84 protein-coding genes and 1 pseudogene (2 of these 85 cut by a window edge) are annotated in these 115343 nt (G+C 76.0%); 42 read left to right on the top strand and 43 right to left on the bottom strand.

Annotation, left to right across the window (positions count from 1 at the left end):
• Together IE219_RS17940 and IE219_RS17935 are read left to right on the top strand one after the other, a co-directional pair.
• Window positions 1-998, top strand: the 3' portion of a protein-coding gene (locus IE219_RS17940) for a cytochrome P450 (RefSeq protein WP_189978498.1). 235 nt of this gene lie to the left of the window's left edge; only the last 998 of its 1233 coding nucleotides appear in the window; its start codon lies beyond the left edge, outside the window; it ends in the stop codon at window positions 996-998.
• A 50-nt stretch (window positions 999-1048) separates the two neighbouring features.
• Entirely contained in the window at window positions 1049-1252 is a 204-nt protein-coding gene (locus tag IE219_RS17935; protein WP_189978496.1) for a ferredoxin, read from the top strand.
• 124 nt (window positions 1253-1376) lie between these two features.
• Here the strand turns inward: IE219_RS17935 and IE219_RS17930 are convergent, their stop codons facing one another.
• From IE219_RS17930 to IE219_RS17905, 6 genes are all read right to left on the bottom strand, one after another.
• Window positions 1377-2444 carry a CU044_5270 family protein gene (locus IE219_RS17930; protein ID WP_189978495.1) on the bottom strand — a complete coding sequence of 356 codons (1068 nt, stop codon included), beginning with the start codon at window positions 2442-2444 and terminating at the stop codon, window positions 1377-1379.
• Window positions 2441-3061, bottom strand: coding sequence for an RNA polymerase sigma factor (locus IE219_RS17925; RefSeq protein WP_189978493.1), 621 nt, complete (start codon window positions 3059-3061; stop codon window positions 2441-2443). Before IE219_RS17925 ends, IE219_RS17930 begins: the two co-directional genes overlap by 4 nt.
• Window positions 3062-3137: 76 nt before the next feature.
• Window positions 3138-3500 (bottom strand): hypothetical protein, encoded by a 363-nt coding sequence (locus tag IE219_RS17920; RefSeq protein ID WP_229849824.1) that lies wholly within the window; start codon window positions 3498-3500, stop codon window positions 3138-3140.
• A gap of 96 nt (window positions 3501-3596) precedes the next feature.
• Window positions 3597-4679, bottom strand: a complete 1083-nt coding sequence (locus IE219_RS17915; protein ID WP_189978491.1) for an acyl-CoA dehydrogenase family protein — start codon at window positions 4677-4679, stop codon at window positions 3597-3599.
• Between the two features lie 28 nt (window positions 4680-4707).
• Window positions 4708-5694 carry an acyl-CoA dehydrogenase family protein gene (locus IE219_RS17910; protein WP_189978489.1) on the bottom strand — a complete coding sequence of 329 codons (987 nt, stop codon included), beginning with the start codon at window positions 5692-5694 and terminating at the stop codon, window positions 4708-4710.
• Entirely contained in the window at window positions 5694-6863 is a 1170-nt protein-coding gene (locus IE219_RS17905) for an acyl-CoA dehydrogenase family protein (RefSeq protein WP_189978478.1), read from the bottom strand. Before IE219_RS17905 ends, IE219_RS17910 begins: the two co-directional genes overlap by 1 nt.
• Before the next feature lie 182 nt (window positions 6864-7045).
• On the opposite strand from IE219_RS17905, the gene IE219_RS17900 reads away from it, so the two are divergent.
• The 3 genes from IE219_RS17900 to IE219_RS17890 all read left to right on the top strand — a co-directional run bounded on the left by IE219_RS17900 (window position 7046) and on the right by IE219_RS17890 (window position 10251).
• A complete protein-coding gene (locus IE219_RS17900) occupies window positions 7046-8212 on the top strand; it encodes an acyl-CoA dehydrogenase family protein (RefSeq protein WP_189978477.1) in 1167 nt (388 codons plus the stop codon).
• A complete protein-coding gene (locus IE219_RS17895) occupies window positions 8209-9030 on the top strand; it encodes an SDR family oxidoreductase (RefSeq protein ID WP_189978475.1) in 822 nt (273 codons plus the stop codon). Before IE219_RS17900 ends, IE219_RS17895 begins: the two co-directional genes overlap by 4 nt.
• Before the next feature lie 63 nt (window positions 9031-9093).
• Window positions 9094-10251, top strand: a complete 1158-nt coding sequence (locus IE219_RS17890) for an acetyl-CoA C-acetyltransferase (protein WP_189978473.1) — start codon at window positions 9094-9096, stop codon at window positions 10249-10251.
• A 12-nt stretch (window positions 10252-10263) separates the two neighbouring features.
• On the opposite strand, the gene IE219_RS17885 is transcribed toward IE219_RS17890, so the two are convergent.
• From IE219_RS17885 to IE219_RS17865, 5 genes are all read right to left on the bottom strand, one after another.
• A complete protein-coding gene (locus IE219_RS17885; protein WP_189978471.1) occupies window positions 10264-10809 on the bottom strand; it encodes a VOC family protein in 546 nt (181 codons plus the stop codon).
• Window positions 10810-10919: 110 nt separating this feature from the next.
• Window positions 10920-11990 (bottom strand): NAD(P)H-dependent flavin oxidoreductase, encoded by a 1071-nt coding sequence (locus IE219_RS17880; RefSeq protein ID WP_189978469.1) that lies wholly within the window; start codon window positions 11988-11990, stop codon window positions 10920-10922.
• Complete coding sequence (locus IE219_RS17875; RefSeq protein WP_189978467.1) at window positions 11987-12775, bottom strand: CoA-transferase subunit beta; 789 nt, start codon at window positions 12773-12775, stop codon at window positions 11987-11989. Before IE219_RS17875 ends, IE219_RS17880 begins: the two co-directional genes overlap by 4 nt.
• Window positions 12772-13623: a CoA transferase subunit A gene (locus IE219_RS17870; protein ID WP_189978582.1), complete on the bottom strand. Its 852-nt coding sequence runs from the start codon at window positions 13621-13623 to the stop codon at window positions 12772-12774. The genes IE219_RS17875 and IE219_RS17870 overlap by 4 nt, the downstream gene beginning before the upstream one ends.
• Before the next feature lie 21 nt (window positions 13624-13644).
• Window positions 13645-14406, bottom strand: coding sequence for an enoyl-CoA hydratase family protein (locus IE219_RS17865; RefSeq protein ID WP_189978465.1), 762 nt, complete (start codon window positions 14404-14406; stop codon window positions 13645-13647).
• A gap of 78 nt (window positions 14407-14484) precedes the next feature.
• On the opposite strand from IE219_RS17865, the gene IE219_RS17860 reads away from it, so the two are divergent.
• From IE219_RS17860 to IE219_RS17830, 7 genes are all read left to right on the top strand, one after another.
• Window positions 14485-15282 (top strand): SDR family oxidoreductase, encoded by a 798-nt coding sequence (locus IE219_RS17860; protein ID WP_189978463.1) that lies wholly within the window; start codon window positions 14485-14487, stop codon window positions 15280-15282.
• A gap of 10 nt (window positions 15283-15292) precedes the next feature.
• Complete coding sequence (locus IE219_RS17855) at window positions 15293-16204, top strand: SDR family oxidoreductase (protein WP_189978461.1); 912 nt, start codon at window positions 15293-15295, stop codon at window positions 16202-16204.
• Window positions 16205-16372: 168 nt separating this feature from the next.
• Entirely contained in the window at window positions 16373-18130 is a 1758-nt protein-coding gene (locus tag IE219_RS17850; RefSeq protein WP_268256851.1) for a CoA transferase, read from the top strand.
• 116 nt (window positions 18131-18246) lie between these two features.
• Window positions 18247-19950 carry a class I adenylate-forming enzyme family protein gene (locus IE219_RS17845; RefSeq protein WP_189978459.1) on the top strand — a complete coding sequence of 568 codons (1704 nt, stop codon included), beginning with the start codon at window positions 18247-18249 and terminating at the stop codon, window positions 19948-19950.
• Window positions 19951-20075: 125 nt separating this feature from the next.
• The gene (locus IE219_RS17840) at window positions 20076-20375 is read left to right on the top strand and encodes a hypothetical protein (RefSeq protein ID WP_189978457.1); all 300 of its coding nucleotides are present in this window, start codon (window positions 20076-20078) and stop codon (window positions 20373-20375) included.
• 47 nt (window positions 20376-20422) lie between these two features.
• Window positions 20423-21679, top strand: coding sequence for a nucleotide sugar dehydrogenase (locus IE219_RS17835; RefSeq protein ID WP_189978455.1), 1257 nt, complete (start codon window positions 20423-20425; stop codon window positions 21677-21679).
• Between the two features lie 118 nt (window positions 21680-21797).
• Window positions 21798-22337, top strand: a complete 540-nt coding sequence (locus IE219_RS17830; RefSeq protein WP_189978453.1) for an EF-hand domain-containing protein — start codon at window positions 21798-21800, stop codon at window positions 22335-22337.
• A gap of 102 nt (window positions 22338-22439) precedes the next feature.
• Here the strand turns inward: IE219_RS17830 and IE219_RS17825 are convergent, their stop codons facing one another.
• The 5 genes from IE219_RS17825 to IE219_RS17800 are packed head-to-tail and all read right to left on the bottom strand — an operon-like array spanning window position 22440 to window position 28311.
• The gene (locus IE219_RS17825) at window positions 22440-22892 is read right to left on the bottom strand and encodes a DUF6917 domain-containing protein (RefSeq protein WP_189978452.1); all 453 of its coding nucleotides are present in this window, start codon (window positions 22890-22892) and stop codon (window positions 22440-22442) included.
• Entirely contained in the window at window positions 22889-23974 is a 1086-nt protein-coding gene (locus IE219_RS17820; RefSeq protein WP_189978450.1) for a Gfo/Idh/MocA family protein, read from the bottom strand. Before IE219_RS17820 ends, IE219_RS17825 begins: the two co-directional genes overlap by 4 nt.
• The gene (locus tag IE219_RS17815; RefSeq protein WP_189978448.1) at window positions 23971-25122 is read right to left on the bottom strand and encodes an Ldh family oxidoreductase; all 1152 of its coding nucleotides are present in this window, start codon (window positions 25120-25122) and stop codon (window positions 23971-23973) included. Before IE219_RS17815 ends, IE219_RS17820 begins: the two co-directional genes overlap by 4 nt.
• Window positions 25119-27317, bottom strand: coding sequence for a M20/M25/M40 family metallo-hydrolase (locus IE219_RS32430; protein WP_308434025.1), 2199 nt, complete (start codon window positions 27315-27317; stop codon window positions 25119-25121). Before IE219_RS32430 ends, IE219_RS17815 begins: the two co-directional genes overlap by 4 nt.
• The gene (locus IE219_RS17800) at window positions 27301-28311 is read right to left on the bottom strand and encodes a Gfo/Idh/MocA family oxidoreductase (protein ID WP_189978446.1); all 1011 of its coding nucleotides are present in this window, start codon (window positions 28309-28311) and stop codon (window positions 27301-27303) included. Before IE219_RS17800 ends, IE219_RS32430 begins: the two co-directional genes overlap by 17 nt.
• Window positions 28312-28650: 339 nt before the next feature.
• Between IE219_RS17800 and IE219_RS17795 the strand changes: the two genes are divergently transcribed.
• From IE219_RS17795 to IE219_RS17690, 22 genes and pseudogenes are all read left to right on the top strand, one after another.
• Window positions 28651-29733: a DegT/DnrJ/EryC1/StrS family aminotransferase gene (locus IE219_RS17795; protein WP_229849823.1), complete on the top strand. Its 1083-nt coding sequence runs from the start codon at window positions 28651-28653 to the stop codon at window positions 29731-29733.
• A complete protein-coding gene (locus IE219_RS17790; RefSeq protein ID WP_189978444.1) occupies window positions 29730-30899 on the top strand; it encodes a DegT/DnrJ/EryC1/StrS family aminotransferase in 1170 nt (389 codons plus the stop codon). The genes IE219_RS17795 and IE219_RS17790 overlap by 4 nt, the downstream gene beginning before the upstream one ends.
• Window positions 30900-30963: 64 nt before the next feature.
• Entirely contained in the window at window positions 30964-32319 is a 1356-nt protein-coding gene (locus tag IE219_RS17785; RefSeq protein ID WP_189978442.1) for a protoporphyrinogen/coproporphyrinogen oxidase, read from the top strand.
• Window positions 32316-33929 carry an AMP-binding protein gene (locus IE219_RS17780; protein WP_189978440.1) on the top strand — a complete coding sequence of 538 codons (1614 nt, stop codon included), beginning with the start codon at window positions 32316-32318 and terminating at the stop codon, window positions 33927-33929. Before IE219_RS17785 ends, IE219_RS17780 begins: the two co-directional genes overlap by 4 nt.
• Window positions 33926-34765 (top strand): class I SAM-dependent methyltransferase, encoded by an 840-nt coding sequence (locus IE219_RS17775; RefSeq protein WP_189978439.1) that lies wholly within the window; start codon window positions 33926-33928, stop codon window positions 34763-34765. Before IE219_RS17780 ends, IE219_RS17775 begins: the two co-directional genes overlap by 4 nt.
• Entirely contained in the window at window positions 34762-35751 is a 990-nt protein-coding gene (locus tag IE219_RS17770) for a UbiA family prenyltransferase (RefSeq protein WP_189978437.1), read from the top strand. Before IE219_RS17775 ends, IE219_RS17770 begins: the two co-directional genes overlap by 4 nt.
• Window positions 35752-35978: 227 nt before the next feature.
• Window positions 35979-37229: a helix-turn-helix domain-containing protein gene (locus IE219_RS17765; RefSeq protein WP_189978435.1), complete on the top strand. Its 1251-nt coding sequence runs from the start codon at window positions 35979-35981 to the stop codon at window positions 37227-37229.
• 193 nt (window positions 37230-37422) lie between these two features.
• Complete coding sequence (locus tag IE219_RS17760; protein ID WP_373298852.1) at window positions 37423-37953, top strand: cobalamin B12-binding domain-containing protein; 531 nt, start codon at window positions 37423-37425, stop codon at window positions 37951-37953.
• Window positions 37950-39476 carry a methylaspartate mutase gene (locus IE219_RS17755; RefSeq protein ID WP_189978434.1) on the top strand — a complete coding sequence of 509 codons (1527 nt, stop codon included), beginning with the start codon at window positions 37950-37952 and terminating at the stop codon, window positions 39474-39476. Before IE219_RS17760 ends, IE219_RS17755 begins: the two co-directional genes overlap by 4 nt.
• Window positions 39473-40474, top strand: a complete 1002-nt coding sequence (locus tag IE219_RS17750; protein ID WP_189978432.1) for an asparagine synthetase A — start codon at window positions 39473-39475, stop codon at window positions 40472-40474. Before IE219_RS17755 ends, IE219_RS17750 begins: the two co-directional genes overlap by 4 nt.
• Window positions 40471-41718: a glutamate synthase-related protein gene (locus IE219_RS17745; protein ID WP_189978430.1), complete on the top strand. Its 1248-nt coding sequence runs from the start codon at window positions 40471-40473 to the stop codon at window positions 41716-41718. Before IE219_RS17750 ends, IE219_RS17745 begins: the two co-directional genes overlap by 4 nt.
• 238 nt (window positions 41719-41956) lie before the next feature.
• Window positions 41957-46720 carry a non-ribosomal peptide synthetase gene (locus IE219_RS17740; RefSeq protein WP_189978574.1) on the top strand — a complete coding sequence of 1588 codons (4764 nt, stop codon included), beginning with the start codon at window positions 41957-41959 and terminating at the stop codon, window positions 46718-46720.
• A gap of 50 nt (window positions 46721-46770) precedes the next feature.
• Window positions 46771-51276 carry a non-ribosomal peptide synthetase gene (locus tag IE219_RS17735; RefSeq protein ID WP_189978428.1) on the top strand — a complete coding sequence of 1502 codons (4506 nt, stop codon included), beginning with the start codon at window positions 46771-46773 and terminating at the stop codon, window positions 51274-51276.
• 196 nt (window positions 51277-51472) lie between these two features.
• Window positions 51473-53287, top strand: coding sequence for a non-ribosomal peptide synthetase (locus IE219_RS17730; protein ID WP_189978426.1), 1815 nt, complete (start codon window positions 51473-51475; stop codon window positions 53285-53287).
• Window positions 53284-54105, top strand: coding sequence for a thioesterase II family protein (locus IE219_RS17725; protein ID WP_189978424.1), 822 nt, complete (start codon window positions 53284-53286; stop codon window positions 54103-54105). The genes IE219_RS17730 and IE219_RS17725 overlap by 4 nt, the downstream gene beginning before the upstream one ends.
• Entirely contained in the window at window positions 54105-55289 is a 1185-nt protein-coding gene (locus IE219_RS17720) for a cytochrome P450 (protein WP_189978422.1), read from the top strand. Before IE219_RS17725 ends, IE219_RS17720 begins: the two co-directional genes overlap by 1 nt.
• Window positions 55290-55505: 216 nt before the next feature.
• Window positions 55506-55718: an MbtH family protein gene (locus IE219_RS17715; RefSeq protein ID WP_189978420.1), complete on the top strand. Its 213-nt coding sequence runs from the start codon at window positions 55506-55508 to the stop codon at window positions 55716-55718.
• Window positions 55719-55726: 8 nt separating this feature from the next.
• The gene (locus IE219_RS17710; protein WP_189978572.1) at window positions 55727-56725 is read left to right on the top strand and encodes a TauD/TfdA family dioxygenase; all 999 of its coding nucleotides are present in this window, start codon (window positions 55727-55729) and stop codon (window positions 56723-56725) included.
• A 47-nt stretch (window positions 56726-56772) separates the two neighbouring features.
• Window positions 56773-70170, top strand: a pseudogene (locus IE219_RS32290) (non-ribosomal peptide synthetase); the annotation flags it as partial.
• Between the two features lie 6 nt (window positions 70171-70176).
• Entirely contained in the window at window positions 70177-71478 is a 1302-nt protein-coding gene (locus IE219_RS17700; RefSeq protein ID WP_189978416.1) for an MFS transporter, read from the top strand.
• A 31-nt stretch (window positions 71479-71509) separates the two neighbouring features.
• Complete coding sequence (gene ddaH / locus IE219_RS17695; RefSeq protein ID WP_189978414.1) at window positions 71510-72322, top strand: dimethylargininase; 813 nt, start codon at window positions 71510-71512, stop codon at window positions 72320-72322.
• Window positions 72323-72653: 331 nt separating this feature from the next.
• Complete coding sequence (locus IE219_RS17690; protein WP_189978412.1) at window positions 72654-72869, top strand: hypothetical protein; 216 nt, start codon at window positions 72654-72656, stop codon at window positions 72867-72869.
• Window positions 72870-72933: 64 nt separating this feature from the next.
• Here the strand turns inward: IE219_RS17690 and IE219_RS17685 are convergent, their stop codons facing one another.
• Window positions 72934-76053 carry an AfsR/SARP family transcriptional regulator gene (locus tag IE219_RS17685; protein WP_229849821.1) on the bottom strand — a complete coding sequence of 1040 codons (3120 nt, stop codon included), beginning with the start codon at window positions 76051-76053 and terminating at the stop codon, window positions 72934-72936.
• A gap of 288 nt (window positions 76054-76341) precedes the next feature.
• On the opposite strand from IE219_RS17685, the gene IE219_RS17680 reads away from it, so the two are divergent.
• From IE219_RS17680 to IE219_RS17660, 5 genes are all read left to right on the top strand, one after another.
• Window positions 76342-77382 (top strand): hypothetical protein, encoded by a 1041-nt coding sequence (locus IE219_RS17680; protein ID WP_189978410.1) that lies wholly within the window; start codon window positions 76342-76344, stop codon window positions 77380-77382.
• Between the two features lie 75 nt (window positions 77383-77457).
• A complete protein-coding gene (locus tag IE219_RS17675; RefSeq protein WP_189978408.1) occupies window positions 77458-78666 on the top strand; it encodes an MFS transporter in 1209 nt (402 codons plus the stop codon).
• 31 nt (window positions 78667-78697) lie between these two features.
• Window positions 78698-79405 carry a DNA alkylation repair protein gene (locus IE219_RS17670; RefSeq protein ID WP_189978406.1) on the top strand — a complete coding sequence of 236 codons (708 nt, stop codon included), beginning with the start codon at window positions 78698-78700 and terminating at the stop codon, window positions 79403-79405.
• 92 nt (window positions 79406-79497) lie between these two features.
• A complete protein-coding gene (locus tag IE219_RS17665) occupies window positions 79498-80415 on the top strand; it encodes a pirin family protein (RefSeq protein WP_189978404.1) in 918 nt (305 codons plus the stop codon).
• 69 nt (window positions 80416-80484) lie between these two features.
• Window positions 80485-81204, top strand: coding sequence for a phosphatase PAP2 family protein (locus tag IE219_RS17660; RefSeq protein ID WP_189978402.1), 720 nt, complete (start codon window positions 80485-80487; stop codon window positions 81202-81204).
• A 24-nt stretch (window positions 81205-81228) separates the two neighbouring features.
• On the opposite strand, the gene IE219_RS17655 is transcribed toward IE219_RS17660, so the two are convergent.
• From IE219_RS17655 to IE219_RS17550, 22 genes are all read right to left on the bottom strand, one after another.
• Window positions 81229-82548 carry a glutamate-1-semialdehyde 2,1-aminomutase gene (locus IE219_RS17655; protein ID WP_189978400.1) on the bottom strand — a complete coding sequence of 440 codons (1320 nt, stop codon included), beginning with the start codon at window positions 82546-82548 and terminating at the stop codon, window positions 81229-81231.
• A gap of 7 nt (window positions 82549-82555) precedes the next feature.
• A complete protein-coding gene (locus tag IE219_RS17650; protein WP_189978398.1) occupies window positions 82556-83107 on the bottom strand; it encodes a dTDP-4-dehydrorhamnose 3,5-epimerase family protein in 552 nt (183 codons plus the stop codon).
• Entirely contained in the window at window positions 83104-84306 is a 1203-nt protein-coding gene (locus IE219_RS17645; RefSeq protein WP_189978567.1) for a polysaccharide pyruvyl transferase family protein, read from the bottom strand. Before IE219_RS17645 ends, IE219_RS17650 begins: the two co-directional genes overlap by 4 nt.
• Window positions 84307-84371: 65 nt before the next feature.
• Complete coding sequence (locus tag IE219_RS17640) at window positions 84372-85319, bottom strand: glycosyltransferase family 2 protein (RefSeq protein WP_189978396.1); 948 nt, start codon at window positions 85317-85319, stop codon at window positions 84372-84374.
• A gap of 7 nt (window positions 85320-85326) precedes the next feature.
• Entirely contained in the window at window positions 85327-86607 is a 1281-nt protein-coding gene (locus IE219_RS17635) for an MATE family efflux transporter (protein ID WP_229849832.1), read from the bottom strand.
• Window positions 86608-86659: 52 nt separating this feature from the next.
• Complete coding sequence (locus IE219_RS17630; protein ID WP_189978394.1) at window positions 86660-87916, bottom strand: DUF4910 domain-containing protein; 1257 nt, start codon at window positions 87914-87916, stop codon at window positions 86660-86662.
• 59 nt (window positions 87917-87975) lie between these two features.
• Window positions 87976-89001, bottom strand: coding sequence for an NAD-dependent epimerase/dehydratase family protein (locus IE219_RS17625; RefSeq protein WP_189978392.1), 1026 nt, complete (start codon window positions 88999-89001; stop codon window positions 87976-87978).
• Between the two features lie 3 nt (window positions 89002-89004).
• Entirely contained in the window at window positions 89005-89652 is a 648-nt protein-coding gene (locus IE219_RS17620; RefSeq protein ID WP_189978390.1) for a PIG-L deacetylase family protein, read from the bottom strand.
• The gene (locus IE219_RS17615) at window positions 89649-90443 is read right to left on the bottom strand and encodes a glycosyltransferase family protein (RefSeq protein ID WP_189978388.1); all 795 of its coding nucleotides are present in this window, start codon (window positions 90441-90443) and stop codon (window positions 89649-89651) included. Before IE219_RS17615 ends, IE219_RS17620 begins: the two co-directional genes overlap by 4 nt.
• Window positions 90440-91675, bottom strand: a complete 1236-nt coding sequence (locus IE219_RS17610) for a class I SAM-dependent methyltransferase (protein WP_189978386.1) — start codon at window positions 91673-91675, stop codon at window positions 90440-90442. The genes IE219_RS17615 and IE219_RS17610 overlap by 4 nt, the downstream gene beginning before the upstream one ends.
• On the bottom strand, window positions 91672-92883 hold the full coding sequence (locus tag IE219_RS17605) for a glycosyltransferase (protein ID WP_189978384.1): 1212 nt from the start codon (window positions 92881-92883) through the stop codon (window positions 91672-91674). The genes IE219_RS17610 and IE219_RS17605 overlap by 4 nt, the downstream gene beginning before the upstream one ends.
• 7 nt (window positions 92884-92890) lie before the next feature.
• Window positions 92891-94111, bottom strand: a complete 1221-nt coding sequence (locus tag IE219_RS17600) for an O-antigen ligase domain-containing protein (RefSeq protein ID WP_189978382.1) — start codon at window positions 94109-94111, stop codon at window positions 92891-92893.
• Window positions 94108-95661: a right-handed parallel beta-helix repeat-containing protein gene (locus IE219_RS17595; RefSeq protein ID WP_189978380.1), complete on the bottom strand. Its 1554-nt coding sequence runs from the start codon at window positions 95659-95661 to the stop codon at window positions 94108-94110. Before IE219_RS17595 ends, IE219_RS17600 begins: the two co-directional genes overlap by 4 nt.
• A gap of 8 nt (window positions 95662-95669) precedes the next feature.
• A complete protein-coding gene (locus IE219_RS17590) occupies window positions 95670-97613 on the bottom strand; it encodes a heparinase II/III family protein (RefSeq protein ID WP_189978378.1) in 1944 nt (647 codons plus the stop codon).
• Window positions 97610-99799 carry a bi-domain-containing oxidoreductase gene (locus IE219_RS17585; RefSeq protein ID WP_189978376.1) on the bottom strand — a complete coding sequence of 730 codons (2190 nt, stop codon included), beginning with the start codon at window positions 99797-99799 and terminating at the stop codon, window positions 97610-97612. Before IE219_RS17585 ends, IE219_RS17590 begins: the two co-directional genes overlap by 4 nt.
• Before the next feature lie 55 nt (window positions 99800-99854).
• Window positions 99855-101795, bottom strand: coding sequence for an asparagine synthase (glutamine-hydrolyzing) (gene asnB / locus IE219_RS17580; protein WP_189978374.1), 1941 nt, complete (start codon window positions 101793-101795; stop codon window positions 99855-99857).
• A 2-nt stretch (window positions 101796-101797) separates the two neighbouring features.
• Window positions 101798-103315, bottom strand: a complete 1518-nt coding sequence (locus tag IE219_RS17575; RefSeq protein WP_189978372.1) for a Wzz/FepE/Etk N-terminal domain-containing protein — start codon at window positions 103313-103315, stop codon at window positions 101798-101800.
• Window positions 103312-104688: a YveK family protein gene (locus tag IE219_RS17570; RefSeq protein WP_189978370.1), complete on the bottom strand. Its 1377-nt coding sequence runs from the start codon at window positions 104686-104688 to the stop codon at window positions 103312-103314. The genes IE219_RS17575 and IE219_RS17570 overlap by 4 nt, the downstream gene beginning before the upstream one ends.
• Window positions 104685-105977, bottom strand: a complete 1293-nt coding sequence (locus IE219_RS17565) for a glycosyltransferase family 4 protein (RefSeq protein ID WP_189978368.1) — start codon at window positions 105975-105977, stop codon at window positions 104685-104687. Before IE219_RS17565 ends, IE219_RS17570 begins: the two co-directional genes overlap by 4 nt.
• Complete coding sequence (locus IE219_RS17560; RefSeq protein ID WP_189978366.1) at window positions 105967-107283, bottom strand: nucleotide sugar dehydrogenase; 1317 nt, start codon at window positions 107281-107283, stop codon at window positions 105967-105969. The genes IE219_RS17565 and IE219_RS17560 overlap by 11 nt, the downstream gene beginning before the upstream one ends.
• Before the next feature lie 76 nt (window positions 107284-107359).
• Window positions 107360-108838 (bottom strand): sugar transferase, encoded by a 1479-nt coding sequence (locus tag IE219_RS17555; protein WP_189978364.1) that lies wholly within the window; start codon window positions 108836-108838, stop codon window positions 107360-107362.
• Window positions 108839-109803: 965 nt separating this feature from the next.
• On the bottom strand, window positions 109804-110700 hold the full coding sequence (locus IE219_RS17550; protein WP_189978362.1) for an alpha/beta hydrolase: 897 nt from the start codon (window positions 110698-110700) through the stop codon (window positions 109804-109806).
• A gap of 98 nt (window positions 110701-110798) precedes the next feature.
• Here IE219_RS17550 and IE219_RS17545 point away from each other — a divergent pair, with 98 nt between their 5' ends.
• Together IE219_RS17545 and IE219_RS17540 are read left to right on the top strand one after the other, a co-directional pair.
• A complete protein-coding gene (locus IE219_RS17545; protein ID WP_189978360.1) occupies window positions 110799-111407 on the top strand; it encodes a TetR/AcrR family transcriptional regulator in 609 nt (202 codons plus the stop codon).
• Window positions 111408-111471: 64 nt separating this feature from the next.
• Window positions 111472-111861 (top strand): VOC family protein, encoded by a 390-nt coding sequence (locus IE219_RS17540; protein WP_189978359.1) that lies wholly within the window; start codon window positions 111472-111474, stop codon window positions 111859-111861.
• Between the two features lie 20 nt (window positions 111862-111881).
• Here the strand turns inward: IE219_RS17540 and IE219_RS17535 are convergent, their stop codons facing one another.
• On the bottom strand, window positions 111882-112862 hold the full coding sequence (locus tag IE219_RS17535; RefSeq protein WP_189978357.1) for a sensor histidine kinase: 981 nt from the start codon (window positions 112860-112862) through the stop codon (window positions 111882-111884).
• Between the two features lie 238 nt (window positions 112863-113100).
• Here IE219_RS17535 and IE219_RS17530 point away from each other — a divergent pair, with 238 nt between their 5' ends.
• Window positions 113101-113352, top strand: coding sequence for a DUF3040 domain-containing protein (locus IE219_RS17530; protein ID WP_189978355.1), 252 nt, complete (start codon window positions 113101-113103; stop codon window positions 113350-113352).
• A 188-nt stretch (window positions 113353-113540) separates the two neighbouring features.
• Here the strand turns inward: IE219_RS17530 and IE219_RS17525 are convergent, their stop codons facing one another.
• The 3 genes from IE219_RS17525 to IE219_RS17515 form a co-directional block, all read right to left on the bottom strand.
• Window positions 113541-113891, bottom strand: coding sequence for an ArsR/SmtB family transcription factor (locus tag IE219_RS17525; protein ID WP_189978565.1), 351 nt, complete (start codon window positions 113889-113891; stop codon window positions 113541-113543).
• A 134-nt stretch (window positions 113892-114025) separates the two neighbouring features.
• Window positions 114026-114448 (bottom strand): STAS domain-containing protein, encoded by a 423-nt coding sequence (locus IE219_RS17520; RefSeq protein ID WP_189978352.1) that lies wholly within the window; start codon window positions 114446-114448, stop codon window positions 114026-114028.
• Between the two features lie 175 nt (window positions 114449-114623).
• Window positions 114624-115343, bottom strand: partial view of a SulP family inorganic anion transporter gene (locus IE219_RS17515; protein ID WP_189978564.1) — the final stretch only. The gene runs 939 nt beyond the window's last position; the window shows 720 of its 1659 coding nt (coding positions 940-1659); the start codon falls outside the window, past its right edge; it ends in the stop codon at window positions 114624-114626.

Here is a 115343-nt window from a genome sequence, read left to right as displayed (position 1 = left end):
GGCCCGACTTCCCGATCCCCACCGAACGCGCCGCCCCGCTGCGCCGCCGCAGGCGGGCCGCGCTGCTCGGCTGGGACGACCCCGAGCACAACGCCCAGCGCAGGCTGCTCATCCCGAGCTTCTCCCTCAAGCGCACGGACGGCCTGCGCCCCCGGATCCAGGCCACCGTGGACCGGCTGATCGACGCCATGGAGGCCGCCGGACCCCCCGCCGAACTGGTGGAGGACTTCGCGCTGCCGGTGCCGTCGATCGTCATCTGCGACCTCCTCGGCATCCCCTACGAGGACCACGCCTTCTTCGAGGAGCAGTCCCGGCGGCTGCTGCGCGGCCCCACGGCCGAGGACACCGAGGACGCCCTCGCCCGACTGGAGGAGTACCTCGGCGCCCTCGTCGACGGCAAGCGCACGACACCGGGCGAGGGCGTGCTGGACGACCTGGTGGCCCGGCAGGCGGCGGAGGGCGGCCCCGACCGGCAGGAACTGGTCCAGCTCGCGACGATCCTGCTCGTCGCCGGGCACGAGACCACCGCCAACATGATCTCCCTGGGGACGTACACCCTGCTGAACCACCCCGAGCGGCTGGCCCGGCTCCGCGCGGACCCCGGCCTGCTGCCCGCCGCAGTGGAGGAGCTGCTGCGCTTCCTGTCGATCGCGGACGGCATGCTGCGCGTCGCCCGCGAGGACGTGGAGACCGACGGCGAGGTCATCCGCGCGGGCGACGGCGTGGTCTTCTCCACCTCCCTCATCAACCGCGACGGCACCGTCTACGCCGCCCCCGACACCCTCGACTGGGACCGGTCCGCCCGGCACCACGTCGCCTTCGGCTTCGGCATCCACCAGTGCCTGGGGCAGAACCTCGCCCGTACGGAACTGGAGATCGCCCTCGGGACGCTGCTGCGCCGGCTGCCGGGGCTGCGCCTCGCCGCACCGGCCGAGGAGATCCCCTTCAAGCCGGGCGACACGATCCAGGGGATGCTCGAACTCCCCGTCGCCTGGTGAGCGGGGCGACGGGGCCGGGGACCGGACGCGAGGAGAAGGAGGAACGGCCGGTGCGCGTAGCGATCGACACGGACGTCTGCATCGGGGCCGGGCAGTGTGCCCTGCTCGCCCCGGACGTCTTCACCCAGGACGACGACGGCTTCGGCACCGTCCTGCCCGGCCGCGAGGACGGCGGGGGCGGGACGCTGGTCCGCGAGGCCGCCCGCGCCTGCCCCGTACGCGCCGTCACCCTCGGGGCGCCGGCCGGACCGTGAGGACCGGCGGGCGGCACCGGGCCCCGGGCCGGCGCGGGACGGGGAGCCCCGCGCCCCGGCCGGGGCGGTGACGGCACCGTGTCCCGGGCCGCGGCGCACCGCCGGGGCCCGGGACACGGAGGCTTCAAGCGCCGCCGGTGCCGGGGCGGTTGCCCAGGACGTCGGCGACGCCGCGCTCGATGACGGCGGTGCGGCCGGTGACGGTGCCGGGCTTGAGGCCCTTCACCTCCTCGACCTGGATGGTGCGCTGGCCGAGGTAGGTGAAGCTCCGGCGGTCGAAGATCAGCTCGGTGCGCTCGCCCGCGGTCTCGTCCGTCCGGGCCACGGCCAGTCCGTCGCGCCCCGCGGCGTCCTTGGCGTGCTCGACCACGACGACGCCGGGGATCTTCGCGGCGGCCCGGTAGAGCGCCGAGGCCAGCCCGGCGGGCGGGGCCTGCTCGCCGACCAGGTCGCCGATGGTGGTGAAGGCCTGCTGGTACCGGTTGCGGCCCTTGCCCTCGCCCTCGGCGTAGATCTTCGCCAGCAGCGCGTCGGGGTCGGTGGGCAGCGTCCTCAGGAGGTCGTACGAGGGCGCGTTGATGTGGGACGGGACGTCGGTGTCGAGGGGCTCGCCCCCGGCCGGGCTGTTGCCCGGCTCGATCAGGTAGCCCCGGGAGCCGTCCCGGGACTTCCACACCTCGCGCGGGTGCAGCTCCTGGACGAAGGCGGTCTCCGTGTTCTTGTCGAAGTCCACCTCGGTCACCAGGTACGACACCTGGCTCTTGACGTACAGGAACTGGCCGGGGCCGACCTTCGGCTCCCGCTGCCGGGCCGCCGCCGTGGAGATCTGCCGGATCGTGGCGTCCAGCTTCTCGGCGCTGCCCGCCTCGATCCGCACCACCGGGGCGGGCACCCGGGTCAGCGGGGCCGCCGTCCCGTCGTGGGAGGCGGAGCCGAGGAGCTGGAAGGCCAGGACGCCGGCCACGGCCGCCGCGGCGACCGGGAGGGCGACGAGCAGGGTGCGCCGCCGGGGGCGGGCGGGACGCGGGGCCTCGGGCGCGGGCGCGGGGGCGTGCTGGATCTGCTGCATGAGGTGCTCCTCCAGAGCGAGGCGGCGGTCGGGCCGGAGGTCCGGGTCACCGGGTGCGGGCAGCAGCCGGGCCAGTTCCGCGTGGTCGAGCGGTTCCTGCGCCCGCCTGAAGTTGCGGATCATCGGTTCTCCTCCTCCATCGACCGGGCCGCGGGGACGCGGTCACCCCGTACTTGTCCGGACGCCGGGCCGGGTTCCGTCCCCGGCGTCCTCAGTTCCTCCTCGGCGAGCCCGCGCAGCCGGGTCCGGGCCCGGGACAGCCGGGAGCGGACCGTGCCGACCGCGACGTCCAGGGTGGCGGCGACCTCGGCGTAGCTCATCCCCGACCACACGCACAGGGTGAAGACCTCGCGCTCGCCCCGGCGCAGCCGGCCCAGGGCGCGCCGGGCGGCGGCCAGTTGCTCGGCGTCCGCGATCCGGCCCACGAGTTCGTCCGCGAAGTCGGGCACCGTCTCCTGGGCGGGCATGCGGTCCATCGCGGCCCGGTGGCGGCGTCCGGCCCGGGTGGTGTTGCGCAGCACGTTCACCGCGATGCCCATCAGCCAGGGGCGCGGGCCGTCGCCCTCGTCCCGCAGCTTGCCCCGCAGCCGCCACGCCTCCAGGAAGGTCAGCTGCACCACGTCCTCGGCCAGCGACCAGTCGCCCGTCATCCGGACCGCGTGGCGGTACACCAGCGAGGCGTGTGCCGCGTGCAGTTCCCTGAAGGCCTCGGGATCACCGTCACGGATCCTGGCAAACATCGAATAGTCCACGTCCACTGTTGTCCGCCCGCCCGCACCGGTTCCCGTGACCCGGCTCACACCGTGCGGGGGCGGATCACGCGGGCGTCAGCGGGTCCACCCGCGCCAGCACCTCGGCGAGCGGGGCCCCGGTCCGCGCCGCCACCGCGCGGCGCGCGCGGAGCTGGGCCCGGGTCCGGGGCCGGTACGCGGGCTTCCGGCCGCAGCCGCAGGGCTCGAAGCCCTCGTAGTCCAGCCCGGCGGCCAGCACGGCGGCCACGACGCTCCACGCCTTGGCGTCCCGGCGGCGCGGGGCGGCGAAGTCACGGCCGGCGCGGACCATCGGCACGGAGCACCGGGGGCACGGCCGCCCGCCGGGGGCGGCGTACAGCTTGAACGAGACGCGGCAGGCCACGCACACGTGATGCGGCTTGTAGGACTTCTCGGCGTAGTGGCACACGGGGAGAACGTACCGGGTGGCGCCGGCCGGGCCGCCGGAAGGCCCAGGCCCGGGCCGCCGGTCAGGCCGCCGGAGGACCCGGTCCCGGGCCGCCGGTCAGGCCGCCGGAAGGCCCAGGCCCAGGGCGTCGGCCAGCCGGGCGCGGTGCCAGTGCGGGGGGCCGAAGAGGTGGCGGCTGCCGTGGGCGCGCTTGAAGTAGCGGTGGGCGTCGTGCTCCCAGGTGACGCCGATGCCGCCGTGCAGCTGGATCGTCTCGGCCGCCACCTCCGAGAACGCCTCCGAGCAGACCGACTTCGCCGAGGCGGCCAGGCGGGTCAGCTCCGGCCCCGGGCCGCGCGCGGCGGCGAAGGCCGCGCCCAGGGCCGCCGAACGGGCCGACTCCACGAGCACGTAGGCGTCCGCCAGACGGTGCTTGACGGCCTGGAAGGAGCCGATGGGCCGGCCGAACTGGACGCGTTCGCGGGCGTACGCCACCGTCAGTTCGAGGCACCGGGCGGCCGCGCCGACCTGTTCGGCGGCGAGGGCGGCGCAGGCCAGGTCCAGCACCTCGGCCAGGACGCGGGCGCCGTCGCCGTCCGCGCCGACCGGGCGGGCCTCCGCGTCGGCGAGGACCAGCCGGGACTGGGCCCGGGTGCCGTCCATGGGGGGCGCCCCGGTGTGCCGCACCCCGGGCGCCGAGGGGCGTACGGCGAAGAGCGAGGGGCCCGCCGGGGTGCGGGCGGCCACCAGCAGCAGGTCGGCCCGGGAGCCGTCCAGGACGTGCTCCTTCGCGCCGGTGAGCCGCCAGCTCCCGCCGGGCCCGGGGACGGCCCGGGTACGGATCGCGGCCGGGTCCCACGAGCCGTCCTCGGCCCAGGCCAGCGCCGCCACCGAGGTGCCGTCCGCCAGGTCCGGCAGGTAGGCGGCGCAGGCCGCCCGGTCGCCGGAGGCCAGCAGGGCGCGGGTGGCGAGGACGGCGGAGCCGAGGTACGGGACGGGGCTCAGCTCCCGGCCCAGCTCCTCCATCACCACGTGGACCTCCACGGCCCCGCGGCCCGCGCCGCCGTACTCCTCGGGCACGGCCAGGCCCGCTGCCCCGATCTGTCCGGCCAGGGGCCGCCAGGCCGCCTCCCCGGGGCGGCGTCCGAGCAGGGCCCGTACGGACGCGCGCAGTTCTTCCTGTTCGCCGTCGAGTCGCATGGTTCCTTCCGCTTCTGCCGGTGGGGGCTCAGGAGGCGAGGACGCGGGCCCGGCAGGCCGCCGGGGTGCCCCAGGCGTCGCGGAGCGGGCGGGCCTTGCGGATCCAGAGGGAGAGGTCCAGCTCCGCCGTGTAGCCGACGGCGCCGTGGAGCTGGAGGGCGGTGCGGGCGGCGGCGTGGGCGGCCTCGCCCGCGGTGACCTTGGCGGCGGCGATCTCGCGCGGGGCCGCGTCGGAGCCGGCGGCGAGCGCCAGCGCCGCCCCGTACAGCAGCGGCCGGGCGAATTCGAGGGCGACGAGGGTGTCCGCGAGGCGGTGCTTGACGGCCTGGAAGGAGCCGATGGCGACGCCGAACTGGGTGCGCTGCCGGATGTAGGAGACGGTCCGGTCCAGCAGCGCCAGGCCGAGGCCGAGGGACTGCGCGGCGGTGGCGAGGGCGGCGACACCGGCGGCGTGCCCGGCGGCCCGCGCCACCTCCGGGCCGCGCGCCAGGACGGTGCCGCCGAGCGGGCGGGCGAGGCGGCGGACCGGGTCGGCCGAGGGCTGGACGGGGCCGGCGCCCTCCGCGAGCCGCAGGACGTCCCCGTCCACGACGAGGACGGCGTCGGCGGCGTCCGCGTCCAGCGCGTACGGGCCGCCGTGCTCCGGCGCGCACAGGGAGAGCACCGCCTTGCCCGCGGCCACCCGGGGCAGCCAGGCGGCGGCCCCGGCGTCGCCGAGCCGGTCGAGGAGGGCGGCCGCCGCCACCGTCTCCACCACCGGACCGGGCACGGCGTGGCGGCCCAGCTCGACGAAGGAGAACGCGAGTTCCACGGGCAGCGGGCCCATGCCCTCGTAGGGCTCGGGCACCGCCAGGGCGAAGACGCCGGTCTCCGCGAGCCGGGACCAGAGGGCGCGGCCGGGCGCGTGGTCGCCGGCCGCCCAGGCGCGGGCCGCTCCCGGGGTGTCGGCCGAGGCGAGCAGGCCGTCCAGGGTGCGGGCGAGCTCGCGGTGCTCGGCGTCGGGGAGGAAGCGCATCACCGGCGTCCCTTCGGCAGGCCGAGCAGCCGCTCGGCGATGATGTCGCGCTGGATCTCGTTGGTGCCGGCGTAGATGGGTCCGGCGAGGGAGAAGGTGTAGCCCTCGGCCCAACCGCCGTGCGCCGGGGCCTCGTCGGCGTGGTCGGCCAGTTCGCCGAGCGGGCCGAGGAGGTCGAGCGCCGTCTCGTGGAGGGCGATGTCCAGCTCGGACCAGAAGACCTTGTTGAGGCTGGACTCGGCGCCGAGAGCGCCCCCTTCGGCGATCCGGGAGGCGTTGGCCCAGGTGTGGAGCCGGTAGGCGCGGGCGCCGATCACGGCGTCCGCGACCCGGTCGCGCAGGGCGGTGTCGGCGGGGTCGCCGTGCTCCCGCCACAGGGCGGCGAGCCGGTCGGCGGCGGCGGTGAAGCGGCCGGGGCTGCGCAGGGTCAGTCCGCGCTCGTTGCCCGCGGTGCTCATCGCGACGCGCCAGCCCTGCCCCGGCTCGCCGATCACGTCCTCGTCGGGCACGAAGACCCCGTCCAGGAAGAGTTCGGCGAAGGCGGGCTTCCCGTCGAGCCGTCCCACCGGGCGGACCGTCACGCCCTCCGCGTCCAGCGGGAACATCAGGTACGTCAGGCCCTGGTGCGGCTTCGGGGTGCCGGGCTCGCTGCGGAAGAGGCCGAAGGCGCGGTCGGCGAAGGCGGCCCGCGAGGACCAGGTCTTCTGTCCGTGCAGGAGCCAGCCGCCGTCGGCGCGCACGGCGGTGGAGCGCAGGCTCGCCAGGTCGGAGCCGGACTCGGGCTCGGACCACGCCTGGGCCCAGACGGTCTCGCCGGAGGCCATGGCGGGCAGCACGCGGGCGCGCTGCTCCTCGGTGCCGTGCGCGAAGAGGGTGGGGGCGAGGAGGCTGATGCCGTTCTGGCCGACCCGGCCGGGGGCGCCGGCCGCGTAGTACTCCTCCTCGAAGACCAGCCACTGGAGGAGGGAGGCGTCCCGGCCGCCGTAGGCGCGGGGCCAGGAGACGGCCGACCAGCCGCCGGCGCCGAGGGTCCGCTCCCAGGCGCGGTGGGCGGCGAAGCCCTCCCCGGTCTCCAGGGAGGGGAGCGGGTCTGCGGGCACGTGGGCGGCGAGCCAGGCGCGGGCCTCGGCCCGGAAGGCGTCGTCCGCGGGGGAGTGGTCGAGGTCCATCAGGCGCCTCCCGTCCCGGGGTCCGCCGGGGCCGCCGGCCGGGGGCGGGCGCGGTGCGCGCCGGTCCTCCGGCGGCCGGTCTCCGGGCGGCCGGACCGGGTGCGGCCGGGCCCTGCGGTGGTGCGGGCAGCGGACATCCGCGCTCCTTCCCTAACAAGTGTTTGGTAGGTTAACGTACGGCCATGAGCGACGTCGAGAAGTTCCGCAGCGAGGTGCGCGGCTGGCTGCGCTCCCACCTCACCGGAGGCTTCGCGGACCTCAAGGGCCGCGGCGGACCCGGCCGCGAACACGAGGCGCACGCCGAACGCCTCGCCTGGGAGCGGCACATGGCCGCCCACGGCTGGACCTGCGTCGGCTGGCCCGAGGAGTACGGCGGCCGCGGCGCCACCCTGGAGGAACAGGTCGCCTTCCACGAGGAGTACGCCCTCGCCGACGCCCCCGCCCGCGTCGGCCACATCGGCGAACAGCTCCTCGGCCCCACCCTCATCGCCTTCGGCACCGCCGCCCAGCGCGCCCGCTTCCTCCCCCCGATCGCCGCCGTCGGCGAACTCTGGTGCCAGGGCTACTCCGAGCCCGGCGCCGGCTCCGACCTCGCGGCCGTCCGCACCCGCGCCGAACGCGACGGCGACCAGTGGGTCGTCACCGGCCAGAAGGTCTGGACCTCACAGGCCCACGAGGCCGACTGGTGCTTCGTCGTCGCCCGCACCGACCCCGGCTCCACCCGCCACCACGGCCTGTCCTACCTGCTCGTCCCGCTGCGCGCGCCCGGCGTCGAGATCCGGCCGATCGTCCAGCTCACCGGCACCTCCGAGTTCAACGAGGTCTTCTTCGACGGCGCCCGCACCGACGCCGCCCACGTCGTCGGCGCCCCCGGCGACGGCTGGAAGGTCGCCATGGCCACCCTCGGCTTCGAGCGCGGCGTCTCCACCCTCGGCCAGCAGGTCGGCTTCCGCCGCGAACTGGAGGCCGTCATCGCCCTGGCCCGGCGCAACGGCGCCGCCGCCGACCCGCACCTGCGCGACCGCCTCGCCCGCGCCTGGACCGGCCTGGAGACCATCCGCTCCAACGCCCTGCGGACCCTGAGCGGCGCCGCGGCCGGCGCCCCCGGCCCCGAAGCCTCCATCGGCAAGATCTTCTGGGCCACCTGGCACCGCGAACTCGGCGCGCTCGCCATGGACGTCTGCGGCGCCGGCGGCATGCTCGCCGCCGGGGAGCCGTACGACCTCACCGACTGGCAGCGCCTCTACCTCTTCTCCCGCTCCGACACCATCTACGCCGGATCCAACGAGATCCAGCGGAACATCATCGCCGAGCGCGTCCTCGGCCTGCCGAAGGAGCCGCGACCATGACCCCCGACCCGGCCCGCCGCCCTTCGCCCGCGCCCGCCGCCCCGCCCCCGTACGTCCCCGGCCACGGGCTGCTCGCCGGACGCGGCGCCGTCGTCACCGCCGCCGCCGGGGCCGGCATCGGCGGCGCGACCGCCCGCCGCCTCCTGGAGGAGGGCGCCCGCGTGGTCCTCTCCGACGCCCACGCCCGCCGCCTGAAGGAGACCGAGGCCGCGCTCGCCGCCGAGTTCGGCGCCGACCGGGTCGCCGCCCTGCCCTGCGACGTCACCGACGAGGCCCAGGTCGCCGCCCTCCTCGACCTCGCCGAGGAGCGCCACGGCCGCCTCGACGTCGTCGTCAACAACGCCGGCCTCGGCGGCACCGCCGACCTCGCCGACATGACCGACGAGCAGTGGGACCGGGTCCTCGACGTCACCCTGGGCGGCACCTTCCGCTGCACCCGCGCCGCCCTGCGCCGCTTCCGCGCCGCCGGCACCGGAGGCGTCGTCGTCAACAACGCCTCCGTGGTCGGCTGGCGCGCCCAGAAGGGCCAGGCCCACTACGCCGCAGCCAAGGCCGGCGTCATGGCCCTCACCCGCTGCGCCGCCCTGGAGGCCGCCGCGTACGGGGTCCGCGTCAACGCCGTCTCCCCGAGCCTCGCCATGCACCCCCACCTGGCGAAGGTCACCACCCCCGAACTCCTCGCCGAACTCACCTCCCGCGAAGCCTTCGGCCGCCACGCCGAACCCTGGGAGGTCGCCAACGTCATCGTCTTCCTCGCCAGCGACTACTCCTCCTACCTGACCGGCGAGGCCCTCTCGGTCAGCAGCCAGCACCCGTGAGACCGGCCCCCCCGGGCAGGGCGGCGCCCCGACCCACCCACCGACACCGAGCAAGGAGTGACCATGGCCGAGGCATACATCGTGGAAGCCGTCCGCACCCCGGTCGGCAGGCGAGGCGGCGGGCTCGCCGCCGTCCACCCCGCCGACCTCGGCGCGCACGCCCTCAAGGCGCTGATGGAGCGCGCGGGCGTCGATCCGGCGGCCGTCGAGGACGTCGTCCTCGGCTGCCTCGACACCGTCGGACCGCAGGCCGGTGACATCGCCCGGACCGCCTGGCTGGCCGCCGGACTCCCCGAGGAGGTCCCCGGCGTCACCGTCGACCGCCAGTGCGGCTCCTCCCAGCAGGCCCTCCACTTCGCCGCCCAGGGCGTCCTGTCCGGCACCCAGGACCTCGTCGTCGCCGGTGGCGTCCAGAACATGTCGATGGTCCCCATCGCCTTCGCCAGCCGCCAGGCCGCCGACCCCCTCGGCCTGACCGGCGGCCCGTACGCCGGCTCCGAGGGCTGGCGGGCCCGCTACGGGGACCGGCCCGTCAACCAGTTCCACGGCGCCGAACTCATCGCCGACAAGTGGGACATCAGCCGCCGCGACATGGAGGAGTACGCGCTCCGCTCGCACCGGCGGGCGGCCCGCGCGATCGACGAGGGCCGCTTCGACCGCGAGATCGTCCCCTACGGCGGCGTCACCGCCGACGAGGGCCCGCGCCGCGACACCAGCCTGGAGAAGATGGCCGGGCTCGCCCCCGTGGTCGAGGGCGGCCGGATCACCGCCGCCGTCTCCTCCCAGGTCTCCGACGGCGCCTCCGCGATGCTCCTCGCGAGCGAGCGGGCGGTACGGGAGCACGGGCTGGTCCCGCGCGCCCGCGTGCACCACCTGTCGGTGCGCGGCGAGGACCCGATCCGGATGCTGTCGGCGCCGATCCCGGCGACCGCGTACGCCCTGAAGAAGACGGGGATGACGCTGGACGACATCGACCTGGTCGAGATCAACGAGGCGTTCGCCCCGGTCGTCCTCGCCTGGCTGAAGGAGACCGGCGCCGACCCGGAGAAGGTCAACGTCAACGGCGGCGCCATCGCCCTCGGTCATCCCCTCGGCGCCACCGGCACCAGGCTGGCCACCACCCTCCTGCACGAACTGGAGCGCACCGGGGGGCGCTACGGGCTCCAGACCATGTGCGAGGGCGGCGGCCAGGCGAACGTCACGATCATCGAGCGCCTATGACGCTGTGACCCGTCACCCGCGGTCCGCCTCCCGGGTGCCGAAGAGCCGCTGCCAGACCGCGTGATCGGTGCGGGGACCGCCCGGGGTCCGCGCACCGTACGCCGCGATCTCGGCCTCGATGTCGAGCGGCCGGGTCGGCGAGGTCATGGCGGTCAGCTCCGCCTCCACCGCGTGGTCCGGGACCAGCCAGCACACCTCGAAGTCGATGCCGTCGGGGTCGCGCGCGTACAGCGCCTTGGTGGAGGCGTGGTTGCTCGCCCCGGTCAGGGCCCCCGCCTCGGTCAGCCGGGTCCGCATCCGGTCCAGCTCGGCGAGGGTGTCCACCTCCCACGCCAGGTGGTAGAGGCCCACCCGCCCGGCCCGCCCGCCGGAGCCAGGCTCGGGCGACTGGAACAGGCCGAGGTCGTGGTCGTTGGCGGACCCGGCCGCCTGGAGGAAGGCCGCTCCGGGAAACGCCCGCGGCAGCGGCCGGAACTCCAGGACGTCCCGGTAGAAGGCGAGGCTGCGCTCCAGGTCGGAGACGAAGAGGACGGCGTGGTTCAGCCGGTGGACGGGCATGGGGCGGATCCGTTCGGGAGGCGCGGGGCGCGAGGAGCGGGAGAAAGACATTGTCGGGGGTCCCCCGGCGCGGACGCGCCCCGGGGGACCCCCGACACGGGGAACGATCCTCAGGACGGGGCCGTACGGGGCAGCGCCCCCAGCACCGCCGCCGCCTCGGCCATCACCCGCCCGACCAGCTCCGCGCAGGACGGCAGGTCCTCGATGAGCCCCGCGACCTGGCCCGACGCCATCACCCCGAGGTCCGTGCGCCCTTCCACCATGGACGCCCTGAGCAGCATCGGCGTGTTCGCGGCCAGCAGGACCTGGCTCCAGGACAGGTCCCGGCCGTGCTTCATGGCCAGCCCGTCGCGCACCATCCGCACCCAGCCGGTACCGGCCTCGCGCCGGAAGGCCGCCGCGTGCCGCACCGCCCGCAGCAGCGCGGCGGCCCGCCCCGAGCGCTCCAGGGCGTCGACCAGCTCGGTGCGCAGCATCCGGTGCGGCAGCCCGTCCACGGCGGTGGTGACGGTCACGTCGGTGACGGCCGCGGCCAGGTACCGGGCCTTCACCGCGTCCGGGACGGTCGAGTCGGAGGTGAGCAGGAAGCGGGTGCCCATGGCGACGCCCGCCGCGCCGTAGGAGAGCGCCGCGACCAGGCCGCGCCCGTCGTGGAAGCCGCCGGCGGCGATGACCGGGATGTCCACGGCGTCCACCACCTGGGGGAGGAGGACGGTGGTGGCGACGCTTCCGGTGTGCCCGCCGCCCTCGCCGCCCTGCACGAGGACCGCGTCGGCGCCCCAGGCGGCGACCTTCTCGGCGTGCCGCCGGGCGCCGACGGAGGGGATCACGACGACCCCCGCGTCCTTGAGCCGGGCGATCAGCTCGCGGGACGGGGCGAGGGCGAAGGAGGCGACCCGCACCCCCTCCTCGATGATGATCCGCACCCGCTCGGCCGCGTCCCCGGCGTCCGCCCGCAGGTTGACCCCGAAGGGCGCGTCGGTGCGGGACCCGACCTCGCGGACGGCGTCGCGCAGCCGCTCGGGGCTCATGGTCGCGGAAGCGAGGATGCCGAGCGCGCCCGCGTTCGCGGTGGCGGAGACGAGCCGGGGGCCCGCCACCCACCCCATGCCGGTCTGCACGATCGGGTGGCGGACGCCGGTGAGCGCGGTGAGCGGGGTGGCGAGCACGGTGTCGCTCACGGCCGGACCTCCCGGTCCCGGAGCCCCTTCGGGTCGATCTCCCGGCGGATGAGCCGGAGTTCACCGGCGGTCGGCGTGCGGGTGTACGGCACCTCGTCGGGGACGGCCAGCTCGAAGCCGGTCGCCTCCCGCACCTGCGCGACGGTGACGCCGGGGTGGAGGGAGCGCAGCCGCATGGTGCGGTCCGGGGTCTCGAAGTCGAAGACGCCGAGGTCGCTGACGACCCCGGGCAGCCGGTGGTGGCGGGTGGCGGAGGGGCCCGCGGCGGCGGCCCGGTCGTGCCCGACCCCGCAGACCATGTCCACCCGCTCCACGAAGACCCGCCGGGAGTGCCGGGGGATCCAGTAACTCGTCGGGTTGTTCAGGGTGTTGACGGGCGCTCCGCGCACGCCGAGGAGCTGCCGGAAGGGCCGCTCCCAGGCTCCGACGCAGGAGATGTTCTGGTTGCCGTACCGGTCGATCTGGCTGGCGCCCATCATCACGTGCCGCCGTCCGGTGGCGACCAGGGCGAGGTGCTGGCGGTACGGCAGCCAGCCCTCGACGACCCGGGGCGGGGCGCCGACGGCGGGGACGTCGGCCATGAGCAGCGCCTCGCCGTCGGTGAGGAGCAGGTCGGGGGCGAAGGTGAGCCGGGCGAGCCGGGCGCCGATCAGGGGGACGGTGCCCATCGGGCTGGCCAGCACCTCGCCCGCGTCCCGCCACTGTTCGGCGCACGCCACCACGCAGTGCTCGGCGCGGGTGGCCGGGGCGTCGTCCGTGCCGGTGGTGCCGTCGGTCGCGCTCATGCCCGCTCCTCCTGGTGGAAGGCCGCCACCGCGGCCTGGTAGGCGTCCTCGTCGCCGGAGAGGAAGCGCGCGGTGAAGGCCCGCCAGGCCTCGGGGTCGCGGGCGGCCTCGGCGTAGTGGCGCTGGAAGCGCTCGTCGCGGTCGTGGTCGGGGACGCAGGAGGTGAAGTGGGCGCCGTTCGGGGCCTCGACGACCCCGGTGACGAAGGCGCGCCTGAGCAGCAGCGACTGCGGCCCGCCCTCCTTGGCCAGTTCGGCGGTCTCCACGATCCGCTCGCAGGAGACGTACGCGGTGTCGGCGGCCTCGCAGAAGAGGTCGTCGAAGTACGGGTCGGGGCCCAGGTACTGGGCGTTGCCGTGGATGTCGGCGCGGTTGAGGTGGACGAGGGCGGCGTCCATCCGCAGGGCGGGCACGGCGACCAGTTCCTCGCCGTCCCCGTACGGCGAGGTCACCGTCCGCAGCGAGGGGTTGACGGTCATCACGTCGGAGCCGAGCCCGGCCCGGATCGGCATGAAGGGCAGCCGGTGCCCGGCCGCCGTCAGCCCCCACATGACCATCGCCTCGTCCAGCTCGACGAGTTCGAATCCGCCGCGCTGCCGGGCGGCGGTGAAGTGCGGTTCCAGCGGCACGGAGTCGAGGGTGGCGAAGGCGGCGACGAGCTTGCGGATCTTTCCGGCGGCGGCCAGCAGGCCCACGTCGGGGCCGCCGTACGAGACGACGGTGAGGTCGGTGACGTCGGACCGCAGCAGCGCGCGGACCAGCGCCATCGGCTTGCGCCGGGAGCCCCAGCCGCCGATGCCGACGGTCATGCCGCTGCGGAGGGTGGCGGCGACCTCGTCGGCCGTCATGGTCTTGTCCCTGGTCACGAGTCAGTTCTCCTTGCCGGTGCCGGAGTCCGTGCCGAAGGCGTCGCGGACCCGGTCCGCGACGCCGCTGAGGTTCGCCTCGAAGGTGAAGCCCTGCTCGAAGCGGTAGCTGCGCCGGACGTCGACCGGGTCGATGCCGTTGATGGCGGCCTTGGCGAGGCGGATCAGCTGTCCGTCCTTGGCGGCGATCTCCCGGGCCAGCGCGAGGGCGGCCCCGCGCAGCCGGGCGCGGGGGACGACCTCCCAGACCGAGCCGTGCCGGTGGAGCTCCCCGGCGGTGACGGTGCGCGAGGTGTAGTAGAGGGCGCGCATGAGGTGCTGGGGGACGAGCCGGGCGAGGTGGGTGGCCGCGCCGAGGGCGCCCCGGTCCAGTTCGGGCAGGCCGAAGACGGCGTCGTCGGAGGCGACGATCGCGTCGGCGTTGCCGGCCAGGCCGACGCCGCCGCCCAGGCAGAAGCCGTGCACCTCGGCGACCACCGGCACCTCGCAGTCGTAGACGGCGGCGAAGGCCTCGTAGCAGCCCCGGTTGGCGCCGAGGATCGCCTCGGGGCCGGTCGCGCGCTGGAGCTCCTTGATGTCCACGCCGGCGTTGAAGCCCCGGCCCCCGGCGGCCAGGACCACGCAGCGGACCTTCGGGTCGGCGCCGGCGGCGCGCACGGCGGCCGCCAGGTCGTACCAGCCCCGTACCGGCAGGGCGTTGACGGGCGGGAAGTCGACGGTGACGACGGCGACGCCCTCGTCGGGGACGGAGGTGGAGACACCCATGAGCAGATCAGCTACCTTTCCACCAAACGTTTGTTAGGTGGAAGATAGCAGCGGCGCGCCCGCCGCGGGAGGTGTCCCTTGCCCCTGACCATCGACCTGTCCGGCACCGTCGCCGTCGTGACCGGCGGCACCCGGGGCGTCGGCGCCGGGATCGCCCGCGCCCTCCTCGCCGCCGGCGCCGAGGTGGTGACCTGCGCCCGCCGGCCCCCCGACCGGCCCGTCACGGCGGCCGGCCGCGCCGCCCGCTTCCTCCCCGCCGACCTCCGCGACCCGGCCGCCGCCACCGCCCTCCTCACCCGGGTCCGCGACGACCACGGCCGCCTCGACACCCTCGTCAACAACGCCGGCGGCACCCCCTTCCGCCTCCTCGGCGACGGCACCCCCGCCGCCCACGCCCGGGTCGTGGAGCTGAACCTCCTCGCCCCGCTCACCGCCTCCCTCGCCGCGTACGAGGTGATGCGCCACCAGCCCGCCGGCGGCTCCGTCGTCATGGTCGGCAGCGTCAGCGGCACCCGTCCCTCCCCGGGCAGCGCCGCCTACGGCGCCGCCAAGGCCGGCCTGGAGAACCTCGCCCGCTCCATGGCCGTCGAATGGGCCCCGCTGGTCCGGGTCAACACCCTGGTCCTGGGTATGGTCCGCACCGAGCTCTCCCACCTCCACTACGGCGACGCGGCGGGCCTCGCCGCCGTCGCCCGCACCGTCCCCCTCGGCCGGCTCGCCGAACCCGCCGACGTCGGGGACGCCTGCGTCTTCCTGGCCTCCGACCGGGCCGCGTACGTCACCGGAGCCGCCCTCCACCTCCACGGCGGCGGGGAACGCCCCGCCTTCCTCGACGCCGCCACCGCCAACCGCCCCGCCGACCACCCCGAGAAGTGAGGACCCCGCCATGACCGGACTCTGCGCAGGACGCGTCGTCGTCGTCACCGGAGCGGGCCGCGGCCTCGGCCGCGCCCACGCCCTCGCCTTCGCCGCCGAGGGCGCGAAGCTCGTCGTCAACGACCTCGGCGTCGGCCTCGACGGCGCCCCCGGCCCCGACAGCCCCGCCACCCACGTCGCCGAGGAGATCAGGGCGGCCGGCGGCGAGGCCGTCGCCCACGGCGGCGACATCGCCTCCGACGAGGGCGCCGCCTCCCTCGTCGCCACCGCCCTGCACGCCTTCGGCCGCCTCGACACCCTGGTCAACAACGCCGGATTCCTCCGCGACCGGATGCTCGTCAACCTCGGCGAGGCCGACTGGGACGCCGTCATGCGCGTCCACCTCAAGGGCCACTTCCTCACCCTCAAACACGCCGCCGCCCACTGGCGCGCCGAGGCCAAGGCCGGCCGCACCCCGTGCGCCCGGGTGGTCAACACCAGCTCCGGCGCCGGCCTCCTCGGCAGCGTCGGCCAGGGCAACTACGCCGCCGCCAAGGCCGGCATCGTCGGCCTCACCCTGGTCGCCTCCGCCGAACTCGCCCCGTACGGCGTCCAGGTCAACGCCATCGCCCCCGCCGCCCGCACCCGCATGACCGAGCGGACCTTCGCCGAGACCATGGCCGCCCCCGACGGACCCGGCTTCGACGCCATGGCCCCGGAGAACGTCTCCCCGCTCGTCGTCTGGCTCGGCTCCGGCGCGGGCGAGGGGGTCACCGGCCGCGTCTTCGAGGCCGAGGCCGGCCGGATCACCGTCATGGAGGGCTGGCGCCCCGGCCCCACCGCCGACAAGAAGGCCCGCTGGACCCCGGCCGAGGCCGGCGACGCGGTCCTCGGTCTCCTCGCCGACGCCGAGCCCCCGCAGCCGGTGTACGGCGCCCGCTGACCCCGGCCCGGCTGGGCGAACTGCCGTGCGGGCCATCCCCTTTGAGGGTGAAGCGGCGGGCACGCCGTGCCTCCGGGCGCCCTCCCGGTGTTCTCCCCGGCGGAAGATCGTTCCGACACGGGGGAGAGGGCGCGCGATGCGGCGAGGCGGGGAAGACGGGCGGGGCGCGTGAGCACGGCGGAGGAGACCGGCACCCGGACCGACCCCGCCCGCACCGCCCGCGCGGTGGCCGGGCGGCTGCTCCGCCACACCCTCGCCGGCCTGCCCGGCGGCGACGCGGACCCGCCCCGCTGGACCGTCGGCGGCACCGGCCCGGTCGGCGTCGACGCGGGCGACGAGCGCGCCGCCCAGGCCGCCTGCGGCGTCATGCACGTGCACGGCCGGGCCACCGGAGCCCCCGCCCCGCTCACCGCCCCCTACGTCTCCGCCGTCACCGGCGTGCTCGCCGCCCAGGGCGCCACCGCCGCCCTGCTGGCCCGCGACCGGGGCCGCCCGCCGCTGCGCACCGGCACCTCCCTCGCCCAGGGCGCCCTCCTCACCGTCACCCAGTACCTCGCTGCCGCCACCGCCACGGCCCCCGACGGCGACGCCCCGCCGCCCGAGCCCGCCCCCGGCCTCGCCACCCTCGTCACCGCCGACGCCGCCCGCGTCGAGATCGAGACCCTCGACCCGCTGGCCTGGGCCGGGTTCTGGCGCCGGTTAGGGGTGCCGTCCCGGACGGCCGGGCGCGGCTGGCTGCCCTTCCAGAGCCGCTTCGGCACCGCCGTCTGCCCGCTGCCCCCGGAACTCCCCGCCGCCGTCCTCGCCCACCCCCTGGAGGCCGTGCGCCGGGCCGGCGCCGAGCACGGCGTGTCGGTCGCCGTGATCGGCCCGGCCACGACGGCCCCCGCCCTCGCCCCCTGGACGGCCGAGCCCGCCGCCCCGGCCCCCGCCCCGCACCTCCCCCCGGCCGTCCCCGCCCCCGGCGCCCCGCCGCTCGCGGGCGTCCGGATCGTCGAGTCGGCCCGCCGGGTCCAGGGCCCGCTGGCCGGACACGTCCTGCGGATGCTCGGCGCCGACGTCGTCCGCGTCGAACCCCCCGGCGGCGACCCCCAGCGCGCCCTGCCCCCGGTCGCCGCGGGCTGCTCGGTCCGCTTCTCCGCCCTCAACCACGGCAAGACCGTCGTCGAGGCCGACCTCACCACCCCCGCGGGACGCGCCGCCACCGCCGAACTCGCCGCGGGCGCCGACGTCTTCCTGCACAACTGGGCCCCCGGCAAGGACCGCGCCCTCGCCCTGGACGCCGACGCGCTGCACGCCCTCAACCCCCGCCTCGTGCACGCCTCCGCCTCCGGCTTCGGCACCGCCCTCGGCCCCGTCCCGCCGCTGGGCACCGACTACCTGGCCCAGGTCCACGGCGGTCTCGCCGCCGCGCTGCGCCCGGCGGACGAGCCCCCCGCCCCCTCCCTCATGACCGTCACCGACGTCCTCGGCGGCCTGGTCCTCGCCCAGGCCGTCCTCGCGGGCCTCCTCGCCCGCGAGCGGACCGGCCGGGGCGGCCGCGTCACCTCCTCGCTGCTCTCCGCCGCCGCCCTGGTGCCCCGCGCCGGCCACCGCGCCGTCCTGACCCCGCTGGACCGCCCGCTGCCCACCGCCGACGGCCTGCTGCACCTCGGTGCCGAGGCGCGCCGCCGCCCCGACGCGGTCGCCCGCGCCGTCGGCGCCCCTACCGCCGACGCGGTCGCGGACCGGCTGCGGAGCCGTACGACCCGGGAGTGGCTGACCCGGCTGCGGGCGGCCGGACTGCCCTCCGTCGCCGTCCGCACCGATCTGGCCGCCCTCGCCGCCGACCCCGCCTTCGCGCGGGCCGTCCTGCCGCCCGACGCGCACCTCCCGTACGCCCGCCCGGCCGCCCCCTGGACGTTCACGGAGGACACCTCCCCGTGAGGCCGCCCCGGAGTCCGGGGGAGCCGCCCGCCGCGCGGGCGCCCCGGACCCGGCGCCGCCGCGCGCCCGCCACCGGGCGGGCCGACCCCGCACCGACAGGGAAAGGCACCATCCGAATGACCGCGACGCCCACCGTGCGGGAGGCCCCCTGGCGCTCCCGCAACGGCCTGGACCTGCCCGACCGGGTCCCGCGCGCCGACCGCGAGGAGTGGCGGGCCCGGGGCCTGTGCCCCGACGCCGACCTCTTCACCCTCTTCCGGCGGCACGCCCTGGCCGCCCCCGACCGCGAGGCCCTGGTGGACGAGCGGGGCACGCTCTCCTACCGCGAGCTGTACGCCGAAGTCCTGCGCGTCGCCGGTCTGTTCGCGGAGGCGGGCCTCGGCGCCCGGGACGTGGTCGCGCTCCGGCTGCCCAACGGCCGCCTCGCGGCGGCGGCCGAACTCGCCGTCTACGCCCTCGGCGCGGTCGCCCTGCCCTACCCGCTCGGCGGCGGCGTCCGCGACACCCGCTCGCTGCTGGCCCGCTCCCGGGCCGGCGGAGCCGTCCTCAGCGAACCCGCCGACCTCGAAGCGGCGGCCGGACTCCCGTACCTGCGCGCCGTGTTCACCACCGCCCCCGGCGCGACCGGGGGAGTCCGGCGGATCGGCACCGCCGGGCCCGCCACCGCCTTCCGCCCGGCCGACCCCCCGGCCGAGGCCACCGCCCCGGCCCGCCTCCTGGTCTCCTCCGGCTCCGAGACCGAGCCGAAGATGGTCGCCTACGCCCACCAGGCCATGGCCGGCGGCCGCGCCGCCTACCTGCGGGCCCTCACCGGCCCCCCGGCCGGACCGCCCCGCCTCCTCGTGCTGGTCCCGCTGGCCTCCTCGTACGGCTCCCTGGGCGTCCCGGTCGGGCTCGCCGCGCTCGGCGCGACCCTGATCGTCCGCGAGCGCTTCGACGCCGCCGACGCCCTGCGGGCCGTCGTCCGCCACCGGCCCACCCACCTCTTCGGCGTGCCGACCATGCTGCGCCGGATGGCCGACCTGCCGCGCCTCCCCGGCGAGGACACCTCGTCGCTGCGCGCCGTCGTCTCCAGCGGCGCCGCGCTGCCCGCCTCCACCGCGCTGGCCTGCCGGGAGCGCTTCGGCGTCCCCGTCGTCACCGTGTACGGCTCCTCGGACGGCGTCAACTGCCACACCACCGCCCCCGCCGGGGACCTCGCGGGCACCCCCGACCCGGCCGTGGCCGCCTTCCGGATCGTCCGGCCGGACGGCTCCCCTGCGGCGGTGGGGGAGCCCGGCGAGATCCAGGCCCGGGGGCCGATGAGCCCGCTGTGCTACGTGGCCGCGCCCGAGCTGGACGCCCGCTACCGCACGGCCGGCGGCTGGGTCCGCAGCGGCGACCTCGGCGCGCTCGACGCGGCGGGCCGGCTGCGGGTCCTCGGACGGCTCAAGTCCGTGGTGCTCAGGGGCGGTCACACGATCAGCCCGGCCGAGGTGGAGCAGGAGCTGGGCGCCGATCCCCGGATCGCGGAGGCGGTCTGCGTCCCGGTGCCGGACGAGGAGTTCGGGGAGCGGCTGTGCGCCTGCGTGCGGCCCGTCCCGGGGGCGCCCGCCCCGGACCTGGCAGCCGTCACGGCGGCGCTGGCGGCGCGGGGCCTGGAGCGGCGGAAGTTCCCCGAGTACCTGCTCCTGCTGGACCGGTTGCCGCTGCGCCCCACCGGCAAGGTCTGCCGCCGCACCGCCACCGCCTGGGCCGTGGCGGCCCTGGGCGGGGGCACCGCGCCGGGAGCGACGGTCCGCGTGAACAGAGGGGCAGGAGATTTCACTCATACTGGGTAAGACCGCCAGATATAGCGTCTACGCCTCGAAACGCGTGCAATCCTGGAACTGCAAACGGAATTCGCCATTCAGTTCCCTTCGCGGCAACGGCCCCGGCAGCACCGGCCAGTTACGGAGCACCTCCCTTGCGACGCCACCTCCTCACTCTCGTCCTCGCCTCCGGCGCGGCACTCGGCCTCTTCCAGGCCCCGGCCCACGCCGCCGAGGGGACCGTCACCGTCTTCGAGACGGAAGTGCAGCCCCTGACCGTGTACGAGAACCCGAGGGGCTGTCACAAGCTCCCGCTCGCCGCCCACGTGCTGACCAACGCCACCGACCGGCCGGTGCGGATCTACGGAGACCCGTTCTGCCTCGGCCCGTCCGTGGCGGTCCCGCCCGGCCACGGCTCCCACGTGGCCCCCGGCAGCGGCAGCTTCAGCGCCTGAGGGCCGGACCGGAGGGCAAGGGACACACCGGAGACATGGGGGGACACATGCTCACAGAACTCGCCGTGGTCGGACTCGGCTACGTCGGACTCCCGCTGGCCCGCCGGGCCTGCGAGGCGGGCCTCGCGACCGTCGGCTACGACATCGGCGCCGACGTCGTCGACGGGCTGAACCGGGGGCGCTCGCACATCGAGGACATCACCGACGAGGACATCGGGGCGATGCGCGCCGCGGGCTTCCGCGCCGCCACCGACCCCGCCGTCCTCGCCGGCGCCCACACCGTGGTCGTCTGCGTCCCGACCGGACTCACCCCGGCCGGCGAACCCGACCTCGAACCGCTGATCGCGGCCGTCCGCACGGTCGCCCGCCACCTCGAACCCGGCACCCTGGTCTGCGTCGAGTCCACCAGCCACCCCGGCACCACCGAGGAGATCGTCCGGCCCCTCCTCGAAGCCGGCGGACTGCGGGCCGGCGAGGACTTCCACCTCGCGTACTCCCCCGAACGCATCGACCCCGGCAACCGCCACTACACCCTGCGCACCACCCCCAAGGTCGTCAGCGGCTCCACCCGGCTCTGCGCCAAGCACGCCACCGCCTTCTACGAGCGCCTCGTCGACGAGGTCGTCGTCGCCGCCGGGACCCGGGAGGCGGAGATGGCCAAGCTCCTGGAGAACGCCTACCGGTACGTCAACATCGCCCTGGTCGACGAGATCGCCGTCTACTGCGACCGGGTCGGCATCGACATCTGGGACGTGCTGCGCTGCGCGGACACCAAGCCCTTCGGCTTCTCCGGCTTCCGGCCCGGCCCCGGCGTCGGCGGCCACTGCATCCCCGTCGACCCCCGCTACCTGATGACCCGCGCCGCCGAACAGGGCTTCACCTTCCGCACCCTGGGCGCCGCCCGCGCCGTCCTCGACGCGATGCCCGAGCACGTCGCCGACCGGGCCCGCACCCTGCTCCTCGCGGCCGGCAAGGACCCCGCGCACGCCCGGGTCACCCTGCTCGGCGTCGCCTACAAGGCCGACATCTCCGACACCCGGGAGTCCCCCGCCTACCCCGTGGCCCGCGCGCTCGGCGCGTTCGGCGCCCGGCTCACCTACCACGACCCCTACGTCGGGCGCTTCGAGGTGGACGGCGTCCCCGTCCCCCGGCAGCGCTCGCGCGAACGGGCCCTGACCGACAGCGACCTGGTGGTGCTGCTCCAGGAACACGCCGAGTACCGCTCGGCCGACTGGGACGCCGCCGCCTGCCCCGTCCTCGACACCCGAGGAACGGCGGAGGGCCGCCGCGTGGTGCGGCTCTGACGCCGCGCCACACCCCGCAGACCTCCGGTCCGGGGCGCCGCGAACGCGCCCCGGACCGCGGGACAGGCCGCACGGACGACCGTCCGGACGGCACCGTACACACCAAGGAGAACATCTCATGACGATGGCAGTCGGCAACGTCGCCCAGGAGCGTCTGTCGAAGCGTTTCGACAAGTGGGACGCGAACGGCGACGGCGTGCTGGAGCCCTCGGACTTCGTCACCGAGGCCGCCAACATCGCCCGCGCCTTCGGCGAGACCCCGGACTCGGCGAAGGGCGAGCAGCTGCGCGACGGCTTCACCGCCATGTTCCAGCACCTCGCCGCCAAGGCGGGCGTCGGCGCCCAGGGCCCGCTCGACCGCGCCCAGTTCCTCCGGGCCGCCGGTGAGGTCGTCGAGGGCGGCGCCGCCACCTTCAACCCGGTCCTCGGCCCGGTCACCCGCGGCATCGTCGCCCTCGCCGACAAGAACGGCGACGGGGTCATCGACGACGCCGAGTTCGCCACCTGGCTGAACGCCATCGGCCTCGGCGAGGAGGAGGGCCGCGCCGCCTTCCAGCAGATCGACACCGACAAGAGCGGCACGCTCTCCGAGGACGAGCTGCTGGACGCGGTGCGCCGCTTCCACACCGGTGAGCTCGACGTCGAGCTGCTGGGCTGACACGCCCCACCCCCGCTGAACGCGGCCGGCCGGCACCCCCTCGGGGACGCCGGCCGGCCGTTCGCGTACACGCCCCCGGCGGGGGCCTCGGCGCGCGGGCCCTCAGCGCGCGGGCGCGAAGAGCACCGGGACCTCCGGGGCGAGCCCCAGGGAGCCGCCGGTCAGCAACCGGTCCGCGTGGATCAGGATGTTGTAGTGGTTGGGCAGATGGCAGCCGTCGAAGCCGAGCACGCGGCCGACCGGCTCGCCGCCGATCAGCACCGCGTCCCCCCGGTCCAGGACGCCGCCCTCCGCCAGCTCCACGAAGCCGAGGAACCCGACCCGGTCCACCCGGGCGCCCGGCAGGTCCGTCCACCGGTCGGTCGTCACCAGCTCGTGCACCTCGCCCCGGCGGACGCAGCGGGCCGCGAACGGCTCCAGGACCATGCCCCGGTCCGTCCGCTCGTGCAGCAGCACCTTGACGAGGGCCCCGCGCACCGCGCGCTTGGCGCCGTTCTCGTGCAGCCCGGAGTCCAGGGAGGGCGGGGCGGCGGGGGCGGTGGGGGCGGTGCTCATCGGGACTCCGGTCGGGAGGCGGACAGGGAGGTGCGGGGTGCCGGGAGCGGGGAGGCGGCCTCCGCGGCGTAGACGTCGGCGACCAGGTCGAGCGCGGCCAGGCCGCCCTCGACCGCCCGGGACGGGTCGGGCAGCGACCGCAGCCCGGCCAGCTCCCGCAGGACGCCCTCGTACTCGTGCCACAGCGACTCCTTGAAACCGGGCCGCCCGGCCAGCATGTCGGCGGCCAGCTCGGTGCCGTCGCTGAGCCGTACGAGCACGTCCTTGACCTCGCCGGGGTACGACCAGTCCAGCTCCACCCGGCCCCGGCCGCCCGGACCGGCCAGCTCGACCACGGCCTGCCGGTCGGTGCCCGCCGCGTCCCGCACCACCTCCGCGGCGACGACCTCCGACGGGCTCCCGCCCAGCACGAGGCGGACCAGGTCGAAGGCGTTCGGGCCGTTGTCCGCGACGCAGCCGCCGCCGCAGCGGGCCGGGTCCAGGTACCAGGTGTCCGCGCCGATGTGCTCCTCGATCCGCTCCAGGTACCGCACCCGGACGGACTCCACCCGCACCGGCCCGCCCGGTGGCGGCAGCCGGCGCAGCAGGTCGAGGACCCGGTCGTTGTGGCGGCGGTGGAAGGCGGTGAGGAGGGGCACGCCGTGCTCCCGGGACAGCGCGGCCAGCCGCCGCCCGTCCGCCGGGTCCAGTGCGAGCGGCTTCTCCACGCACACCGGCACCCCGGCCCGCAGCGCGTCCGCGCACACCTCGGCGTGCGCGTGGTTGGGCACCGCCACCACCAGGGCGTCCAGCCCCCCGGCGGCGAGGAGTTCGCGGTGGTCCACGTGGCAGGGGACCCGGCCCCGGTGCGGGGCGAGGGCCTCCTCGCGCAGGTCGCAGACCCCGGCCAGCCGCCACTCGGGGAGCCGTTCGGCGGCGGCCAGGTAGAAGCGGGAGATCACTCCGAGCCCGGCGATCCCGAGCCGGAGCGGGGCGCCGGGGGGCGACGCCGGGCCGACCCGGGGCCGGTCGGACGGGGCGGGGCCGGGAGGGGCCGGCGCGGGCCCGGCGGCGGGGGACGGGGCGGGAGCGGGCGGGGTCATCGGGCCTCCTCGGGGAGGGGCGGGAGGCGCAGGCCGAGGGCGGTCAGCTCGGCGTGGAGCGCGGCGGACAGCGGCACGCCCGAGGCGCGCCGCCGCTCGGCGCGCTCCGCCTCCGGGTGCCCGGGATAGCGCACCGGGTCCGCGCCCGGCAGCGGCGGGCAGTCGAGCACCGTGCCGAACACCCCCCGGGCGTCGTCCTCGTAGCCGTCGCGCAGCGCGTCCGGGGCGATCGCCAGGACGAGGAAGCCGATGTCGTCGTCGCGCCCGCCGGGCCGGCCGTCCCCGTCGAGGGCCGCCGGTACCGGACCGGTGCCCGCCCCCGGCAGCACGGCCGCCAGCAGCTCCACCGCGAGGCCCAGGCCGAAGCCCTTGAAGGCGCCGGTCGCGGGGGTGCCGCCGAGCCAGCCCAGCCACGCCTCGCCCCGGTCGTAGGCGGCGGCGTCCGAGACCGGCCGCCCGGCGTCGTCGGTGAGCCACCCCTCGGGCGCCTCCCGCCCGTCGCGGGCCGCGGTGCGGATCCGGCCGGTGGGGACGACGGTGGTGCTCATGTCCAGGACGAAGGGCCGTCCCTCCACCGCCGGGGCGGCCACGCTCAGCGGGTTGGTGCCCAGCAGGGCGGCGGCCCCGAGCGGCGGGCGGGCGATGCGCTGGCCGCCGCAGTTGGAGGCCACCACGCCGATCATGCCCCGGTCGGCGGCCCGCCGGGCGTGGACGCCCGCGCAGCCGAAGTGGGTGGCGCCCCGCACCGACACGAGCCCGACGCCGCAGCGGGCGGCGCGCTCCGCCGCCAGGTCCATCGCCTCCGACGCGGCCCACAGGCCCAGCGCCCGCCGGTGGTCCAGGAGCACGCAGGCGCCCAGGTCGCGCAGGACGAGCGGTTCGGCGGCCGGGTCGGCGCGGCCGGAGGCGAGCAGCGGCCGGTAGAGGCGGTCCAGGTTGAACACGCCGTGCGAGTCCATGCCGGTCAGGTCGCCGTAGCAGAGCGCCTCGGCGGCGAGCCGGGCCCGCTCCTCGGGGACCCCCAGCCGGGCGAAGAAGGCGGCGGTCTCGCCGAGCAGCGCCTCGTACCGGACCGTCACCTCCCGCCCCTCGCCGGGCGCCGGTCCGGCGCTCCGGTGGGTGGCGCCGTCGGGCAGCGTGGACGTCATGGGGTTCCTGCTTTCTCGGTCGGTTCCGGTACGGGGCGGTCCGCCGCGCCGGACCGGACGTCGGCGGCGAAGGCGGTGAGCAGCGCGGCCACCCGCTCCGCGAACGCCTCCAGGTCGGCGCGGTCGACGAACTCGCCCGCCGCGTGGGCGTGGTTGGCGTCCAGCGAGCCGGGGCCGAACACCGTGGTGAAGGTGTCCGGCACGCCGTCCAGCCAGAGCGCGTCACAGGTGAAGGCCGGCTCCCCGTCCGGTCGGCGCCCGATCCCCGCGCGGGCCAACAGGGCGTCGCCCCAGGCGGGTTGGGAGCCGAGCGCGGGCAGGCCGCGCTTCTCCCAGACCAGCCGGGTGATCCGGGCCGCGTCGGCGGCGGTCCGCGCGAAGGCCGGCAGGCCGGCGAAGCGGGCGGTGAACTCCCGCAGCCCCGCCGCGAAGGCGCGGGTCAGCGCCCGCTCGGCGGCGGCGCCCGAAGCGGCGTCGGCGTAGGGGAGGTTGAGCAGCAGACGGCCGGTGCCGTGCACCTTGTTGTGCAGGGTCCCGGTGTGCAGGCCCGCCACGCAGACCGGAATCCGCGCGCCGTCAAGGGCGGCGGCGAGGTGCTGGGCGAGGAAGCCGAGGAGCACGGTGGCGTTGTGTCCCGCCTCCGGCCGGTCGTCGATCGCGTCCTCGCCGTCCACCGTGATCAGGGCGGTGGCGGCGGCGGTCGCGCGCGGCAGGTGGCGCAGCCCGGTCGGCTCGCAGAAGACGTTGACCCGGCCCACGTGTCCGGCCGCCACCAGCGGCCGGGTGCCGAAGGTGCCGAGCGCGCCGCCCTCCTCGCCCGCCACCGCCTGCACCAGGACCGCGACGTCCCGGCCGACCGACGGGTCGGCGCGGGCGGCGGCGGCGATCCCGGCGAGCAGCGCCACCGCGGGGCCCTTGGCGTCCACCGCGCCCCGGCCGGTGAACCGTACCCCGTCGTACGCGGGGGGCTCGCCGCCCGCGACGGTGTCCAGGTGCACGTTGAACATCACCGTGCGCTCCCGGGGCAGCGCGGGCCCGAGCCGCAGCAGCAGGCTCGGCTGGTCCGCCAGGAAGGACGGGTCGGCGGCGATCGCGCGCCGCACCGGCCCGGGGACGTCCCCGCCCAGCACCGCGCCGGGCTCCGGGGCGGCCAGTGAGACGGTGGTGAGGCCGAGCCGGGCCGCCGCCGTCGCGTAGGAGCGCAGGGCGGCGGTCAGCAGGTGCGGCGCGCCCGGCCCGGTCTCCAGGGGTCCCGCGGTGGGCGTGTGCAGCAGGTGCAGCAGCAGCCCGGCGTCCACGGCGGGCGGGCCCGGGGGAGCGGGGGCGGGGGAGGGCGCGGCGGCCGGGACGGGCAGGACGGCCAGGCGGCGGGCGGCCCGGACGAAGGGGCCGGTGGTGTCGGCGTCCGAGCCGTCCCGGCCCTCGTGCGGGACGACCGCGAGGTGGGGTTCGAGGGAGTACGCCCCCCGGTAGCCGTGCTCCTCCAGGAGGCGCACGCAGTCGGCGACCCGGGCGACGCCCTCGCCGGGCAGCGTGTAGACGGCCTCGCCGGGCCGCGCCCCGGGCCGCGCGTCCTTGATGTGCACGTGGGCGACGTGCGGGAGCAGCCGCTCCAGGAGGGCGTGGCCGTCGTAGCCGTACGGCACCCCGTTGCCGGTGTCGAAGAGGACGCGCAGGGCCGGGCTGTCCACCTCGGCCAGCATCCGCAGGGTCCGGCCGGCGTCGGCGCCCGCCCAGCCCGCGCAGTTCTCGTGGAGCAGTTCGACGCCGAGCTCCTCGGCGCGGCGGGCGAGCCGCCGCATCCGGTCGACGGCCCTGGCCCCCCACTCCGCCTCGGGCAGCCCGCCGTCGGTCCACGACATGACGCGCAGGCTGCGGCAGCCCAGCACCCGGCCGTGCGCGGCGAGCCGCTCCAGCTCCTCCAGGTCGGCCTCGAAGGGGCCGGTGACCGGGCGGGCCCAGTTCCCGATCCGGGAGCCGAGGCAGACCGTGCCGAGGCCCGCCGCGTGCAGCCGGGCGGCGGCCTCCCGTACGGCCGGGGCGGGCAGGTCGGCCAGGGCCGTACCGTCGACGCTGCGCAACTCCAGTGCGGACCAGCCCAGTTCGCGGGCGACGGCGATCTGGCCGGCCAGGTCGGGGGCGGCCTCGTCGCCGATGCCGGTGATCCGGCCGGTCAGGTCAGCGTGCCGCGCCACGGAGGGCCTCCTCGTCCGCGCAGTGCCGCTTGGCCGCGTCGAGGAGCCGGACCGCCTCGGCGTGCAGGGCGAACTCCTCCTCCCAGGACGGGTCGTCGGCCGCGACCTCGGCGAAGCGGGTGTAGGCGCGGTGCAGGAACGCGGCCAGCGCGTCGTCCCGGAACACCTCGCGCCGCCCGCCGACGTCGAGCTGGACGTGGTCGTCGGCGTCGCTCGGCGCGAAGTGGCCGACGGCGCGGCCGTGTTCGAAGTCGAGGGCGACCCGGCGCTCCCGGACGGGCGCGGTGAGGTCGGAGACGATCCGGGTCCGCACCCCGTTCGCGTGCCGCAGCTCCAGCAGGGCGGAGCCCAGACCGGGGCGGACCGAGGTGCCGACCCGCAGATCGGTCAGCCGGGCGGCGGTCGGTTCGGCCGGACCCGCCAGCGACAGGACCAGGCCCAGCGAGTGCGGCAGTTCCACGTCGAAGGCGGTGGGGTGCCCGTCGTCGGCCCGCAGCGAGCGGGCGAAGCGCGGTTTGTGCTGGGCGACGTCGACGGCCAGCAGCCGCCCCAGCTCGCCGGAGGCGATCAGCGCGCGCAGCCGGTCGGCGAGGCCGGAGGCGGGCCAGTGCGCCACCACCGCCAGGCGCAGCCGGTGGCGGTCCCGCAGCTCCGCCGCGGCCGCCAGCTCCCCGGCGTCGGCGGCCAGCGGCTTCTCCACGATCAGATCGCGGTAGCCGGCGGCGCACAGCGCGGCGAGGACGGCGGTCCGGCCGGCCGGCGGGGTGCAGACGTGGACGACGGCGCGGTCGGGCGGCAGCAGTTCCCTGGCCCGCTCCAGGGACGGGGTCACGGTGACCCCGTCGGGCACCGGGGCGCGCTCCCCGGGCCGGGGGTCGACGGCGACGACCGGGCCCCGCCACAGGTCCGGCGCGCGGCCGAGGGCGGTGCGCAGGGCCCGCAGGTGCAGCCCGGCCCCGGAGCGGCCCAGTCCGACGATCAGGGGCTGTCTCATACGGTTGTTCCATTCGGTGATGCGGGCGGGGTGCCGTCGAGAAATCTCGCGGCCCCGCGCGACACCGGTCAAGAAGATCGGAGACGCCGTCACTGAAAAGTATGAATTTCCTTTGAGGGTTTGGGGCTTCATTCTCGGTGCTGTTACGTTCACCGGGCAGACTTCCAGGGGGCGAGCGTCCGTTCGCCCGTCGCCTCTCCTCGGGCCGTGGTCACGGCCCCAGTTGACGTCGGCGCACCGCCGGCCGAGAAGAATTGTTTCCGCGTGACGCCATCGAGCATTCCCTTTTTCTCCCAGGCGAAGACCTTCGAAAAGATCTGGCCGGAGCTCCGGGCCGGAGTGGACGAGATTTTCGCCGACGGCAAGTTCTCGCATTCCCGCCAGGTGGGCCTTCTGGAGAAAGCCCTCGCGCGCTATACCGGGGCCCGTCACGTCATCGGGGTCAACAGCGGGACCGACGCCCTCGTCCTCCTCCTGAAGGCGGCCGGACTGCGCCCCGGCGACCGGGTCCTCGTCCCCGCGTACTCCTTCGTCGCCACCGCCAGCTCCGTCGTCCTGGCCGGCGGCCGGCCCGTCTTCACCGACGTCGACCCCGACACGTACGCCATGCGCCCCGAGCTGATCACCGACGAGGCCGCCGACGGCGCCCGCTTCCTGCTGCCCGTGCACCTCTTCTGCCGGATGGCCGACATGGCGGCCCTCTCCTCCTGCGCCGCCGACCGGGGCCTGACCCTCCTGGAGGACAGCGCCGAGGGCATCGGCATGCGCCAGGACGGCGTCCACGCCGGACTCCACGGCCGCGGCGGCGTCCTCTCCTTCTTCCCCAGCAAGACCCTCGGCGCCCTCGGCGACGCCGGAGCCGTCCTCACCGACGACCCCGACCTCGCCGACCACGTCGCCGCCCTGCGCCACCACGGCCGCACCGGACGCACCCTCGCCCACTTCCCCGGCATCTCCAACGAGACGGTGCACCCCGGGCACAACAGCAAGATGGACGACCTCCAGGCCGCCGTCCTGCTCGCCAAGCTCACCGTCCTCGACGAGGGCATCCGCCACCGCGCCGTCCTCGCCCGCCGCTACGACGAGGGCCTGCGCGACGTCCCCGGCGTCACCCGGCTTCCCGCGCTCACCGGCGGCCCCGACGAGGTCTTCTACGTCTACCTGATCGAGACCGACCGCCGCGACGAACTCGCCGCCCACCTCCAGGACCGGGGCATCGGCACCGAGACCTACTACCCCCGCCCGCTCCACCTCCAGCCCTGCTTCGCCGGACTCGGCCACCGGCCCGGCGACTTCCCCGCCGCCGAGGCCGCCTCCCGCCGCGCCCTCGCCCTGCCGCTCCACTCCGATCTCACCGAGGACGAGGTCGCCCGCGTCTGCGCGGCCGTCCGCGCCTTCCACACCGGGGAGACCTCCGCATGACCACCACCAGCGACACCGCGACGGCGACCGCCGGGGACCGCGCCGACCGGGTCCCCTTCTTCCCGCCCGACCTCTTCCACGAGGACCGCGAGGTCCTCCTGCGGCTGCTGTACGAGATCGGCACCGGCGCCGACCAGAAGTTCATCCTCGGCGACCGCACCCGCCGCTTCGAGGACGCCCTGCGCGAGCGGCTCGGCGCCGCCGACGCCGTCGCCTGCTCCAGCGGCACCTCCGCCCTCCACCTCGTCCTCACCGCCCTCGGCATCGGCCCCGGCGACGAGGTCGTCGTCCCCGCCCTCGGCTGCGCCCCGCTCGCCGCCGCCGTCCTGCACACCGGCGCCGTCCCCGTCTTCGGCGACGTCGACCCGGCCACCCTCACCCTCGACCCCGCCGACGCCGAGACCCGGATCACCCCGCGGACCAAGGCCCTGATGCCGGCCCACATGTTCTCCGTCATGGCCGACATGCCCCGCTTCACCGCCCTCGCCGCCGCCCGGGGCCTCCGCCTCGTCGAGGACTCCGCCGTCGCCCAGGGCGCCGTCCTCGACGGCACCCCCGCCGGACTGTGGGGCGACGCCGGGCTCTACTCCTTCGTCCAGGTCAAGTCCTTCGGCATGCCCGGCGAGGGCGGCCTCGTCGTCACCCGCGACGAGGAGACCGGCCGCCGCGTCCGGATGCTCCGCAACCACGGCCAGGACGGCGTCCAGCGCGGCCTGCACCACACCATCGGCGTCAACAGCCGCTTCGACGAGATCCAGGCCGCCTTCCAGCTCCACCGGCTCCCCGGCCTCGACGCCCGCCTCGCCCGCCGGGCCGAGATCGCCGCCCACTACACCGAGCACCTCACCGGACTGCCCGGCCTCACCACCCCGCCCCCCGGCACCGAGGGCCGCTGCCACTACGTCTACACCCTGCTCGCCGACGACCGCGACGCCCTGCGCGACCACCTCTCCGCCGTCGGCGTCGACACCCACGTCTACTACCCGCGCACCCTGCCCGAGCAGACCGCCTTCACCCCCTTCGCCACCCCCGGCGCCGACTGGCCGCACGCCCGGGACGCCGCCCGCCGACAGCTCTCCCTGCCCGTCCACCACCGGCTCACCGACGCCCAGGTCGAGCACGTCACCGCCACCGTCCGCGCCCACGCCCGGCGCGCCCGCCGGTGACCGCACCGCCCCGGACGGACCGCGCCCCCGTCCCCGCACCCACCCCCGCACGGAGCACCCCCGCATGACCCCTGACCTCGACATCGCCGTCGTCGGCGCCGGACTCGCCGGACTCGCCGCCGCCCACGAACTGAGCCGCCGCGGCCACGAGGTGCGCGTCTTCGAGGCCGCCGACGCCCCCGGCGGCCGGATGCGCAGCCTCCACCGCGACGGCTACCTCATCGACACCGGCGCCGAACAGATCTCCGCCCAGGGCTACCGCGCCACCTGGCAGCTCATCCGCCGGGCCGGCCTCACCCCCGACGACGTCCCCCGCATCGGCCGCCCCATGGCCGTCTGGCGCGACGGCCGCCCCCGCAACGGCGTCGGCGAACCCCGCGCCGTCCTCACCGGCGCCGGACTCGCCCCCGCCGCCCGGCCCTCCCTCGCCCGCTTCCTCGGCTGGAGCGGCCGCCACCGCGCCGACCTCGACCACGACCACCCCGAGGCCACCCCGCTCGGCGCCGACACCATCGCCGACGCCGCCCGCCGCTACCACCCCGGCCTCCACGACCACCTCCTCCAGCCGCTCTCCGCCGCCTTCTTCGGCTGGGACACCGCCCGCAGCGCCGCCTCCCCGCTCGTCGGCCTGCTCCTCGCCGTCGGACCCGTCTCCGCCTGGCGCACCTACCGCGGCGGCATGGACCTCCTCACCCGCCGCCTCGCCGCCGCCCTCCCCACCCGCTACGGCCACCGGGTCGACGAGGTCACCGACCACGGCGACCACGCCCGCCTCACCGTCGACGGCGCCGCCCTCACCGCCCGCGCCGTCGTCCTCGCCGTGCCCGCCCCGGTCGCCCTCCGGCTCACCGACGGCGCCGACCCGGACGCCACCGGCTACCCCGCCGCCTCCACGTACCGCCCCATGTACAAGGTCAGCTGCGCCCTCGACCGGCCGCTCGCCCCGCGCGGCGGCGGCTACGCCCTCCTCACCCCCGCCGACGAGGAGCCGCTGCTCTCCTGCCTCATCGCCGACCACCTCAAGTGCCCCGACCGGGCCCCCGCCGGACGCGGCCTGATCAGCCTGCTCGCCGCCCCGTCCCGCATCCCCGACCTGGTCGGGGCGGGTGAGGAGGAGGCCGGACGCCGGCTCGCCGCCGCCGCCGAACGGTACGTCCCCGGCCTGGGCGCGGCCCTCACCGCCACCCACGTCCACCACTGGCCCGAGGCCATGCCCGAACTCACCCCCCGCGCCCTCGCCCTGCGCGGGGCCTTCCTGCGCCGCCCGGCGCGCGCCGTCGAGTACGCCGGGGACTGGGTCGCCGCCCGCCCCTCCAGCGAGGGCGCCGCCCGCTCCGGCGCGCTCGCCGCCGCCCGCGTCCTCGCCCACCTCGCCGCCCCCCGCCGGGGCCGTACCGCCCCGCAGGAGACCACCGCATGACCCCCCACGACCTGGGCGTCCTCTTCGACGAGCTGGCCGACGCCGGCGCCGCCACCCGCTACCACCTCGACCGGCCCCTCGACCTCGCCCCCGGTCTCCCCGGCGCCGGCGCCACCGAGTGGACCGTCCCCGAACTCGCCCTGCTGGTCCGGGAGACCGCCGCCGCCCTCGCCGCCGCCGGAGCGGGCCCCGGCGACCGCGTCGCGATCGTCAAGGCCAACCACTGGGACTACGACCTCCTCGCCTGCGCCGCGATCCGCACCGGCGCCGTCCCCGTCAAGCTCTCCGACCACCTCGCCCCCGAGGCCCTGCGGATCCTCCTGGACCGCTGCGCGCCCCGCGTCCTCGTCACCGACGCCGACGTCCTCACCCGCGACCCGGCCGTCCGCCTCGCCGACACCGCCCGCACCACCGTCGTCCTCGGCCCCGCCGACGGCCTCCCGCCCGGCACCGTCCCCCTCGACGCGCTCCGCGGCCACGCCGACCCCGGCCCGCACCCCCGCCCCGACGACGCCCCCCTGGTCGTCGTCCACACCAGCGGCACCACCGGCGTACCGAAACTGGTCTCCCACACCACCCGCACCCTCATCCACCACCTGGCCCGCTTCGAGACCAGGCCGGTGCCCCGCATCGGCCTGCGCCGCGACGACACCCTCTACAACGCCAGCTCCTACGCCCACGGCCGCACCATCTGCTGGACCGCCGTCGCCCCCGTCCGCGCCCCCCGGCACATCACCCTCGACTCCCGGGGCCGGCCCGAGGCCGCCGACCTGCTGCTGCGCGCCCACCCGCCCACCGTCGTCGAGGCCCTGCCCGCCCGCTACGCGCGCCTCCGGCCGCTCACCCGCGGCCTCGACAACCCCTTCCGGGACGTACGGACCTACATCAGCACCTACGACGCCGTCCACCCGCCCGTCATCCGCTCCTACCTCCAGGCCACCGCCCACCGCCGCCCGCTGTGGATGCAGGGCTGGGGCCAGAGCGAGACCGGACCGCTGACCTTCGCCTTCCACACCCGCCGCTCCGTCGCCCGCGCCGCCGACGGCACCCCCACCACCGTCCGCGACCTCGGCCGGCCCGTCCCCCTGAAGACCCGGCTGCGGGCCGTCGACCCCGCCACCTTCCGCCCGGTGCCCGCCGGCACCCCCGGCCTGATCCTCTGCCGCACCCGGGCCCTCGCCCCCGACTACCCGGGCGAGCGCGAGCGCTGGGAGGCCAAGCGGCACGGCGACTGGTGGAACACCGGCGACATCGGCGTCCTCGCCCGCGACGGCTCCGTCCGCCTCCTCGACCGGGAGGTCGACCACCTCCCCGGCTTCAGCTGCCTGCGTACCGAGGACATCCTGGAGGACCGCCTCCCCGAGGCCCTGGAATGCGTCGTCCTCGCCCGCCCCGACGCCGCCCCGCTGCCCGTCGTCGTCACCGAGGACGGCACCCTCGCCCCGGCCCGCTGGAAGCAGGCCGCCGAAGGACTCCCCGCACTCGACGCGCCCGCCGTCGTCGGCTGGGACGACGTCCCGCGCACCGGCACCGGCAAGGTCCGCCGCGCCGTCCTCCTCGAACGGCTCACCGGCAGCACCGACACCTGCGGCACCGGCCGCTGGACATGACCACGAGCCCGCCCGCCCCCCGGGGCTACGTCTTCGACAACGACAGCCCGCACAGCGCCCGTCACCACGCCTCCCTCGAAGGCGCGCTCGACCCGCTGACCCTCGGCCACCTCCGGGCGGCCGGAGTGCCCCCCGGCGCGCACTGCCTGGAGATCGGCGCCGGCGCGGGCAGCGTCGCGCACGCCCTGCTCCGGCTCACCGGCCCCACCGGCTCCGTCACCGCCACCGACGTCAAGCCCGGCCGCATCCCGCCCGCCCCCGGACTGACCGTCCTCACCCACGACGCCGTCACCGACCCGCTGCCCGAGGGCGCCTACGACCTCGTCGTGGCCCGCCTCGTCCTCCAGCACCTCCCCGAACGCGACGCCGTGCTGCGCAAACTGGTCCGCGCCCTGGTGCCCGGCGGACTCCTCCAGATCGACGAGTTCGACGCCGGGCACGAACCCTGCCTCCTCGCCCCCACCCCCGAGGACGCGCGGCTCTACGAGCGCTTCACCACCGCCAAGACGGCCCTGATGCGCGCCGCCGGAGGCGACCCCACCTGGGGCCGCAAGGTCCCCGCCGCCCTGCGCGCGGCCGGACTGACCGGCCTCAGCGTCCGGCCGCACGTCCTGCTGCGCGCCCCCGGCACGCCCGCCCTCGGCCTCCAGCTGCACCACCTCGCCCACCTCGCGCCCCGGCTGCCCGGGCACGGCTTCACCGCCGCCGAGGTCGACCGGCTCGGCACGCTGATGCGCGACCCCGGCTTCGCCGCCGCGACGGGCGTCCTCTACTCCGCGCAGGGCCGCCGCCCCGCCGCCACCCCCCTCACCACCCCGAGCACCGAGGCGACATGACCGACTCCACCCTCACGACGACCACCGCCCCCGCCGCCCCGCCCACGCCACCGGCCCTCACGGCCGGGGACCGGCTCAGGGTCTACGCGCGCCTCGGCAAACTGGACGTCTACGACTACTACCTGGGCACCTTCATCGCCCTCGCCGCCGTCCTGCCCGCCGCCGGGACCTCCGCCGGACGCGCCGCCGCCCTCTTCGGCGTCTTCCTCGCCGCCCAGGTCCTGCTGCTCATGGCGATGACCGCCTTCGACGACGTCACCGGCTTCCGCGACGGCAGCGACATCACCAACTACGGCCCCGACCACCCGCTGCGCAACGTCCAGCGCAAGCCGCTGGTCGCGGGCACCCTGACGGTGCCCGAGGCGCTCCGCTTCGCCTGGGGCTGCGCCGTCCTCGCCGCCCTGCTGCTCGCCGCGACCGCCGCCCTCGCCCCGCACCGCCCGGCCTGGACCGTGATCGGGCTCGCCGTCCTGTGGGTGGTGACCCTCCAGTACTCGTACGGCGTCAAGCTCAGCTACCACGGCTTCCAGGAGCTGTACCTGGTCGCCCTCGGCTTCGCCCTCGTCATCCTGCCGTACGGCATGGCCACCGGGCAGGCCACCGGCTTCCTGCTGGTCCAGGCCGTCCTCTTCGGCTTCGGCCCGCTCATGTTCGGCGTCTACTCCAACACCAACGACGTGGACGGCGACCGGGCGGTGGGCCGCCCCACCGTCGCCGCCCTGACCTCCGAGCGCGGCAACGCCCGCTTCATCGGCGCGCTCTCCCTGGCCGAGTTCCTGACCATCGCCGCCGCCGGTGCGACGGGAATCGCCCCCTGGTGGTTCGTGCCGCTCATGCTGCCCGCCTCGCTGCTGCGGCTGCGGCAGTACCTGCTCGGCTTTTGGACCGGCGACATCATGCGGGCCCGTCGCACCGGCTTCGCCGTGCACCGGCTCGGCGTCGTCCTGATGATCACGGCCAACCTGCTGCTCGCGTTCACCGGCTGAACCCCGCCCCACCCGTCCCCGCAGCGCCCCCCGGACCCGGCGTCGATCCGCTCGACGCCGGGTCTACGGCACCGGTGATCTGCCGTTGATCGGCCGTAGAGCCGCGCCGTGGAACATCGGCACCAGGACGAGGGACACCGGTCACCCCGGTCGCCTCAGGCGGGCCGCACGGCCGTCCCGACCCCCGGTCCCCGGTAGTTGGCCATCCCACGGAAGGTGGACGAGGCATGGACGGTTCGCAGACGCCGCAGTCGACGACGACGGGCTTCGGAGAGCTGCTGAGGATCCGGCGCGAGCGGGTCGGCCTGACCCAGCAGGTCCTCGCCGACCACGCGACCCTCAGCGTCCGGGCCATCCGCGACATGGAGAGCGGCCGGGTGCAGCGCCCCCGGCAGGAGACCGTCCGGCTGCTCGCCGAGGCACTGCGCCTGGAGGGCCGCGGCCGGTCCGACTTCGAGGCCGCCGCCCGCCGGCCCTTCCCCGCCGGGGAGCCCCGCGACGAGCCGACCGCGCCGCCGGTCGCCCGGGGCGCGATCGTCGGCCGCGAGCTGGAGACCGAGGTGCTGGCCGACGCCTTCGCCGTGCACGGCGACCGGCTGGTCACGGTCGCCGGACTCGGCGGCGTCGGCAAGACCCGGCTGGCCCTGGAGGTCGCCCGCCGCCTCCACCTCGGCTCCCGCTGGTCGGTCCGCTGGCACCGCGGCGGACTCGACCGAAGAACCGACCCGGCCCGCGCCCTCGGCGACCGGCCCACCCTCCTCGTCCTCGACGGCGCCGACGCGGGCGTCGACAGCGTCCTCCTGGACGAACTCTTCCAGCGCTGCCCCGGCCTGCGCGTCCTCATCACCGCCCGGGTCCCGCGCCCCCTCCCCGGCGGCCAGGTCATCCCGCTCGCCCCGCTGCCCACCCCCGGGCCCGAACTCGACCACGACCCGGTGGCCCTGGCCGAGGTGGGCGCCGTCCGGCTGCTCCTCACCCACCTGCGCCGGCTGCGCCCCGGCTACCGCCTCGAACGCGACGAGGCCCCCGCCGTCGCCGCCCTCTGCCGACAGCTCGACGGCCTGCCCGGCGCCCTGGAACTGGTCGCCGGCTGGTCCACCGTCCTCTCCCCGCGCCAGTTCCTCGCCCGGCTCGCCGACGGCCCCTTCCACCTCGGCCCGCCACCCGCCGGATACGGCGGCGGCGACGTGGGCGCGGCGCTCGGCGCCGCCCTGGACCGGCTGACCCTCGGCGAGCGGGACCTGCTCCAGCGGCTCGCCGCCGAGCCCGGCGACTGGTCCGGCGACGACGCCGTGGCGCTCAGCGGCCGCCCGCCCCAGGAGGGCCTGGCCGCGGTCCACTCCCTGCTGGCCGGCGGCCTGATCCGGAGCGTCCCCGCCCGCGACGGCGTCCGCTTCACGGTGCTCAACCTCTGCCGCCGCTTATGCGGTACGGCCTCCGGGCCCGCCGCGCACCGGCAGCTGGCCGCGGCCGGCTGAGCCCCGCCCGCGCGCACCGGCGGGCGCCCCCGCCCGCCGATACTGCCCGCATCCTGCCGGATGAGCTGCCGGTCCGCCGCCGGGAACGTCCCTAGCGTTCTGTCCACGGCCGGGCGGGCCGGGGCCCCGGACACCTCCGGAGGCGCCGCGCGCACCGGACCTCCCACCACCCACCGACACAGGGGTTCGCGCCGTGGAGCAGCATGCCGTGGAGCAGCACGGAGAGACCGGGACGACGGGTCCGGGCGCCGTCGTGACGACGGGACTGGACGTGGTCGTGACGACCGTGGCCTCCGACTCGCACACCTGGAACCTGGTCTTCCTCCAGCTGCTGCTGGAGGAGCTCGGGCACCGGGTCACCAACCTCGGCGCCTGCGTGCCCGACGCGCTCCTGGTCGCCGAGTGCGCCCGTCTGGCTCCCGGCCTGATCGTCGTGAGCAGTGTCAACGGCCATGGCTTCCCCGACGGGCTGCGGGTCGCCGCCGCCCTGCGCGCCCGCCCCGAACTGGCCCGTACGCCCCTGGTCATCGGCGGCAAGCTCGGCATCGAGGGCACCGGCGCGGACGCCCGCCGCCGGGCCCTGCTCGCGGCCGGTTTCGACGGAGTCTTCGAGGAGGGCGGCTCTCCGGGCGCGTTCCCCGCCTTCCTGCGGGCGCTGGCCCCCGGCGGCCGTCCGCCGCTCGACGGCGCCCCGGTGCCCGTGGTCTCGGGGGCCCGGCGATGACCGGCCCGCGCACGGGAGCCGTGGCGCGCGGCGGCTTCGGCGGGTTCGTCGCCCGCGCCCGGGCCGCCGGGACCCTCGTCGTCCAGCCCCGGATGGGCATGGCGGACCCGGCGCGGATGCGGGAGGGACTGCGCGCCGTCCGGGACGCCCGCGCCGTCACCGTCGGCACCCTCACCCTCGACAGCTACACCCGCACCGGCGACCTCGCCGCCGCCCGGCGCGCGCTCGCCGACGGCACCGGTCTGAACGGCTACCCGATCGCCACCCACTCCACCGCCACCACCCGCGCGGTGCTCGGGGGCGTCGCGGACGGCGGCTTCCCGGTGCAGGTGCGGCACGGCTCGCCCGCGCCGGAGCACATCGTCCGCGCGCTCCTCGCGGCCGGGCTCGACGCCACCGAGGGCGGCCCCGTCTCGTACTGCCTCCCCTACAGCCGTACGCCCCTGCGCGAGGCTGTCGAAGCCTGGCGAAAGAGCTGCGAACTCCTGGCCTCCGCCGAGGAGTTCGGTGCCTCGCCGCACCTGGAGACCTTCGGCGGCTGCCTGATGGGCCAGCTCTGCCCGCCCGGTCTGCTCGTCGCGATGAGCGTGCTGGAGGCGCTGTTCTTCCGGCAGCGCGGCCTGCGCGGCATCTCCCTCAGCTACGCCCAGCAGGCCGACCCGCGCCAGGACGAGGAGGCGCTGACCGCCCTCGGCCGGCTGGCCGCCGAGCACCTGCCGGACGTCGACCACCACCTCGTGCTCTACGCCTACATGGGCGTCTTCCCGGCCACCCCCGGCGGGGCCCGGCTGCTCCTGGAGGACGCCGCCCGGCTGGCCGTCCGGGCGGGCGCCGCCCGGCTCATCGTCAAGACCACCGCCGAGGCGCACCGCATCCCGACCGTCGCGGAGAACGTCCGGGCCCTGGAGACGGCCGCCGCGGCCGCCGCCGGGGAACACGCCCGTCTCGCGGGCTCCGTGCGCGGGGGAGTCCGGGGCGAGCCGGTGCTCGCCGGGAGCGGCCGCGGCGGCGGGTACGGCGGATCCCTCGGTACGGCCGGGGGCGCACCGGCCGACGGCCGGTCGGGCGGGCTCGTCCGCGCAGGGGGCCTTCCGGCCGGGGCGCTCCGGGTCGAGGACACCGGCATCGAGGCCGAGGCGCGGGCCCTGATCGGGGCCGTGCTCGACCTGGACGCGGACATCGGCCGGGCCCTCGTGCGGGCCTTCGCCGCCGGGTACCTGGACGTGCCCTACTGCCTGCACCCCGACAACGCCGGCCGCACCCGCACCTCGCTCACCCCCGACGGGCGGCTCCTCTGGTCCGACACCGGCTCCCTGCCGATCGCGGCCCCGCGCGGCCCCCGCCCGCCGATCCTCGGCTCGGCCGGGCTGCTCGCCGCCCTCTCCCACGTCCGGCGGAGCTACGACGCCCGCGCCGCCGCCGGACCCCCGACCCGCACGCCCCTCGCCCCCGGCAGGCCCGTACCGCTGCCGTCGCGCACGACGTCCACGCCACGACGAGAGTTGGGACCGACCACACCATGACCACCGACGGGCCCGCGTCCTTCGCGCCGATACCGGAAACCGGCCGCCACCTGGCCTCCGCCACCACCCGCGGCGCCCTGCGGATCCAGGGCCGACTCCTGTCCGCCGCGCGGGAGTTCCTGCGCGACGAGGGCTTCACGGAACTCCTCCCGCCGATCATCGGGCCGGTCACCGACCCCGGTTCGCGCGGGTCGAAGCAGGTGGACGTCGACTTCTACGGCCACCGCTACAAGCTGATGACGAGCGCGATCCTCTACAAGCAGGCGTCGCTCCTCGCCTTCGACAAGATCTTCTGCATCGCCCCGAACGTCCGCCTGGAGCCCCTGGAGACCGCCGGCACCAGCCGCCACCTCGCCGAGTTCCACCAGCTCGACGTGGAGGTGGCGGGCGCGAGCCGGGACGACGCCGTCCGGCTGGTGGAGCGGCTCGTGGTGCACATGGTCGACAGCACGGTCCGCGACCTCCCCAAGGAGTTCGCCGAACTCGGCCGGGACACAGGCGCGTTCGCCGAACTCCTGAAGGGCTCCTTCGGCCGGATGCGGCACGCCGAGGCGGTCGCCGAGCTCCGGGACGCCGGCCACCCGCAGAGCCCCGACGCCGAACTCGACTGGGCGGGCGAGGCGCTGCTCTCCGCCCGCCGCGACCGGCCCTTCTTCGTCACCGACTACCCCAAGGGATCGCGCGGCTTCTACGACCGCGAGCACCCCGAACAGCCCGGCCTGCTGCGGAACTTCGACCTCATCGCGGCCGAGGGGTACGGCGAGCTGTGCAGCGGCAGCCAGCGCACCAACGACTACGCAGAGATCGTCACCCGGATGCGGGAGACCGGCGAGAACCCGCAGAAGTACCGCTGGTACCTCGACCTGGTCCGCGAGGGCGTGCCCGGCAGCGCGGGCTTCGGCATCGGCGTCGAGCGGCTCACCCGCTACGTCGCCGGGCTCGACGCCGTCTGGCAGGCCAGCGCCTTCCCGAAGGTGGCGGGGGTGGTCTCCCCGTGAGCGACCTCTCGGCCCCCGGCTTCCCCGAGGAGGAGGTCAGGCGGCGGGCCCGCACCGGCACCGCCGCCGCCTTCCCGCCGCCGGAGGAGTACGGCACCGTGCTGTTCGGCGCGGACCGGGACCCGCACCGCTGCGGCGGCGACCCGCTCGACGCGCTGCGGATCGTCCCGCCGGTCTTCATGCCCCGGCGGCTCGCCCGGCTCATCGACCTCGGCCGCGAACCCGACTACCGCGACGTCGAACTCACCACCGTCATCGGCGGGTTCACCTCACCCCTGCCGGTGTACGTCTCCGCCCTCGGCTCCACCCGCGCCGCCTCCGGCGACCTCGGCCAGGCCCTCGCCCGGCAGGCGGGCGCCCTCGGCCTGCCCCTGGTGATCGGGGAGAACGTCGTCCCGGTCGAGGGCTACGGGCGGCTCGGCGAGGCCGCCGACCGGGCCCTCCTCGGCCGGCTGCGCGCCTACGCCGACGCGCTGCCCGACGGGCGGGGCGGAATCGCCGTCCAGCAGTCCACCGAGGACGCCGACGCCGAGGTCTGGAACCTGGTCTACAGCGACCCGGCCGCCCTGCCGCTCCTGGAGACCGGGCGGCTCGCCTTCGAGCTGAAGACCGGCCAGGGCGCGAAGCCGGGCCTCGGCGGGATGACCGTCCTGGACGCCGGGGCCGCCGCCCGGCTCGCCGACCGGTACGGCCTCGACGACGTCCTCGGCGGCGGCCGGGTGCTGCGCTCCAGCACCCCCGGCACCTTCACGGCGGAGATCCTGCGCCAGCAGATCCGGCTCATGCGGAACAACTACCCCCGGGCCCGGGTGTGGGTGAAGCTCCATCCCGGCCGGGACGTCGCGGAGGCGGCCCGGGTGGCCGCCGAGGCGGGCGCCGACGCGGTCACCGTGGACGGCGCCGAGGGCGGCACCGGCTGGGCGCCGGGCGCCTTCCCCGCCCAGGTCGGCCTGCCGCTCGCGGAGTGCCTGCGCCGGCTCGCCGCCGCAGGACCGCCGCCCTGCCTGCTTGTCTCCGGCCGGATGTGGGAGGGCGGCCGGGCCGTCAAGGCCCTGGCGCTCGGCGCCCGCGCCGTCGGCCTGGGCCGGGCGGCCCTGCTCGCCGCCGCCGAGGACCCCGAGGACGGCCTGACCCGCCTCGTGGAATGCCTCGCCCTGGAGACGCGCATGCTCGTCAGCGCGCTCGGGAAATACGAGCCGGCCGCGCTCGACCGGGACGACGTATGGTCTCCTGAATTCCCCTGAGACCCGCTTCTTCTCCTTTCGCCGTCCCGAGGGAAATTACTCCCGGGGATTTTTCCGACAGCCCGCCGAGGTGTCTTCGCGCACCTCGGCGGGCTGTGCCTTTCTCCGGAACGGTCTGCTGGAAACCGGCAGTTGAAACTGCCGATGGACTTCCCGGAATCCTGCCGATCGGTCCGCGGAAAGCGTCCTATCGTCGGTCACATCACTCGCAGCGTCGCTCATTCATCGGGGTTGGATGATGGAATCTAGCGGTTTTCCCTTCGTATCCGTCGCACGCCGTTTCCCGGACCGTCCGGCCCTCAGGACCGGCGCCAGGACCGTCTCCTACGGGGAGCTGGACGAGCTGAGCGGCGCCCTCGCCGCCCGGATCGCCCCCGGCCGGACGGTGGCCGTCACCGGCCGCGACCGGCTCGACCACCTGGTCGGGCTGCTCGCCGCCCTCCGGGCCGGCGCCGTCTGCCTGCCGCTGGACCGGGAGGCGCCGGAGGAGCGCAACCGCTGGATCCGCGAGGACGCCGGTGCCACCCTCCACCTCACCGACGGAATCTTCACCGACGGAATCCTCACCGGCGACGTCCCCGCCGGTGAGGACGCCGCCGGAGCCCCCGGGGCGAACGGCGCCGCCGCCGGGTACCTCATCTACACCTCCGGCACCACCGGCCGGCCCAAGGGCGTGCACGTCCCGCTCGCCGCCCTCGCCGGCCACCTGGCCGCCGCCGTCGACCGCTTCGGCCTCACCGAGGACGACGTCGTGCTCCACCTCGCCCGGCCGACCGTGGACGTGGCCGTCGAGCAGACCCTCACCGCCCTCGCGGCCGGCGCCCTCCTCGTCGTCCCCGAGCGGACCCTGCTCGCCCCCGCCGCCCTCCTCGACCTCCTGGACACCGAGGGCGTCACCGTCGCCAACCTGCCCGCCGGATACTTCCGGGAGGTGGTGACCGCGCTGCCCGACCACGGCACCGCCCCCCGCGCCCTCCGCCTGATGATCTCCGGCAGCGACCGGCTCCACCCGGAGACCGCCGCCGCCTGGCGGGCCGCCACCGGCGTGCCCCTCCTCAACGCCTACGGGCCGACCGAGACCGTCGTCACCGCCACCGTCCACACCTGCGGCGACCCGGCGGGGGAGGAGGGCACCGTCCCCGTCGGCCGCCCGCTCGGCGACCGCCGCGCCCACGTCCTGGACGAGCGGCTGCGGCCCGTGCCGCCCGGCACCCCCGGCGAGCTGTACCTCGGCGGCCCGCTCCTCGCCTCCGGCTACCACGGCCGCCCCGGCCTCACCGCCGGACGCTTCGTCGCCGACCCCTTCGCCCCGGAGCCCGGCGCCCGCATGTACCGCACCGGCGACCTCGTCCGCCGCTCCGGACCCGACGCGCCCCTGGAGTTCGTCGGCCGCACCGACCACCAGGTGAAGATCCGCGGCTTCCGGATCGAGCCCGGCGAGATCGAGCAGCTCCTCGCCGCCCACCCGGCCGTCTCCGCCGCCGTCGTCACCGCCCGCGACGACCGCCTCGCCGCCTACGTCACCGCCCCCGCCGGGGCCCCCGCCCCCGACCCCGCCGCGCTCCGCGCCCACCTCGCCGACCGGCTCCCCGAGCACATGGTCCCGGCGACCGTCACCCCCCTCGACACCCTCCCGCTCACCCCCGGCGGCAAGGTCGACCGGGCCGCCCTGCCCGCCCCGCAGGCCGCGCCCGCGCCGTCCGCGGCCCGCCGCCCGCCCCGTACCCCCGCCGAACAGCTCATCGCCGCCGTCTGGGCGGACGTCCTCGGCGTGCCCGAGGTCGGCGCCGAAGACAACTTCTTCCACCTGGGCGGCGATTCGCTGACCGCCGTCCGCGTCGTCGGCCGCGTCTTCGACGTCTTCGGCATGATCTCCCCGTACACCATCTTCGACGCGCCGACCCTCGCCGGGTTCGCCGCCGCCGTCACCGCCGCCCCGGACGCCGCCGAGCGGCCCGCGCCGCGCCGCACCGGCGCCACCGACGCCCCGCTCGCCCCCTTCCAGCGCGGCCTGTGGTTCCTCGACCAGTGGAACCCGGGCGCCCCCACCTACACCGTGCCCTGGACCTTCCGCTTCGACGGGCCCGTCGACCCGGAGCTCCTGCACCGCGCCCTCACCGGAGTGGCCGCCCGCCACGAGGCCCTGCGCACCACCTTCGTCCTCGGCGAGGACGGCCCCCGGCAGCGCGTCCACCCCACCCCCGACGTGCCGTTCACCGTCCACGACACCCCCGCCGAGGAGCTGGAGGCGCGGATCGCCGAGGCCGCGCTCGTCCCCTTCGACCTGGAGACCGGGCCCCTCGTCCGCGCCCACCTCCACCGCACCGGCACCGGATCCACCCTGCTGCTGCTCTGCCACCACATCGTCTGGGACGAGGGCTCCCTCCCCGTCCTGGAGCACGAACTCACCACCTTGTACGAGGCGTTCGCCGCCGGACGGCCCGACCCGCTGCCGCCGCTGCCGATCCAGTACGCCGACTACAGCATCTGGCGGCAGGACGACGACTCCGTCGAAGGCGCCGCCGAAGCCGCCGCCCGGCAGCTCGGCCACTGGCGCGAGCGGCTGCGCGATGCCCCCACCGAGCCGCCGCTCCCCACCGACCGGCCCCGCCCCGAACTCCAGTCCTTCCGGGGCGCCTTCCACCGCTTCACCATGCCCCGGCCGGTCGCCGAGGCGGTCCGCGCCCTGGCCCGCGAGGAGGACGCCACCCCGTACATGGTGCTGCTCGCCGGACTCGCCCTCACCCTGCACCGGCGCACCGGCCGCGACGACCTCGTCCTCGGCTCCCCGGCCAGCGTCCGGGGCCGTACCGAACTCGACTCCCTCATCGGCTACTTCATCAACCTGCTGCCGCTGCGCGTCCGGATCGGCGCCGGCACCGACTTCCGCGAACTGGTCCGGCACGTCCGCGAGACCGCCCTCGACGGCTACCGCCACCAGGACGTCCCCTTCGACGCCATCGCCGCCGCCGTCATGGCCGACCGCCCCGACGACCGTGCCGAGGACCGCAACCCGCTCTGCCAGGTCCTCCTCGAACTCCACCCCCTCGACGACCGCCCGCTGACCGTCGGCGGCACCCCCGTCACCCGCGCCCTGCACTCCAACCCCGTCTCCCGCTTCGACCTCTCCGTCTCCGTCGACGACCGGGGCACCGACTTCACCGGCCGCTTCGAGTACGACTCCGACCTCTTCGACGCCGCCACCATGGCCGACCTGTGCGAAGCCTGGCTCGGCACCCTCGCCGCCGCCGTCGGGACCCCCGTCCACGCCCTCTTCGAGGACCGCGCCGCCCGCACCCCGCACGCCACCGCCCTCCGCTCCGGCGACCACGGCGACGACCTCCTCGACTACGGCACCCTCGACGAGCGCGCCAACCGCCTCGCCCACCACCTCGGCGCCCTCGGCATCGGCCGCGGCGACACCGTCGCCGTCCTCACCGAACGCGGCCCCGACCTGGTCACCGCCCTCCTCGCCGCCCTCAAGGCCGGCGCCGCCTACACCCTCCTCGACCCCGCCTTCCCCGCCGACCGGCTCGCCCGCGCCACCGCCGACAGCGGCGCCGCCCTCCTCGTCACCCACCGGGGCGCCACCCCGCCCTTCCCGGTCGCCCGCCACCTCGACCTCGACACCGACGCCGCCGCCGTCGCCGCCCGCCCCGGCCACGCCCCCGGCGTCCCGGTCACCGGGGACGACCTCGCCTGCGTCATGTTCACCTCCGGCTCCACCGGCCGCCCCAAGGGCGTCGCCGTCCCGCACCGCGCCCTCACCACCACCTACCTCGGCCAGGACTACGCCCGCTTCGGCCCCGACGAGGTCTGGCTCCAGTCCTCCCCGGTCTCCTGGGACGCCTTCGCCCTGGAGCTGTACGGCGCCCTCGCCTTCGGCGGCACCTGCGTCCTCCAGCCCGGCAGCCGCACCGACCCGCAGGCCGTCGCCGCCCTCACCCGCCGCCACGGCGTCACCCAACTCCAGCTCTCCGCCAGCCTCTTCAACTTCCTCCTCGAAGAACTCCCCGACACCTACGACGGCCTGAGGACCGCCTTCACCGCCGGTGAACGCGCCTCCGTCACCCACGTCGCCAAGGCCCTCGACCAGTACCCCGGCCTCGTCGTCGCCAACGGCTACGGACCCGTCGAGAGCCTCGGCCTCACCACCTGCCACCGGGCCGCCCCCGAGGACACCACCGGCACCTCCATCCCCATCGGCCGCGCCCTGCGCGGCAAGGGCGTCCACGTCCTCGACGCCGCGCTGCGACCCGTCCCCGACGGCACCACCGGCGAGCTGTACGCCTCCGGCGGCGGCCTCGCCCTCGGCTACCTCGGCCGGCCCGCGCTCACCGCCGAACGCTTCGTCGCCTCCCCGCACGGCGCCCCCGGCGAACGGCTCTACCGCACCGGCGACCTCGGCCACCGCACCCCCGACGGCGTCCTGGAGATCACCGGCCGCGCCGACGAACAGATCAAGATCCGCGGCTTCCGCGTCGAACCCGGCGAGATCGAGGACGCCCTCACCCGCCACCCCGCCGTCGCCTCCGCCGCCGTCACCGTCCACGAACCCGCTCCCGGCGACCTCCGGCTCGCCGCCTACGTCACCGCCGCCGGCGACGCCCCCGACCCCGACGCGCTCCTCGACCACCTCGCCCGGCTGCTGCCCGAGCACATGGTCCCCGCCACCCTCGACGTCCTGGCCGCGCTGCCGCTCAACGCCAACGGCAAGACCGACCGGCGCGCCCTGCCCGCCCCGGCCGAACGCCGCCCCGCCGCCCCCGCCGACCCGCTCACCCCCGGCCAGCGCGCGGTCGCCGACGCCGTCCGCACCGTCCTCGGACTGACCGGCGACCCCGGCCCGGACGCCGACTTCTTCCGCCTCGGCGGCAACTCGCTCGCCGCCGTCCGGGTCGCCATGCACCTCTCCCGGCACACCGGCACCCGCGTCCCGCCCCAGACCGTCTTCCGGGGCCGCACCGTCGCCGCCATCGCGGACCGGCTGGCCGCCCGGTGAACCGCCACCAGGACCGCCCGCCCACCCCGCCGACCGAAGGGAACGAGACCGTGACCCCGTCCGCCGCCCCGCCCGGGACCCCCGCGCCCCGGGAGACCGCCCCGACCGGCGGACCCGCCGCGCCCGCCGCCCGCACCGCGCCCGCCTCCGGACTCCAGCGCGGCCTGTGGTTCCTCGACCGGTGGAACCCGGACGCCGCCACCTACACCACCCCGTGGACGTACGACGTCACCGGACCGCTCGACACCGGCCTCCTCCAGCGCGCCCTGGACCGGGTCGTCGCCCGCCACGAGGCCCTGCGCACCACCTTCGACCTCCACCCCGACGGGCCCCGCCAGCGGATCCACCCCGCGCTCGCCGTCCCGGTCGACGTCACCGACCTGCGCCACCTCCCCGAGGACGAACGGGCCGCCCGCGCCGAGGAGCTGATCGCCGCCCGCGCCGCCGAACCCTTCGACCTGGCCGCCGGACCGCTCCTGCGCGTCGCCGCCCTGCGTACCGGCGACGAGCGCACCACCGTCCTCCTCGTCGTCCACCACATCATCTGGGACGGCTGGTCCGCCGAGGTCTTCGACCGGGAGCTGAGCCTCGCCCACAGCGCCCTCGCGGCCGGCCGCGAACCCGAACTCCCCGCCCTCACCGCGCAGTACGCCGACTGGGCCGAGGAGCAGCGGCACACCTCGTACGAGGAGGACCTCACCCACTGGAAGCGGACCCTCGACGGCGCCCCCACCCTGCTCGACCTGCCCGGCGACCGGCCCCGCCCCGCCGAACGCGGCCACCGCGGCGCCACCGAGCCCTTCGGCCTCGCCCCCGGCACCACCGCCCGCGTCCGCGCCCTCGCCGAACAGGAGGGCGTCACCCCCTTCACCGTCCGGCTCGCCGCCTTCGCGATGCTCCTCGGCCACCGCACCGGCACCGACGACCTCCTGATCGGCACCCCCGTCACCACCCGCGACCGGCCCGAAGTCGCCGACGTCCTCGGCTACTTCGTCAACCTGCTGCCGCTGCGGATCCGGCTCGACCCCGGCGCCTCCTTCCGCGCCCTGCTCGCCGACGTCCAGGACACCGCCTTCGACGCCCTCGGCCACCTCGGCGTCCCCTTCGACCGGCTCGTCGACCTCCTCGGCACCACCCGCACCCCGCAGCACCCGCCCCTCGTCCAGGTCGTCTTCGGCGCCCACACCGAGGACCGCACCCCGCTCACCCTCGGCGCCGCCACCGCCACCCGCGCCGTCCGCCCCAACGGCACCAGCAAGTTCGACCTCACCTGGTCCGTCTTCGACGACGGCGCGGACGGCGAACCGCGCGGCGAGGCCGAGTACAGCACCGACCTCTTCGACCCCGGCACGATCCGCCGGCTCGCCGCCGACTACGCCGCCGTCCTCGACGCCGCCCTCACCGACCCCGACGCCACCGTCCGCCGGCTCACCACCACCGCCCCCGCGCACCGGCCCGCCCGCCTCGACCCCGGCCACTGCCTCCACCACCTCTTCGAACGCGCCGCCGACCTGCACGCCGACCGGCCCGCCGTCACCGGCCCCGACGGCACCCTCGACTACGCCGCGCTCGACCACCGCGCCAACCGGCTCGCCCACACCCTGATCGACCGGGGCGTCCGCCCCGGCGACCGGGTCGGCCTCCTCCTCGAACGCACCACCGCCGTCCCCGTCGCCGTCCTCGCCGTCCTCAAGACCGGCGCCGCCTACGTCCCCGTCGACCTCGCCGCCCCCGCCGACCGGGCCGCCCTCGTCTTCACCGACACCGCCGTCACCGCCGTCCTCACCGACCGGCCCGACCGCGCCCCCGACGGCCCCTGGCACACCCTCGACCTCACCGCCCGCGCCGACGAGATCGCCGCCCGCCCCGGCCACCGGCCCCCCGCCACCGGGCACCCCGACGACCTCGCCTACCTCATCTTCACCTCCGGCTCCACCGGCCGCCCCAAGGGCGTCGGCGTCGCCCACGCCCACGTCAGCCGCCTCCTCGACTCCGGCCGCGACCCCTTCGGCTTCGGCCCCGACACCGTCTGGACCCTCTTCCACAGTTACGCCTTCGACTGGACCGTCTGGGAACTGTGGGGCGCCCTCCTGCACGGCGGCCGGCTGCACGTCGTCCCGTACCTCACCAGCCGCTCGCCCGACGACTTCGCCGCCCTCCTCGACACCGAGGAGGTCACCCACCTCTGCCTCACCCCCTCCGCGCTCCGCCAGCTCGAACCCGCCCTGCGCCGCACCCCCCGCGCCCTGCCCGCGCTGCGCCGGATCATGCTCGGCGGCGAGGCCCTCGACCCGGCCGTCGTCCAGCGCTGGCACGCCCTCGACCCGCTGCCGCCCGCCCGCCTCTGCAACCTCTACGGCATCACCGAGACCACCGTCCACGTCACCACCCACGACGTCGCCGACGGCGGCACCGGCTTCGAGCGCAGCCTCATCGGCACCCCCATGCCCCACCTCACCGCCCTCGTCCTCGACGACTGGCTGCGCCCCGCCCCGCCCGGCGCCCCCGGCGAGCTCTACATCGGCGGCGGCAGCCTCGCCCACGGCTACTGGGGCCGCCCCGGCCTCACCGCGGGCCGCTTCGTCGCCGACCCGTACGGACCGCCCGGCGCCCGCCTCTACCGCACCGGCGACGTCGCCCGCCGCCTCCCCGACGGCGGCCTCGAATACGTCGGCCGCGCCGACTTCCAGGTCAAACTGCGCGGCTTCCGCATCGAACTCGGCGAGATCGAGAACGCCGTCGCCGCCCACCCCGCCGTCGACGCCTGCGCCGTCACCGTCCACGACGACCGCCTCGCCGCCTACACCACCGGCGCCACCGCCCCCGACCCCGCCGACCTGCGCGCCTTCCTCGGCCGCACCCTGCCCGACTACATGATCCCGGCCACCGTCACCCCCCTCGACGCGCTGCCCCTCACCGTCAACGGCAAGGTCGACCGGGCCGCCCTGCCCGCCCCCGACCGGACCGCCCCCGCGCCCACCGGCCGGCACACCGAACCCCGCACCCCGGAGGAGGAGCTGTTCGCCGCCGTCTGGACCGAGGTCCTCGGCGTCCCCGGCATCGGCGTCCACGACGACTTCTTCCACCTCGGCGGCGACTCCATCCGCGCCGTCCAGCTCGCCGGGGCCCTGCACGACCGGGGCTGGCAGGTCACCCTCCGCGACGTCTTCAACGCCCCCACCGTCGCCGGACTCCTGCCGCTGGCCCGCCCCGCGGCCGAGGACCCCGACGCCGGCCGGCCCTTCGCCCTCGTCACCGACGAGGACCGCGCCGACCTGCCGCCCGGCGTCGTCGACGCCTACCCGATGGTGTCCATGCAGCTCTCCATGGTCTTCCACATGGAGGTCGCCGGCGGCACCGACAGCTACCACAACGTCAACTCCTACCGGATCGCCGGAGACCTCGACGAGACCGCCCTGCGCCGCTCCGCCGAGGAGGCCATGGCCCGCCACGCCGTCCTGCGCACCGGCCTCGACCTCTCCGGCTACGGCGAACCCCTCCAGCTCGTCCACGGCGCCCTGCCCGCCCCCGTCGACTTCGCCGACCTGCGCGGCCTCGACGCGGAGCGCCAGGACGCCGAGATCCGGGCCGTCTTCGACCACCACCGCGACCGGCCCTTCGACCTCGCCGCGCCCCCGCTCTTCCGGATCACCGTCCAGCGGCTCGCCGACGACGCCTTCCAGCTGACGATCTCCGAGCACCACGCCATCCTCGACGGCTGGAGCTTCACCTCCCTCCTCACCGAACTCCTCGAACGCCACACGGAGCTCGCCGCCGACCCGGCCGCCGCGCCCGTCCCGCCGCCCCGCACCGCCTTCCGCGACTTCGTCGCCGTGGAGCGCGAGGCCGCCGCCGACCCCGGCTCGCTCGCGTACTGGAAGGAACGGCTCGACGGCGCCACCGGCCAGCTCTGGCCCGGCAGCGAGACCGTCCACGACCTGCCCCGCACCGTCGAACGGGTGCTGCCCGACGCCCCCGGCCAACTCCGGGCCGTCGCCGACGCGCTCGCCGTCCCGGTCAAGTCGGTCGCCCTCGCCGCCCACCTGCACGCCCTCGCCCGCATCACCGGCCGGCGCCGGGTCACCACCGGGCTCGCCATGAACGGCCGCCTCGAACGCCTCGGCGGCACCGAGGTCTACGGCCTCTTCCTCAACACCGTCCCGCTCGTCGCCGAACCCGGCGACGACCTGGCCGCGCTCGTCCGGCACGTCCACCGCGAGGAGCTGGACATGATGCCGCACCGCCGGGTGCCCTTCGCCCGGCTGGCCCGCATGATGGCCGACACCGCGCTCGACAGCCAGTTCGGCTACCTGCGCTTCCACGCCCTCGGCCGGCTCAGCGCCGCCCGCATCGAGGACGGCCGCATCGGCTGCGAACCCACCCTGCGGCACGAGCCCAACAGCTTCGCCTTCGGCGCCTCGCTCATCCAGGACCCCGTCTCGCAGCGCGTTCTGCTCGCCGTCGACCACCAGCGCGCCCTGGTCGACGACGCGACGGCGGAACGGTTCCTCGACGCGTACGAGGAGGCGCTGTACCGCCTGGCCGCCGGGCTCTGAACCCGCCGCCCCCTCCGTCCCGCCGCTCCCTCCCTTCCGCCGCCCGCCGTCCCGTACGCCCCGCGCCTCCCGCACGTCCCCGTCGTCTCACACGTCTCATACGTCCCGCGCGTCCGCGTCGCCCCGCACGCCCCGCACGACCCCGTACGTCCGTCCCGTCCGCCCCGCCGCACCCCGTACCGAGGAGCGATCCCGCATGACCACCTACGCCGAGCCGGCCGCCCCCGCCGTTCCCGTCCCCGCCGTTCCCGCCGCACCCGCCGGTCTGCTCGACCGGCTGCGGGACGCCGTCCGCGCCCACCCCGGCCGTCCCGCCGTGCACGCCGTCGACGGCAGCCTCGACTTCGCCGCCCTGGACCGCCGCACCGCCGCCCTCGCCGGGGCGCTGCGGGACGCCGGGGTCCGCCGGGGCGACCGGGTCGGCGTCCACCTCGCCCGCACCGCCGACCTGCCGGTCGCCCTGCTCGCCGCCTGGCGGGCCGGCGCCGCCTACGTGCCGCTCGACCCGGCCTACCCGGCCGAGCGGATCGCCTTCATGGCCGCCGACGCCCGCCTCGCCGCCGTCGTCAGCGCCGACACCGCCCCGCCCGTCCCCGCCGGGGTCCCGGTCGTCCACCCCGCCGCCGCGGGCGACGGACCGGCGCCCGCCTTCGTCCCGGACCCGCTCGACTCCGCGTACGTCATCTACACCTCCGGCTCCACCGGCCGCCCCAAGGGCGTCGAGGTCGCCCACGGCGCCGTCGCCGACCTCGCCGACGCCCTGGAGCGCGGCGGCGCCTACCGTCCCGGGCCGGGCGTCGTCGCCTGGAACGCCAGCGTCTCCTTCGACGCCTCCGTCCAGCAGTGGATCCGGATCTGCCGGGGCGACACCCTCGTCGTCGTCGACGACGCCCGCCGCGCCGACCCGGTGGCCCTCGTCCGGCTCCTCGCCGACCACGGCGTCACCGACCTCGACCTCACCCCCTCCCACTGGCAGCTGCTCCGCGAGCCGCTGGCCGGCGCCCGCGTCCCGCGCCTCTTCATGGGCGGCGAGCCCGTCCCCGTCCGCACCTGGCGGGAACTCGCCGACGCCGGGATCGACGCGCTCAACCTGTACGGGCCCACCGAGTGCACCGTCGACGCGATCACCGCCCCCGTCACCGGGCCCGTCCCCCACCTGGGCGAGCCGCTGCCCGGCGTCCGCGTCCACCTCCTCGACGACCGGCTGGCCCCGGCCGCCCCCGGCGCCGTCGGCGAGCTGTACCTCGCCGGGCCCGGCCTCGCCCACGGCTACCCGGGCCACCCCGGCCTGACCGCAGGCCGGTTCGTCGCGGACCCCTTCGCCCCGGAGCCGGGCGCCCGCATGTACCGCACCGGCGACCAGGCCCGCCGCTCCGCCGAAGGACTCCTGGAGTACGTCGGCCGGGTCGACCGCCAGGTCAAGCTGCGCGGCTTCCGGGTCGAGCTCGGGGAGGTCGAGCACGCCCTCGGCACCCTGCCCGGGGTGACCGCCGCCGCCGTCACCGTCCACGAACCCGCGCCCGGCGACCCGCGCCTGGCCGGCTACGCCACCGGGCCCGGCCTCGTCCCCGCCGACCTGCTCGCCGCGCTGCGCCGCACCCTGCCCGCCCACCTGGTGCCGTCCACCGTGACCGTCCTGGACGCCCTGCCGCTCACCCCGAACGGCAAGACTGACCACCGGGCCCTGCCCGCCCCCGCCGCCCCGGCCGAGGCGCCCGCGGCCGTCTCCGCCGGGGGAGTGGCCGACCAGGTCGCCGAGGTCTGGCGCACCGTCCTCGGCGTGCCGGACGTCGCGCCCACCGACGACTTCCTCGGCCTCGGCGGCCACTCCCTCGCCGCCCTCCGCGTCGTCCACCTGCTGCGCCGCAAGCTCTCCGTGGAGCTCCAGCTCCGCCACCTCCTCGACGCCGCCGACCTCGCCGACTTCACCGCCGTCGTCCAGCGCGCGGCCGCCGCGGGCCCGGCCCCCGCCCGCCCCGCCCTCACCGCCCGCCGCGAGGCCGTCCGATGACCGCCCCGACCGCTCCGGCTCCCTTTGCCGCCCGGGTCGTACGCCCCCGGGCCGAGGGGGACTGGCTGCTCGTGCCCGCGCCGCAGGACCACCGGCCCTTCCGGCTCTTCTGCTTCCCGCACGCCGGCGGCGACGCCACCGCCTACACGCCGCTGGCCCGCGCGCTGGCCCCGGTCGCCGAGGTGTGGGCGATCCGGCCGCCCGCCCGGGGCGGCCGGAGCCGGCACCCCATGCCGCCGGACTTCGACGCCCTGGTGGCCGCCGTCGCCGAGGCGATCGCCCCGCACCTGACCGGCGGGGCCGGGGAACGCTTCGGCTTCTACGGGCAGAGCCTCGGCGCCCTCCTCGCGTACGAGACGGCCCGCGCCCTGCCCGCCGACCGCCGCCCCGAACTGATCGTCGCCGCCGGGGCCCCCGCCCCGGCCCGGTGGAACGGGCGGGCCACGAAGGACCTGGACGCCGCCGGACTGCTGCGGATGACGGGCCTGGAGGAACTGGTCAGGGACGAACCCGAACTGGCCGAACTCGCCCTCCGGGCCATCCGCACCGACCTCGCCGTCAGCGGCACCTACCGGTACCGCCCGCACCCCCCGATCGGCTCCGCGCTGCACGTGCTCGCCGGGGCCGACGACCCGGTGCTCGCCACCACCCGGCTCGCCGACTGGGCCGCCCACACCCGGGGCGGCTTCAGCCACCGGACCGTGCCCGGCGGCCACCTGCTCGCCACCGTCGACCGGCCCGGCCCGGTCGGCCTGCTGTCCTCTCTCGTGGCGGGCCGCCCGGCCGCCGCGCCCGCCACCGCCCCCAGGGAGCCGTGATGCCCACCACCACCGCCGTCGACCTCACCGACCCCGCGCTGTGGGCCAGGGACGACACCCCGGACCTCGTCGGGGAACTGCGCCGCGAGGCACCCGTCCACCTCACCGACACCGTCGACGACGGCCCCGTCTGGTCGGTGCTCACCTACCGGGAGTCCGCCGAAGTCCTGCGCAACGCCGCCGTGTTCAGCTCCGAGTCCGGCTCGCTGCTCGGCGCGGGCGAGGGCAACGTACCGGTCGGCTCGGGCCGCATGATGGCCCTCACCGACCCGCCCCGCCACCGCGAACTGCGCGCCCCCGCCAATCCGTTCTTCTCCAAGAGCGGCGTCAAGGGCGCCGCCCGCTCCATCACCGAGCGGGCCGGCGAACTCTTCGACCGGGCCGTCGCCCAGGGCGAGGCCGACCTCGTCGACGTGGTCTCCGCGCTGCCGCTCGCCGTCATGTGCGACCTCCTCGACGTCCCCGAGAAGGACCGCGACATGGTCGTCCGGGTCTGCGACGTCGCCTTCCTCGGCCGCACTCCCGAGGAGCGCCGGGCCGGCCACCAGCAGCTCATCCCCTACCTGCTGCACCAGGTGATGCTGCGCCGCTCCGACCCCCGCGACGACCTCATCTCCATGATGGCCACCTACAAGGTCGGCGGACGGCTGCTGCCCGTCGAGGACGTGGTGCTCAACCTCGACAACATCGTCGTCGGCGGCGTCCAGACCGTCCGTCACACGGCCGCCATGGGCCTGCACACCCTCGTCCGGCGCCCCGACCTGTGGCGCGCCCTCCAGCGCGGCGAGGTGTCGATGGACTCCGCCGTCGACGAGCTGCTGCGCTGGACCTCGGTCGGCCTGCACACCCTGCGCACCGCCACCCGCGACACCGAACTGGGCGGGCGGCACATCCGCCGGGGCGACCGGGTCGCGGTCTGGGTGTGGTCCGCCAACCGCGACCCCGACGCCTTCGAACGGCCGGAGGAGATCCTCCTCGACCGCTCGCCCAACAAGCACCTCGCCCTGGGCCTCGGCGCCCACTACTGCATCGGCGCGCCGCTGGCCAAGGCCGAACTGAGCGCCCTGTACACGGCCGCGCTGGAGAAGGCGGCCGCCATCGAACCGGCCGGTCCGGTCGTCCACAACCGCTCGATCATCAACTTCGGCCTGGACAGCCTCCCGGTCCGCCTCACCCCCAGGTGACCCCCGCCCGCCCCTCCCGCTCACGGTCCCCCTCTCCCCGGCCCACGCCGGGGGAGGGGGACCGTCGCGCGTTCCCCTCCCGCGCCCTTCTGCCGGGCCGCGGGCGGCAGCCGTACAACTGCCGCTCACCTGCCGGGTCTTGTGCCGCTCGGGCCGCTTCCCCGCCCCTACCTTCGAATCACAGCCCAGCGCACCTCTCACGCTACGGAGACCACCATGAGCAACCCGTTCGAGGACGACAACGCCGGCTACCTGGTCCTCGCCAACGACGAGAACCAGCACTCGCTCTGGCCGGTCTGGATCGACGTGCCGGCCGGCTGGACCACCGTCCACGGCGAGGCCCCCCGCCAGGAGTGCCTCGACTGGATCGAGGCCAACTGGACCGACATCCGCCCCGCGAGCCTGCTCGCCACCCTCGACCAGCGGTGACCGCCGCCATGCCGACCTGGGAACTCCGCCCCGGCCACCCGGCCCTCACCCACGTGCCGCCCACCGCGGACCTCGCCGAGGCGTGTGCCTGGCTGCGCGCCCACGAGGCCGCGCTGAGCGCCGCCCTCCACGAGCACGGCACGATCTTCCTGCGCGGCCTGCCCGTCGCGACCAGCGCCGACGTCGCCGCCGTCCGCGACGTGCTGATCCCCGAGCCCACCCCGTACCGGGAGAAGGCCACCCCCCGCAGCGACTTCGGCGACGGCGTCTTCTCCTCCACGGACCTGCCGCCCGCCCAGTCCATCCGCATGCACAACGAGAACAGCTACACCCTGACCTTCCCCGGCCGGCTCCTCTTCGCCTGCCTCACCGCCCCGGAGACCGGCGGCGCCACCCCGACCGCCGACGTCCGCAAGGTCCTCGCCGCGCTCCCCGACCACCTCGCGGCGCGCGGCCGGAACTCCGGCTGGACCCTGACCCGCACCTACTCGGACTACGTCTCGCTCGGCTGGCGCACCGCCTTCGGCACCGAGGACCGCGCCGACGTGGAGGCGTACTGCCGGGAGAACGGCATCACCTGGGAGTGGCTGCCCGACGGCAACCTCCGCACCCGCCAGCTCCGCCCGGCCACCCTCCACCACCCGGTGACCGGCGAGGAGGTCTGGTTCAACCACCTGGCCTTCTGGAGCGAGTGGTCGCTCGACCCGGACATCCGGGAGGCGCTGCTCGACGAGTTCGGGGCCGGCGGACTGCCGTTCGCCACCGGCTTCGGCGACGGCGAGCCGCTGACCCGCGAGGACGCCGACGCCCTCAACGCCGCCTACGACGCCGCCACCGTCCGCGAGACCTGGCGCGCCGGCGACGTGATGCTCGTCGACAACGTCCTCTGCGCGCACGGCCGGGACCCCTACGGCGGCGACCGGAAGATCGCCGTCGCCATGGGCCGCCCCGTCGACCTGCTCGACTGCCGGCCCACGGTGCACCCCACCACCGCAGTCCCCGCCTGAGGCACGAAGACCACCATCCACGCCGTGACGTGAGCAGAGGAAGCACCGTGATCCCGGTTTCGTACGCACAACAGCGTCTCTGGCTGATCGACCAGATCGAAGGGCCGACCGCGCTCTACAACCTGCCGTTCGCGGTCCGCCTGCGCGGCGCGCTCGACACCGGGGCGCTGCGCGCCGCGACGGCGGACGTGGTCGCCCGGCACGAGGTCCTGCGCACGGTGTTCCCGGCGGACGGGGGCGTCCCGGTGCAGCGGATCCTGCCGTCGGCGGAGGCGGAACCCGCCTTCGAGACGGTGGCCTGCGCACCGGGCGACCTCCCCGCCCTGCGGGACCGGGCCGCGGCCCGCGCCTTCGACCTGAGCGCCGAACCGCCCTTCCGGGTCACGGTCCTCTCGCCCACTCCCGACGCGGACGGCACGCCGCCCGCCGAGCACGTCCTGCTCGTCGTCCTGCACCACATCGCCGGCGACGGCTGGTCCCTCGGGCCGCTGCTGCGCGACCTCGCCACCGCCTACGCCGCCCGCCTCGACGGCGCCGCCCCCGCCTGGGAGCCGCTGCCCGTCCAGTACGCCGACTACACCCTCTGGCAGCGCGAACTCCTCGGCGAGGAGACCGACCCCGATAGCCTGATGAGCCGTCAGCTCGCCTACTGGCGCGAGACGCTCGCCGGACTCCCGGAGGAACTGGAACTCCCCTCGGACCGGCCCCGGCCGCCCGCCCCGACCGGCGCAGCCGACGCCGTCCCCTTCTCCTACGGCCCCGAGCTGCACGCCGCCCTCGCCGAGCTGGCCCGCCGCCACCGCACCACCCTCTTCTCCGTCCTCCAGGCCGGGCTCGCCGCCCTCCTCACCCGGCTCGGCGCCGGCACCGACATCCCGATCGGCACCGGCGTCGCCGGCCGCTCCGACGAGGCCCTCAACGACCTGGTCGGCTTCTTCGTCAACACCCTCGTCCTGCGCACCGACACCTCCGGCGACCCCACCTTCGCCGAACTCCTGGGCCGCGTCCGGGAGTCCCAGCTCGACGCCTTCGCCCACCAGGACGTGCCCTTCGAGCGGCTGGTCGAGGAGGTCAACCCGGCCCGCGCCCTCGGCCGCCACCCCCTCTTCCAGACCCTCCTGGTCCTCCAGAACCACGAGGAGGGCAGCCTCGACCTGCCCGGACTGGAGACCGCACCCGAGGAACTCGGCCTGCGCGTCGCCAAGTTCGACCTCAACATCGGCGTCACCGAGCACCGCGCCGCCGACGGCGCCCCGGCCGGTCTCACCGGCTCCGCCGAATACGCCGCCGACCTCTACGACCGGGCCACCGTCACCACCCTCCTCGACCGCCTCGGCCGCCTCCTCACCGCCGCCGCCGAGACCCCCGACGCCCCCCTCGGCACCCTCGACGTCCTCACCACCGAGGAGCACGCCCTCCTCCGGGACACCTGGAACGCCACCGCCGCCCCCCTGCCGGACGGCTCCCTGCCCGCCCTGTTCGAGGCCCAGGCCGCCCGCACCCCCGACGCCACCGCCCTCGCCCACGACGGCGGCACCGTCACCTACGCCGAACTCGACGCCCGCGCCAACCGGCTGGCCCACCACCTCATCGCCTCCGGCGTCGGCCCCGAGTCCCCGGTCGCGCTCCTCATGGAACGCTCCCCGGACCTCGTCACCGCCACCCTCGCCGTCCTCAAGGCCGGCGGCTGCTACGTCCCCCTGCACGCGAGCCTGCCGCCGGAGCGGATGGCCGCCCTGCTCGCCGACACCGGCGCCCCCGTCCTCCTCACCGACCGCCCCGACCCCGGCTTCCCGCACACCGCGACCGTGGTCCGCCCCGGCGACGCCGAGGACGCCCCCGCCCACGCCCCCGGCCCGCCCGTCCACCCCGACCGGCTCGCCTACGTGATGTTCACCTCCGGCTCCACCGGCACCCCCAAGGGCGTCGCCGTCCGCCACCGCGACGTCGTCGCCCTCGCCGCCGACCGCCGCTGGCGCGACGGCCGCCACGAGCGGATCCTGCTCCACTCCCCGCACGCCTTCGACGCGGCCACCTACGAACTGTGGACGCCGCTCCTGCACGGCGGCACCGTCGTCGTCGCCCCGCCCGGCACCCTCGACGCCGCCGCCCTGCACGCCGTCGCCACCCGCCACCGGGTCACCGCCGCCTTCCTCACCAAGGCCCTCTTCGACCTCGTCGCCGAGCAGGCCCCGGAGACCTTCCGCGCCCTGCGGACCGTCTGCACCGGCGGCGAGGCCGCCTCCGGCACCCTGCTGCGGCGCGTCCTCGACCACTGCCCCGACCTGCTCCTCGCCCACGTCTACGGACCCACCGAGGCCACCACCTTCGCCACCCACCACCCCCTCGCCCCCGCCGACCTGACCGGGCCCCGCCCGCCCATCGGCGGCCCGCTCGACAACATGCGCGCCCACGTCCTCGACGCCCGCCTGCGGCCCGTGCCGCCCGGCGTCCCCGGCGAGCTGTACGTGGCCGGCGCCGGTCTCGCCCGCGGCTACTGGCGCCGCCCCGCGCTCACCGCCGAGCGCTTCGTCGCCGACCCGTACGCCCCCGGGGAGCGGATGTACCGCACCGGCGACCTGGTCCGGCGCCGCGCCGACGGCGCCGTCGAGTTCCTCGGCCGCACCGACCACCAGGTCAAGATCCGCGGCTTCCGCATCGAGCCCGGCGAGATCGAGGCCGTCCTCTCCCGCCACCCCGCCGTCCGCCAGGTCATCGTGATCCCCCGCGAGGACCGCCCCGGCGACCTCCGCCTCGTCGGCTACTGCGCCACCTCCCGCGAAGCCACCCCCGAACTCGGCGCGGAGATAAGGGACTTCGCCGCCGGTACGCTCCCCGGCTACATGGTCCCCGCGGCCGTCGTCGCCCTGCCCGCACTGCCCCTCAACGCCAACGGCAAGGTCGACCGGCGCGCCCTGCCCGCCCCCGGCCTCGGCCCCGCCGCCACCGGCCGCGCCCCCCGCGACGCCCGCGAGAGCGCCCTGTGCGCCCTCTTCGAGGACCTCCTCGGCATCGACGGCCTCACCGTCGACGACGACTTCTTCGCCCTCGGCGGCCACTCCCTCCTCGCCACCCGCCTCGTCGGCCGGATCCGTGCCGAACTCGGCGCCGACCTCGCCATCGGCGACCTCTTCCAGGCCCCGACCGTCGCCGCCCTCGCCGCCCGGCTCGCCACCGCCCCGGCCGGAACCGCCCCCGGACGGCCCCCGCTGCGCCGCGAGGAGCGCCCCGACCGGCTGCCGCTCTCCTTCGCCCAGCGCCGCCTGTGGTTCCTCGCCCGCGCCGAGGGCCCCACGGCCACCCACAACATCACCCTCGCCCTGCGCCTCACCGGCCCCCTCGACCCGGACGCCCTGGAGACCGCCCTCGGCGACCTCACCGCCCGCCACGAGACCCTCCGCACCGTCTTCGGCGAGCACGACGGCATCCCCCACCAGCGGATCCTGCCCGCACCCCCGGCCCCCCTGCTCACCCGCACCGACCGCCCCGTGCGGGAGCACACCGGCCACACCTTCGACCTCGCCACCGACACCCCCCTCCACGCCTACCTGCGCGCCGAGGGCCCCGACGAGCACGTCCTGCTCCTCGTCCTGCACCACATCGCCGGCGACGGCTGGTCGCTGCGGCCCCTCTTCCGCGACCTCGCCGAGGCGTACACCGCCCGCCTCGGCGGCGAGGCGCCCGTCTGGGAGCCGCTGCCCGTCCAGTACGCCGACCACACCCTGTGGCAGCACCGCCTGCTCGGCGACGAGACCGACCCCGACGGGCTCGCCGCCCGCCAGCTCGCCCACTGGCGGGAGGCGCTCGCCGACCTCCCCGACGAGCTGCCGCTGCCGCTGGACCGGCCCCGCCCGCCCGTCGCGAGCCACCGGGGCGACGTGGTCCCGCTGGAACTGGACGCCGCCCTGCACGCCCGCCTGACCGGGCTGGCCACCGCCCACGGCGCCACCCTCTTCATGGTCCTCCAGGCCGCCTACGCCACCCTGCTGCACCGCTTCGGCGCCGGCGACGACCTGCCCGTCGGCACCCCGCTGGCCGGCCGCCTCGACCCCGCCCTCGACGACCTCGTCGGCTTCTTCGCCGGCACCCTCGTGCTCCGCACCGACCTCGCCGGGAACCCCACCTTCGCCGAACTCCTCGCCCGCGTCCGGGAGACCGACCTCGCCGCCCACGCCCACCAGGACGTGCCCTTCGAGCGGCTGGTCGAGGAGCTGAACCCGGCCCGCACCCTGGCCCGGCACCCGCTGTTCCAGGTGATGATCGCCTTCGACAACACCGCGGGCGACACCACCCCGGCCCTCCCCGGCACCCGCGCCGCCCACGAACCCCTCGGCCTGCCCGCCACCGCCTTCGACCTCACCCTCAACCTCTCCGAGCGCCACCACCCCGACGGCACCCCCGCCGGTCTCGACGGCGGCCTGGAGTACGCCACCGACCTCTTCGACCGCGCCACCGCCGAACGGCTCGCCGCCGCCCTGACCGGCCTCCTCGACCAGGTCGCCGACGACCCGCACCGGCCGGTCGCCGCCCTCGACGTCCTCGGTGCCGCCGGGCGCGCCGACCTCGCCGCCTGGCACGCCACCGACCGGCCCGCCGACCGCCCGACCGTCCCGGCCGCCCTCGCCGCCCGCGCCGCCGCCACCCCCGGCCTCACCGCCCTGATCTCCGGCACCACCCGCCTCTCGTACGCCGAACTCGACGCCCGTGCCAACCGGTTGGCGCACGGCCTGGCCGCCGCCGGGATCGGCGCCGAGTCCCTCGTGGCCCTCGCCCTGCCCCGTTCCGCCGACTCCGTCGTCGCCCTCCTCGGCGTCCTCAAGGCCGGTGCCGCCTTCCTCCCCCTGGACGCCGACCACCCCCGCGAGCGCATCGCCCACACCCTGGCCGACGCCCGCCCCGCCGCCGTCCTCACCCGCCCCGACTGGCCGCTGCCCGACGTCCTCGACGGACTCGCCGTCCTGGACGCGCGGGAGGAGACCTGGGCGCACCTGCCCGCCGGGGACCCGGCCGCCGACATCCACCCGGAGCACGCCGCGTACGTCATCCACACCTCCGGCTCCACCGGCCGCCCCAAGGGCGTCGTCGTCCGCCACGGCGGCCTCGCCAACCTGCTCGCCTTCCACCGCGACGAGACGATCGCCGCCGCCCGCGCCGCCCACCCCGGCCGCCGCTTCCGCTTCGCCCACACCGCCTCGCTCTCCTTCGACACCGCCCTCGAAGCGCTGCTGTGGATGGTCGCGGGCGAGGAGCTGCACCTCCTCGACGACGACCTGCGGCGCGACGCCGGAGCCCTCCTCCGGTACGTCGAACGGACCGGCGTCGACATCCTCGACGTCACCCCCGGCCAGGCCGAACGCCTCGTCGAGGAAGGGCTCCTGGACCGCTGCCCGCCCGCGCTCCTCATGGTCGGCGGCGAGGCCCTCGGCCAGGGCCTGTGGACCGCCCTGACCGCCGCGACCGGCACCGTCGTCCTCAACATGTACGGCCCCACCGAGTGCACCGTCGACGCCCTGCACCACCGGCTCTCCGACGACCCGCGCCCGCTCGTCGGCCGCCCCCTGCCCGGCACCCGCGCCCACGTCCTCGACGCCCGCCTCGAACCGGTCCCGGTCGGCGTCCCCGGCGAGCTGTACCTCTCCGGCGACCACCTCGCCCGCGGCTACCTCGACCGGCCCGCGCTCACCGCCGAGCGCTTCGTCGCCGACCCGTACGCCCCCGGCGAGCGGATGTACCGCACCGGCGACCTGGTCCGCCGCCGCCCCGACGGCCGGATCGACTACCTCGGCCGCACCGACCAGCAGGTCAAGGTGCGCGGCTTCCGCGTCGAGCCCGGCGAGATCGAGGCCGTCCTCACCGCCCACCCCGACGTCCTCCAGGCCGCCGTCCTCCCGCACCGGGACCCCGCCGCCGGCACCCGGCTCGTCGCCTACACCGCGACGCGCGCCCCGCTCGACCCGGCCGCCCTGCGCGCCCACGCCGCCGCCGTGCTGCCCGACCACATGGTCCCGGCCGCCTTCGTCCTCCTCGACGCGCTGCCCCTCAACGTCAACGGCAAGCTCGACCGGGCCGCGCTGCCCGCCCCCGACTTCGCCGCCGCCGCGACCGGCGGCCGGGCCGCCCGCACCGCCCGCGAGGAGATCCTCTGCGGCCTCTTCGCCGACGTCCTCGGCCTGCCCGGACCGGTCACCGCCGACGACGACTTCTTCGCCCTCGGCGGCCACTCCCTCCTCGCCACCCGGCTCCTCAGCCGCGTCCGCGCCGCCCTCGGCGCCGAACTCGGCATCCGGGACGTCTTCGAGGCGCCCACCGTCGCCGGTCTCGCCCAGCGCCTCGACGGCACCGGCACCCGCCCCGCCCTCACGGCCGGCGAGCGTCCCGCGCTCCTGCCGCTCTCCTCCGCCCAGCGCCGCCTCTGGCTCATCGACCGCATGGAGGGCCCCAGCGCCCTCTACAACATGCCGCTCGCCCTGCGCCTCACCGGCCCGCTCGACCCGGCCGCCCTCGTCGCGGCCCTGCGCGACCTGACCGCCCGCCACGAGATCCTGCGCACCGTCGTCACCGAGCACGACGGCGAGCCGCACCAGCGGATCCTCGACCCCGTCGACGCCCCCCTCCCGGTCGAACACCGCTCCTGCGCACCGGAGTCGGTGACCGCCGAGGTCGACGCCGCCGCCCGCCGCCCCTTCGACCTCGCCGCCGAACCCCCGGTCCGGGTCACCCTCCTGGAGGTCGCCCCCGAGGAGCACGTCCTCGTCGTCGCCCTCCACCACATCGCGGGCGACGGCTGGTCCATGGGCCCCCTGCTGCGCGACCTGTCCACCGCCTACGCGGCCCGCAGCGAGGGCGCCGAACCGTCGTGGGCGCCGCTGCCCGTCCAGTACGCCGACTACGCCCTCTGGCAGCGCGACCTGCTCGGCGACGAGAGCGACCCCGACAGCCTCGCCGCCCGCCAGCTCGCCCACTGGAAGGACGTCCTCGACGGCCTCCCGGAGGAGCTGTCCCTGCCGGTGGACCGGCCGCGCGGGACCCGCGCCGACCACCGGGGCGACCGGATCGCCCTCCCCATCGGGCCCGAACTCCACCGCTCCCTCGTCGCCTTGAGCCGCGAGCACCGGGTCACCCTCTTCATGACCTTCCAGGCCGCGCTGGCCGCCCTGCTCACCCGGCTCGGTGCCGGGACCGACGTGCCGATCGGCTCGGTCACCGCCGGCCGCTCCGACGAGGCCCTGGACGACCTGGTCGGCTTCTTCGTCAACACCCTGGTGCTGCGCACCGACACCTCCGGCGACCCGACCTTCGCCGAACTCCTCGGCCGGGTGAGGGAGACCGGCCTGGCCGCCTACGCCCACCAGGACATCCCCTTCGAGCGGATCGTCGAGGAGCTCAACCCGGCCCGCTCGCTCGCCCGCCACCCCCTCTTCCAGGTCGCGATGGTCCTCCAGTCGGCCACCGGGGACGGCACCGGACCCGCCGGGCTGCGCACCGAGGCGCTGCCCGCCGACACCGGCGTCGCCAAGTTCGACCTCAACGTGACGCTGGAGGAGTTCGCCGGGCCCGACGGCGCCCCCGCCGGGATGGACTGCGCGATCGACTACGCCACCGACCTCTTCGACCGGGAGACCGTCGAGGCGATCGCCGCCCGCTTCGGCCGGCTCCTGACCGCCGTCGCCGCCCGCCCCGGCGAGCGGATCGGCCGCGCCGACCTCCTCACCGACGGCGAGCGGACCGCGCTCCTCTCCGGCCACCGGCCCCTGCCCGCCGACCGGCCGCTCGTCCCGGCCGCCTTCGCCGCGCAGGCCGCCGCCACCCCCGGCCTCACCGCCCTGGTCTTCGAGGAGACCCGCCTCTCGTACGCCGAACTCGACGCCCGTGCCAACCGGTTGGCGCACGGCCTGGCCGCCGCCGGGATCGGCGCCGAGTCTCTCGTGGCCCTCGCCCTGCCCCGTTCCGCCGACTCCGTCGCCGCCCTCCTCGGCGTCCTCAAGGCCGGTGCCGCCTTCCTGCCGCTGGACGCCGAGCACCCGGCGGAGCGCATCGCCCACATGCTGGCCGACGCCCGCCCCGCCGCCGTCCTCACCGGCCCCGGCTGGCCGCTGCCCGAAGCCCTCGACGGCCTGACCGTCCTGGACGCGGGGGAGGAGACCTGGGCGCACCTGCCCGCACACGCCCCCGCCGTCGACATCCGCCCGGAGCACGCCGCGTACGTGATCCACACCTCCGGCTCCACCGGCCGCCCCAAGGGCGTCGTCGTCGGCCACGGCGCCATCGCCGCCCTGCTCGCCGCCCACCGGGCCGAGACCTTCGCGGAGCCCGTACGGACCCACGGACGGCTGCGCGCCGCGCTCACCGCCTCGCTCTGCTTCGACGCCTCCTGGAACGGCCTGCTGTGGATGGTCGCCGGACACGAACTGCACCTGATCGGCGACGCGCTCCGCCGCGACCCCGCCGCCCTCGTACGGCACCTGCGCGCGACCGGCGTCGACGCCGTCCAGTTCACCCCCACCTACGCCGAACAGCTCGTCACCGAGGGCCTGTTGGACGAGCCCGCGCCGCGCGTGGTGCTGCTCGGCGGCGAGCCGGTCGGGCAGGCCCTGTGGGACCGGCTCCGTACCGCCCCCGCCACCACCGGGCACAACCTGTACGGCCCCACCGAGTGCGCCGTCGACACCCTCCTCCAGTCCTTCGACGGGGCCGCGCGCCCCACCCTCGGCCACGCCGTCCTCGGCACCCGCGCCCACGTTCTCGACGCCCACCTCGAACCGGTCCCCGCCGGGGTCCCCGGCGAGCTGTACCTCTCCGGAGACAGCCTCGCCCGCGGCTACCTCGACCGGCCCGCCCTCACCGCCGAACGGTTCGTCGCCGACCCCTTCACGCCCGGCGCCCGCATGTACCGCACCGGCGACCTCGTCCGCCGCACCCGCGACGGCCGGATCGACTACCTCGGCCGCACCGACCACCAGGTCAAGATCCGCGGCTTCCGCATCGAACCCGGCGAGATCGAGCAGGTCCTCACCGGCCACCCCGCCGTCCACCAGGCCGTGGTCACCCCGCACGAGGACGCGACCGGCGACCGCCGCCTCGTCGCCCACTGCGCGGTCACCGCCCCCGGACCCGAACTCGCCCAGGAACTCCGCAGGTTCGCGGCCGGAGCGCTGCCCTCCCACATGGTCCCCTCGGCGGTCGTCACCCTCGACACGCTGCCCCTCACCACCAGCGGGAAGATCGACCGGCGGGCCCTGCCCGCCCCCGACCCCACCGCCTTCACCGGCGGCCGGGCCGCCCGCACCGCCCGCGAGGAGATCCTCTGCGGCCTCTTCGCCGACATCTTGGGCCTGCCCGGACCGGTCACCGCCGACGACGACTTCTTCGCCCTCGGCGGCCACTCCCTCCTCGCCATGAAACTGGTCAGCCGCATCCGCACCGCCCTCGCCGCCGAGACCGAGGTCCGCGACGTCTTCGAGGCGCCCACCGTCGCCGGTCTCGCCCAGCGCCTCGACGGAACCGGCACCCGCCCCGCCCTCACCGCCGGCACCCGCCCCGACCACCTGCCGCTCTCCTCCGCCCAGCGCCGCCTCTGGCTCATCGACCGCATGGAAGGCCCCAGCGCCCTCTACAACCTCCCGCTCGCCCTCCGCCTCACCGGCCCCCTCGACCCGGCCGCCCTCGAAGACGCCCTCGCCGACCTGGCCGCCCGCCACGAGAGCCTGCGCACCCTCGTCACCGAGCACGACGGCGCACCCCGCCAGCGGATCGTCCCGGCCACCGAGGCCCGCCCCGCCCTCGACCGCCGCCCCGCCCCGCCCGCCGACCCGGCCGCCGCCCTCGCCGCGGCCGCCGCCGTCCCCTTCGACCTCGCCACCGAACTCCCGCTCCGCGCCCACCTGTTCCCGACCGAAGACGGAGAGCACCTGCTCCTCCTGGTCCTCCACCACATCGCGGGCGACGGCTGGTCCATGGACCCCCTGCTGCGCGACCTGTCCACCGCCTACGCGGCCCGCCGCGAGGGCGCCGAACCGTCGTGGTCGCCGCTGCCCGTCCAGTACGCCGACTACGCCCTCTGGCAGCGCGACCTGCTCGGCGACGAGACCGACCCCGACAGCCTCGCCGCCCGCCAACTCGCCCACTGGCGGGAGACCCTCACCGGCCTCCCGGAGGAACTGGCCCTCCCCGTCGACCGCCCCCGCCGCGCGGACAGCGGACACCGGGGCGACCGGGTCGTCCTCCCGCTCGGCGCCGAACTCCACCGCGCGCTCGCCGCGTTGAGCCGCGAGCACCGGGTCACGATGTTCATGACCCTCCAGGCCGCGCTGGCCGCCCTGCTCACCCGGCTCGGCGCCGGCACCGACGTGCCGATCGGCTCGGTCACCGCCGGCCGCTCCGACGAGGCCCTGGACGACCTCGTGGGCTTCTTCGTCAACACCCTCGTCCTGCGCGCCGACACCTCCGGCGACCCAACCTTCGCCGAACTCCTCGCCCGCGTCCGGGAGATCCAGCTCGACGCCCACGCCCACCAGGACATCCCCTTCGAGCGGATCGTCGAAGAGCTCAACCCGGCCCGCTCCCTCGCCCGCCACCCCCTCTTCCAGGTCATGCTGCTGCTCCAGGGCGGCGGCCGGACCGCCCCCGGCGACGCGCCGCTCGACCTGGCGGGCCTGCCCGCCACCGTCGAACCCGTCGGCGGCCACGCCGCCAAGTTCGACCTCTCCGTCGCCCTCGGCGAGTCCTTCGACGCCGACGGCGCCCCCGCCGGACTGGAGTGCGCGATCGACTACGCCACCGACCTCTTCGACCGGGAGACCGTCGAGGCGATCGCCGCCCGCTTCGGCCGGCTCCTGACCGCCGTCGCCGCCCGCCCCGGCGAGCGGATCGGCCGCGCCGACCTCCTCACCGACACCGAACGCCGCGCCCTCGCCGCCACCGGGGACCCGCTGCCGGACGCCGTGCCGCTGCTGCCCGCCGTCCTCGCCGCCCAGACGGCCCGCACCCCCGGGGAGACCGCCCTCGTCGCCGGGGACACCCGGCTCACCTGGGCCGAACTCGACGCCCGCGCCAACCGGCTGGCCCACCGGCTCACCGCGGCGGGCGCCGGACCGGAGACCCTCGTCGCCCTCGCCCTGCCCCGCTCCGCCGACTCCGTCGTCGCCCTGCTCGCCGTCCTCAAGACGGGCGCCGCCTCGCTGCCGCTGGACCCGGAGCACCCGGCCGACCGGACCGCCGCCGTCCTCGCCGACGCCGCCCCGGCGCTCGCCGTCACCGGCGACGGCTGGCCGCTGCCCGCCCTCCTCGACGGCCTGACCGTCCTGGACGCGGCCACCGGCCCGGAGGGGGACGGGACCGGGGCGCCGCCCGCCGTCGACATCCGCCCGGAGCACGCCGCGTACGTGATCCACACCTCCGGCTCCACCGGCCGCCCCAAGGGCGTCGTCGTCGGCCACGGCGCCATCGCCGCCCTGCTCGCCTCGCACCGCTCCGCCACCGGCCCCATCGGCGCCGCCGAACGACGCCACGGCCGCCACCGGGTCGCCCTCACCGCCTCGCTCTGCTTCGACGCCTCCTGGGACGGCCTGCTCTGGCTCCTCGCGGGCCACGAACTCCACCTGATCGGCGACGGGACCCGGCGCGACGCCGCCGCCCTCGTCCGCCACCTGCGCCACGAGGCCGTCGACGTCCTGGAGGTCACCCCCTCCTACGCCGAACAGCTCCTCGCCGAGGGCCTGTTGGACGAGCCCGCGCCGCGCGTGGTGCTGCTCGGCGGCGAGCCGGTCGGGCAGGCCCTGTGGGACCGGCTCCGTACCGCCCCCGCCACCACCGGGCACAACCTGTACGGCCCCACCGAGTCCACCGTCGACGCGCTCGTCCAGCCCTTCGGCGCCACTGCCCGCCCCAGCCTCGGCCGCACCGTCCTCGGCACCCGCGCCCACGTTCTCGACGCCCACCTCCACCCCGTCCCGGCCGGGGTCCCCGGCGAGCTGTACCTCTCCGGCGCCGGACTGGCCCGCGGCTACCTCGGCCGGCCCGCCCTCACCGCCGAACGGTTCGTCGCCGACCCGCACGCGCCGGGGGAGCGGATGTACCGCACCGGCGACCTCGTCCGCCGCACCCGCGACGGCCACCTCGACTACCTCGGCCGCACCGACGACCAGGTCAAGATCCGCGGCTTCCGCATCGAACCCGGCGAGATCGCCCACGTCCTCACCGGCCACCCCGCCGTCCGCGCCGCCGCCGTCACCGTCCACGACCACCCCGCCGCCGGACCGACGCTCGTCGCCCACGTCGTCACCGACGGCCCGCTCGACCCGGCCGCGCTCCGCGCCTTCGCCGCCGCCTCGCTGCCCGGCCACATGGTCCCGGCCGCCGTCGTCCCCCTCGACGCGCTGCCCCTGACCGCCAGCGGCAAGACCGACCTGCGCGCCCTGCCCGCCCCCGACTTCGCCGCCACGACCACCGGACGCGCCCCCCGCACCCCGCACGAGGAACTGCTCTGCGCCCTCTTCGCCGAGGTCGTCGGAGCGCCCGGACCGGTCACCGCCGACGACGGCTTCTTCGCCCTCGGCGGCCACTCCCTCCTCGCCATGAAGCTCCTCGGCCGGATCCGCGCCGAGCTCGGCGCCGACCTCGGCATGCGGGACCTCTTCGAGGCACCCACCCCGGCCGACCTCGCCCGCCGCCTCACCGGCCGGCTCCCGGACCCGGCGGGCACCGACGCCCTCGACGTCCTCCTGCCGCTGCGCCCCGGCGGCACCCGCCCCCCGCTGTTCTGCGTCCACCCGGCCGCGGGCATCAGCTGGGTCTACACCGGACTGCTGCGCCACCTCGACCCGGACCGCCCGGTCCACGGCCTCCAGGCGCGCGGCCTGCGCGGCGGCTCGCCCGCCTCCGTCACCGAGATCGCCGAGGACTACGTACGGGAGATCCGCGCCGTCCAGCCCGAGGGCCCCTACCACCTGCTCGGCTGGTCCTTCGGCGGCGTCGTCGCCCAGGCGATGGCCGTCGCCCTCCAGGCGGCGGGCCAGGAGGTCGCCCTCCTCGCGCTCCTCGACGGCCTGCCCGCCGACCCCGCCCGGCACGCCGCCGCCCCGCCCTCCGACGAACCCGTCGACACCCTCGCCGAACTGCTCGCCTCCCTCGGCCACGACCCCGCCGACGGGCGCGGACAGGCCGCCCTCACCGCCCTCCTCGGCGAGGCCGCCGACGTCCTGCCCACCGTCTTCGAGCAGCACCGCAAGCTGATGGCGGAGCACGTGCCGGACCCGTTCCGGGGCGACGCCGTCTTCTTCGGCGCCACCCTCGACAAGCCCGCCGACTGGCCGTACGCGGCGGCCTGGGCGCCGTACGTCGACGGCCGCGTCGAACAGCACCTCGTCCCCTGCGCGCACGGCGCCATGACGGGCCCCGAGCCCGTCGCGCGGATCGCCGCCGTGCTGGCCCGGAAGCTTGGAGAGTGACCCGTCATGACCACCACCTCCGTCAAGCCGCCGACCCCGCCGGCCGGCGAGGCGCCGCCCCGGAGCCGCTGGGGCCTGTGGGCGCAGGCGAACTTCCGCAAGCTCTGGATCGGTGAGACCACCAGCGGCCTCGGCACCGCCGTCGGGAACGTCGCGCTCGCCCTGGTCGCCGTCGTCACCCTGGAGGCGTCCCCCTTCATGGTGGGCCTGCTCACCGCCTCCGCCTGGGTGCCCTGGCTCTTCCTCGGCCTCTTCGCCGGGGCCTGGGTGGACCGCTGGCCCCGGCTCAAGGTGATGCTCGTCTGCGACCTGCTCCTGCTGCTCCTCTTCGGCAGCGTCCCGGTCGCCGCCTGGCTGGACCTCCTCACCATGGCCCACCTGGTCCTGGTGGCCCTGCTCGCCGGCGCCGTCAAGGTCTTCCTCTCCACCGCCAACAGCGCCGTCCTGCCCACCCTGGTCGCCAAGCGCGACCTGCTGGAGGCCAACGTCAAACTGCGCTCGGGGGACGCGGCGGCGGAGATCGCGGGACCCGGCCTCGCGGGCCTGATCTCCCAGGCGTTCGGCGCCGTCAGCGGCCTCCTCGCCGACGCGCTCACCTACCTGGTCGCGGCCTTCTGCGTCGGCACCATCGACGCCGACGAGAAACCGCCGGCCGTCTCCGAACGGCGCGGCATCCTGCGGGAGATCGGCGAGGGCGTCCGCTTCCTGACCCGCGACCCCTACCTGCGGACCCTGGCGAGCTTCGCCGCCGTCGGCAACCTCGGCCTCAACGGCATCCAGGCCGTCCAGATGATCTTCCTGGTCCGCACCGTGGGCGTCACCCCCGGCGGCGTCGGCGCGGTCTTCGCCGCCGTCTCCCTCGGCGGCCTCGCCGGCGCCACCCTCGCCGGCCGCATCGCCCGCCGCTTCGGCACCGCGCGCGGACTGCTCCTGTGCGAACTGGTCGGCGCCCCCTTCATCCTCCTGCTGCCGATGGCGGGGGAGCGGCTGCCGCTGGCCGTCAGCGCGGCGGCCTGGTCGGTCGCGGTCTGCGGCGTCATCGCGGGCAACGTCATCGCCGGAAGCTTCTACCAGGCGTACTGCCCGCCCGAGATGATCGGCCGGATCCGCGCCAGCGCCTCCACCGTCAACTTCAGCGCCATCCCCGTCGGCGCCCTCCTCGGCGGCTGGCTCGGCGGCGTCCTCGGCGCCCGCACCACCCTCTGGATCATGGCGAGCGTGCTCCTCTCGGCGGGCGTGGTCCTGCTGCTGAGCCCCCTGCGCGGCCTGCGCAGCTTCCCGGAACGCCCCGCCACCCCCTCCTCCTGACCCCTTCGCCCTCCCCTCCCCGGAGTCCTCCATGCCCCGCGCCGCCCGCCCCCGCCGCCTCCTGATGTGCCGCCCGACCCACTTCGAGGTCAGCTACGCGATCAACCCCTGGATGGACCCCGCCAAACCCGTCGACACCGCGCTCGCCGTCGCCCAGTGGGAGCGGCTGTACGAGCTGTACGCCGGGCTCGGCCACCGCGTCGAGCTCATCGACCCGCTGCCCGGCCTGCCCGACATGGTGTACGCGGCCAACGGCGCCACCGTCGTCGGCGGCCGGGTCCTCGGCGCCCGCTTCCGCGACGCCGAACGAGCCGCCGAGGGCCCCGCCTACCTGGAGTGGTTCCGCTCCCGGGGCTTCACCGTCCACGACCCGGTCCACGTCAACGAGGGCGAGGGCGACCTGCTCCTCGCGGGCCGCTACCTGCTGGCCGGACGCGGCTTCCGCAGCACCCCCGCCGGACACGCGGAGGCCGGGGAGTTCCTGCGCCGGCCGGTGATCGGCCTGGACCTCGTCGACCCGCGCTTCTACCACCTCGACACCGCGCTCGCCGTCCTCGACACCGACGAGGTCATGTACTACCCCGGGGCCTTCTCCGCCGCCGGCCGGGCGGTCCTGCGGCGGCTCTACCCGGACGCGGTCCTCGTGACCGAGGAGGACGCGGAGGCGTTCGGGCTCAACGTGATGAGCGACGGCCTGCACGTGGTCCTCCCGGAGGCGGCGACCGGAGTGGCGGCCCGCCTGCGCGAACGCGGCTTCCGGCCGATCGGCACGGACCTCTCCGAACTGCTCAAGGGCGGCGGCAGCGTGAAGTGCTGCACGCTGGAGATCCGCGAGGAGGAGTGACCTGGATCCTGAATTTCGGATCCAAGATCCAAGATCCAAGATCCGGGATCCGGGATCCGGGATCCGGGATCCGGGATCCGGGATCCGGGATCCAGAGTTTTGGATATCGGATCTTGGATCCAGGGCTTTGGATCCGGGATCCGATATCCCGCCCGCCCCCCGATCAACGCTCCTTATCGCCCCGATCAACACCTTCGATCGACGTGCGGTGCTCGCACGTCGATCGGCTGTTGAACGTGCCTTGCCATGCTCCTTCCATCAGCCCGGAACGCACACCGGGAAGCCCGCACAGAACCCCTTCCCGCCAGGGAAGACGTCCCAGGGAGCAGCTATGGCGAAGCGTACGAACACCCTCGGTGCCGCCCGGATCCGCCTGACCGTCGCGGCCCTCGGCCTCGGCACCGCGATCGTCCTGGGCGTGACGGGCACGGCGATGGCCGACGGGGCGGCCGGCACCGGGCAGAACGGCGGCACCGCCTCCCCGGCCGACCCCACGCCCACCCCCACCCCGTCGGCCGGCACCGACTGGAACAGCACCGGCTCCTGACCCCGCCCGCCCCGACCCCGCCGCGCGGAATCGTTTCCCCGACGGAGGGGCCGTCACCGGCGCCTCAGGGATCGACCAGCGCCGGAGCCGGTTCCGGCAGCAGACCGGCCACCTCGGCGGCCTCCGGAAGCCCGAGCCTGCGGAAGATCTCGTACGCCTCCCGCAACCGCGTCTCCGCCTCGGCCCCGCGCCCCAGCTCCCTCAGGGAACGGCCCAGCACCAGCAGGGCGTGCGCCTGGTCCCGTTCCGCCCCCAGCTCCTCGCACAGCGCCAGCGCCTCCCCGGCCTGCTCCAGCGCCTCGCCGGCCCGGCCGAGCGAGCGCAGGCTGTCCGCCAGCCGGTAGCGCGCGTGCGCCGCCCGGTCCCGCAGACCGGCCCCCGTCGCCACCCCCAGGCACTCCCGGAACCAGGTCACCGCCTCCTCGTGCCGCCCCAGGCCGTGCAGCGCCAGCCCCAGCACGTACAGGGTGTAGGCCCGCCCGGGATCGTCCTGCCGGGTCCGCAGCTCGCCGAGGACGCCGTGGCAGATCTCCACCGCCTCCTCCGCGCGCCCGCTGCGCACCCGCGCCAGTGCCGCGTTCACCGTCGTCACCAGCGCCCCGGAGCGGTGCCCCAGCTCGTGGGCGAGCAGCAGCGCCTCGTCGTAGTGCACCACCGCCTCGTCGTACCGGCTGAGGAACTGGCAGATCAGACCGAGGTCGTTGAGCGCCTGCCGGAGGATCACCGTGTCCCCGGCGGACCGCGCCGCCTCCACCGCCCGCCGGGCGGCGGCCTCGGCGGCGTCGAGCCGCGTCGCGGCCAGGGCGACGTTCCCGCGCAGGAAGTGCGCCCGCCCGGCCGACCGCACGTCGCCGTACCGGACGGCAGCCTCCGCCAGCGCGTCCGCCGTGTCGGCGAGCTGCCGGCTCGGCGGCGTGAGGACGAAGGGCGTCAGCGCGATCAGCAGATCGATCGCCGCCCGCAACGCCGCCCCGAGCCCCCCACCGGAGCCACCCGCGCCTCCCGCCGGACCACCCGCGCCCCCGACAGGCCCCCCCGGTGCCGTGGCCTCCGCGGCGACCTGGGCGGCCAGGGCCACCGCCCCGGCGCGTTCCGCCGCCGTCCACTCCCGGGCCGCCTCCCACCCCGCCAGCGGTACGCCGGGGGAGCGGGCCGGGCCGAGGGCGCCGGCCGCCGGGTCGCCGGGCACCGCGTGCTGGAAGGCCGCGCAGGCCGTGGCCAGCAGGTGGTCCAGGAGCCGGTCGCGGGCGGCCGCCGTCTCCGGGCAGGCCGCCCCGCACTCCCCGGCGCCGGACGCCGTGGGCCGCCGCCGGGCGAAGGCCCGCAGCAGGTCGTGGTACCGGTAGCGGCCGGGGAAGGGCGATTCCACCATCGCCACGTCCACCAGGGCCTCCAGCAGGTCCTCGGCGTCGTACTCGTCGAGGTCGAGGAGGGCCGCCGCGGCGGGCAGTCCGATGTCCGGCCCGTCCACCGACGCCACCAGCAGGAACGCCCGTTCCTGGTCCGGGGTGAGCTGCCGGTAGCTCAGCTCGAAGGCGGCGGCCACCGCCAGGTCCCCGATCCGCAGTTCGTCGATGCGCCGCCGCTCCACCTGGAGCCGGCGGCTCAGCGTCTCCACGCTCCAGCCCGGCCGGGCGGCCAGCCGGGCCGCCACGATGCGGACCGCGAGCGGCAGGTGCCCGCAGGCCACCACCAGCTCCAGGGCCGCCGCCCGCTCGGCCGCCAGCCGGCCCGCGCCGATGGTCCGGCCCAGCAGCTCCAGCGCCTCCTCCGGCTGGAAGACGTCCAGGTCGACCTGGACGGCCGCCGGGAGCCCGGCGGGCCGGGTCCGCCCGGTGGTGAGCACCGCGCATCCGGCCGAGCCGGGCAGCAGCGGCCGGATCTGGGCCGCGTCCTTCGCGTTGTCGAGGACCAGCAGGAGCCGCCGCCCGTCCACCACCGAGCGGAACAGCGCCGAGCGGGCGTCCAGCCCGTCCGGCACCGCGTCCCCGGCGACGCCGAGCGCGACCAGGAACCCGCTGAGCACGGCCTCCGGGTCGGCGGGCACCGGGTCGGAGCCCCGCAGGTCCACGTAGAGCTGCCCGTCCGGGTACGCCTCCCGGACGCGGTGCGCCACGTGCAGCGCCAGCGCGGTCTTGCCGACCCCGCCCATGCCGACCACCGTGGAGATCACCAGGGCCTGGGCGGAGGGGGTGCCCAGGGCCTCGACCAGTACCCCGACCGGGGCGGCCCGGCCGGTGAAGTCGGCGGCGTCCGGCGGGAGCTGGGCCGGGCGCGGCGGCGCCGCCGGTCTCTCCCCGCCCTCCCGCTCCTCCTCGGCGGGACGGGCCGCCTCCGGGGCGGTCCCGGCGGGCTCCCGGGCCGGCTCCGGGGCCCGCTCCGCGCCCTGGGGCGGGCCCTGGGGCGCGGCGGGCGCGTCGGCCACCGGGGCGGCCGGGGCGGCCAGCGCCGGATCGCCCTCCAGGATCCTGCGGTGCAGCCGCTCCAGTCCGGCCCCCGGCGCCACGCCCAGCTCCTCCAGGAAGAGCTGCCGCACCCCCCGGTAGACCGCCAGCGCGTCCGCCTGCCGGCCGGCCTGGTAGAGGGCCCGCATCAGCAGCCCGTACGCCCGCTCGTGCAGCGGGTGTTCGGTGGTGAGCGCGGTCAGCTCCGGGATGCAGCGCGAGTGTCGGCCCAGGACCAGGTCGAGGCCGATCCGCTCCTCCAGGAGGGTCAGCCGCAGCTCCCGCAGCCGCTGCCGGTGCCGCTCGGCGAACGGCCCCGGTATCCCGGCCAGCGGCTCGCCCTGCCACAACTCCAGCGCCTGGTTGAGCAGATCGCGTGCCCGCAGCGGCTCGGACCGCGCCAGGCGCTCGGCCTCGGCGGCCAGCGACTCCGCCTCCGCCGCGTCGACGGCGAGCTTCGGCAGGGCCAGCCGGTAGCCGTCGCCCATCGAGACGAGGACGCTCGGCGCGGACCGGTCGGCCGCCCCGCCCTCCTGCGGCGGGTCCAGCACCTTGCGCCAACGCCACGCGTAGGTGCGGACGGTGGTCATCGCCGCACCCGGTGGCTCCTCGCCCCACAGCGCGTCGATCAGATCGGTCGCACTGGCCGCGTACCCCGGCCGCAGCAGGAGCACGGCCAGCATGGCCTGCTGCTGCGGACTGCCGATCTTGAGTGCGGTGCCGCCACGGCGGGCCCGCATCAGACCGAGTAACGAAAAATGGAGATCGCCCAACTCCCGCTCCCCCAACCGGCCCAGACCAGTGCGTCCGCCCCGTTCGGCGCACATGTCGGATTCTGAGGCACCTTTTAACCACAGTGCCGCACCCGGTGTCGAGAGCGTGTTGAGCCGGTGGTGATCGGGCGTTGAACCCCGCAGGTCACCATGGCCGTGCCGAGGGAGGGCCGGAGCCGTCCCCCGGTGCCACCCCCCGCCCCCTCGGCCACCCGTGCCGCCGGGACTGACCCTGACGTTCGGAGGCGGACGCCCGTGAACACCGCACTGCTCTACCGGCTGCTCGGAGCCGACCCGGCCGCCGGACCGGCCGAGCTCCTGCACCGCGCCAGGACCGGCCGCCACCTCCCCCACCTGGTGCTCTCCGCGCTGGTGCGCGACGGCGTCCGGATGGGCGAGCCCGCCCGCGCCGAACTCCACCGGGCCCGCGACCGCGCCGACGCCTACGCCCGCCTCGCCGACCGCCTCGCCACCTCCACCGGCGTCCGCGCCATCCGGGGCCTCCCGCTCGCCGGCTACTACCCGGCCGGGCTGCTGCGGCCGCTGGAGAGCCTCGACCTCGTCGCCCCGGACGAGGCGGCGCTGTGGCAGGCGGTGATCCGGCTCGTCACCGACCGGCCGGTGGAGCGCATCGAGGTCTCCCTCTTCGGCGACCGCCCCCGGCACACCGCCGTCACCGTGCACTGGCCCGCCGAGGACCCGCTCGTCGACCCGTGGTTCCGCGTCCACCTCACCACGGCCGCCCTGCCCGGCGACGGCTCGGCGGTCCCGGTCCGGCCCTTCCTCGTCGCCGACGCGCACGTCGAATGCCTCATCGCCCTCGCCGAGACCCGGCTCCACGGCCCCGTCCTGCCGCCGGGACCGGTCACCCTCCTGGACGTCGCGGGCCTCACCCGGCAGCCCTTCGAACCGGCCGAGACCGCCGCCGTCCTCGCCGCCTACCGGCTCGCCCCCGAGGCGGCGGACCTCCTCGACCACGCCGCCGACCACCTCCCGCTCGGCCGCCTCGCCGCCGTGCGCGCCGCCCTCGACCCCGAACTCGACGCGGAGCACCGCCGCCGGGCCGGCGTCCGGGCCCGGCGCGCCCCGGCCCGCCGGGGCACCCTGCTGCGGCGCACCGTCATCCGGCACACCTGGGACCGGGCCCGGCTGCTCACCCCCGCCCCGGACACCGCCCTCCTCCTCACCCCCGTCGCCGACTACCTCCTCGACCCGACCCCGGCCACCCCCCGCACCCGCGCCACCGCCCTCCGGGCCCTCCACCACTGGGACGCCCACCACGACACCCACTGCTGACCCGCGCGCCCGCGTCCCGGCGACGCGTCCCGCGCCGCCGGGGCGGACGGCGTCCGCCGGGTTACGGTCGCGGGTATGTCCGACGAGCCCGCAGGGCGCGGCCGGCGGAGGTGGGCGCGGTGCCTCCTCGGCGGGTCCGTCTTCGTGGTGTGCATGACCGGCACCACCCTCCCGACCCCGCTCTACCCCCTCTACCAGGAGAAGTTCGGCTTCTCCGAACTCACGGTCACGGTGGTGTACGCCGTGTACGCCTTCGGTGTCCTCGGCGTCCTCCTCCTCGCGGGCAACGCCTCCGACACCGTCGGCCGCCGCCCGGCCCTCCGCTGGGGACTCGGCTTCGCGGCGGCGAGCGCCGGCTGCTTCCTGGCCGCCGACGCGCTGGGCTGGCTGTACGCGGGCCGGCTGCTGTCCGGCCTGTCGGCGGGCCTCTTCACCGGCGCCGCCACCGCCTACGTCATGGAGCTGGCCCCGCCGGGCGGCGCCGCCCGCGCCACCCTCGTCGCCACCGCCGCCAACATGGGCGGTCTGGGCTGCGGGCCGCTCCTGTCCGGCCTGCTCGCCGAGTACGCCCCCGAGCCGCTGCTGCTGCCGTTCGCCGTCCACCTGGCGCTCGTCGCGGCCGCCGCCCTGGTCCTCCAGCGGCTGCCGGAGACGGTCGCCGAGCGTCGCCCCCTCAGCGCCGTACGCCCCCGCAGGCCCGCCCTGCCGCCCGAGGTGCGGGCCGTGTTCGTGCCGGCCGCCGTCGCCTCCTTCGTGGGCTTCGCCCTCTTCGGCGTCTTCACCTCGGTCGCCCCCGCCTTCCTCGGCCGCTACCTGCACGTCGACAACCACGCCGTCACCGGCCTCGTCGTCGCCCTCGCCTTCTTCGCCTCGATCGCCGGGCAGACCGCCGCCGGCCGCGTCGGACCGGTCCGCTCGCTGCCCCTGGGCTGCGCCGTCCTCCTCGCCGGTCTGGCCCTGCTCTCCGCCGCCCTCCTCACCGACCTGCTCGTCCTCGTCGTCCTCGCGGCCCTGGTCGGCGGCACCGGCCAGGGCCTGGCCTTCCGCGCCGCGCTCTCGGCCGTCGCCGCCGCCTCCCCGGCCGACCGGCGGGCCGCCGTCATCTCGTCCCTCTTCGTGGTCGCGTACACCGGCATCTCCCTGCCCGTCATCGGCGTCGGGCTGCTCGCCGGGCCCCTCGGCCTGGAGGGGGCCGGGCAGGTCTTCCTCGTCTGCATGCTGGTGCTCGCCGCCTCCGCCGGCGGCTACCTGCTGCGACGGGCCCGGCCGGGAACCGTAGGGTGAAAGCCGTACGGGAACGGACGGGAGGCCGGGGATGAGCGGGACGGCGAAGGCGGCGGCGACGGTCGACGGGGTGCGGGCGGAGCTGGCCGCGCTGGAGAACCCCCGGATGCGCGCCGTCAACGAGCGGCACGGCGACGACCACGGGGTGAACCTCACGAAGCTCCGGGCCCTGGCCAAGCGGGTCGGCCCGGACCAGGAGCTGGCGCGCGGGCTGTGGGCGAGCGGTGACACCGCCGCGCGTCTCGTCGCGCTGCTGGCGGGCCGGCCCCGGGAGTTCGGCCGGGAGGAGCTCGACGGGATGCTGCGCGAGGCCCGCGCCCCCAAGGTGCGGGACTGGCTCCTCGGCCAGGTGGTGCTGAAGGGGCCGCACGCCGAGGAGCTGCGCACGGCCTGGCTGGCCGACGCGGACCCGGTGGTCGCGGCGGCCGGCTGGTCGCTCACCGCCGACCGCGTGGTGAAGAAGCCCGCCGGGCTCGACCTGGACGGCCTCCTGGACGCGGTGGAGGCGGAGATGAAGGACGCCCCCGAGCCGCTCCAGTGGGCGATGAACACCTGCCTGGCCCGGATCGGCATCGAGCACCCGGACCACCGCGAGCGGGCGCTCGCCATCGGCGAGCGCCTCGGCGTCCTCAAGGACCACCCGACCCCGCCGGGCTGCACCTCTCCCTACGCGCCGGCCTGGATCGGGGAGATGGTCCGCCGGGAGGAGGCGGCGAGGGCGAAGGCGGAGGGGGAGTAGGGGCGGCGGTGGATCATGGACTTGCGGCGGGGCGGTCCGTCACCGACAATGGTTGAAATCGAAACTAACTGGAGAACGAGGAGGGGTCGGAGATGGCCGACACGAAGGTCGAGGTCCTCACGCCCCGGGACGTCCCGCTGGGCGGCCCCCGCGCGATGACCGTACGGCGCACGCTCCCGCAGCGCGCCCGCACCCTGATCGGCGCCTGGTGCTTCGCCGACCACTACGGCCCCGACCCCGTCGCCGCGACCGGCGGCATGGACGTGGCCCCCCACCCCCACATCGGACTCCAGACCGTGAGCTGGCTGTTCAGCGGCGAGATCGAGCACCGCGACAGCCTCGGCAGCCACGCCGCCGTCCGCCCCGGCGAGATCAACCTCATGACCGGCGGCCACGGCATCGCCCACTCCGAGGTCTCCACCCCCGACACCACCCTCCTGCACGGCGTCCAGCTCTGGGTCGCGCTCCCCGACGCCCACCGCGACACCCCCCGCGCCTTCGCCCACCACGTCCCGGCCCCGGTCCGCGTCGACGGCGCCGAACTCCGCGTCTTCCTCGGCACCCTGGCCGGCGACACCTCCCCGGTGCCCACCTTCACCCCCCTCCTCGGCGCCGAGATCCTCCTCGACCCCGGCGCCTCCGTCACCCTCGACACCGACCCGGAGTTCGAGCACGGCCTCCTCGTCGACGAGGGCGACGTCACCCTCGACGGCACCCCCCTGCGCCCCGCCGAACTCGGCTGCACCGCCCCCGGCCGCGCCGCCCTCACCCTCGCCAACACCTCCCCCCGCCGCGCCCGCGCCGTCCTCCTCGGCGGCCCGCCCTTCGGCGAGGAGATCGTCATGTGGTGGAACTTCATCGCCCGCACCGACGCCGAGATCCGGCAGGCCCGCGAGGACTGGGCCGCCGCCTCCGACCGCTTCGGCACGGTCACCGGCTACCCCGGCGACCGCCTCCCCGCCCCCGAACTCCCCACCACCCCCCTCAAGCCGCGCCGCAACCCGAAATGACCTGAAACCACCCCGCCCGTGCGGGAGTTACGACCCCGTCGGCCGCCCGCGCCCGCCTATGATCGACGGGTGACACGGCCCCGGACGACCTTCCCCGGCACCCCCCGCCCGGCCGACCGGCCACCCTGGACGCTCCTGCCCCCGCCGCTGCGCGCCGGGCTCGGGACGGTCGCGGTCCTCGCCGCCCTCGCCGCCGCCCTGCTCGGCGTCCGGTACGCCGGAGAGGGCGGCCCGCACGCCCTGGACCTGCGGATCAGGACCGCCCTTGAGGACACCGGGCCCACCGGCCGGGACCTCGCCCTCGCCGTCGACCTCCTGGGGGAGCCCCTCGGGGCGGCGGTCCTGGTCGCCGCCCTCGCGGCGGCCTGCCTGCTGCTGTGGCGCCCCCGCGCCGCGGTCCTCGCCGTCGCGGGGCCCGGCACCGCCGTGGTGGCCACGACCCTGCTCAAACCGCTCGCCGGACGCACCATCAACGGCGGCCACCTCTCCTACCCGAGCGGGCACACCGCCTTCCTCACCGCGCTCGCCGTCACCCTGGCGCTGCTCGCGGCCGGCCGGCTCCGCCTCGGCGGCCCCGCGGGCACGCTCCTCGTCCTCACCGCCGCACTCCTCGCCGGCGCCGCCATGGGCGGGGCCCAGGTCCTCCTCGACGCGCACTACCCCACCGACACCGTCGGCGGCGGGTGCACCGCTCTGGCGGTCGTCCCGGCCGTCGCCCTGCTCCTCGACCGGACGGCGGGGGAGCGGCCCCGGGCCGAGGCCGGCACGGGGGCCGGGACCGGCGGCTGAACCGGCCCCACAGCCCCCTCCGCGTCAGGCCCGGCGCCGGAAGACCGGCTTCACCGGCCGGCCGCCCAGCCAGGGCGCCGGATCGCCCGCGTCGAGCGCCTTGCGGTACACCGCGCACGCCCCGGCCACCGCGTCGACCGTGTGGGCGATGTCGGCGTCCGTGAGCGCGCTGCTCACCACGAACGACGGCGCGAGCACCCCGCCCGCGAGCAACTCCCGCAGGAACAGCGTGCGGTACTCCTGCGAGGGCCGCCCCTCCCCGTCGAGGGTGGCGAAGACCAGATTGCTCGCCCGCCCCCGTACGACGACGTGCTCCTCGACGCCCGCGGACCGGGCCGCCTCCCGGACCCCGGCCGCCAGCCGCTCCCCGAGGGCGTGCAGCCGCGCCGTGATCCCCTCCTCCGTGTAGACGGTCTGGACGGCCATCGCGGCGGCCAGCGCGTGGGTCTCCGCGCCGTGCGTGGTGGACAGCAGGAACACCCGGTCGCCGGAGTGCCGCAGCCCGCCCCGCTCCATCACCTCGCGCCGCCCGGCCAGCGCCGAGACCGCCACCCCGTTCCCCAGCGCCTTGCCGAAGGTCGAGAGGTCCGGAACGACCCCGTACAGCCCCTGGGCACCCGCCTCCGACCAGCGGAAACCGGTGATCATCTCGTCCAGGACCAGCAGGCAGCCGTGCCGGTCGGCCAGTGCCCGCAGCCCCGCCAGATAGCCCGGCGGCGGCTCCTCCTGGGTCGCGGCCTCCAGGATCAGACAGGCCACCTCCCCCTCGTGGCGGGCGAGCAGCGCCTCCGTGGCGGCCAGGTCCCCGTAGGGGAAGGACACCGTCAGACCGGTGTCCGGGATCCCGGCCGACATCGGCGTCGTCCCGATGAACCAGTCGTCCACCGAGAAGAACGGCTGGTCGCCGCAGACCGCCACCCGCTCCCGCCCGGTGACGGCGCGGGCCAGCCGCACCGCCGCCGTCGTCGCGTCGGAGCCGTTCTTGGCGAACTTCACCATCTCGGCGGTCGGCACCGTCGCCAGGAAGCGCTCCGCCGCCTCGATCTCCACCACCGACGGCCGGACGAAGTTCGCCCCCCGCTCCAGCTCCCGCCGGACCGCCTCCACCACGCGCGGGTGCGCGTGCCCGAGGCTCACCGAGCGCAGGCCGGAGCCGTACTCGACGTACCGGTTGCCGTCCACGTCCCACACGTGGGCGCCCAGACCGCGGCTGATGACCGGCGCCAGCCCCTCCGGGTACTGGTCGTCGCCCTTGGCGTAGGTGTGCGCGCCCCCGGGGACGAGGGCGTGCAGCCGCTCGTTCGCCGCCCGCGACAGGGGCAGCGCGAACTCCTCGTTCTCCACGGCCTCCTCAACTCCCCTTCTGCTTCAGGTAGGCGGCGAGGTCCGGCGCCTCCCGGTCCCGCCGGGACACCGACACCGGCGGCAGCGGCCACGGCACCGCCAGCTCCGGATCGTCGAAGGCGATCGTCACGTCCTCGGCCGGGTCGTGCGGCCGGTCGATCCGGTACGAGACGTCGGCGGGCCCGGTCAGCGCCTGGAAGCCGTGCGCGCACCCCGCGGGGACGTACAGGCTCGTCTGCGTCTCCCCGGACAGCTCGAAGACGCCCACGTTCCGGTACGTCGGCGAGCCCTCCCGCAGGTCCACGACCACGTCGAAGACCCGCCCGTACGAGCACCGCACCAGCTTCGACTCGCCCGCGCCGGAGCGCAGGTGCAGCCCGCGCAGCACACCCCGCGCCGAGCGGGACAGGCTGTCCTGGACGAAGGCGTCCGGATCGAGGCCCACCGAGCGGAACACCTCCGCGTCGAAGGTGCGGCAGAAGGAGCCGCGCTCGTCCGCGAAGGGCGTCGGCTCGAACAGGTAGGCGCCGGAGATCTCCGGCACCGAGGTCGCCCTCATGGCGTCTCCCGTGGAATGGATGCGGAGGCGGACGCCGGGAACAGCGCCGCCGTCAGAGCGGTCAGATGGTCGTCGAGCCGCCGCGCGGCGTCCCGGTTCCGGTCGGCGAGGGTCCGGCGCAGCCCGTCGGCGTCCTTCTCCAGCTCCCGGAACTGCGCGAGCAGCCGGTCGGCGTCGACCGCGCGCGCCGGATGGCAGTACGCGCCGAGCCCCCGCTCCGCCATGAGCGCGTCGCTCTTGGCCGCGTAGCTGAGCGCGAGCGTCGGCGTGCCGGCCTTCAGCGCGCACACCAGGTTGTGGTAGCGGGTCGCGACCACCGCGTCGGCGGCCGCCGCCTCCGCCGTCAGCTCGGCCAGCGACGCCGCCCCCGCGGCGGTCACCAGCGGCGAGTCCACCGCCCGGAGGATCGCCTCGACCACCGCCGTGTCGGCGCCGTCGCCGGTCAGCAGCCGGACCGGCCGCCCCTCCGCCGCCAGCGCGCCGACGAACCGGGTCGTGCCCTCCACGTAACGGCGGTGGATCTCCCCGGCCTCGGCCCGGTCGTCGTTGCCGCCGTGGAAGTCCATGACGCCGACGCAGACCGTGCCCGGCGCCGCCGGGACGGGCGGCGGCGCGGGCAGCGCGAAGGCCAGGTCCGGGTGGACCGCGTCGCGCGCCGTGTCCACCCCCATCGCCCGCATCGCCTCGCGCGAGGCGGCGTCCCGGTACGAGCGGTGCGCGGCCAGCCGGCCCGACCAGCGCACCAGGGTCCGCGTCGCCCGCTCGCCGATCGGGGCGGCGCCCACCCCGACCAGCGCCACCGGGACGCCCAGCAGCCGCCCCGAGGCGCAGAGCAGGAACAGGGCGTACGGGAAGCCCCACGGCCGCAGCGGCAGCGTGGCCTCCAGGACGCCCATCCCCGGCACGACCACCACGTCGTGCCGGCGCACCCAGGCGGCGGTGCGGAAGGCGTCCACGAGCTTGCCGAGGCCCTTCCCCGCGATCGCACCCGCCCGCGACGCGGTCCGGTACTCGCCCCGGAACCAGTGCAGCCGCGTCGCCGGTATCCCGTACCGGGCGGTGACGGCCTCGGGACCGCCGCACAGCGCGTCCACCACCGCCTCCGGCCGGGCGGCGCGCAGATGCCCGAGCAGGGCCTCCAGCGAGCCGTCGTTGCCGAGGTTCCCCGAGCCGAGCAGACCGAAGACCCCGACCCGCACCCCGGCGGCCTGACCCCGCCTCCCGGCCCGCGCCCCGGCCGCGCCCGCCGGACCCCGTGCCCGGGTCACGCCCGGCGGCCTTCGCGCCCCGCGACCAGCGCGTCGACCGACACCTCCAGCTGCGCCGGATCGACCGGGGCCCGGTCCTCGACCCGCTCCCCGGCGCCCGGCCGGGCCCGGCTCGCCGCCCACTCGGCCAGGTGCCGGTAGCAGGCCCGCCGGTCGGCGGCGGACAGCGGCGCCCGCCGGATCGCCGCGACGAACCCCCACACGTACTCGGCGAGCAGCCGGGGCGTCGGGTGCAGCGGCCCCGCCCGGCGCGGGTCCAGATTGACGCACCGGGACCGCTTCGACGGGTTCGCCCGCTCGGCCCGGGTGGGGTGGTCGCGGCGGAAGTACAGCAGCTCCGGCACCTGGTGGAAGGGCCCGTTCAGCCCGATCTCGGCGACGAAGGTGCGGTCCGCGTGGTGGTAGCTGTCGTGCGGCTTCACCCGCCGCAGCACATCGGCCCGCATCACCCCGTAGAAGTCGTCGCCGCCCGGCTCGAACAGCATGCTGCGGAAGCGCTCCGGGGCGTGCGGGGAGGCGGTGGCGAGGGTGTACGCGTACGGCACCTTCACCTGCCCGTCCTCCCCGATGACCGCCTGGTCGGCGTGGGCGAGGATCACCCCGGGCCGCTCGTCCAGCGCCTCCACGCAGCGCCGCAGCAGGTCCCGGGCGTACAGGTCGTCGTGCGAGGCCCACTTGAACAGCTCGCCCCGGCACTCGGTGAACACGTGGTTGTGGTTGGGCGCGGCGCCGATGTTCCGGGGCAGCCGCAGATAGCGGATCCGCGCGTCCTTCCCCGCGTACTCCCGGCAGATCTCCTGGGTGCCGTCGGTCGAGGCGTTGTCGGAGACGACCAGTTCGAAGTCCCCGTAGGTCTGCCCGAGCAGGGCGTCGAAGGATTCCGCGAGGTACTCCTCGCCGTTGTACACGGGCAGGCCGATGCTCAGCCGGGGTCGGGCGGTCATGACGTCCTCACTTCGCTGCTTCACCACTTCGCTGGTCCACTGGTCCGCTGTCTGACTGCCCCGCCGGCACCCCGGCGGGGCCGTGCCGGTGCTCCCGCAGCCCGGACCTCAGCTGCAGCCACCACACGGTCGAACTGCCGAGCGTCGCCGCGGCGACGCCCCACGCCGAGCCGACCGCGCCGGCCGCGGCGGCCCCGCCCAGCCCGCCCGCGGCGTAGCAGGCGGAGGCGAACAACTGGGCGCGCAGGCTGCGCCGGGCCGCGCCGAGCGCGCGCAGCCCGGCCGCCGCGCCGGTGCCCAGCCCGGCGCCCACGACGCCGAGCGTGGCCGGCACGATCAGCAGCGCGGCGGACTCCCAGACCCCGCCGAGCACGAAGGCGCCCGCCCGGTCCGGCACCAGGAGCAGCGCCGCGCCCCACAGCAGGGCGGCCAGCGCCTGCCCGCCGCCCAGCAGCAGGCAGAAGGAGCCGAGGCGGTCCGGAGACCGCCGCAGCACCCGGGCCGCCTCCGCGACGGTCACCAGGGAGAGCCCCATCAGCACCGCCAGGAACGGGCCGAGCAGCAGCTCGGCGCCCCGGACCGCGCCCACCGCGCCGACCCCGGCGAGCGCGCCCAGCCCGTACGCCCGCAGCTGGGCCGCGCCGCTGTTGCTGACGTTCTCCACCAGGTACCGGTAGCCGAGGTCGCGGTGCTCGTGGAGCCATTCGCGGGCCCCGGCGAGCCGGGGGCGCAGCCCGGACTGGAGGCAGCCGTACCCGGCCGCCACCGCCGCCGAACCGCCCCAGGCCAGCACGAAGGCCGCCACGCTGCCCACCCGGGCCGCCACCACCATGGCCGGGACGAGCGCCACCGCCCACACCACGTCGTTGACGAACGCCTTCCGGCCCGCGCCCGCGGCGAAGAAGGCGAACCGCCAGGCGTCCTGGAGCAGCAGCGCCGGAAGCACCACCCCCAGGCAGCCGAACGCGGCCCCCACCTCGCCGCCCAGGCCCAGCCCGACCAGGACGAACAGCGCGCCGACGGCGCCGCCCAGACCGAGCGCGGCCCCCGACGAACGGCCCGCCGCCCGCCGCCAGTCGGCGTCCGGCGCCCCGCTGAAGCGCACCACCAGCGGATCGGTGGCCACCCCCCGGGAGACGTTCAGCACCACGCCGTAGGTCACCCACGCCAGGCTGAACACGCCGAACGCCGCGAGCCCCAGCGAGCGGGCCACGTAGACCCCCACCGCGAAGTTGCTCACGCTGGAGGCCGCCTGGTCGGCCAGCCCCCACGACAGCCGGCCGGCCATGCCCCGGGCGCCGGACCGCGCCGTCTTCCTCTCCTCCCCGGTGGTCACCCCGTCACGCCGCCTTGATCAGCCCGGCCGCGGCCAGCGCGTCGGCCGCGTCCGCGACGGTCCCGAAGGGCAGCCCGGACCGCTCGGCGACGTCCAGCAGGCCGTGCTCGCCGTCGGACAGGCTCAGCACCCACAGCATGGCCATCTGCGCCTGCTTGGTGTCGCTGCGCCCGCCGACCGCGTCGTACAGCCCCCGCCGCCCCAACTGCGGTTCGCCGTAAGGGCTGAGGTTGACGTACCGCCGGTCGCGGTCGAGGACGGCGAACGCCTCCCGGCAGACGGCGAGCGTGTCCGCCAGCGCCTCCGGGGAGACGAAGGACGGGTCGTCCGCCGAGGTGTGGTACTCCGGATAGCCCGCGTACGGGGTCCGGGTGAGCGAGCCCACGCCGAGGTCGAAACCGGGCGAGCAGTACTGCCGCTCGTCGTAGCCGTACGGCGTGAAGTCCACCACCCGGTGCGGCCGTCCGGACGCGGCCAGCACGTGCCGCACCGCCCGGTCGATGCCCGCGTCGCCGCGCCGGCTCCGCTTGTACGTCACCGGCCCCCGGTCGCCCGCGCAGGCCAGCACCAGACCGTGCTTGACCCGGTCGATCCGCTCCGCGTTCCGCGCCAGCCAGGTGATCGCCCCGATCGTGCCGGGCGCGAAGACGAACCGGTAGGTGTGGTACGGCCGCCGCTCCGCCAGCTCCTTGGCGAGGAACACCGCCACCGCCACCCCGGCCATGTTGTCGTTGGCCAGCGCCGGGTGGCAGACGTGGCAGGAGACGAGCACCTCGTCCTCCACCTGACCCGGCACCACGTGCTCGGCGTAGGTGAGGTGGCCGTCGGCGAGCGTGGAGTCGATCCGCACCTCGTACGGCCCCTCCGGCAGCGCGTCCAGGGTCTCCTGCGCCAGGCAGAACCCCCAGTCCGGCTTGTAGTAACTCGTCCGGTACGGAACCCACTTCGGGTGCTCCGGAAGCGTGTGCAGGTGCTCCCGCAGCTCCGACAGCGGCATCGTCGCCGCCACCGGCACGCTGTAGCCCAGCACGTGCAGGCTGGACGCGGCGAAGTCCACGACCCGTCTCCCGGCCGGGTCGGCGACGTACGCGTCCCGGATGTTCCACTCCTGCGGCACCGTCCAGTCCAGCACCGGCGTCCCCGTCGGCACCTCGTGGACCCGGAGCGGAAGGTGCTCGCCGACGATGTCCAGGGTGGCCCGCACCCCGTCGCCGGTGATGCTCCGGCACAGCGGGTACAACCGCTCCACCAGCGCGTGCATCTCCGCGCCGGCCGGAGCCGCGGGGCCCCCCGGGGTCGCCGGGGGGCCGGCCGGCGCGGTCACCGGCGCCACCGCAGGGTGCCGTCCACCGCACCGGACTCGGACGCCGCGCGCAGCACGGCGAGCCGGGTGAAGCGCCGCTCGAAGCCCTCCCGGGACAGCCGGTGCTCCCGGTAGGCGTCGGCGAGCTCCAGCGCGCCCTGCTTCACCGTCCACTCGCAGTCGAAGCCCGGGACCGCGTCCCGGAAGCGGGAGAAGTCCACCCGGTACGAGCGCGGGTCGGCGCCGGTCTCCCCGGTGATCCGCACCTTCGCGCCGTCCACCGCCTCGGCGACCTGCCCGGCGATGTCCGCGACCGTCACGTTGTTGACCTCGCTGCCGATGTTGAACGCCCGGTCGTGCACCGCCTCCCGGGGAGCCGTCAGCGCGGCGGCGAAGGCCCGCGCGATGTCGGCGGCGTGCACCAGCGGGCGCCAGGGCGTGCCGTCGGAGAGCACCAGGACCTCGCCGGACAGCAGCGCGTGGCCCACCAGGTTGTTCAGCACGATGTCCGCGCGCAGCCGGGGCGAGTACCCGAAGGCGGTGGCGTTGCGCATGTACACCGGCGTGAAGTCGTCGTCGGCCAGCGCGCGCAGGTCGTCCTCCACCCGCACCTTCGACTCCGCGTACGGCGTCACCGGACGCAACGGGGCGTCCTCGCCGACCAGTTCGTCGCCGCCGGCCGCGCCGTAGACCGAGCACGTCGACGCGTACAGGAAGCGGCCCACCCCCGCCTCCCGGGCCAGCCGGGCCAGCTTCACGGACGCGTGGTGGTTGATGTCGTAGGTGAGCTCCGGCGCCAGCGAGCCCAGCGGGTCGTTGGAGAGCGCCGCCAGGTGGATCACCGCGTCCACCCCGGCCACGTGCTCGGACGTGACGTCCCGCAGGTCCACCCGGTGCCCCGCCGGGTCCGCCGGCGGCGGGCCGAGGACGCAGTCGGCGAACAGGCCGGAGTCGAGCCCGACGACCTCGTGCCCGGCCGCCGCGAGGACGGGAGCCATGACGGTGCCCAGGTAGCCCTGGTGCCCGGTCAGCAGTACGCGCACGGTTCATTCCCCCAGATCGAGAGTGAGTTTGGTGACGGCGAACGCCTCGGCGTAACGCGTCTGGCATTCGATGCCGCGGATCCGGGCCAGGCCGAGGAAGGCCTCCCGGTCGTACCAGGGACGGTGCCGCTGCGAGGCGTAGTGCCCCTGGAGCAGCCGCACCTTCTCCTCGGCAACCTCCGGCGACAGCGGCTGGTAGGCCACCGGCCGGCCGAGGTCGGCGTCCCACTTGACGATCTCGTAGCCGAGCACGAGATGGTCGCGGAACGCCGTCGGGACCAGCCGCGCCAGGCCCCGGTGGTCCTGGTGCGCGTCCTCCGCGCGCGGCGCCAGGACGAGCTGCGGATCGGTCCGCCCGCGCAGCTCCTCCACCGCCGCCTTGGCCTCGTCCCAGTGCACGGGCAGCCGCCCGTCCGGCAGCTTCAGCACCGTCACCCGCAGGTCGGCGCCCGGACAGAACGCGGCGAGCGCGGCCCGCTCCTCGTCCTCCCGCTCGCCGCCCCCGCCGGAGAGCACCAGCACGTCCACCCGCAGCCCGGGATTGGCCCGGCACAGCGTCAGCAGGGTGCCGCCGGCGCCGATGGCGATGTCGTCGCAGTGCGCGCCCACCGCCGCGATCCGCTCCAGGCGCCCCGCCCCGAGCCGTATCACGCCACCACCCCCGCCGCGCCCCGCTCCCACACGGCCCACGGCCGGTCGCCCCGGGCGTACGCCTCGTCGAGCGCGGCCCGCTCCTTCACCGTGTCGGTCGGCTTCCAGAAGCCGCGGTGCCGGTAGGCCACCAGCCGGTTGTCCTTGGCGAGCCCGGCGCAGCCGTCGGCCACCAGGTCCCCGCCCTCCGGGATGTGGTCGAAGACCTCCTGCCGGAGCACGAAGTAGCCGCCGTTCTCCCACAGCGGCAGCTCGCTCACCGCCGTGATGCCGCCCACCAGGCCGTCCTCGGCCAGCTCCACGCAGTGGAACGAGGACTGCGGCGGCACCACCATCATCGACGCGCCCGCGTCGCGCCGCGCGAAGTTCTCGATCATCTCCGGCAGCGGGGCGTCGGTCAGCACGTCCGCGTAGTTGGCGAGGAACATCTCGTCCCCCTCCAGGTGGTGCCGCACCCGCCGCAGCCGCTCCCCGATCGGCGACTCGATCCCGGTCTGGGCGAAGGTGATCGTCCAGTCCGCGATGTCGGTGGAGAGCAGCTCGGTCCGCCCGCCCCGCAGCACGAAGTCGTTGGACGTCGTCTCCGCGTAGTTCAGGAAGAAGTCCTTGATGTGGTGGGCCCCGTAGCCCAGGCACAGGATGAACTCCTTGTGCCCGAACGACGCGTAGTAGCGCATGACGTGCCAGATCAGCGGCCGCGGCCCGACCATCGCCATCGGCTTGGGCACGTCGTCGGAGGCGCCCGCGCGCATGCGCAGCCCGTAACCGCCGCAGAACAGTACGACCTTCATCGCTCGACCTCGACAATGCTCAGTTCCGGGATGGGGAAGACCAGGCGGCCGCCCCACTCGTGCACGAAGGACAGCTGCTCGACCAGCTCCTCCCGCAGGTTCCACGGAAGGACCAGGACGTAGTCCGGCCGGTCGGCGGCGATCCGCTCCGGCGGCAGGACCGGGATGCGGGTGCCCGGGGTGAACCGGCCGTGCTTGTAGGGATTGCGGTCCACCGTGTACGCGAGCAGGTCGGGCCGCACGCCGCAGTGGTTGAGCAGCGTGTTGCCCTTGCCCGGCGCGCCGTAGCCGACGACCGTCTCGCCCCGCTCGGCCGCGTCGATGAGGAACCGCAGCAGGTCCCGCCGCACCTTCGCCACCCGGGCGGAGAACTCGGTGTACCCCGACAGCTCCTGGAGCCCGGCCGCCTTCTCCCGGTCCAGCACCTCCGCCACCCGCGCGCCCGGCTCCCCGGCGACCCCGTCCGGCCGCGCCCACAGCCGGATCGACCCGCCGTGCGTCGGCAGCAGCTCGACGTCCACCAGCGTCAGCCCGCCGCTCGCCAGCGCCCGCGCCGCCGACGCCACCGTGTAGTACTGGAAGTGCTCGTGGTAGATCGTGTCGTACTGGTTCTCCTCGATCAGGGTCAGCAGGTGCTGCACCTCGATCGACACCCAGCCGTCGTCCGCGACCAGGGCCCGCAGCCCCTGCGTGAAGCCCACCACGTCCGGGATGTGCGCGTACACGTTGTTGGCGACGACCAGGTCCGCCGGACCGTGCTCGGCCCGCACCGCCTCCCCGGTCGCCGGGTCCAGGAACGCGGTGAGCGTGGGCACGCCCGCCTCCCGCGCCGCCGCCCCCACGTTCACCGACGGCTCCACGCCCAGGCAGCGGATCCCCCGGTCGACCACGTGCCGCAGCAGATAGCCGTCGTTGCTCGCCACCTCCACCACGAACGAGTCCGCGTCCAGCCCCAGCCGCTCCACCGCGCCGCCGACGAAGCTCCGCGCGTGCTCCACCCAGGAGGTGGAGAAGGAGGAGAAGTACGCGTACTCCTGGAAGGTCTCCTCCGGCGTGATCAGCGGCGGGAGCTGCGCCAGCCAGCAGTGCGTGCAGACCCGCAGGTGCAGCGGGTACGCCGGCTCCGGCTGGTCCAGCCGGTCCGCCGAGAGGAAGCTCTCGCACGGCGGTGTCGCCCCCAGGTCGACGACGCTCGCCAGCGCCGTCGAACCGCACAGTCGGCAACGTGTCATTGACTGCCCCCCATCGTTTCCGTCCGCGCCGCGATCGCGGCGCGGTACTCCTCCAGCAGCCGCTCCAGCCCGACCGACGGGCTGAAGCGCCGTTCGTAGCGGCCCCGGGCCGCCAGCCCCATCTCCCGGTTGCGCACCGGGTCCGCGGCGACTTCGCGCAGCCCGGCCGCCAGCGACACCGCGTCGCCCGGCCGGTGCAGCAGCCCGGTCACCCCGTCCTCGACCAGCTCCGTGAAGGCGCCGTGCGCGGCGGCCACCACCGGGACGCCCGCCGCCATCGCCTCCGCGACCACCAGACCGAAGGTCTCCATGGAGAGCGACGGCGCCACCACGGCGACCGACCGGGCCACCGCCCGCCGGCACTCCTCCGGGTCGTACAGGCCCGCGTAGCGCACGTCGTCCCGGCCCGCCGCCCACGCGGCCACCTCCCGCTCCAGCGGGCCCGCGCCGGCCAGCACCAGCGGCACGCCCGCCCCGCCGTCCGCCGCGAGCGCGTCCCACGCCGCCATCAGCGGCCGCACCCCCTTGGACTCGGTGAGCCGGCCGAGGAAGAGCAGGTGCTCGCCGCCGTCCGTCCGGACCGTGCCCGGATCGGGCACGAAGTTGTGCTTCACCACGAGCCGTTCGGCCGGCATCCCGGACCGCACCAGCACGTCGCGCTGGGCCGCCGAGATGCAGAAGAACCGGTCCACGCCGGACCACCACCGCCGCCGGTTGACCGTCATGGTCACCGCCAGCGGAACCGTCGCCAGCCGCGAGTCCCGGTAGCAGCCGTGCCGCACGGCGGGCAGCGCCGCCACCGAGCCGACGCACTCGGAGCACGCCCGGCCGTCCCGGTGCAGCGTGCCCGGCGGGCAGACCTGCGTGTAGTTGTGCAGCGTCGCCACCACGGGCACGCCCGCGTCGGCGCAGGCGGCCAGCACCGACGGCGACAGCAGCGGGAAGACGTTGTGCACGTGCACCACGTCCGGCCGCTCCGCGCGCAGCCGCGCCGCCAGCTCCCTGCGGGCCCCCGGGTTCCACGGCACCAGGAACGGCACCGCGGCCTTGCCCGCCAGGGACCGGGCGGCGATGTCGTCGCTGCGCCGTTCGAACAGCCCGACCCGGTGGCCGGCCGCCCGCAGCAGCCCGACCTCCTCGTCGACCACCCGGTTCTCCCCGCTCGGCTGCGCCGAGGAGTAGCGGTTGTGCACCACAAGGACATGCATGGTCAGGTCACCTCCTGGCCCATCGGGGGACATGGTGTCGGGGAACGTCCGGCACCGGCGGCGCCGGCGCCGGGGCGGGCACCGCCAGCAGCGACGCGGCCAGCGCCAGGTGCAGCAGATAGGCCGAGGCGTCGCCGAGCCCGACCTCGGTGTACGAGGAGAGCGCGCAGTAGCTGATCAGGAAGATCGCGCAGGCCCGGGGGAGCGACGGCGGCCGCAGCAGCGCCACCCCGCCCAGCACCAGCAGGATCCCCGACACCAGGACGAGGCCGAGCAGCCCCTGCTCGTGGTAGACGGCCAGCCAGCTGCTGTCGATCGGCAGCCCGTCGAAGGACTTGTCGCCCAGACCGGTGCCGAAGACCTCCTCGCCGAGCGTCCGGGGCGTCCCCAGCAGCGCGTCCCAGACCTTCGCCCGGCCGGTCAGGTTGGAGAAGTTCTCCTGGCTCTGCCCGCGCAGGAACCACGCCCGCAGCGCCGCACTGAACACCACCGCCGCCACCGAGGCGCACACCACCGCCCAGGCGAAGAACCGGCGGGCGGCCGCACTCGTCATCACCAGCGAGCCGATCGCCAGGACCAGCCCGATCAGCAGCCCCAGCGTGGCCGTCCGGGTGTGGGTCATCAGGAGCAGCACCAGCGACGGCACGACGACCACCACCGCGCCGGTCCGGTCCACCCGCCGCCCCACCAGCAGCAGGACGGTCAGCCCGATGACCACCGCCGCGTACTGCCCGATCTGCGGCGGCGTCAGCGGCCACAGCGCGCCGACGAGCCGCCCGCCGTAGTACTCCGGCATCGCCGTGCCCGGGGCGACGACCAGCCCGGCGGCCACCAGGCAGAGCACCGCGAAGTACATCCGGACGTGGTACCGGACGAAGGTCAGCCCCCCGTCCCACCAGCGGCTGAGCAGCCACAGCGTGCCCACGAAGAGGGCCAGCCGGGCGCAGCGGAACAGCGCCCCGTACCCCACCTCCAGATGCACGCTGGAGATCACGCTCGGCACCAGCAGCAGCGTCAGCAGGAAGACGAAGGCACTGGGCCGGAAGCGCAGCCGCAGGTTGACCGCGAGCGCCAGCGCGAAGGCGGCGACCAGCGCCCCCATGGTGGCCATCTGGATCAGCGAACGGGGCAGCGCGATCACGGTCTTCGCCCCGGCGGAGCCCAGCGTGTTCAGGGCCAGCAGCGCCCAGACCACCCCGACGGTCCGCGGCACGCGGGTCGCGGTCACCGCGCCCCCCGCCCCGCGCGCAGGGTGCTGCCCGCGTCCTGCCGGTACGGCGCGGCCCGCCACCGCCCGAAGTCGAGCGTCCGGCCCGGCGTCTCGGCGACGAAGGTCCACGGCCCGGTGTACGCGTTGTCGTGCCAGCGGTTCTCCTGCCCCCGGGCGACCGCCGCGGCCACCCCGGAGCCCCGGTACGGCGACCACGCGGGCCCGGTGCCCTCGCCGCCCAGCACCGCCATCCGGCCGCAGCCGCCGGCGCACCCGACGGCCGCCGGGTCCAGCGCGAAGCGGTTGCCCCGCACCTCTACCCGCCGGGTCCGCCACCGGCAGTCGGCGCGCAGCGGCGGGGCGGCGATGCCCGGCGGCGCGCAGCGGGCCGGGTCCTTCACCAGACGGGTGCAGTAGCCGGTGGAGGTCTGGGCGGGGCTGCCGCAGAACCGGTCGGCGTCCTCCCACAGGGTGATCCCGGACCAGTTGTCCTCCAGCACGTTCCCGGAGATCTCGATCCGGTCGGTGCGGGCCGGGACCCGGGGCTCGCCGCCGGACTCGGAGACGTAGACGGCCCCGTACGGGAAGTCGTCGCCGTCCTCGGCGGCCGCCCGCCCCTCCACCAGGCCGTTGCGCCGCAGCGTGTTGTTCCGGACGACCGCGTTGTAGCTGGTCTCGTAGATCAGCGCGGCCCCGTCGTTGCCCTCCAGGAGGTTGCCCTCGACGAGGAAGTCGTTGTTGTCGGTGTCCGCCCACAGGCCGGGACCGCGGTTGTCGTGCACCCAGTTGCCGCGCACGTCGGCGCCGTCCACGGCCCAGAACTTGATCCCCCCGGCGCAGCCGCAGCCCGGCTCGCGCCGCTCCCAGTCGTCGGTGTTGTTGCCCGTGATCTCGTTGCCCTCCACCACCAGGCCGGTGATCGTGTCACCGGTCTTGTACGCGTTCATCCCGTACTGGCCGTTGCGCCGCAGACAGCTGGACCGGAGCCGCTGCCGGGCCCCGGCCATCAGCCCGGCACCGGAGTTGTCCTCGATCGTCACGTGCTCGATCACCCATCCGTCGGCCATGTCGTGGTTCACCACCCCCTCGTCGCGCGGCGCGGCGAACCCCCGCACGGTCAGGTGGCTCAGCGTGACGCCGGAGGCGGTGCCGCCGAACGCGTACGCGTGGGCGCGCCGCCCGTCGAGCACCGCGCCCGGCGCCCCCAGGTAGCGGTCGCCCGGCTTCGGCTCGACCTGGGCGGACGGCCCCGGCGCGAGCAGGTGCCGGCCCGGCCGCAGCCAGAAGACGGTGCCCGCCGGAGCGGCCGCCGTCTTCGCCGCCAGATCGCCGGCCACCGCCGGATCGACCGTCACCGCCCCCGCCGGAGGCCGTACGGGACCGGTCCCCGCCGCCCCGCACACCCGGGCCACGGGCGTGCCGGACGCGCCGGGCGCGGCGACCGCGCCCGGCCGCGCGGCCGACGGGCCCGGCGCCGGAGCGTCCGGGGCCCCCGTGCAGCCGGCCGCCAGCAGGAGCAGCACCAGCGGTGCCGCCGGCACCGCCCGGTGCCGCCGTTCGATCCCCACGCGCCCCCCTAGCCGCGGAACCCGAGCACGGTGGTGAACTCCGCCGTGCCGTCGGTGGAACCGGTGCCGACCAGGGTGGTGCTGGGCTCCTTGCGCCCGAAGCCCGCCGAGTACCAGCCCAGCGGCGGCCCGCTCTCGCCCCGGTGCGCCCGCCAGGACAGCGCCCCGGGCAGGTCGAGCACCGCCGAGCGGTCCTCGCCGTCCCGGGTCCAGCGCAGCACCGCCCGGTCTCCCGTCAGCTCCGCCGCGACCTCCGGTCCCAGGTGGAAGGCGAGCCGCACCGGCCCCCGCCCGCCCCGGACCTCGTCCACCACCCGCAGCTCCCGGCTCGCCGCCGTCAGCTCCACCCGGCGGCGGTGCGTCACCCCCGGATAGCCGTCGTGCTCGGCGCACCAGCGGGCCACCCCCTCGCCGGACGGCTCCGCGACCAGGACCCGGGTGCGGGCGTGCCGGGTCCACAGGAACGGCCCGCCGGAGACGGACTGGTCCGCGCCGCCCCACTCCAGGGTGTTGTGGCCCAGCGTCGAGCGGAAGTACCGCCGCCACTCCGGCTGCCCGTGGTAGCAGTACGTCCCCGGGTCGGCCAGCACGTCCACCCCGTCGTGCCGCACCTCCACCGACAGCGCGTCCGCGTGGGCGTGCGCGGCGATCGACAGGAAGCCGTGCGGGCCGCCGTCGCAGCGGCACCAGATCCCGTCCGGGCCGCGCAGCACGGTCAGCCCGGCGTCCGCGAAGTGCGCCGGCCGGGCCGCCGGGCGCTTCGCCGCGAGCCGGGTCGGCCGGACCAGCGCGGCGAGCAGCGGGGTGCGCACGTCGGTGCCGGGCACCGACGGCCACCAGTCGAGCCGGCCGAAGACCGCCTCCCCGGTGGCCAGCAGCGACCCCCACCGGTCGGTGCCCTCCCCGTCCAGGACCAGCCCGTGCCCGTCGTCCGAGTCGCCCTGGCGCGGCGGCCGCAGCCGGTCGTCCACGACGGCCGCGAGCGCGTCCGTCATCCGCAGCAGCACCAGCCGCACCGTCGCGGGCACCGGCACGCCGGCGGTGTCCGCCTCGGCCACCGCCGCCAGGCCCAGTTCGAGGACCAGGCCGTGGTACTCGCTGGCCAGCTCCCGGTTGATCCCGGAGAGGAAGGTGTTGCCCCGCAGGTGCCGTTCGAGCGAGCGCAGCGCGTCGGCCCGCCACCGCCGGGAGGCGGGGAACCAGCCGAACGCGCAGGACGCGGCCAGCTGCCCCGCGGCCTCGGCGATCACGTGGTTGTTGGCCGAGGAACCCCGGCTGGGGAAGGCCGCCAGCCAGCGCTGGTGGTGCCAGATCTGCCGCAGCGCCACCGGGTTCTCCTCGAACAGCCCGGCCGCGCCCGGCCAGCCGTCGAGCAGCCGCCGCACCCACACCCACGACAGCAGCCGGATGCCCAGCTCGATGCCGCTGGTCCAGTGCACCCCGCGCAGCGGCGCGTTCGCCGCCCACCACGACCGCAGGTGCGCGGCCACCCGCTCCGCGTACCGCTCGTCCCCGGTCAGCGCGTAGGCGGCGGCGAGCACGGTCAGGTACTGGTGCCGCGACGGCTCCCAGATCTGCTTGATGTCGCCGACCGCCTCCTCGTCCCGGTACGGCACGTCGAAGGCGTAGCCCCACGGCGCCCGGCGCCCGGTCTTCGGGTCGTACCACCAGTCCGGGGAGACCAGGTCGTCGCGCTCCACCCCGAAGAAGACCGCCCGCCCGGCCATCAGCCGGTCCGCCTCGGCCACCAGCCGCTTCGCGGCGTCCGGCGCCACCGCGTCGAGGGCCCCCTCGGGCAGCACCGACGCGAACCGGGCACCGGCCACCCGCGGGCAGGCCGGCCGGGCCGACCGCCAGTGCCGCCGGCGCGCCGCGTCGGCCGCCCGCCCGCCGATCTCCCGCGGCCCCATCCGGGACAGCCGCCGCAGGTACCAGCCCGCGCTCATCGTCATCGCGGCGCCGCCAGGGTCACCGGCACACCGGTGGCCAGGGAGGTCCGCACCGCCAGGGTGGCCGCCGTGGTGGCGACGAGCGACTCCAGCGGCACCGGCATCGGACCGCCGGTCCGTACCGCCCGTACGAACGCCGCCAGTTCGGCGTTCTGCCCCTTGTCCCGGGCCTGCGGGAGCCGCGAACTCACCCACCGCTTGCGGCCGTACACCGACGCCCGGACGAAGTCGTCGAGCCGCAGCACCCGGCCGTCCGCGAGCAGGTCCAGGGTCTCCTTCGGGAAGCCGGACGCGCCGCTGGTGACGTAGCTGATCGTGGCGGTGGACCCGTCCGGGTAGCCCAGCACGACCTGGAGGTCCTCGTTGCCGGGGGTGGCCGCCGCGTACACCGACACCGGGTCCGCGCCGATCAGCCAGCTCGCCGTGTCGACGAAGTGCCCGCCCTCACCGGCGAACCGCGACCCCTCGCTGTCCTGCCGCAGGTACCAGCTGCCGTGGTCCAGCCGGCCCGCGTTCACCAGATAGCGCAGGCTGGCCGGCCCGCCGCGGGCGCCGAACCGCTCCCCGGCCTCCCGCAGCAGCGGCGAGAACCGCCGGTTGAAGCCCACCTGGAGACGGTCGTTGCCCGACTTCTCCACCGCTTCGAGGACCCCGGCCAGCTCCTCCTCGGTCAGCGCCAGCGGCTTCTCCACGAAGACCGCCTTGCCCGCGAGCAGCGCCCGGCGGGTCAGCTCGGCGTGCGAACTGTGCCGGGTCACCACGAACACCGCGTCGACCGCCGGGTCGTCGAGGACCGCGTCGAGGTCGGTGGTCGCCCGCGCGAAACCGAACTTGTGCCGCGCGTTGGCCGCCGACAGCGCCGTCGTGGTCACCACCGTCGACAGCTCGACGCCCTCGCGGCCCACCAGGTGCGGCAGCAGCATCGACGACGCGTAGTTCCCCGCGCCGACGAACGCCAGCCGCACCGGCGACCCGGCGGGCCGCACCGGGGCCCGCCCCGCCCCGGACCCCGAGGGCACCGCGGGCACCGCCACCACCGGGGCCGGAGCCGCCTCCTCGGCGGGCCGGCCGGCGTACCGGAACAGCACGGCCACGGCCTTCAGCCCGCCGTCCTCCAGCGAGCGGTACGTCTCCACCGCCTCGTCGAACTCCGCGACGTGCGACACCAGCGGCTCCACGTCCACCGCGCCCCGGGCCGCCAGATCGAGGAAGCAGGCCAGATTGCGCCGCTCGGTCCAGCGCACGTAACCGATCGGGTAGTCCCGCCCCTCCAGCTCGTACGACGGGTCGTAGCGCCCGGGGCCGTAGCTCCGCGAGAAGCGGACGTCCAGCTCCTTCTCGTAGTACGCGTTCCACGGCAGGTCGAGCCGGCACTTGCCGATGTCCACCACCCGGCCCCGGTCCCGGCACAGCCGGGCGGCCAGCTCCACAGGCTCGTTGCTGCCGCCGCCCGCCGCCAGGTACACCTGGTCCACGCCGTGCCCGCCGGTCAGCTCGGCGACGGCCGTCGCCACCGCGGCCGACCCCGGATCGCCGCAGGCCGCCGCGCCCAGCCGCTCGGCCAGCGCGCAGCGCGCCGGATCGGGGTCCGCCCCGACCACCCGGACGCCCGCGGCGGTCAGGAGCTGCGCCACCAGCTGCCCGATCAGCCCGAGGCCGATCACCAGCGCCACCTCGCCGAGCTGCGGCTCGCCCTGCCGGACGCCCTGGAGCGCGATCGAACCGACGGTCCCGAAGGCCGCGTGCCGGGGCGCCAGCCCGTCCGGCACCGGCGCGTAGAGGTTCTTCGGCACCCAGTTCAGCTCGGCGTGCAGCGCGTGCTCGTTGCCCGCGCAGGCCACCAGGTCGCCCACGGCCACGTCGTCGATCCCCGCCCCGACCTCCTCGACCACCCCGCACAGCGAGTAGCCCAGCGGCGTGTACGAGTCCAGCTTCCCCATCACCTTGCGGTACGTCGCGGGCAGCCCGTTCGTCGCCACGCTCTGCACCACCTTGGCCACCTGGTCCGGCCGCGAGCGGGCCTTGCCCACCATCGACATGCCCGCCTCGGAGACCTTCATCAGCTCGGTCCCGGTGGATATCAGCGAATAGGCGGTCCGCACCAGCACGCCCCCGGGCTTGCACCCCGGCACCGGCACGTCGAGCAGCGCCAACTCGCCGCTCTTGTAGTTCTGTACGACCTGTTTCACCGGACTCCTCGCGCTCTCTGTGCTCTCTGCTTCGCCACGCCGTGCTCTGCTTCGTCTACGCCGTCGGGGAGGGGCCGTGCCCCGCCCCGGCACCGGACACCAGGCCCCGGTACCAGTGCTCCAGGGTCAGCACGTGCCACAGGTGCTTGGAGTAGTCCTGGTGCCCGGCCGCGTCCTGCTCGACGAGCCGCCGCAGCGCGTCCCGCCGCAGGAAACCGGACCGGACCAGCTCGCCGTCGTTCACCACCTCGCGCACCAGCGGCGCCAGGTCCCGGCTCATCCACGCCCGCAGCGGGGCGCTGAACAGCCCCTTGGGCCGGTAGACGATCTCCCGGGGCAGGATCGAGGTGGCCGCCTCCTTCAGCGCCGCCTTCCCCTGCCGTCCCACGATCTTGCGGTCGCCGGGCACCGCGAACGCCGCCCGCACCACCTCGACGTCCACGTACGGCACCCGCACCTCGGTCGACGCGGCCATGCTCGACCGGTCCGTGTAGGCGAGGTTCAGGCCCGGCAGGAACATCCGCGCGTCGCCCAGGCACATCCGGTTGACGAAGTCGTCCAGGTCGTTGTCGCGGTAGACGTCCGCGTGCTCGGCCAGCACGTCGTCCACCGTCCCGGCCAGGTCCGGATCGATCAGCCCGAGCAGCTCGCCCCGGTCGTACATGGTGTAGCTCCGCCGGAACGCCGTCTCCTCCGGCAGGTCCGCGAAGGACAGGAACCGCTTCGCGAAGCGCACCGACCGGTACCCCCGGCGCGCCGAGGCCACCGGCAGCCGGTCCACCGCCGCCGACACCCCCCGCCGCACCGGCCCCGGCACCCGCCGGTAGCGCACCGCCAGCAGGTTCGCCAGGTGCTTGCGGTAGCCGGCGAACAACTCGTCGGCGCCCATCCCCGACAGCATCACCTTCACCCCGGCCTCCCGCGCCGCCGAGCAGATCAGGAAGGTGTTGATCGCCGCCGGATCGCCGATCGGCTCGTCCAGGTGGTACGTCATCCGGGGCAGCAGGTCGAGCACGTCCGGGGCGATCTCGATCTCCCGCAGGTCCACCCCGAACCGCCGCGCCACCTGCCGGGCGTAGCGCAGGTCGTCCGGCATCGCCTCGAAGCGGGCGTCCTCGGCCCGGAAGCCGATCGTGTACGCCGCGATCCCCGGCCGGTGCCGGGCCGCCAGCGCCGTCAGCCAGCTGGAGTCGAGCCCGCCGGAGAGGAAGGTCGCCACCGGCACGTCGGACAGCAGGTGCCGCCGGGTCGACTCCTCCACCACCGCCGCCAGGTCCGGCACCTCACCGGCCCGCGCCCGGTCCCGGCCCTCGGCCGCGACCTCCCGCAGGTCCCAGAACCGGCCCCGCTCCGTCCGCCCGTCCGGCCGCAGCCGCAGCCAGCTCCCCGGCGGCAGCTTCTCCGCCCCCCGCAGCGCGCACCGCGAGTCCGGCACCCAGTAGTAGAGGAGCGACGCGACCAGCGCCGCGTGGTCCACCTCCGGGGTGCCCCCGGTCACCGCCGCCAGCGCCTTCAGCTCCGAGGCGAACACCAGCCCCTCGCCCCGCCGCATCAGGAACAGCGGCTTGATCCCCAACTGGTCGCGGACCAGCACCAGTTCCCCGGTCCGCTCGTCGAACACCCCGAACGCGAACATGCCACGCAGCCGGGGCAGGCAGTCCGTGCCCCAGCGCCGCCACGCCTCCAGCAGCACCTCCGTGTCGGAGGTCCCCCGGAAGCGCGTTCCGGCCGCCGCCAGCTCGGCCCGCAGCTCCGGCGCGTTGTACAGCTCCCCGTTGTAGGTCAGGACCAGCCCGTCCGAGGCCATCGGCTGGGCCCCGGTGTCGGACAGGTCGACGATGGCCAGCCTGCGGTGCCCGAGGTGCACCTCCCCGTCACCGACGGAACGGCCGTACCGCCCCGAACCGTCCGGCCCCCGGTGCGCGAGGGTGTCGGTGAGCCGGTCGGCGACGGCCTTCCCGTCCGGCCACCGGTACGTGCCTGCGATGCCACACATTCCTACCGTGCCTCCTGGTCGCCGTCCGGCGCCGTCGTCGCCCACATCGGCAGCCGCTCCGCGCGCCGCCTCCCCGGTCCCGCCTGCCGGACCGGCCCCTCCCCGCGGCCGCGCGGCACCGCCGGCGCCCCGTCCCACAGCGTGCCGTCGGTCCGGTCCCGCGGATCGGGGTCCACCAGCACCACACCGGCCACCGGCACCCGCTGCTCCGCGAGGTGCCGCGCCACCGTGTGCAGCCAGGCCGTGCTGCCGTGCCCGGCCCGCACCACCAGCAGGGCCCGCGCGCCCAGGTACGGCAGGTCGTTCCACACCGCGCCGGGCGCCACCGACCCCACGCCCAGCCGGCGCTTGTGGTGCGGCACGTCCGCCGCCCGCTCGCCGCCGACCACGGACACCCCGTCCGCCCGCGCCGGACGCCCGGCCAGCGGCACCCCCGGCAGCCCGTCCACGACGACCACCGGCCCCTCCTGCTCCAGCGTCCCCGCCAGGTCCAGGGCGAGCGCCCCGGTCTCCCGGACGCACCCCAGCTCCAGCAGCGACACCGGCTCCGAGGAGCCGCGCACGATCCGGGCCAGCGAGGCGGTGAGCCGGGCCCGCTCCTCCCGGCTCCGCCGGCGCCGCCACCGCCCGGCCGACCGGTGCGGCAGCTCGGCGACGACCGAGGCGCCGAGGTGTCGCGCGATCTCCCGGCGCAGCACCGGCCGGTCCGCGACCACCGTGCCGACGGCGGTCACCGCGAGCCCCAGGGCCAGCCCGAGGACGAGCCCGATCAGGGCGTCGGTGACGAGCGTCCGGGGCAGCGAGCGCCGCACCGCGCGCGGCGCGTCCACGATCTGGGTGCCGGCCAGCAGCCGGGGCGTGCCGATCCGGGCCTCCGTGGCGCGCTGCTCGAAGTCGGAGACGCGGGAGGAGAGTTCGGCCCGGCGGGAGAAGAGGGACTCCATGTCCGCCGACGACTTCCCGTCGCCGCGCGGCCCGGCCTTCCCGATCTCCTCGTTGACCCGGGCGAGTTCGCCCCGCAGCCGGTCGCGCTGGGCGGTCAGCGCCTTGGTCTCGGCGTCCGTGACCTCCTTGATCCGCCGCAGGTGGTCGGCGATGAAGGCGTCGGCCAGCGCCTGGGCGCGGGCCACCGCCTCCGCGTCGTCCTTCCCGGTCACGGTGATCTGGAGCACGTTGTTGGTCAGCCCGGCGCCCTCGTACTCCCGCATGAACTCCTCCGGTACGTCGGGGGAGTTCAGGGCCTTCAGGGCGTCCCCGGCGATCCGCGTGGTTTGGAGCAGCGCCACGTCGGTGCGGATCAGCGTCCCGGGGTCGTTCGGCTGGTCCTCCTGGTGCGCGACCAGCAGTTTGGTCACCGCCGTCGGCGGCGCGGGCAGCAGCACCGCCACCGCCGCGCCGAGCAGCAGCCCGAGCACCGCCAGCGAGCCCCACAGCCGCCGCCGTCTGCGCACCGCCACGACCAGCGTCTGCAGGTCGAGGAGGGGCGCGTCCGGTGCGTCCGATGCCGTACGGGTCGTCACCGCGCACCTTCCTTCGTGTCGTCGCCCACCGGGGCCGCCGGTGCGGCGGAGGACCGGGACCGCCGGGCGGGGCGCGCCGCGCGCTCCCGGACCTGCCCGGCGACGACGACGCCGACGAGCTCGTGTCCGGCGTCCGCGCACGCCTCGGCGACGGCGGTCAGTTCGGAGCCGGTCCACTGGCCCGCGCCGAGCACGACCAGGGCGCCCGACTCGCCGTCGCGGTCCGGGACCATCGGCCGGCCCACCGGCACCTCCGCCACCCGCGCGGTCAGCTCCTCCCCGGTCTCGGCGAGGAGCAGCCCGGCGGCCCGGCGGCCGGTCGCGTCGCCCTCGGGGACGACGACGAGCAGCGGTCCGGGGACGGGCAGCCGGTTGCGGAGCCGGGCCGACACCCGCCGGTAGCGGACCCGCCGGTCGGCCTCGCCGCCGGACGCCTTCGGCGCGGGCACGTCCCACCGGGTGTCGGTGCCGAGCAGTCGCCGCAGCACGGCCCCGGGGCCGCCGCCCGCCGACCGGTCCGCGGACCGGTCGGCGGGCACCTCGACGGTGCCGAGGAGCGCGGTGCCCAGCGCGGCGGCGATCTCCGGCTCGGTGCGCAGCCGGCGGCTGACCCGGGCGGCGGCGAGGTGCCCGCCGACCGCGAGCAGGAAGAACAGCAGCGCCCCGGCGGCGACGAGCTGGATCCGGGTCGGCGGTGCCTCGCCGGTCGGCCGGGCCGCCGCCCCCATGACGACCAGGGACGTCCGGCCGGTCCGGCCGGCGGCGGGGTCGGCCTGGTCCAGTTTGGTGACGGCGTCGTGCAGCGCGGTCCGCAGCTTCTCCAGCTCGGTGCGGGCCTGCACGCTCTCCACGGTCCGTCCCGGGTCGGCGGCGTCGGCCAGTTCGGTGACGCGGCGGCTGGTCCGCTCCACGGTCTGCCGCAGCGCGTCGAGCCGCGTCGTCGCCTCGGGGTCGGCGCCGTTGCCGAGGATCCGGGTGGTGAACGCGATGAACTCCCGGGCCGTCCGGTCGGAGAGCCGCTGGGCCTTCTCCGGGCTGTCGGCCGTGCCCGTGATCCTGATGATGTTGCCGTCGGCGATCTCGGCGGTCACCCGGTCCTTCAGCTCCTCGCCGTCGGTGCCGTCCGGGCCGAGCGCGCCCGCCGTGCGGTCGAGCACCACCGAACTGGTCGCGACCTGTGCCTGGGTGAGCAGTTCGCGCTCCTCCCACGCGCCCGGCAGCAGCACCGACACGGAGGTCGTGTACCGGGGCGGGAACAGCAGGGAGGCGCCGTAGCCGGCGAGGGCGCCGGCGAGGGCGAGGAGGAGCAGCAGCCGGCCGCGGCGGCGGACGATCCGTCCGAGCGTGACCAGCCGTATGGTGTCGTCGCTCAACGGCGCGGCCCCGTCCCCGGCCGCTTCCGTCCGCCCGCCGGGCGGCCCCGGCGGGCGGCTCCGGGCACCGCACCGCGGACGGCCGCGTAGGCGGCTTCGTACGCGGCGAGCAGCGCGGTCTGCGAGTTGCGCCAGGAGAGCGGCCCCTCGACCCGCTCCTGTCCGGCCTTCCCCATCCGGGCCCGCAGTTCCGGGTCGTCGAGGAGCCGCGCGATCAGCTCGGCGAACTCTCCCTCGTCGTCGGCGGAGGTGTAGAGGGCGGCCTCGCCGGCGGAGACGCGGGCCTCCTTGAGGTCGAAGGAGACGATGGGCCGTCCCATCACCATGTACTCCAGGACCTTGTTCATGGTCGACACGTCGTTGAGCGGGTTGCGCGGGTCGGGGGAGAGGCACACGTCGGCGGTGGACAGGTACCGCACGAGGTCGGCGTCGGGCACGCGGCCGGTGAACTCCACCCGGTCGGCGAGGCCGAGCCGCCGGGACAGCTCCACCATGGCGTCGAAGGTGTCGCCGGCGCCGACGAACACCGCGTGCCAGTCGGTGCGTCCGACCTTGTCGCGCAGCGCGGCGAGGGCGCGCAGGGCGTAGTCGACGCCGTCCTGCGGGCCCATGACGCCGAGGTAGCACAGCAGGTGCGGTTGGCCGCGCTTGAGCTCGGGCTCGGGCGGCACGGGCCGGAAGCGGTCGGTGTCGGGCGCGCTGCGCACGACGAAGACGTCCTCGGGCCGCTTGCCGCCGCGCCGGACCGCGACGTCCCGGTAGCTCTCGTTGGTGGCGATCACGACGTCGGCGGCCCGGTAGGTCATCCGCTCCAGCGCGCACACGCCCCGGTAGAGGAGGTCCTTGCCCCGGTCGAAGCGGGAGAGGTACAGCTCGGGCACCAGGTCGTGCTGGTCGAAGACGAACCGCGCGCCCTGCCGCTTGAGCCACAGGGCGGGCAGGAACAGCAGGTCGGGCGGGTTGCAGGCGTGGACCACGTCGACGGGTCCGACCTTCCGGGCCAGCCGGGCGGTGTGCCACAGCGCGGCGCCGTACTCCCGCAGGTAGCCGGCGGGGCCGCCGGTGGCGGCGCGCAGCGGGTAGCGGTGGATGCGTATCCCGTCGATGACGGCCTCGGCCTCGGTGTCCCGCTTGCCGCCGCGCGGGCAGACGACGTGCACCTCCCAGCCCGCGTCGCGCAGGGTCGTGCATTCCTGCCACACCCGCCGGTCGAAGGGTACGGACAGGTTCTCCACCAGGATCAGCGCGCGCCGGCCGTGCCGCCCGCCGCCGGTCGTGTCACCAAGCAAGGCCCATGTATCCCGGTTCGGTCCGGCGCGCGTCGGCGTCGGGGAGGCGGACGAGGTCGACGATGACGGGGCCGTCGCCGTGCGGGAGCGCCGCGAGGACGGCGGGGTCCCGGGTGCCGACGAGGCACACCTCGGCGTGGTCCAGCACGTCGTCGACGGAGTCGGTGAGGAGCTGCGCGAGGTGCGGCAGCCGGGACTCGATGTAGTCGCGGTTGGCGCCGAGGAGCCGCGAGAGGTGCACGTTGGCGTCGTAGATCCGCAGGTCGTAGCCCTTGCCGAAGAGGCGTTCGGCGAGTTCGACGAGGGGGCTCTCGCGGAGGTCGTCGGTGCCGGGCTTGAAGGAGAGCCCGAAGAGGCCGACCCGGCGCTTTCCGGTGCGCTCGACGAGGTCGACGGCGCGCTGGAGGTGGTCGGCGTTGGAGGCGAGGACGTGGGCGAGGATGGGCACCGACACGTCGGCCCGCCGCGCGGCGTGGACCAGGCTGCGGAGGTCCTTGGGCAGGCAGGAGCCGCCGAAGGCGAAGCCGGGCCGCAGGTAGGCGGGGCTGATGTTGAGTTTGCGGTCGGCGAGGAAGACGTCGATCACCTGGTGGGAGTCGACGCCGAGGGCCTGGCAGACGGCGCCGAGCTCGTTCGCGAAGCCGATCTTGAGGCCGTGGAAGGCGTTGTCCGCGTACTTGATGGCCTCGGCGGTGGGGACCGGCACCCGGAACACCTCGCCGGGCAGTCCTTCGTAGAGGGCGGCGACCATGTCGCCGCCGTTCGGGCCGAGTTCGCCGATGACGGTCTTGGGCGGGTCGAAGAAGTCCTTGACGCTGGTGCCCTCGCGCAGGAACTCCGGGTTGACCGCGACGTCGACGTCGACGCCGACGGTGCCGCCCAGGGCCTTCTCCAGGAGGGGCACCAGCAGGTTCAGGCAGGTGCCGGGGAGCATGGTGCTGCGGAAGACGACGGTGTGCCGTCCGCCGCGCTCGGCGAGCGCGGCGCCGATCTCCTCGGTGACCCGTTCCAGGTAGGCGGTGTCCAGGCTGCCGTTGGCCGCCGAGGGCGTGCCGACGCAGACGAGGGAGATCTCGCTGCCCTCGACGGCCTCGCGGACGTCCCGGGTGGCGCGCAGAGCCCCGGTCCGCACGACCTCGGCGACGAGTTCGCCGATGCCCTCCTCGACCACCGGGGCCTTGCCGTCGTTGACCAGGTCCACCTTGACCTGGTTGACGTCGACCCCGATGACCTCGTGTCCCATGCCGGCCAGGCACGCGGCCGACACGCAGCCCACGTAGCCGAGCCCGAACACGCTGATTCTCATGACCCGTTCCTCCCCCCGGGCAGGCCCTCGCGGCCTGCCGTCCGAACGCCGGCGGTGTGCCGCCGCTCCCCGCGCATCAGTAGGCCCCCTGCCCGTAGAAGACCGCGCGCAGCGTCTTCCACAAGATCACCGTGTCGAGGGCGAGCGACCAGTCCTCCACGTACCGCAGGTCGAGGCGGACCGCCTCCTCCCACGGCAGGTCGCTGCGTCCGCTGATCTGCCACAGGCCGGTGAGGCCGGGCTTGACCAGCAGGCGCCGCCGGATGTCCGGGCCGTAGGCGGCGGACTCCTCCGGCAGTGGCGGGCGCGGACCGACGAGCGACATCGATCCGGCCAGCACGTTGAAGAGTTGCGGGAGTTCGTCGAGGGAGTACCGGCGCAGCACGGCTCCCACCCGGGTCACCCGCGGGTCCCGGCGGAGTTTGAAGAGGGGTCCGGCGCCCTCGTTGAGGTCGGCCAGCGCGTCGCGCGCCCGGTCGGCTCCGACGACCATGGTGCGGAACTTGAGGATGGTGAACTCGCGGCCGTCCTTGCCGACCCGGCGCTGCCGGTAGAAGGCCCCGCCCCGGCTGTCGAGCAGGACGAGCAGGCCGACGGCGGCGAGGACGGGTGCGAAGAGGACGAGCAGCACCGCGGCGCCCAGCCGGTCGACGACTCCCTTGACGGCCCGCCGGCCTCCGGTGAAGGCGGGCATGCTGACGCGCAGCAGCGGGATGCCGAGCACCGCGTCGACGTGCAGCCGGGGGCCGGCGACCTCCATGAGGACGGGGGCGACGACCATCTCGGCGTCGCTGCCCTCCAGGTTCCAGGCGAGCCGGCGCAGCCGGTCGGGCGACCAGTGCGGGTCGGGGGTGACGGCGACGACGCGGTAGCCGTCGCGGCGGACGTGCCCGGCGACGTCCGCGAGCGGTCCGACGACGGGCACGCCGTCGATCCGGTCGTCCTCGGGGCCGTGGCCGTCCGTCGTGCACACGGCGTCGATCCGCCAGCCGATGTGCGGGAACCGGCGGGTCCGGTCGATGAGGTCGCGCACGGTGTCCGGGCTTCCGGCGGCGAGCACGGGCCGCAGGCAGCGGCCCTCTTTCCGCTGTTTGTGCAGCCAGAGGCGGAGCAGGTACCGCACGGTCATGGTGACGAGCGCGATCGCGGGGATCGCGACGAAGATCCAGAGTTTGATGTTGCGCGAGGTGAGGGCTATTCCGCCGAGTGCCAGGACGACGGTCGCCGTGAACAGGGAGCGGCCGAGCCGGCGGAATTCCTCGGCGCCCTGGCCGAGGACGGCCGGGGCCCATGCCCTGCTCACCGCGAGCGCCCCCAGCACGAGGAGCTCGGTGCAGAAGGCGAGGATGCCCCATTTCTCGTGCCAGTTGGCGGCGTCCCTGGCTCCGAAGAACTCTCCTATGGAGGCCACCACGAGGGCGGTGGCCGCGGTGTCGCCGATGATCACGATACGGCGGTAGCGCTGTTCCCAGTCGGTCACGGACCGGTCGATCGTCTCGTCCGCCGGACGCCCAGGCGTCGACGGGAGCGGGCTGACTACTCCCCCTTGCCGCACAGAACTCCCCCCAGATCCCCAGTGGTTCGATGTGTTCGCCCCACGACTCCCCCCGGGAGCCCACGCCCCTCCCCGGCGCATGGCGTCCCGACTGCTTCGGCGGACTTTTCGAGGTACGCGGAGGTCCGCCGGAATCCCGGGTGCTCCCCGCACCCGGGCCCTCGCGGAGCCCCCGAGATCGATCGCCCCGCGACCCGCGCGGGGGGTGTGACTACCGGTTTTCTGTAGCGCTGGACCCATAGATCATGAGTGGTCACCTCATGTCCGAACATCTGAAGCACGGTCAATCTAGAGCATGCGGAGCCGAGATGAAGAGGGAATGTGTGAAATCTGTGCTCGCTCTTTGCGGTCGTATGAACCGATCGGTGATTGCGCATGGTTGCCTTCTGGCCATTGCGTGACCCAAGGGGTTCCGGCCCCCTCCAGCTCGCCTGTTTATGCAGGTCAAGGCGATTTCTTCGGGATAACACACGGAGGGGGAAATGCGTGAGCATAGCAATTAGTCATAGCGCGCAGGCATATTCACGCCAAGCGCTGATGTTCGACCGGTCCCGCGTAAGTGGAAGCGCTTCCCCTGTGTGGGGAAACCGTGGAGAGGCGCCGCGCCGGCGGTCGGCACCCCGCAGGTCAGCGGCTTGCGACGGGGAGGGCGGGACGCCCGCGCCCCGGACCGCGACGGGTGGGCGCGGCGGGTGGGCGAGGGGACGGAACGGCCGTCGGCGGAGGGGAGGCCGGACCGGCGCTCCGGGGCCGGTAGGAGGGCCCGCCGCGCCCCGGACGGAGGCCCACAGGCCCGTCCGGACGCGGCTCGCGGGCGCGCCCGGAGGGTTCCGGCGCCTCGGCGGGGGAGCGCCCGGCGGGATCCGTGCCGGGCCTCCCGCAGTCACCGCCGAAGTCGCCGCGCGGCAGCCTTAGTTGAGCCACCGGAAGGAAGGTCCTGATGCCGCGCGCGGCCGGAATTAGCGCTACCGGAGCGGTGTTTCGGTCACGATCGCAGGGTTTCGGCCTTCTTGGTCTTCTCGGTCTTCTTCGTGGTCCCCTCCGGCGGGAGCGCCGATCGCGGCCCCGGCGAACCGGATCGCCTCCCGGGTGCGGATCTCGGCCTCGGGCCCCAGGTGCCCCGCCCCCGCGACGAGACGGAACACGTGGTGGATGCCCAACTCGTCGAGAACGGCGTGCAGATGGGCGGCCCCCTCGTGCAGGAGGAACTCGTCGGCGGCGCCGCAGTCGATCAGCACCCGAAGCCCGGCGGCCCGGATCCGGCCGGCGTTCCGGCGGGCCCGCCCCTGCGCCGACACGCGGGCGTACGCCTCCGGATCGCCGGTGCCGCCCCCCATGTCCCGGTGCAACTCGCCCAGTAGGGAAGGGAGGTTGGCCGACGGGACTCCGTCGGGCGTTTCGCCGGGGAAGACGGCCGGGGAGACCGCGGCGACGGCGGCGAAGCGCTCCGGAGCGCCGAAGGCCGCCTTGAGGGCTCCGTAACCTCCCATGGACGCCCCGACGAGGGCCGTCGCGGTGAACGCCCCGTACCGCTCGGCGAGCCGGGCCGGGAACTCGTCGGCCACCAGCGTCTCCCACGCGCCCCCGTCCGGCCGGTCGAGGTAGAAGCCGCCCGACGTCGGGGTGCTCACGCAGGCGACGACGGCCCGGGGGAAGGCGCCGCGCCGGAACAGGTCCTCGTAGAGGGGGCGCGCGCGTTCCAGTGAGGCCGCCGACGACAGGGCGCCGTGGAGGTGGAGGACGAGAGGGAGCCGTTCGCCCTCGGACAGGTCGGCCGGGGCGAGGGCCAGATGGTCGACCTCGCGGCCGACCGCCGACGAGGTGAAGCGGCCTTCGGTGAGGCGCAGGAGGGTGCCGTCCATGGTTCCTTCGGGGTTCCTTCCAGGGGGCGGGGGCCGGGGTGGATCCGCGCGGCCGCGGTGCGGCGACAGGAATCTTCCATGATGGTAAGTTTTCCTTCATGGAAGGCAAGGGAATAAGGGAGCGGAAGCGGGCCGAGACCCGGCAGCGCATCTCCGACCACGCGACCCGGCTGTTCGAGCGCGACGGCTTCGAGAACGTCACCCTGGCGCGGATCGCGGAGGCGGTGGACGTCTCCGTGAAGACGGTGACCAACTACTTCGCCGCGAAGGAGGACCTGTTCTTCGACGCCGAACCGCTCGTCCTCGACGCGCTCACCGACGCCCTCCGGCGGCGCGGGACGGCGTCCGCGACCGCCGCGCTCCGGCCGCTCGTCCTCGGCTCCCCGCTGCTCGCCGCCCCCTGCCCGTGGGACGGCACCACCCCCGGGACCTGGGAGGCCATGCGGGTCTGGGCCCGCTGCGAGGAGGACTCGCCGACCCTCCGGACCCGCCGCGCCGCGATCCTCAGGTCCTGGCGGGAGCCCCTCGCCGAGGCCGCCGGATCGCCCCCCTGGGCGGCCCTCGCCGTCGGCGTCCTGCTGCTCCGCCACGACCTCCTCCAACGGGGCCTCCTCGACGGGACGGAACCCGCCGGGGTGCGCCGGAGCGTCGAGACCACCGTCGGGCAGGCCCTCGACGCCCTCGAACGAGGCTTCGCTCCCCGGTAGCCCCGGCCCCGCCCCGGAGCCGGGGAGGTGGCGTCCCGGCCGGGGATCGGGCAGGCTCGCGCGCATGATCTCAGTGGTGCAGAACGTGGCGATCGACTGCGCGGACGCCTATGGCCTGGCGCGGTTCTGGAGCGAGGTGACCGGCCGGCCGCTCGACCCGGACAACCGGCCGGGGGACCGGGAGACCCAGGTGCCCCTGGGGGAGGGGCCGGTGCTCTACTTCAACCAGGTCCCCGAGGCCAGGACGGTCAAGAACCGGATCCACCTGTGCCTGCGCCCCGACACCTCCCGCGACCGCGAGGTGGAACGGCTCCTGGCCCTCGGCGCCGCCTTCGTCGCCGACCACCGCAACCCCGACGGCACCGGCTGGGCCGTCCTCTCCGACCCCGAGGGCAACGAGTTCTGCGTCCTGCGGGGCGACGAGGACCACGCCCGCACCCCCGCCCGTCCCTGACCCCGTCCCACGGCCCCCGGCTACCGCGCGGTCCCCGGCGGGAGGGGAGGGGCGGCCGTCCCGGCCGGGCCCACCGGGACGGTCAGCCGGACCTCGGTGCCGCCCGAGGGGGTGGCGCCGAGGGCGAGGTCCGCGCCGGCCAGCAGGGCCCGCTCGCGCATCCCGCGCTGCCCGGCGCCCTCGGCGGCGCCGCCGAGGCCCCGCCCGTCGTCCCGCACCCGCAGTTCCACCCCGCCGGCGACCCGGCGGAGGGAGAGCTCGACGGTACGGGCCCCGGAGTGCCGGGCGGCGTTCGTCAGGGCCTCCTGGGCGACCCGGTACAGGACGAGTTCGATCTCCTGGCCCAGCGGCGGCAGATCGGCCCCGGCCCGGTGCCGCACGGTCAGACCGGGGCCGTTGAACTCGGCGGCGAGCGCCTTGAGGGCCCTGGCCAGGCCCAGCTCCTCCAGGACGCCGGGGCGGAGCCGGCGCGCGATGCGGCGGATCTCGTCGAGGCTGGACCGGGTGGTCTCCTGCACGTCGCTCAGTTCCTCCCGTACGACGGGCGGCGCGTGGTCGGCGACCCGCCGGAGCTCCAGGAGGACCGCGGTCAGGGTCTGGCCTATCTCGTCGTGGAGCTCCTGGGCGATCCGGTGCCGCTCGGCCTCCTGCGCCGAGAGCGCGCGGGCGGCGCTGGCGGCCCGCTCGGCCTCCAGCCGGTCGACCATCGCGTTGAAGACGGTGATCAGTTCGGCGACCTCGCCGTGGCCCCCGGGAGCGGCGCGGGCGCCCGGCCGCAGCAGGTCGGTGGCGGTCATGGCCCGGCCGAGCCGCTGGAGCGGGGCGAGGGCGACGCGCAGCAGCACGCCGTTGGCGACGAGCATCGCGGCCAGCCCGGCCGCGAGGACCGACGCCTCGGTCAGCAGGACCGGCGTGGAGACCGTGACCGGTCCGAGCAGCAGGGCGGTCGCCGCGATCAGCACCACGGCGTTGAGCAGGAAGATCCGCCAGAACAAGGGCACCGCGCACCACCTCCTCCTTCTCTTCCAGGGTGGGCCGGGCGGCCGTCCGGAGTCCATCGGGGACCCCACCCATTCGGCGCGGCGCGCCGGGACCGCCGGATATGGGTGGTGCCCCCGATGGTGGCGGACCCCGGTGCCGGGCGACGGTGGAGTGACCTGGGCCGGTGCCGTCCCGGCGCCCGCCCCGAGCTCGCCCCGACCCCGACCCCTGATCGCACCCCGACCCGAGGGAGGAGCCGTGTACGGAACCGAGGAGGAGCGCCTCGGCGCCATCGAGGACCGGCTGCGCCGTGACGACCCCGGCTTCGTCCGGGCCTTGGCGGCGGGCCGCCCCCGGCGTCCGCGCGAGGAACGCCCGGTCCGCGCCTGGGCCCTGCTCGCCGCCGCCTTCGCCCTCCTGGCCTGCGGCGTCGTCCTGCCGCACGGCCTGCTGATCGCCGCCGGCCTGGTCCTGGCGGGCCTGGCGGCCGACCGCTTCCCGCCCCCGTGACGCCGCCCCCGTGACGCCCCCCCCCGTGACGCCGCTCCGTGCCACGCCCTGACCTCCCCCGGGCACGCGGGGAGGAAGAAGAGGGCGCGTCCTGCGGGCACGCCCGGAGGGAAGAAGCAGGCGTCCGCCCCCGTCCCGTGGGTCGCTGTCCATCCGGGACGGGGACGGACGCCGTCCCGGGCCCGCCGTCAGGCGGGCGGCGGCACCACCGGTCCGGCGGCCCGCAGATCGGCGAGGAGTTCGGCCTGTCCGGCGAGGACGCCGGAGAGGATCGCCCGCGCCACCGCGAGCAGCTCCGAGACCCGGGGGTCGGCCAGTGAGTAGTACACCCCGGAGCCCTCGCGGCGGGTGACGACCAGATTGGACCGGCGCAGCACGGCCAGCTGCTGGGACAGGTGCGCGGGTTCGACCTCGATCGCGGCGAGCATCTCGGAGACGGCGTGCTCCCGGACGCTCAGCAGCTCCAGGACGCGGATGCGGACCGGGTGCCCGAGCGTCTTGAAGAACTCGGCCTTCAGTTGGTAGAGCGGCGCGCTCACCGTGCCCACCGCCGCGCGCGGGGCGCGGCCCCGGGAGCTACCCGTCGTGTGCATGTCGTCCATCCGGAAGTCGTGACCGTCGTGACCATGGCACCATCCTCGCTCCTCCGCCCCCGGGGGACGGCCCGGGGCGGTCAGTCCCGTACCCCACCCGCCCCGCGGGCCCCGACCGCCTCGCCCGGCCAGGCGTCGCTGCGCCACTCCCGCTGCTCCTCCCCGCCGCCCCGGTGGGCGGCGAGCGCGGCCTCCAGGGTGGGGTGGACGGGAAGCTCGGGATGGTCGCCGACGGGGACGAGGGAGCCGTCGGCGGGGATCGCGGCGAGTTCGAGACCGCGTCCCTCGGCGGCGAGCCGCCGGGCCGCCTCCGCCACCGCGAGCTGGCCCCCGGCGGACCAGCCGCGCAGCGCGGTCAGGTCGAGGACGACCGGCCCGGTGCCCCGGGCGAGGACCCAGCCGACGGCGCCGTCGAAGCGGCCGACCGCGTCCGCGCCCAGGAACCCGGCGAGGGAGAGAACGCCCAGGTCGGGGTGGGTGCTGTACCGCCATTCGATGGTCATGCTCGTCGCCTTCGTCCCTGTCCGGGCCCGCGTCGGGAGCGGGTCCGGTGCTGTGTGTCGGTCGGTCCGCGCGAAAGCCCGCGCGGAGGTCTGTCCCGGGCCCCGGGCCGAAGCGGCTCCCCGCCCCCGGAGGCGTCCGCCCCCGGGGCCGTACCCGCCGCCACCCCCCTCACGGTCAGCGGACCGCTTCCGCGACGCCCGGCCCGGCGGGCGCCGGGTCCGGTGCGAGGAGTCCGGCGCCCTGGAGGTGGGCGCGGGCCCCGGCGATGGCCTCCGGGGTGGTCGCGTACTCCCGCCCGTCCCGGCGCAGCAGGTCCAGCGCGCCGACGGAGTCGAGTGCCTTGCGGTGGTCGGGCCGGATGCCGGAGGTCAGGACGGCGATGCCGCGCCGGTTCAGCTTCGTCACGGTGTCCTTGAGGACGAGCGCGCCGGTGGCGTCCACGGTCGTCACGTGCGACATGCGCAGGATGACCACGCGGACATCGGCGACCTCGGCCAGTTCCAGGAGGAAGCGGTGGGCGGCGGCGAAGAAGAGGGGGCCGTCGATCCGGTACGCCACGATGTGCTCGGCCAGCAGCGCGTGCTCCTCGTCGGCGTGCTCGCCGGGCAGGTCGGCGCGGAAGTCGACCTCGGCGAGCCGGGCCTGCCGGGCCACCGCCCGCAGCGCCAGCGCCCCGGCCACCACGAGGCCGATGATCACCGCGTACACCAGGTCGAGGGCGAGCGTGGCGGCGGCGGTGAGGACCAGGACGAGGGCGTCGGAGCGGGTGGCCTTCGCCATGGCGCGCAGCGAGCCGACCTCGACCATGCGGACGGCGGTGGCGAGCAGCACACCGGCGAGCGCGGCCAGCGGGATGCGGGAGACCAGCGGGGCGGCGGCGAAGACGATGACCGC

The organism is Streptomyces termitum, from assembly GCF_014650175.1.
Lineage (GTDB): Bacteria > Actinomycetota > Actinomycetes > Streptomycetales > Streptomycetaceae > Streptomyces > Streptomyces termitum.
This window is presented reverse-complemented; position numbering and strand designations above follow the sequence as displayed.

Bases quoted from the DNA above. Each gene is read 5' to 3' on its own strand.
- IE219_RS17930 (WP_189978495.1), bottom strand. From the start codon at position 2,444: ATGATCCGCAACTTCAGGCGGGCGCAGGAACCGCTCGACCACGCGGAA.
- IE219_RS17925 (WP_189978493.1), bottom strand. From the start codon at position 3,061: ATGTTTGCCAGGATCCGTGACGGTGATCCCGAGGCCTTCAGGGAACTG.
- IE219_RS17915 (WP_189978491.1), bottom strand. From the start codon at position 4,679: ATGCGACTCGACGGCGAACAGGAAGAACTGCGCGCGTCCGTACGGGCC.
- IE219_RS17910 (WP_189978489.1), bottom strand. From the start codon at position 5,694: ATGCGCTTCCTCCCCGACGCCGAGCACCGCGAGCTCGCCCGCACCCTG.
- IE219_RS17905 (WP_189978478.1), bottom strand. From the start codon at position 6,863: ATGGACCTCGACCACTCCCCCGCGGACGACGCCTTCCGGGCCGAGGCC.
- IE219_RS17900 (WP_189978477.1), top strand. From the start codon at position 7,046: ATGAGCGACGTCGAGAAGTTCCGCAGCGAGGTGCGCGGCTGGCTGCGC.
- IE219_RS17895 (WP_189978475.1), top strand. From the start codon at position 8,209: ATGACCCCCGACCCGGCCCGCCGCCCTTCGCCCGCGCCCGCCGCCCCG.
- IE219_RS17890 (WP_189978473.1), top strand. From the start codon at position 9,094: ATGGCCGAGGCATACATCGTGGAAGCCGTCCGCACCCCGGTCGGCAGG.
- IE219_RS17885 (WP_189978471.1), bottom strand. From the start codon at position 10,809: ATGCCCGTCCACCGGCTGAACCACGCCGTCCTCTTCGTCTCCGACCTG.
- IE219_RS17875 (WP_189978467.1), bottom strand. From the start codon at position 12,775: ATGAGCGCGACCGACGGCACCACCGGCACGGACGACGCCCCGGCCACC.
- IE219_RS17870 (WP_189978582.1), bottom strand. From the start codon at position 13,623: ATGACGGCCGACGAGGTCGCCGCCACCCTCCGCAGCGGCATGACCGTC.
- IE219_RS17865 (WP_189978465.1), bottom strand. From the start codon at position 14,406: ATGGGTGTCTCCACCTCCGTCCCCGACGAGGGCGTCGCCGTCGTCACC.
- IE219_RS17855 (WP_189978461.1), top strand. From the start codon at position 15,293: ATGACCGGACTCTGCGCAGGACGCGTCGTCGTCGTCACCGGAGCGGGC.
- IE219_RS17845 (WP_189978459.1), top strand. From the start codon at position 18,247: ATGACCGCGACGCCCACCGTGCGGGAGGCCCCCTGGCGCTCCCGCAAC.
- IE219_RS17835 (WP_189978455.1), top strand. From the start codon at position 20,423: ATGCTCACAGAACTCGCCGTGGTCGGACTCGGCTACGTCGGACTCCCG.
- IE219_RS17830 (WP_189978453.1), top strand. From the start codon at position 21,798: ATGACGATGGCAGTCGGCAACGTCGCCCAGGAGCGTCTGTCGAAGCGT.
- IE219_RS17825 (WP_189978452.1), bottom strand. From the start codon at position 22,892: ATGAGCACCGCCCCCACCGCCCCCGCCGCCCCGCCCTCCCTGGACTCC.
- IE219_RS17820 (WP_189978450.1), bottom strand. From the start codon at position 23,974: ATGACCCCGCCCGCTCCCGCCCCGTCCCCCGCCGCCGGGCCCGCGCCG.
- IE219_RS17815 (WP_189978448.1), bottom strand. From the start codon at position 25,122: ATGACGTCCACGCTGCCCGACGGCGCCACCCACCGGAGCGCCGGACCG.
- IE219_RS17800 (WP_189978446.1), bottom strand. From the start codon at position 28,311: ATGAGACAGCCCCTGATCGTCGGACTGGGCCGCTCCGGGGCCGGGCTG.
- IE219_RS17790 (WP_189978444.1), top strand. From the start codon at position 29,730: ATGACCACCACCAGCGACACCGCGACGGCGACCGCCGGGGACCGCGCC.
- IE219_RS17785 (WP_189978442.1), top strand. From the start codon at position 30,964: ATGACCCCTGACCTCGACATCGCCGTCGTCGGCGCCGGACTCGCCGGA.
- IE219_RS17780 (WP_189978440.1), top strand. From the start codon at position 32,316: ATGACCCCCCACGACCTGGGCGTCCTCTTCGACGAGCTGGCCGACGCC.
- IE219_RS17775 (WP_189978439.1), top strand. From the start codon at position 33,926: ATGACCACGAGCCCGCCCGCCCCCCGGGGCTACGTCTTCGACAACGAC.
- IE219_RS17770 (WP_189978437.1), top strand. From the start codon at position 34,762: ATGACCGACTCCACCCTCACGACGACCACCGCCCCCGCCGCCCCGCCC.
- IE219_RS17765 (WP_189978435.1), top strand. From the start codon at position 35,979: ATGGACGGTTCGCAGACGCCGCAGTCGACGACGACGGGCTTCGGAGAG.
- IE219_RS17755 (WP_189978434.1), top strand. From the start codon at position 37,950: ATGACCGGCCCGCGCACGGGAGCCGTGGCGCGCGGCGGCTTCGGCGGG.
- IE219_RS17750 (WP_189978432.1), top strand. From the start codon at position 39,473: ATGACCACCGACGGGCCCGCGTCCTTCGCGCCGATACCGGAAACCGGC.
- IE219_RS17740 (WP_189978574.1), top strand. From the start codon at position 41,957: ATGGAATCTAGCGGTTTTCCCTTCGTATCCGTCGCACGCCGTTTCCCG.
- IE219_RS17730 (WP_189978426.1), top strand. From the start codon at position 51,473: ATGACCACCTACGCCGAGCCGGCCGCCCCCGCCGTTCCCGTCCCCGCC.
- IE219_RS17725 (WP_189978424.1), top strand. From the start codon at position 53,284: ATGACCGCCCCGACCGCTCCGGCTCCCTTTGCCGCCCGGGTCGTACGC.
- IE219_RS17720 (WP_189978422.1), top strand. From the start codon at position 54,105: ATGCCCACCACCACCGCCGTCGACCTCACCGACCCCGCGCTGTGGGCC.
- IE219_RS17715 (WP_189978420.1), top strand. From the start codon at position 55,506: ATGAGCAACCCGTTCGAGGACGACAACGCCGGCTACCTGGTCCTCGCC.
- IE219_RS17710 (WP_189978572.1), top strand. From the start codon at position 55,727: ATGCCGACCTGGGAACTCCGCCCCGGCCACCCGGCCCTCACCCACGTG.
- IE219_RS17700 (WP_189978416.1), top strand. From the start codon at position 70,177: ATGACCACCACCTCCGTCAAGCCGCCGACCCCGCCGGCCGGCGAGGCG.
- ddaH (WP_189978414.1), top strand. From the start codon at position 71,510: ATGCCCCGCGCCGCCCGCCCCCGCCGCCTCCTGATGTGCCGCCCGACC.
- IE219_RS17690 (WP_189978412.1), top strand. From the start codon at position 72,654: ATGGCGAAGCGTACGAACACCCTCGGTGCCGCCCGGATCCGCCTGACC.
- IE219_RS17685 (WP_229849821.1), bottom strand. From the start codon at position 76,053: ATGCGGGCCCGCCGTGGCGGCACCGCACTCAAGATCGGCAGTCCGCAG.
- IE219_RS17675 (WP_189978408.1), top strand. From the start codon at position 77,458: ATGTCCGACGAGCCCGCAGGGCGCGGCCGGCGGAGGTGGGCGCGGTGC.
- IE219_RS17670 (WP_189978406.1), top strand. From the start codon at position 78,698: ATGAGCGGGACGGCGAAGGCGGCGGCGACGGTCGACGGGGTGCGGGCG.
- IE219_RS17665 (WP_189978404.1), top strand. From the start codon at position 79,498: ATGGCCGACACGAAGGTCGAGGTCCTCACGCCCCGGGACGTCCCGCTG.
- IE219_RS17650 (WP_189978398.1), bottom strand. From the start codon at position 83,107: ATGAGGGCGACCTCGGTGCCGGAGATCTCCGGCGCCTACCTGTTCGAG.
- IE219_RS17640 (WP_189978396.1), bottom strand. From the start codon at position 85,319: ATGACCGCCCGACCCCGGCTGAGCATCGGCCTGCCCGTGTACAACGGC.
- IE219_RS17635 (WP_229849832.1), bottom strand. From the start codon at position 86,607: ATGGCCGGCCGGCTGTCGTGGGGGCTGGCCGACCAGGCGGCCTCCAGC.
- IE219_RS17630 (WP_189978394.1), bottom strand. From the start codon at position 87,916: ATGCACGCGCTGGTGGAGCGGTTGTACCCGCTGTGCCGGAGCATCACC.
- IE219_RS17615 (WP_189978388.1), bottom strand. From the start codon at position 90,443: ATGAAGGTCGTACTGTTCTGCGGCGGTTACGGGCTGCGCATGCGCGCG.
- IE219_RS17610 (WP_189978386.1), bottom strand. From the start codon at position 91,675: ATGACACGTTGCCGACTGTGCGGTTCGACGGCGCTGGCGAGCGTCGTC.
- IE219_RS17605 (WP_189978384.1), bottom strand. From the start codon at position 92,883: ATGCATGTCCTTGTGGTGCACAACCGCTACTCCTCGGCGCAGCCGAGC.
- IE219_RS17590 (WP_189978378.1), bottom strand. From the start codon at position 97,613: ATGACGATGAGCGCGGGCTGGTACCTGCGGCGGCTGTCCCGGATGGGG.
- asnB (WP_189978374.1), bottom strand. From the start codon at position 101,795: ATGTGTGGCATCGCAGGCACGTACCGGTGGCCGGACGGGAAGGCCGTC.
- IE219_RS17560 (WP_189978366.1), bottom strand. From the start codon at position 107,283: ATGAGAATCAGCGTGTTCGGGCTCGGCTACGTGGGCTGCGTGTCGGCC.
- IE219_RS17550 (WP_189978362.1), bottom strand. From the start codon at position 110,700: ATGGACGGCACCCTCCTGCGCCTCACCGAAGGCCGCTTCACCTCGTCG.
- IE219_RS17545 (WP_189978360.1), top strand. From the start codon at position 110,799: ATGGAAGGCAAGGGAATAAGGGAGCGGAAGCGGGCCGAGACCCGGCAG.
- IE219_RS17540 (WP_189978359.1), top strand. From the start codon at position 111,472: ATGATCTCAGTGGTGCAGAACGTGGCGATCGACTGCGCGGACGCCTAT.
- IE219_RS17520 (WP_189978352.1), bottom strand. From the start codon at position 114,448: ATGACCATCGAATGGCGGTACAGCACCCACCCCGACCTGGGCGTTCTC.